The 115,343-nt window shown below is 57.8% G+C and carries 96 protein-coding genes (1 of these 96 cut by a window edge); 56 read left to right on the top strand and 40 right to left on the bottom strand.

Annotation, left to right across the window (positions count from 1 at the left end; translation table 11 throughout):
* The 6 genes from lptD to gloA all read left to right on the top strand — a co-directional run.
* A protein-coding gene (gene lptD, locus ACO0LO_RS23130; RefSeq protein WP_422967824.1) for an LPS assembly protein LptD crosses the window boundary here: on the top strand, nt 1–1,157 show its 3' end. 1,315 nt of this gene lie to the left of the window's left edge; the window shows 1,157 of its 2,472 coding nt (coding positions 1,316–2,472); the start codon falls outside the window, past its left edge; its stop codon occupies nt 1,155–1,157.
* A 153-nt stretch (nt 1,158–1,310) separates the two neighbouring features.
* On the top strand, nt 1,311–2,747 hold the full coding sequence (locus ACO0LO_RS23125; protein ID WP_422967822.1) for a peptidylprolyl isomerase: 1,437 nt from the start codon (nt 1,311–1,313) through the stop codon (nt 2,745–2,747).
* Nucleotides 2,747–3,793: a 4-hydroxythreonine-4-phosphate dehydrogenase PdxA gene (pdxA, locus tag ACO0LO_RS23120; protein ID WP_422967820.1), complete on the top strand. Its 1,047-nt coding sequence runs from the start codon at nt 2,747–2,749 to the stop codon at nt 3,791–3,793. Before ACO0LO_RS23125 ends, pdxA begins: the two co-directional genes overlap by 1 nt.
* Nucleotides 3,794–4,182: 389 nt before the next feature.
* The gene (gene rsmA / locus ACO0LO_RS23115) at nt 4,183–4,959 is read left to right on the top strand and encodes a 16S rRNA (adenine(1518)-N(6)/adenine(1519)-N(6))-dimethyltransferase RsmA (RefSeq protein WP_422967819.1); all 777 of its coding nucleotides are present in this window, start codon (nt 4,183–4,185) and stop codon (nt 4,957–4,959) included.
* A 285-nt stretch (nt 4,960–5,244) separates the two neighbouring features.
* Nucleotides 5,245–6,891: a glucose-6-phosphate isomerase gene (gene pgi, locus ACO0LO_RS23110; RefSeq protein ID WP_422967817.1), complete on the top strand. Its 1,647-nt coding sequence runs from the start codon at nt 5,245–5,247 to the stop codon at nt 6,889–6,891.
* 175 nt (nt 6,892–7,066) lie between these two features.
* Nucleotides 7,067–7,453: a lactoylglutathione lyase gene (gene gloA / locus ACO0LO_RS23105; protein WP_422967815.1), complete on the top strand. Its 387-nt coding sequence runs from the start codon at nt 7,067–7,069 to the stop codon at nt 7,451–7,453.
* 179 nt (nt 7,454–7,632) lie between these two features.
* On the opposite strand, the gene ACO0LO_RS23100 is transcribed toward gloA, so the two are convergent.
* On the bottom strand, nt 7,633–7,854 hold the full coding sequence (locus tag ACO0LO_RS23100; protein ID WP_422967813.1) for a hypothetical protein: 222 nt from the start codon (nt 7,852–7,854) through the stop codon (nt 7,633–7,635).
* 372 nt (nt 7,855–8,226) lie between these two features.
* Between ACO0LO_RS23100 and ACO0LO_RS23095 the strand changes: the two genes are divergently transcribed.
* The 3 genes from ACO0LO_RS23095 to ACO0LO_RS23085 all read left to right on the top strand — a co-directional run bounded on the left by ACO0LO_RS23095 (nt 8,227) and on the right by ACO0LO_RS23085 (nt 12,168).
* Nucleotides 8,227–9,555 carry an alpha/beta hydrolase family protein gene (locus ACO0LO_RS23095; RefSeq protein WP_422967811.1) on the top strand — a complete coding sequence of 443 codons (1,329 nt, stop codon included), beginning with the start codon at nt 8,227–8,229 and terminating at the stop codon, nt 9,553–9,555.
* A 128-nt stretch (nt 9,556–9,683) separates the two neighbouring features.
* Nucleotides 9,684–11,189: a DUF3300 domain-containing protein gene (locus ACO0LO_RS23090; protein WP_422967809.1), complete on the top strand. Its 1,506-nt coding sequence runs from the start codon at nt 9,684–9,686 to the stop codon at nt 11,187–11,189.
* A gap of 10 nt (nt 11,190–11,199) precedes the next feature.
* A complete protein-coding gene (locus ACO0LO_RS23085; RefSeq protein ID WP_422967807.1) occupies nt 11,200–12,168 on the top strand; it encodes a DUF2950 domain-containing protein in 969 nt (322 codons plus the stop codon).
* Between the two features lie 3 nt (nt 12,169–12,171).
* On the opposite strand, the gene ACO0LO_RS23080 is transcribed toward ACO0LO_RS23085, so the two are convergent.
* Nucleotides 12,172–14,322: a tetratricopeptide repeat protein gene (locus tag ACO0LO_RS23080; RefSeq protein ID WP_422967805.1), complete on the bottom strand. Its 2,151-nt coding sequence runs from the start codon at nt 14,320–14,322 to the stop codon at nt 12,172–12,174.
* A gap of 709 nt (nt 14,323–15,031) precedes the next feature.
* Between ACO0LO_RS23080 and gnd the strand changes: the two genes are divergently transcribed.
* The 7 genes from gnd to pgm all read left to right on the top strand — a co-directional run bounded on the left by gnd (nt 15,032) and on the right by pgm (nt 23,674).
* Nucleotides 15,032–16,060, top strand: a complete 1,029-nt coding sequence (gnd, locus tag ACO0LO_RS23075) for a phosphogluconate dehydrogenase (NAD(+)-dependent, decarboxylating) (protein WP_422967803.1) — start codon at nt 15,032–15,034, stop codon at nt 16,058–16,060.
* Between the two features lie 2 nt (nt 16,061–16,062).
* The gene (zwf, locus tag ACO0LO_RS23070; RefSeq protein ID WP_422967801.1) at nt 16,063–17,460 is read left to right on the top strand and encodes a glucose-6-phosphate dehydrogenase; all 1,398 of its coding nucleotides are present in this window, start codon (nt 16,063–16,065) and stop codon (nt 17,458–17,460) included.
* Nucleotides 17,447–18,172, top strand: a complete 726-nt coding sequence (locus ACO0LO_RS23065) for an HAD family hydrolase (protein WP_422967799.1) — start codon at nt 17,447–17,449, stop codon at nt 18,170–18,172. Before zwf ends, ACO0LO_RS23065 begins: the two co-directional genes overlap by 14 nt.
* A gap of 4 nt (nt 18,173–18,176) precedes the next feature.
* The gene (tal, locus tag ACO0LO_RS23060; RefSeq protein ID WP_422967797.1) at nt 18,177–19,292 is read left to right on the top strand and encodes a transaldolase; all 1,116 of its coding nucleotides are present in this window, start codon (nt 18,177–18,179) and stop codon (nt 19,290–19,292) included.
* A complete protein-coding gene (gene pgi, locus ACO0LO_RS23055; protein ID WP_422967796.1) occupies nt 19,289–20,983 on the top strand; it encodes a glucose-6-phosphate isomerase in 1,695 nt (564 codons plus the stop codon). The genes tal and pgi (ACO0LO_RS23055) overlap by 4 nt, the downstream gene beginning before the upstream one ends.
* A gap of 76 nt (nt 20,984–21,059) precedes the next feature.
* The gene (locus tag ACO0LO_RS23050; RefSeq protein WP_422967794.1) at nt 21,060–22,031 is read left to right on the top strand and encodes a 2-deoxy-5-keto-D-gluconate 6-phosphate aldolase domain-containing protein; all 972 of its coding nucleotides are present in this window, start codon (nt 21,060–21,062) and stop codon (nt 22,029–22,031) included.
* On the top strand, nt 22,028–23,674 hold the full coding sequence (pgm, locus tag ACO0LO_RS23045; RefSeq protein ID WP_422967792.1) for a phosphoglucomutase (alpha-D-glucose-1,6-bisphosphate-dependent): 1,647 nt from the start codon (nt 22,028–22,030) through the stop codon (nt 23,672–23,674). Before ACO0LO_RS23050 ends, pgm begins: the two co-directional genes overlap by 4 nt.
* An 85-nt stretch (nt 23,675–23,759) precedes the next feature.
* On the opposite strand, the gene tkt is transcribed toward pgm, so the two are convergent.
* The gene (gene tkt / locus ACO0LO_RS23040) at nt 23,760–25,889 is read right to left on the bottom strand and encodes a transketolase (protein WP_422967790.1); all 2,130 of its coding nucleotides are present in this window, start codon (nt 25,887–25,889) and stop codon (nt 23,760–23,762) included.
* Nucleotides 25,890–26,203: 314 nt separating this feature from the next.
* Between tkt and ACO0LO_RS23035 the strand changes: the two genes are divergently transcribed.
* The gene (locus tag ACO0LO_RS23035; RefSeq protein WP_422967788.1) at nt 26,204–26,677 is read left to right on the top strand and encodes a hemerythrin domain-containing protein; all 474 of its coding nucleotides are present in this window, start codon (nt 26,204–26,206) and stop codon (nt 26,675–26,677) included.
* 98 nt (nt 26,678–26,775) lie between these two features.
* On the opposite strand, the gene ACO0LO_RS23030 is transcribed toward ACO0LO_RS23035, so the two are convergent.
* From ACO0LO_RS23030 to ACO0LO_RS22995, 8 genes are all read right to left on the bottom strand, one after another.
* Nucleotides 26,776–27,675 carry a M48 family metallopeptidase gene (locus ACO0LO_RS23030; RefSeq protein WP_422967856.1) on the bottom strand — a complete coding sequence of 300 codons (900 nt, stop codon included), beginning with the start codon at nt 27,673–27,675 and terminating at the stop codon, nt 26,776–26,778.
* Nucleotides 27,676–27,778: 103 nt separating this feature from the next.
* Entirely contained in the window at nt 27,779–28,513 is a 735-nt protein-coding gene (locus ACO0LO_RS23025) for a lysophospholipid acyltransferase family protein (protein ID WP_422967786.1), read from the bottom strand.
* A gap of 34 nt (nt 28,514–28,547) precedes the next feature.
* Nucleotides 28,548–29,108 (bottom strand): D-glycero-beta-D-manno-heptose 1,7-bisphosphate 7-phosphatase, encoded by a 561-nt coding sequence (gene gmhB, locus ACO0LO_RS23020; protein ID WP_422967784.1) that lies wholly within the window; start codon nt 29,106–29,108, stop codon nt 28,548–28,550.
* A gap of 100 nt (nt 29,109–29,208) precedes the next feature.
* Nucleotides 29,209–31,293: a glycine--tRNA ligase subunit beta gene (glyS, locus tag ACO0LO_RS23015; protein ID WP_422967782.1), complete on the bottom strand. Its 2,085-nt coding sequence runs from the start codon at nt 31,291–31,293 to the stop codon at nt 29,209–29,211.
* 65 nt (nt 31,294–31,358) lie between these two features.
* Complete coding sequence (glyQ, locus tag ACO0LO_RS23010) at nt 31,359–32,306, bottom strand: glycine--tRNA ligase subunit alpha (RefSeq protein WP_422967780.1); 948 nt, start codon at nt 32,304–32,306, stop codon at nt 31,359–31,361.
* Between the two features lie 230 nt (nt 32,307–32,536).
* On the bottom strand, nt 32,537–33,253 hold the full coding sequence (locus tag ACO0LO_RS23005) for a hypothetical protein (RefSeq protein ID WP_422967778.1): 717 nt from the start codon (nt 33,251–33,253) through the stop codon (nt 32,537–32,539).
* Nucleotides 33,254–33,414: 161 nt separating this feature from the next.
* The gene (locus tag ACO0LO_RS23000; RefSeq protein WP_422967776.1) at nt 33,415–35,673 is read right to left on the bottom strand and encodes an alpha/beta fold hydrolase; all 2,259 of its coding nucleotides are present in this window, start codon (nt 35,671–35,673) and stop codon (nt 33,415–33,417) included.
* Nucleotides 35,674–36,158: 485 nt separating this feature from the next.
* Complete coding sequence (locus tag ACO0LO_RS22995; protein ID WP_422967774.1) at nt 36,159–36,986, bottom strand: alpha/beta fold hydrolase; 828 nt, start codon at nt 36,984–36,986, stop codon at nt 36,159–36,161.
* Between the two features lie 296 nt (nt 36,987–37,282).
* Here ACO0LO_RS22995 and ACO0LO_RS22990 point away from each other — a divergent pair, with 296 nt between their 5' ends.
* Nucleotides 37,283–38,290 (top strand): AraC family transcriptional regulator, encoded by a 1,008-nt coding sequence (locus ACO0LO_RS22990; RefSeq protein ID WP_422967772.1) that lies wholly within the window; start codon nt 37,283–37,285, stop codon nt 38,288–38,290.
* A 94-nt stretch (nt 38,291–38,384) separates the two neighbouring features.
* Here ACO0LO_RS22990 and ACO0LO_RS22985 read toward each other — a convergent pair whose 3' ends face one another.
* The 7 genes from ACO0LO_RS22985 to ACO0LO_RS22955 form a co-directional block, all read right to left on the bottom strand.
* The gene (locus tag ACO0LO_RS22985) at nt 38,385–38,885 is read right to left on the bottom strand and encodes a DUF302 domain-containing protein (protein WP_422967770.1); all 501 of its coding nucleotides are present in this window, start codon (nt 38,883–38,885) and stop codon (nt 38,385–38,387) included.
* Between the two features lie 168 nt (nt 38,886–39,053).
* Nucleotides 39,054–39,842 carry an alpha/beta fold hydrolase gene (locus ACO0LO_RS22980; RefSeq protein WP_422967768.1) on the bottom strand — a complete coding sequence of 263 codons (789 nt, stop codon included), beginning with the start codon at nt 39,840–39,842 and terminating at the stop codon, nt 39,054–39,056.
* A 242-nt stretch (nt 39,843–40,084) separates the two neighbouring features.
* On the bottom strand, nt 40,085–41,008 hold the full coding sequence (locus tag ACO0LO_RS22975) for an MBL fold metallo-hydrolase (RefSeq protein ID WP_422967766.1): 924 nt from the start codon (nt 41,006–41,008) through the stop codon (nt 40,085–40,087).
* Between the two features lie 195 nt (nt 41,009–41,203).
* Nucleotides 41,204–43,402 carry a catalase/peroxidase HPI gene (gene katG, locus ACO0LO_RS22970; protein ID WP_422967765.1) on the bottom strand — a complete coding sequence of 733 codons (2,199 nt, stop codon included), beginning with the start codon at nt 43,400–43,402 and terminating at the stop codon, nt 41,204–41,206.
* 165 nt (nt 43,403–43,567) lie between these two features.
* Nucleotides 43,568–44,104 carry a carboxymuconolactone decarboxylase family protein gene (locus ACO0LO_RS22965; RefSeq protein WP_422967854.1) on the bottom strand — a complete coding sequence of 179 codons (537 nt, stop codon included), beginning with the start codon at nt 44,102–44,104 and terminating at the stop codon, nt 43,568–43,570.
* A 140-nt stretch (nt 44,105–44,244) separates the two neighbouring features.
* On the bottom strand, nt 44,245–45,075 hold the full coding sequence (locus ACO0LO_RS22960) for an alpha/beta fold hydrolase (protein ID WP_422967763.1): 831 nt from the start codon (nt 45,073–45,075) through the stop codon (nt 44,245–44,247).
* Between the two features lie 634 nt (nt 45,076–45,709).
* Nucleotides 45,710–46,702, bottom strand: coding sequence for a hypothetical protein (locus tag ACO0LO_RS22955; protein WP_422967761.1), 993 nt, complete (start codon nt 46,700–46,702; stop codon nt 45,710–45,712).
* Between the two features lie 371 nt (nt 46,703–47,073).
* Here ACO0LO_RS22955 and ACO0LO_RS22950 point away from each other — a divergent pair, with 371 nt between their 5' ends.
* Entirely contained in the window at nt 47,074–47,721 is a 648-nt protein-coding gene (locus ACO0LO_RS22950) for a DNA-binding response regulator (protein WP_422967759.1), read from the top strand.
* On the opposite strand, the gene ACO0LO_RS22945 is transcribed toward ACO0LO_RS22950, so the two are convergent.
* Nucleotides 47,695–50,589, bottom strand: coding sequence for an ATP-binding protein (locus ACO0LO_RS22945; RefSeq protein WP_422967758.1), 2,895 nt, complete (start codon nt 50,587–50,589; stop codon nt 47,695–47,697). The genes ACO0LO_RS22950 and ACO0LO_RS22945 overlap by 27 nt on opposite strands.
* A gap of 253 nt (nt 50,590–50,842) precedes the next feature.
* Here ACO0LO_RS22945 and ACO0LO_RS22940 point away from each other — a divergent pair, with 253 nt between their 5' ends.
* The 3 genes from ACO0LO_RS22940 to ACO0LO_RS22930 all read left to right on the top strand — a co-directional run bounded on the left by ACO0LO_RS22940 (nt 50,843) and on the right by ACO0LO_RS22930 (nt 53,311).
* Nucleotides 50,843–51,541 carry a hypothetical protein gene (locus tag ACO0LO_RS22940; RefSeq protein WP_422967756.1) on the top strand — a complete coding sequence of 233 codons (699 nt, stop codon included), beginning with the start codon at nt 50,843–50,845 and terminating at the stop codon, nt 51,539–51,541.
* Between the two features lie 102 nt (nt 51,542–51,643).
* Nucleotides 51,644–52,327, top strand: coding sequence for a helix-turn-helix transcriptional regulator (locus tag ACO0LO_RS22935; protein ID WP_422967754.1), 684 nt, complete (start codon nt 51,644–51,646; stop codon nt 52,325–52,327).
* Nucleotides 52,328–52,522: 195 nt separating this feature from the next.
* Nucleotides 52,523–53,311, top strand: coding sequence for an alpha/beta fold hydrolase (locus tag ACO0LO_RS22930; RefSeq protein WP_422967753.1), 789 nt, complete (start codon nt 52,523–52,525; stop codon nt 53,309–53,311).
* 354 nt (nt 53,312–53,665) lie between these two features.
* On the opposite strand, the gene ACO0LO_RS22925 is transcribed toward ACO0LO_RS22930, so the two are convergent.
* Entirely contained in the window at nt 53,666–54,343 is a 678-nt protein-coding gene (locus ACO0LO_RS22925) for a GntR family transcriptional regulator (RefSeq protein ID WP_422967751.1), read from the bottom strand.
* A 119-nt stretch (nt 54,344–54,462) separates the two neighbouring features.
* Here ACO0LO_RS22925 and ACO0LO_RS22920 point away from each other — a divergent pair, with 119 nt between their 5' ends.
* Genes ACO0LO_RS22920 through fahA form a run of 4 tightly spaced genes read left to right on the top strand, consistent with a single transcriptional unit; the run spans nt 54,463 to nt 57,969 of the window.
* The gene (locus ACO0LO_RS22920; RefSeq protein ID WP_422967749.1) at nt 54,463–54,885 is read left to right on the top strand and encodes a tautomerase family protein; all 423 of its coding nucleotides are present in this window, start codon (nt 54,463–54,465) and stop codon (nt 54,883–54,885) included.
* Between the two features lie 9 nt (nt 54,886–54,894).
* The gene (locus tag ACO0LO_RS22915) at nt 54,895–56,229 is read left to right on the top strand and encodes an MFS transporter (protein WP_422967747.1); all 1,335 of its coding nucleotides are present in this window, start codon (nt 54,895–54,897) and stop codon (nt 56,227–56,229) included.
* A gap of 12 nt (nt 56,230–56,241) precedes the next feature.
* Entirely contained in the window at nt 56,242–56,628 is a 387-nt protein-coding gene (locus ACO0LO_RS22910; RefSeq protein WP_422967746.1) for a tautomerase family protein, read from the top strand.
* 21 nt (nt 56,629–56,649) lie between these two features.
* A complete protein-coding gene (gene fahA, locus ACO0LO_RS22905) occupies nt 56,650–57,969 on the top strand; it encodes a fumarylacetoacetase (protein WP_422967744.1) in 1,320 nt (439 codons plus the stop codon).
* A 120-nt stretch (nt 57,970–58,089) separates the two neighbouring features.
* Here fahA and ACO0LO_RS22900 read toward each other — a convergent pair whose 3' ends face one another.
* Entirely contained in the window at nt 58,090–59,139 is a 1,050-nt protein-coding gene (locus ACO0LO_RS22900) for a LacI family DNA-binding transcriptional regulator (RefSeq protein ID WP_422967742.1), read from the bottom strand.
* Nucleotides 59,140–59,510: 371 nt separating this feature from the next.
* Between ACO0LO_RS22900 and ACO0LO_RS22895 the strand changes: the two genes are divergently transcribed.
* The 3 genes from ACO0LO_RS22895 (at nt 59,511) to ACO0LO_RS22885 (ending at nt 63,145) form a co-directional block, all read left to right on the top strand.
* Nucleotides 59,511–60,863, top strand: coding sequence for a GntP family permease (locus tag ACO0LO_RS22895; RefSeq protein WP_422967740.1), 1,353 nt, complete (start codon nt 59,511–59,513; stop codon nt 60,861–60,863).
* A gap of 43 nt (nt 60,864–60,906) precedes the next feature.
* The gene (gntK, locus tag ACO0LO_RS22890) at nt 60,907–62,445 is read left to right on the top strand and encodes a gluconokinase (protein ID WP_422967738.1); all 1,539 of its coding nucleotides are present in this window, start codon (nt 60,907–60,909) and stop codon (nt 62,443–62,445) included.
* 187 nt (nt 62,446–62,632) lie between these two features.
* A complete protein-coding gene (locus tag ACO0LO_RS22885; RefSeq protein ID WP_422967736.1) occupies nt 62,633–63,145 on the top strand; it encodes a hypothetical protein in 513 nt (170 codons plus the stop codon).
* 16 nt (nt 63,146–63,161) lie between these two features.
* Here ACO0LO_RS22885 and ACO0LO_RS22880 read toward each other — a convergent pair whose 3' ends face one another.
* Entirely contained in the window at nt 63,162–64,280 is a 1,119-nt protein-coding gene (locus ACO0LO_RS22880; protein ID WP_422967734.1) for a hypothetical protein, read from the bottom strand.
* A gap of 150 nt (nt 64,281–64,430) precedes the next feature.
* Nucleotides 64,431–65,351 carry a LysR family transcriptional regulator gene (locus tag ACO0LO_RS22875; RefSeq protein WP_422967732.1) on the bottom strand — a complete coding sequence of 307 codons (921 nt, stop codon included), beginning with the start codon at nt 65,349–65,351 and terminating at the stop codon, nt 64,431–64,433.
* 168 nt (nt 65,352–65,519) lie between these two features.
* On the opposite strand from ACO0LO_RS22875, the gene ACO0LO_RS22870 reads away from it, so the two are divergent.
* Both ACO0LO_RS22870 and ACO0LO_RS22865 read left to right on the top strand, forming a co-directional pair.
* Nucleotides 65,520–66,155, top strand: a complete 636-nt coding sequence (locus tag ACO0LO_RS22870) for a glutathione S-transferase family protein (protein WP_422967730.1) — start codon at nt 65,520–65,522, stop codon at nt 66,153–66,155.
* Between the two features lie 49 nt (nt 66,156–66,204).
* Nucleotides 66,205–66,612 carry a VOC family protein gene (locus tag ACO0LO_RS22865; RefSeq protein WP_422967728.1) on the top strand — a complete coding sequence of 136 codons (408 nt, stop codon included), beginning with the start codon at nt 66,205–66,207 and terminating at the stop codon, nt 66,610–66,612.
* Between the two features lie 134 nt (nt 66,613–66,746).
* On the opposite strand, the gene ACO0LO_RS22860 is transcribed toward ACO0LO_RS22865, so the two are convergent.
* The 4 genes from ACO0LO_RS22860 to ACO0LO_RS22845 form a co-directional block, all read right to left on the bottom strand.
* On the bottom strand, nt 66,747–69,569 hold the full coding sequence (locus ACO0LO_RS22860) for an ATP-binding protein (protein ID WP_422967726.1): 2,823 nt from the start codon (nt 69,567–69,569) through the stop codon (nt 66,747–66,749).
* Nucleotides 69,570–69,654: 85 nt separating this feature from the next.
* On the bottom strand, nt 69,655–70,389 hold the full coding sequence (locus ACO0LO_RS22855) for a hypothetical protein (RefSeq protein ID WP_422967724.1): 735 nt from the start codon (nt 70,387–70,389) through the stop codon (nt 69,655–69,657).
* Nucleotides 70,382–71,788 carry a hypothetical protein gene (locus ACO0LO_RS22850; protein ID WP_422967722.1) on the bottom strand — a complete coding sequence of 469 codons (1,407 nt, stop codon included), beginning with the start codon at nt 71,786–71,788 and terminating at the stop codon, nt 70,382–70,384. The genes ACO0LO_RS22855 and ACO0LO_RS22850 overlap by 8 nt, the downstream gene beginning before the upstream one ends.
* Nucleotides 71,789–71,948: 160 nt before the next feature.
* Nucleotides 71,949–72,722: a helix-turn-helix domain-containing protein gene (locus ACO0LO_RS22845; RefSeq protein WP_422967720.1), complete on the bottom strand. Its 774-nt coding sequence runs from the start codon at nt 72,720–72,722 to the stop codon at nt 71,949–71,951.
* 168 nt (nt 72,723–72,890) lie between these two features.
* Here ACO0LO_RS22845 and ACO0LO_RS22840 point away from each other — a divergent pair, with 168 nt between their 5' ends.
* From ACO0LO_RS22840 to ACO0LO_RS22825, 4 genes are all read left to right on the top strand, one after another.
* A complete protein-coding gene (locus ACO0LO_RS22840) occupies nt 72,891–73,304 on the top strand; it encodes a hypothetical protein (protein ID WP_422967718.1) in 414 nt (137 codons plus the stop codon).
* A gap of 7 nt (nt 73,305–73,311) precedes the next feature.
* Complete coding sequence (locus tag ACO0LO_RS22835) at nt 73,312–74,103, top strand: DUF2145 domain-containing protein (protein WP_422967716.1); 792 nt, start codon at nt 73,312–73,314, stop codon at nt 74,101–74,103.
* Between the two features lie 74 nt (nt 74,104–74,177).
* The gene (gene msrA / locus ACO0LO_RS22830) at nt 74,178–74,708 is read left to right on the top strand and encodes a peptide-methionine (S)-S-oxide reductase MsrA (protein ID WP_422967852.1); all 531 of its coding nucleotides are present in this window, start codon (nt 74,178–74,180) and stop codon (nt 74,706–74,708) included.
* Complete coding sequence (locus ACO0LO_RS22825) at nt 74,705–75,139, top strand: HIT family protein (protein ID WP_422967714.1); 435 nt, start codon at nt 74,705–74,707, stop codon at nt 75,137–75,139. The genes msrA and ACO0LO_RS22825 overlap by 4 nt, the downstream gene beginning before the upstream one ends.
* A gap of 38 nt (nt 75,140–75,177) precedes the next feature.
* Here the strand turns inward: ACO0LO_RS22825 and pdxH are convergent, their stop codons facing one another.
* Together pdxH and ACO0LO_RS22815 are read right to left on the bottom strand one after the other, a co-directional pair.
* Nucleotides 75,178–75,813: a pyridoxamine 5'-phosphate oxidase gene (pdxH, locus tag ACO0LO_RS22820; protein ID WP_422967712.1), complete on the bottom strand. Its 636-nt coding sequence runs from the start codon at nt 75,811–75,813 to the stop codon at nt 75,178–75,180.
* A gap of 24 nt (nt 75,814–75,837) precedes the next feature.
* Nucleotides 75,838–76,374: a hemerythrin domain-containing protein gene (locus tag ACO0LO_RS22815; protein WP_422967710.1), complete on the bottom strand. Its 537-nt coding sequence runs from the start codon at nt 76,372–76,374 to the stop codon at nt 75,838–75,840.
* 142 nt (nt 76,375–76,516) lie between these two features.
* Here ACO0LO_RS22815 and tcdA point away from each other — a divergent pair, with 142 nt between their 5' ends.
* A complete protein-coding gene (tcdA, locus tag ACO0LO_RS22810; RefSeq protein ID WP_422967708.1) occupies nt 76,517–77,350 on the top strand; it encodes a tRNA cyclic N6-threonylcarbamoyladenosine(37) synthase TcdA in 834 nt (277 codons plus the stop codon).
* A gap of 60 nt (nt 77,351–77,410) precedes the next feature.
* Here tcdA and ACO0LO_RS22805 read toward each other — a convergent pair whose 3' ends face one another.
* Both ACO0LO_RS22805 and ACO0LO_RS22800 read right to left on the bottom strand, forming a co-directional pair.
* On the bottom strand, nt 77,411–78,451 hold the full coding sequence (locus ACO0LO_RS22805; protein ID WP_422967706.1) for a GMP reductase: 1,041 nt from the start codon (nt 78,449–78,451) through the stop codon (nt 77,411–77,413).
* A 214-nt stretch (nt 78,452–78,665) separates the two neighbouring features.
* A complete protein-coding gene (locus tag ACO0LO_RS22800; RefSeq protein WP_422967704.1) occupies nt 78,666–79,550 on the bottom strand; it encodes a metallophosphoesterase family protein in 885 nt (294 codons plus the stop codon).
* A 377-nt stretch (nt 79,551–79,927) separates the two neighbouring features.
* Here ACO0LO_RS22800 and ACO0LO_RS22795 point away from each other — a divergent pair, with 377 nt between their 5' ends.
* Nucleotides 79,928–80,827, top strand: a complete 900-nt coding sequence (locus ACO0LO_RS22795) for a LysR family transcriptional regulator (protein ID WP_422967702.1) — start codon at nt 79,928–79,930, stop codon at nt 80,825–80,827.
* A 27-nt stretch (nt 80,828–80,854) separates the two neighbouring features.
* Here the strand turns inward: ACO0LO_RS22795 and ACO0LO_RS22790 are convergent, their stop codons facing one another.
* The 3 genes from ACO0LO_RS22790 to ACO0LO_RS22780 form a co-directional block, all read right to left on the bottom strand.
* The gene (locus ACO0LO_RS22790) at nt 80,855–82,273 is read right to left on the bottom strand and encodes an MFS transporter (protein ID WP_422967700.1); all 1,419 of its coding nucleotides are present in this window, start codon (nt 82,271–82,273) and stop codon (nt 80,855–80,857) included.
* 159 nt (nt 82,274–82,432) lie between these two features.
* Nucleotides 82,433–83,089 (bottom strand): peroxiredoxin-like family protein, encoded by a 657-nt coding sequence (locus ACO0LO_RS22785; RefSeq protein WP_422967698.1) that lies wholly within the window; start codon nt 83,087–83,089, stop codon nt 82,433–82,435.
* 53 nt (nt 83,090–83,142) lie between these two features.
* Nucleotides 83,143–83,874 (bottom strand): SDR family oxidoreductase, encoded by a 732-nt coding sequence (locus ACO0LO_RS22780; protein WP_422967696.1) that lies wholly within the window; start codon nt 83,872–83,874, stop codon nt 83,143–83,145.
* 475 nt (nt 83,875–84,349) lie between these two features.
* Between ACO0LO_RS22780 and ACO0LO_RS22775 the strand changes: the two genes are divergently transcribed.
* Complete coding sequence (locus tag ACO0LO_RS22775; RefSeq protein ID WP_422967694.1) at nt 84,350–86,605, top strand: putative bifunctional diguanylate cyclase/phosphodiesterase; 2,256 nt, start codon at nt 84,350–84,352, stop codon at nt 86,603–86,605.
* 10 nt (nt 86,606–86,615) lie between these two features.
* On the opposite strand, the gene ACO0LO_RS22770 is transcribed toward ACO0LO_RS22775, so the two are convergent.
* The gene (locus ACO0LO_RS22770; RefSeq protein ID WP_422967692.1) at nt 86,616–87,041 is read right to left on the bottom strand and encodes a GNAT family N-acetyltransferase; all 426 of its coding nucleotides are present in this window, start codon (nt 87,039–87,041) and stop codon (nt 86,616–86,618) included.
* A gap of 150 nt (nt 87,042–87,191) precedes the next feature.
* Between ACO0LO_RS22770 and ACO0LO_RS22765 the strand changes: the two genes are divergently transcribed.
* From ACO0LO_RS22765 to ACO0LO_RS22750, 4 genes are all read left to right on the top strand, one after another.
* On the top strand, nt 87,192–88,130 hold the full coding sequence (locus ACO0LO_RS22765; protein WP_422967690.1) for a LysR family transcriptional regulator: 939 nt from the start codon (nt 87,192–87,194) through the stop codon (nt 88,128–88,130).
* A 256-nt stretch (nt 88,131–88,386) separates the two neighbouring features.
* A complete protein-coding gene (locus tag ACO0LO_RS22760) occupies nt 88,387–89,778 on the top strand; it encodes a nucleobase:cation symporter-2 family protein (protein ID WP_422967850.1) in 1,392 nt (463 codons plus the stop codon).
* 9 nt (nt 89,779–89,787) lie between these two features.
* On the top strand, nt 89,788–91,149 hold the full coding sequence (locus ACO0LO_RS22755) for an 8-oxoguanine deaminase (RefSeq protein WP_422967688.1): 1,362 nt from the start codon (nt 89,788–89,790) through the stop codon (nt 91,147–91,149).
* A 149-nt stretch (nt 91,150–91,298) separates the two neighbouring features.
* Nucleotides 91,299–92,489, top strand: coding sequence for a cytochrome P450 (locus ACO0LO_RS22750; protein WP_422967686.1), 1,191 nt, complete (start codon nt 91,299–91,301; stop codon nt 92,487–92,489).
* Between the two features lie 8 nt (nt 92,490–92,497).
* On the opposite strand, the gene ACO0LO_RS22745 is transcribed toward ACO0LO_RS22750, so the two are convergent.
* The gene (locus tag ACO0LO_RS22745; protein ID WP_422967684.1) at nt 92,498–93,196 is read right to left on the bottom strand and encodes a DUF2846 domain-containing protein; all 699 of its coding nucleotides are present in this window, start codon (nt 93,194–93,196) and stop codon (nt 92,498–92,500) included.
* A 679-nt stretch (nt 93,197–93,875) separates the two neighbouring features.
* On the opposite strand from ACO0LO_RS22745, the gene ACO0LO_RS22740 reads away from it, so the two are divergent.
* The 4 genes from ACO0LO_RS22740 to ACO0LO_RS22725 all read left to right on the top strand — a co-directional run bounded on the left by ACO0LO_RS22740 (nt 93,876) and on the right by ACO0LO_RS22725 (nt 99,114).
* Complete coding sequence (locus tag ACO0LO_RS22740) at nt 93,876–95,798, top strand: PrkA family serine protein kinase (protein WP_422967682.1); 1,923 nt, start codon at nt 93,876–93,878, stop codon at nt 95,796–95,798.
* A gap of 111 nt (nt 95,799–95,909) precedes the next feature.
* Nucleotides 95,910–97,178 (top strand): YeaH/YhbH family protein, encoded by a 1,269-nt coding sequence (locus tag ACO0LO_RS22735; protein ID WP_422967680.1) that lies wholly within the window; start codon nt 95,910–95,912, stop codon nt 97,176–97,178.
* Between the two features lie 8 nt (nt 97,179–97,186).
* Nucleotides 97,187–98,725, top strand: coding sequence for a SpoVR family protein (locus ACO0LO_RS22730; protein WP_422967678.1), 1,539 nt, complete (start codon nt 97,187–97,189; stop codon nt 98,723–98,725).
* 86 nt (nt 98,726–98,811) lie between these two features.
* The gene (locus tag ACO0LO_RS22725) at nt 98,812–99,114 is read left to right on the top strand and encodes a hypothetical protein (RefSeq protein ID WP_422967676.1); all 303 of its coding nucleotides are present in this window, start codon (nt 98,812–98,814) and stop codon (nt 99,112–99,114) included.
* Between the two features lie 58 nt (nt 99,115–99,172).
* Here ACO0LO_RS22725 and ACO0LO_RS22720 read toward each other — a convergent pair whose 3' ends face one another.
* Entirely contained in the window at nt 99,173–101,506 is a 2,334-nt protein-coding gene (locus tag ACO0LO_RS22720) for a heavy metal translocating P-type ATPase (protein WP_422967674.1), read from the bottom strand.
* A 137-nt stretch (nt 101,507–101,643) separates the two neighbouring features.
* Here ACO0LO_RS22720 and cadR point away from each other — a divergent pair, with 137 nt between their 5' ends.
* Nucleotides 101,644–102,069: a Cd(II)/Pb(II)-responsive transcriptional regulator gene (gene cadR / locus ACO0LO_RS22715; RefSeq protein ID WP_422967673.1), complete on the top strand. Its 426-nt coding sequence runs from the start codon at nt 101,644–101,646 to the stop codon at nt 102,067–102,069.
* Between the two features lie 20 nt (nt 102,070–102,089).
* Here the strand turns inward: cadR and ACO0LO_RS22710 are convergent, their stop codons facing one another.
* The gene (locus tag ACO0LO_RS22710) at nt 102,090–102,773 is read right to left on the bottom strand and encodes a MarC family protein (RefSeq protein WP_422967671.1); all 684 of its coding nucleotides are present in this window, start codon (nt 102,771–102,773) and stop codon (nt 102,090–102,092) included.
* Between the two features lie 187 nt (nt 102,774–102,960).
* On the opposite strand from ACO0LO_RS22710, the gene ACO0LO_RS22705 reads away from it, so the two are divergent.
* Nucleotides 102,961–103,728 (top strand): DNA-formamidopyrimidine glycosylase family protein, encoded by a 768-nt coding sequence (locus ACO0LO_RS22705; RefSeq protein ID WP_422967669.1) that lies wholly within the window; start codon nt 102,961–102,963, stop codon nt 103,726–103,728.
* 87 nt (nt 103,729–103,815) lie between these two features.
* Here the strand turns inward: ACO0LO_RS22705 and ACO0LO_RS22700 are convergent, their stop codons facing one another.
* Both ACO0LO_RS22700 and ACO0LO_RS22695 read right to left on the bottom strand, forming a co-directional pair.
* The gene (locus tag ACO0LO_RS22700) at nt 103,816–106,128 is read right to left on the bottom strand and encodes a TonB-dependent receptor (protein WP_422967848.1); all 2,313 of its coding nucleotides are present in this window, start codon (nt 106,126–106,128) and stop codon (nt 103,816–103,818) included.
* A gap of 165 nt (nt 106,129–106,293) precedes the next feature.
* Nucleotides 106,294–106,656 carry a DUF2946 family protein gene (locus ACO0LO_RS22695; protein WP_422967667.1) on the bottom strand — a complete coding sequence of 121 codons (363 nt, stop codon included), beginning with the start codon at nt 106,654–106,656 and terminating at the stop codon, nt 106,294–106,296.
* Nucleotides 106,657–106,998: 342 nt separating this feature from the next.
* Between ACO0LO_RS22695 and tssA the strand changes: the two genes are divergently transcribed.
* From tssA to tssG, 8 genes are all read left to right on the top strand, one after another.
* Complete coding sequence (gene tssA / locus ACO0LO_RS22690; protein WP_422967665.1) at nt 106,999–108,048, top strand: type VI secretion system protein TssA; 1,050 nt, start codon at nt 106,999–107,001, stop codon at nt 108,046–108,048.
* Between the two features lie 85 nt (nt 108,049–108,133).
* A complete protein-coding gene (gene tssB, locus ACO0LO_RS22685; protein ID WP_394777790.1) occupies nt 108,134–108,634 on the top strand; it encodes a type VI secretion system contractile sheath small subunit in 501 nt (166 codons plus the stop codon).
* Between the two features lie 129 nt (nt 108,635–108,763).
* On the top strand, nt 108,764–110,257 hold the full coding sequence (gene tssC, locus ACO0LO_RS22680; protein WP_422967663.1) for a type VI secretion system contractile sheath large subunit: 1,494 nt from the start codon (nt 108,764–108,766) through the stop codon (nt 110,255–110,257).
* Between the two features lie 129 nt (nt 110,258–110,386).
* Nucleotides 110,387–110,866, top strand: coding sequence for an Hcp family type VI secretion system effector (locus ACO0LO_RS22675; protein WP_422967661.1), 480 nt, complete (start codon nt 110,387–110,389; stop codon nt 110,864–110,866).
* A 178-nt stretch (nt 110,867–111,044) separates the two neighbouring features.
* On the top strand, nt 111,045–111,905 hold the full coding sequence (locus ACO0LO_RS22670; protein WP_422967659.1) for a type VI secretion system accessory protein TagJ: 861 nt from the start codon (nt 111,045–111,047) through the stop codon (nt 111,903–111,905).
* A gap of 36 nt (nt 111,906–111,941) precedes the next feature.
* Nucleotides 111,942–112,457: a type VI secretion system baseplate subunit TssE gene (gene tssE, locus ACO0LO_RS22665; protein WP_422967657.1), complete on the top strand. Its 516-nt coding sequence runs from the start codon at nt 111,942–111,944 to the stop codon at nt 112,455–112,457.
* Complete coding sequence (gene tssF / locus ACO0LO_RS22660; protein ID WP_422967655.1) at nt 112,457–114,334, top strand: type VI secretion system baseplate subunit TssF; 1,878 nt, start codon at nt 112,457–112,459, stop codon at nt 114,332–114,334. The genes tssE and tssF overlap by 1 nt, the downstream gene beginning before the upstream one ends.
* A complete protein-coding gene (tssG, locus tag ACO0LO_RS22655) occupies nt 114,319–115,335 on the top strand; it encodes a type VI secretion system baseplate subunit TssG (RefSeq protein ID WP_422967653.1) in 1,017 nt (338 codons plus the stop codon). The genes tssF and tssG overlap by 16 nt, the downstream gene beginning before the upstream one ends.
* The last annotated feature ends 8 nt before the right edge of the window (nt 115,336–115,343 follow it).

The raw sequence follows: 115,343 nt of genomic DNA, 5'->3' as shown, positions 1-115,343 counted from the left end.
GTATCTGGAGCCTGAACGTGCGGGCGTCTAATTACCAGGTGCTGCAGGATCCGGCCGCACCTATCGCCCGCCCTTATGACCGCCTGCCGCAGCTGAACTTCCATGCGGAACAGCGTGACCTGGTGGGTTTCGACTGGGCGCTGGATTCCTCGGTGACCCGCTTCTGGCACCCGTCCATGGTGCGTGGCGACCGCGAAGTGTTTAACCCGCAGATTTCCTACCCCATCATTCATCCGGGCTGGTTTATCACGCCCAAGCTGTCGCTGCATGCGACCAGCTACCAGCTGACGAATCCCGATCCGGGACAGCCGACCCAGTTGAGCCGGGTGTTGCCGACCATGTCCATCGACAGCGGCATGGTATTCGAGCGCAAGACCAATTTTTTCGGCCAGGAAATCACGCAGACGCTGGAACCGCGCCTGTTCTATGTGCGCACGCCGTACAAGGACCAGAGCCTGTTCCCGAATTTCGACAGCGCGACCGCCGACTTTAACTTTGCGCAGATCTTCAGTGAGAACCGTTTCACCGGCAGCGACCGTATCGGCGATTCCAACCAGATCACCGCAGCGCTGATTTCCCGCTATATAGAAGGTTCGGGCGAAGAGCGCCTGCGCCTGGCAATCGGCCAGCGTTTCTATTTCAACACGCAGCGAGTGTCCCTGCCGGATGCCCCTGTCAGCCAGAGCCGTTCCGACTTGCTGCTGGCGGCAGACGGCAAGATATCCAAGACGCTGAGCGCCGATGCGGCGCTGCAGATCAGCCAGACGGACCGGCAGTCAGTGCGCTCCAATTACGGCGTGCGCTGGGAACCGGAAACCGGCAAGGTCATCAATGCGGAATACCGCTATCAGAGGGATACGCTGGAACAGGTTGACCTGTCCGGCCAATGGCCGTTGGCCAAGCGCTGGTATGGCGTGGTCAGGAGCAATTATTCGCTGCAAGACAAGAAATTGATTGAGGGCGTGGCCGGTTTTGAATACAGGCAAGATTGCTGGGCCTTCCGGTTTATTATCCAGCGTTTCGCCACGGCAACTTTGCAATCGACCAAGGCGTTTTCCTTCCAGCTGGAGCTGAGCGGGCTGGGCCGGTTTGGCCTGGGATCGAACCCTATTGATGTCCTGAAAAAGAATATTTCGGGTTATCAGTCATCCAATTAGCGTGTATATTTCAGCTTTTGCTGAGAACGAGTGACAGCCAAGCCTAGAACTCCAGCGTCAAAAAGCGGTCAGATAGATGGCAGCTTCGCTGAATTTGCAATACCGGCTCTGTTTTTATATGAATTTTGGATCACTATGCGAAACATCTTGCACATGAAACAACGTAATTTTTTTTCCGTCCTGGCAATATCCGCTTCACTGGTGCTGAGCAGTTCCGCATGGTCACAGGTTAATTTCGCCAATAGCGCCGCGCAACCCGTTGTGCCTTTCGGGTCTCCCGTTACGGCTCCCGTGGTCGCTCCCGCTGCAACTGCCGCACCGGCGGCGCCCGCCGCCAAATCCGGAAAACCGCAACAGGTTAACAGTATTGTGGTTGTGGTCAATGACGAGGTCATTACCAAGCAGGAAATGGAAGAGCGTATCCGCACAGTGGAGCGCCGTCTGGCAGCACAAGGTACGCCGCTGCCGAGCAAGGCCGAGTTGCAAAAGCAATTGCTGGAACGCATGATCATCGACCGTGCGCAGATACAGCTGGCGAAAGAAGACGGTTTCCGCGTGGATGACACCAACCTGGACCGTGCGATTGTCCGCATGGCAGAGCAGAACAAGATGCCTCTGCAAGATTTCCGCAACCAGATAGAACGCGAAGGTACGCCTTTTGCCAAGTTCCGTGAAGAAATCCGCGATGAGATCCTGATGCAGCGCGTGCGTGAGCGCGAAGTCGATAACAAGATACAGGTGACTGAATCCGAAGTGGATAATTACCTCGCCGCCGTCAGCACGCCTACCAATACTGCGCAGGAACTGAACCTGGCGCAGATATTGATCCGCATACCTGAAAATGCATCGGCGGAGCAGATAGCGCTGCGCCGCACCCGTGCTGAAGAAGTGATGCAGAAACTGAAAGTCGGCGGCGATTTCGGCAAGCTGGCCGTGACCTATTCCGATTCCAGCGAAGCGCTGAAAGGTGGCGACCTGGGCTGGCGCGAACAGGACAGGCTGCCGCAGCTGTTCGTGGATGCCGTGGCCAAGCTGAAAGAAGGTGAAGTGTCCGACATCATCAAGAGCCCGAATGGCTTCCACATCCTGAAGCTCAACGGCAAGCGCGCGATCAATGGCGCCAAGACCGCCGCGGCGACCGCAGTACAGCAGACCCATGCGCGCCATATCCTGATCAAGGTGAGTTCGCTGGTAACGTCGGCCGAAGCCAAGCGCAAGCTGATCGAAATCAAGGAACGCCTGGATAACAATGCTGCCAAATTCGAAGATCTGGCGAAAAGCTTTTCCAATGACCTGTCCGCAGCCAAGGGCGGCGACCTGGGCTGGATCTATCCCGGCGATACCGTTCCCGAATTTGAGCAGGCAATGAACAAACTGGCCGTCAATGAAGTCAGCGAACCGATAGAAACCCAGTTCGGTTTCCATCTGATCCAGGTGCTGGAACGCAAGACGGATGACCTGTCGCAAGACCGCCAGCGCGCCGCTGCCCGCCAGGCCGTGCGCGACCGCAAAGCCGATGAAGCGTTGCAGGACTGGCTGCGTCAGCTGCGTGACCGTGCTTACGTAGAATTCCGCACAGAAGACAAATAATGAAGCTGCCGGTCATTGCGCTGACCGTTGGCGAGCCAGCGGGCATAGGACCGGAAATCGCTATCAGGGCAGCCTGGCAGCTGCGCAATGAAATACGGCCGGTACTGATAGGCGATGCTGCTTTTCTGTCCATGCTGGCCGCCGATATCTCGGACGACATCAGCCTGATGGGCGTCTCGCTGGAAGCACTGCGTTATACCGGCCTGCCCAATTGCAGCGAGCGCCAGATCACCGTCATCGACTGCCCATTGGCGGCCCACGTCGTGCCGGGAAAACTGGATGCGCGCAACGGCCGTTCCGTGCTGCATACGCTGGATGTGGCGATAGAAAGCGTGGCGGCGGGCGTTGCCTGGTGCGATGCAATCGTTACCGCGCCGCTGCAAAAAAGCACGATCAACGATGCCGGCGTCGCGTTCAGCGGCCATACCGAATACCTGGCGGAAAAAACCGGCACGGATCAGGTCGTCATGATGCTGGCTTGCGAGGCATCGGCCACCTTGCCGCAGCCGCTGCGGGTCGCGCTGGCCACCACGCACTTGCCGCTAAAAGACGTCTCCGCGGCAATCACATTCGACAGCCTGCTGAAAACCCTGCAGATCGTCGACCATGACTTGCGGCAGAAATTTGGCATCGCCCGGCCGCGTATCCTGGTCACCGGCCTGAATCCGCATGCCGGAGAAAACGGCTACCTTGGCCGTGAGGAAATCGACGTCATCACACCGGTGCTGCAGCATGCGCAGTCTTTAGGTATTGCCGCATCCGGCCCTTATCCGGCTGACACGCTGTTCCAGCAGAAGTACCTGGCGCAGGCCGATTGCGTATTGGCGATGTACCATGACCAGGGTTTGCCGGTGCTGAAACATGCGAGTTTTGGCAATGGCGTGAATATTACGCTGGGCTTGCCGCTGATACGGACGTCGGTCGATCATGGGACGGCGCTGGATCTGGCGGGGCAGGGACTGGGGTTGGCGGACGTGGGGAGTATGCTGGTGGCTGTCAGGGTTGCGGCTGGTATGGTGCGCGCACGTGCCGCGTCTTTCGGATAAGGTTTATCTGCATCGGGCAGCATTGTTTTTGCTTTGCCAAAAAAGCTAAGCCAAAAAAGGCGACCGCAAGCCTCGCCTTCGGGGTGCCCGATTATGCGGTACAAAAAATGGGAAACAGGCGAAACTCGCTGCGCTCAGACACACCTGTTTCTGATCCATTTTCTGTATCGCACAATCGGCGAGGCTCCGAGCGATTGAAGGTCAAAGACAGCGGCAACCAGGTTCTCTCAATTCAAATAGAAACTGCTCGTAAAATATAATTGGCTTGAGTGGCCCCGGTTTACCTCCAGCTTGCATCTACGAAATGCACTTTAATATCTAGGGTTAGACAGGTGAGAGTGAAAAATATTCTCTTGCCTGACATAACTGGTTACAAAAATAGAAAACATATGAAACACATCGCACGTAAACGTTTTGGTCAAAACTTCCTGACTGACCAGCTCGTCCTGGGCAATATTATCCGCTCCATCGACCCCAAACCGGATCAGTCTATGGTAGAGATTGGGCCTGGCCTGGCTGCGATGACCAGTTTGCTGCTGGAGTCGCTGACGACCATGCATGTAGTGGAACTGGATCGCGATCTGGTTGCGCGGTTGAAGAAGAATTTTGATCAGACAAAACTGATCGTGCATGAAGGCGATGCGCTGAAATTTGATTTCGGCGCGCTGCCGGTGGCGGAAGGCAAAAAACTCCGTGTGGTAGGTAATTTACCCTACAACATCTCCAGCCCTTTACTGTTCCATCTGGCGGATTATGTAGACCAGATCGAAGACCAGCATTTCATGCTGCAAAAAGAAGTTGTCGAGCGCATGGTCGCGGAGCCGGGCAGCAAGGCTTATGGGCGGCTGTCGGTGATGCTGCAATGGCGCTACCACATGGAACTGCTGTTCGTCGTGCCGCCGACTGCCTTCGATCCGCCTCCCCGTGTGGATTCTGCCATCGTCAGGATGATACCGAAGGCAGAACGCCTGGCGTGCGACGTGAAGAAGCTGGAAGAGGTTGTCACCAAGGCGTTTTCGCAACGCCGCAAAGTGGTGCGCAATTGCGTGGCCGGCATGTTCAGCGAGCAGGAGCTGGTGGCTGCGGGCGTTAATCCTCAGGACAGGCCAGAGACTATCCCGCTGGAGCAATACGTTACGCTGGCGCAGATGCTGTCTGCGCGCTGAGTCCTCGGCCGTTTGCATATCACTGATGCCCCTATATACCCTGTAGGGCGGCCGGAAACGCCGCTCTTTCTTCCTGCCTTTATTTCCTGCCTTACTCTTCCTGTCACCCCGGTGCTGCCATAGGGCACCGCGGCCTAGAATACTTCACATACAAATTCTGCCTGATTGCGCTTGTTTGTCACCGGATTGCAACCCGCGTTACGGAAATGACAAACTTTCCCCTATAATCACCGGGACGATTTTCTCCCGACTGGATTGTTTGCCGCCGGATTCACCAGGACTACCATGAATATTACCAACACTCCCGAATGGCAAGCGCTGCTGGCCCATAAAGACAGGCTTGAACATACGCACCTGCGCGACCTGTTTGCCGCCGATGCAGAACGCTTCGCCAATTTTTCTGTCGAGCTGGACGATCTGCTGGTCGATTACTCCAAGCAGAGGATCGATGCCGCCACGCTGGCCAGTCTGATAGAGCTGGCGCGCACGACCGACGTGACCGGCTGGCGCGACCGGATGTTTGCCGGTGAGAAGATCAATTTCAGCGAGGACCGCGCGGTACTGCACACGGCCTTGCGTCATCAGGAGTTCACGCCTTTTCCTAGCGCGGAAAACGACGTCATGCCACTGGTGAGGGGGGTGCGCAAGCAGATGCGCGATATCGTGGAGCGTGTGCGCAGTGGTCTGTGGCGCGGCTTCAAGGGTGATGCAATACAGAATATCGTCAATATCGGCATAGGTGGTTCCGATCTGGGCCCCAAGCTGGCGACGCGCGCGCTGTCGGCGCTGGAGCATCCCGGCCTGACTTTTTACTATGTCTCCAACCTGGACAGCGCGCATCTCGCGCCGCTGCTGGAACAGCTGGACCCGCGTACGACGCTGTTCATCGTCGCTTCCAAGACCTTTACCACGCAAGAAACTTCCATCAATGCCCAGACCGCGCGCAACTGGCTGCTGGCGGCGGCGACAGAAGAATGGGCGATCGGCAAGCATTTCATCGCAGTCACGTCCAGCCCCGGCAAGGCGCATGAGTTCGGCATCCCTGACAGCAATATCCTGGAGATATGGGACTGGGTCGGCGGCCGTTATTCGCTGTGGTCGGCGGTCGGCCTGTCGGTGGCGCTGGCGATAGGGATGAACAGCTTTGAGCGCCTGCTGAAAGGCGCCGAAACCATGGACCACCATTTCCAGCAGGTGCCGCTGGAAAAAAACCTGCCTGTGCTGCTGGCGCTGATCTCGGTCTGGAATACCAATTTCCTCGGCGCCGAGACCACGGCAATCCTGCCTTACAACGAATCAATACGCCATTTGCCGGCCTTCCTGCAGCAGCTGGAGATGGAATCCAATGGCAAGACCGTCAGCCGCGATGGCGAGCCGCTGAGCTGCCGCGCCAACCCCATCGTCTGGGGCGAGATCGGCGTCAACGGCCAGCATGCATTCTTCCAGCTGCTGCACCAGGGCGGCTGGCTGATTCCCTGCGACTTTGTCGTCGCAGCTTCCAGCGATTATCCGTTGCCGGGCCACCAGGCGCCTTTGCTGGCCAACTGCCTGGCACAAAGTTCGGCGCTGGCCTTTGGCAAGACCGAGGCGCAGGCGCGCGAAGAACTGTCCGCCTCCGGCCTGAGCGACGCCAACATCGCCAAGCTGCTGCCGCACAAGGTATTCGCCGGCAACCAGCCTTCCACGACGATACTGATGCCCAGCCTGGATCCTTTCCAGCTGGGCATGCTGCTGGCACTGTATGAGCACAAGGTATTCGTGCAGGGCGTGATCTGGGGCATCAACTCCTTCGACCAGTGGGGCGTGGAACTGGGCAAGCAGCTCGCCAACCGCCTGCTGCCCGCCATTACTGGCGACCAGGCCTATGACGTCAACCTGGATACGTCCACCAGCGGCCTGATTGCCTACTTCCGGCGGCATGGGCATGTGTGAGGCGCTTTCGGGCAAGTGTTTGTATTAACCTCGAGGGCCTGCCTGCGAGACCTTAGTGCATATCCAGGAACCGGCCGGCGGAAGAAATCCGCACTGGATACATTGCGGCAGACTCACGCATAGTCAACAATGCGAATAAAATAGCGCATTCGCCAAATACCATGAAAGGAATGCCATGCGCCTGCTTCACACGATGTTAAGGGTAGGAGACTTGCAAAGGTCCATCGATTTTTATACCCACGTTCTCGGCATGAAACTGCTGCGCACCTCCGATAATCCCGAATACAAATACACCTTGGCCTTCGTCGGTTACGGAAACAACCCGGACCACGCCGAGCTGGAACTGACCTACAACTACGGTGTCGATAAGTATGAGATGGGCACTGCCTACGGCCATATCGCGCTGTCGGTAGATGATGCGTACACGGCTTGCGATACGGTGAAGGCTGCCGGTGGTAATGTGACACGCGAAGCGGGACCGGTCAAAGGCGGCAAGACCGTGATTGCTTTTGTCACCGACCCCGACGGCTATAAAATAGAATTAATCGAAAGAAAACCCTAAGCCATTATTTTCCATTCCACGACCGCCGCACTGCGCGGACGCTGTCTGCAGTGGCTGGCCTCGCATCTGGCCTTGCATCGCCTGGCGAGGCGATAAAGCACTATCGCTTCGCGACTTCTGACGCACGCCGACCGCCGAACTCTTTTGGCAGGTTCGGCAGCCGTCGCATTATTCAACAATCAAGCAGTAGTATTGATTCGGCTACCTACCACGCTACCCGGAATGGGCTGGTTTTCGCCAGGTTTGGGGCTTTGCACCTGATTATCCTGGTGTTGTGCTGCTTGCGCACGATCAGTATTGGCCTTTAGTTGCTGAGTTTGCTGAGTTTGCTGAGCTTGCTGACTGGCGGCAATATTTGTTACGCTTTTTGCCTGATAAGACGACTGGCTACTTATTTCCATATTGACCCCTAAGGAAGATGAAAGACGTTTCTTGAGCAATCAGTTGAATTTGCCCAAGTGCAAATTGGTCGCACGAAAGCACCGTTCCTTACACCGTCGGTCGTTCTATGAAAAACACAGCATGGCTACCGTATGAAGTTCGTTCTCCAGCAGCTGGCCAAATCTCCTGCAGATCGGAATAGCTGGTTTGTGGCATTCCAAACGCAGCATTCGAAAAAACACATTCGCTGGACAAAAAATCTCTGCGCTAATCGGCGACTACACCAGAATTCTGGGTTTGAGTCGTCAATTTTCCCTGTTCATCGTATTGTGCGGGCTGGCAACAACGACATCGCCTACCATCCCGGACAATGATACTTACCGGAGAACTGTGTGAAAATTCTATCGTCTGCCCTGTTGATCGCATGCTGGCTGGCATGTCCCACCTCCTTCGCCCAAGATCCCAAAAGCGAGTCACAGACCAAAGAAGCGGGAGCATCAGTTCGCGACAACATCTCGCCTGGTTCATCTAAATCAACTCCTTGTGAGACGGGTATTTTCCGAAAGGATGAGGCGACATTCGTCGCTGTTACCAAAACGGACAAAGGATTTAACTATACCTTTAGCGACGGGATGGTCGGCAACACGCAGGATGCCAACGCATTGGTTGAATGCGGAAAAAATGCTGTTCTTGTCAGGGCGAAGGAGAGCTGGCCCAGGGTTGCCGTTTCCGAAACGAACACCCGATTCGAATCAGGCGGCGTCATGCTCGCAGGCCGTTTGATGGAGCCCCCAGGTGCGGGGAAGAATACGCCGCTCGTGGTATATGCGCATGGTTCTGAGGGTAGCGGCTGGATCGATCGCGCACGCGATCCTTACCAAATGGTCGGGCGGGGTGTATCGGTTTTTGTCTATGACAAGCGCGGCACAGGACTTTCCAAGGGTGAATACACGCAGAACTTTCCTCGTCTAGCCGATGACCTGGTAGCGGCGTCGCGCGAAGCCAAACGGCTGGAGGAAGGCCGCTTCGGTCGTTTCGGCCTATTCGGCTTGAGCCAGGGCGGCTGGATCGCCCCACTCGCGTCGAATCGTGCAAAGGCAGAATTTATTGGCATAGGCTACGGCTTAGTCGTCGACATCGCAGAGCAAGACGAAGCCCAAGTCACTAAGGAATTACGGGATCGTAACTATGGCAACGACATCATCGCCAAGGGCAAGACCGTGACAGATATCACGGCAAGATTGGTAAAATCCGGATACCAGGATGGCCTGGACGATCTCGCTGCTGTCCAAAGTCAGTTTGGCAAAGAATCATGGTTTTTTCGTATAAAGGGCGGCTATACGGGCGTGTTCCTGGGTATGTCAGTGGATGACCTGCGTAAGAATGGCATACCGCAATTTGCTCATCTGGATATCGACTGGTCGCTGAATCCCATGCAGGTCCTAAGCAAGGTAGATGCCCCGCAGATGTGGGTATTCGCGGATGAGGACCGCCAGGCCCCAGGCGCGCTGACTTTGGAGCGGCTCTCGAATCTACGCAACCAGGGCCAGGATCTGATGATTTACCGCTTTCCTGATACCGACCACGGCATGTGGGAATACGATGAGGCAAAGGACGGCGCGCGCAAGCGCACTCGCATTGCGTCAGGGTTTTATGATTTGATGGCGGACTGGGCCAAGGGCAAACTCGACGGAAAGTACGGAAAGGCATATCGCGGCTAGCAGGTATAAGCGGGCGTCCAGGAACGGCTGCTCGGTGGCAAGGCGGCGCTGCAGTCTGTGTGTTGGCGTACGGACAAATTTTGAGCCGGGGTGCAAGCTGAAACCGCTTACACAAACAGGAGACTGCGGTGAAGCGATTCAGTCCTATCATTTTGGCATATCTGATATGCCTGCCCGGCGCTGTAGTACTGCCTATTGCCGGGCATGCACAAGCACAAGCAGCCCCTCTCATATACAGCCAGCAGGAGCTTGACCAGCTGCTGGCGCCGATTGCGCTTTATCCTGATCCCTTGCTGAGCCAGGTGCTGATGGCGGCGACGTATCCGATTGAAACCGTGCAGGCGTCACGCTTTGTCAGGCAAAATCCTTCGCTGCGCGGAAATGCGCTGGCACAGGCGGTGGCAAACCAGCCCTGGGATCCCAGCGTCAAATCGCTGACGCAATTTCCCGCTGTGCTGGCGATGATGGACGACCAGCTTGCCTGGACCCAGAAGCTGGGTGACGCCTTCCTGGCGCAGCAGGGTTCGGTCATGGATACCGTGCAATCACTGCGCGCCCGGGCACAAGCGACTGGCAGCCTGCGCAGCAACCAGCAGCAGCGCGTGCTTGTGCAGGATGGCGACATCGACATTGAGCCCTACGCGCAGGATGTGATCTATGTCCCTTACTATAATCCTACCGTCGTCTACGGCAACTGGTGGTGGCCGGACAGGCGGCCCATGGTGTGGCAGCCGCCGGTTGCATACCAGTCGCCTTCTTATGGTAGCGCGATTGCAACCGGGATTGCGTTTGGCATAGGAGTGGGTATCGTGGCTTCTATTTTCGACGATGCGCGGCCGGACTGGCGCAGGCACAACTTTGTCACTAATCGCGGACCGTCCGGAAACCGTTTGCCCGCCGGCGGCGCCGTGTGGGCGCATAACCCCGAGCACCGGCACGGTGTTGCTTATCGGGATGCTCCGACGCGAGAGCGCTTCCAGCCTCAGGCAGGTAGTAACGCCAATCGCGATGCTTATCGGGGGAGATTATCTGCCGGCGGCGCGCCGCGCCCTCCGGGAGCAGGTTCTACGGGTGTTCCGCAGGCGCACACCGCCCCCAATGTGGGAAATGTCAGGAATGCTCCCAATACGCTTCCGCCGCCAGGGACTCCGTCCCGTGGACGTCCCGGAAACTTCACTGAAAGACAGGTACAAGCGTCACCTGCTACGCCCGCACCAGCGGCGGTAGGGCCGACAACCGAAGTATCACAGCGCGTGCCGCATGCTGGTCGTCCGCAGCGAGGTGAAAACGAGCAGCAGCGCGCGGTACAGGCCAACCCGCCATCAAGTATGCAGCCAAACCCGCAGCAAACCATGCAGCCAAGAGCACAGCCGAATCTCCCGCCGCGTGAAATCCAGCGTCCCGCCATGGAGAGAAGTCATCCGCTGATGCCGGCAGGTCCGGCAAACGCGGCGCAGTCCAACGCTGACCGTGGCCGGGCCAGCAGGGAAGCGCATGGTTTCAACCCGGGAGCACGTGCTGCACCGCCGCCGCGGCCAGCTCAGGCGCCGCAGGCACCCGCGCCGCGACAACCGCAGGCTCAACAGCAGCACGGTCCCGCAGCGCCGCAGGGGCCGCACCCCAGGTCACATTAGGAGAACCCGCATGGACATGAAATTCAAGGCCTTGCCCGTCCTGTTTTCCCTGCTGATCGTGGCAGGTATCGCCGGCCAGGCCCACGCAGCGCCGAAACACGGCCATGCCGCAGTCGCGTATTCCGCACAGGCAAACTTTGCATCGCCCGATGAAGCCGTTGTCGGCCTGATTGCCGCAATGCGCAGCAATAATCACAAACTGATGCACGAGGTGCTGGGCGCGCAGGCTGACCGTTATATCCGTTCGCCGGATGCAGAATTCGACAACGCGGCGCGCAGCAAATTCCTGGCGGCCTACGATGAAAAATTCCGTATCGAACAGAAGGGCAGATCAATGGCCGTGCTGCATATCGGCGATGAAGACTGGCCTGTGCCTTTTCCGCTGGTGCAGGCCGGCGGCCGCTGGCATTTCGACACCAGGGCTGGCATACGGGAATGGCAGGACCGCCGCATAGGCGAAAACGAATTATCGGCAATTCAGGTGGCGCTGGCCTATGTCGATGCACAGCGTGAGTATGTGCTCAGGGACCATAACCAGGATGGTTTGCTGGAGTACGCGCAGCGTATTGTCAGCACCGGAGGCCAGCATGACGGCCTGTATTGGCCAAACGCAGACGGCGAGCCGGAGTCGCCGATGGGCCAGGCTTTTGCCGATGCCGATCATCCGCTGCGCGGGGCAGGGCGGCTGCAAGGCAAGCCCTACCATGGCTACTATTTCCGTATCCTCACAGCGCAGGGACAGTCCGCGCCGGGGGGCGCACTGGACTACCTGGTCAGGAACAAGCTGATAGGCGGCTTCGCGCTGATTGCCTATCCGGCAAACTACAGCGAATCCGGCATCAAAACCTTTATCGTCAACCATAATGGCGTTGTCTACAGCAAGGATCTTGGACCGCGCACGGCGGCGTCGGCGCAGGCAGTCAAGCGCTTCGATCCCGATTCTTCATGGACGAAAGAACAGGAAGAAAAAAAGCAATAAAGACTATTGGCTCGTTGCCTTGATGAGCGCGTCTTCAAAAGCCTGGAAGATACGCGACACATGGACGTTTTTGTGCGCCAGCGGCCCGGCCTGCGCTTCCGGGTGTGCCAGCATGGTAGGATTGGCTTCAAATACCAGGATGCTGCCGTCGGGCAAAATGGAAAAGTCGATTCCCGCGTAGTCCAGGTCCATCCTGATGCCGATATCGCGGATAGCCTGCATGCCGGCTAAGCCCAGCACCGTTTCCGGATGTTCCAGATATTCTTTTTCCTCTTGCAGCTTCCAGGGGTGCGCTTCCATCTCTGCGTTGAAATAGTGCACCATCCAGTGCTTCGATATGGCCAGATGATAGGGGTAGGGCCGCCGATCGACGAAAATCATCCGGTACTTGCGGTAAAAGGAATCGGCGGAACGATAGTCCACATACTGTGATACATACACGGGCTCGGCCGGTCCGGCGCAGCATTGTTGCAACGCATCTTGCGTATCGATCTTCACCAGGCCGGCACCGCCATGCGAGTCCACCGGGCGCATGATTACAGGTAGCTGCGCCGCTATCTTATCCCGGCCGGAATCTGCGCCGCCGGAGATCCGCTGCACTCCCGGTACGACGATATTGGCGATGCCTTGCAGCAGCCCCGGCAGCACATGGCGTGCGGTGCGAGCGACTTTGTCTGGAGGATTGAACACCGGCTTGCTGCATGCCTGTAAAAAGTCGCAGATGGCCGACCCGGATGCTCGCGTCGCATCGGGATCCCCCATAGCATTGAAGACGAGGTCATAATGCGGCAATTTTTCTGCCTGGCTTTCGCCGGCATATTCAATCATCCAATCAAGCAGGTTATTTGTGCTGCCGTTGAACAGGTAGCTAAGATTGAGGTTGCCTTTTCCTGCATCAAACAATATCAGCACTGTCCTTGCTGCGCCACGCGTGTAGCGTGCGAACAGGTTTTGCCGGGTGTAGGCGCTATCGATATGGTGTTTCGCTTCGTCCTTGCGCCCGTCTTCCATCAGCAGCGCAGACAGGTTGATATGCGCGCCGACATGCAGGGAATCCAGGCTTAGCGCCTGCCGGTACCAGTGCTCTGCTTCCGCAAGCTGCCGCAGGTGGCCATGAACCACCCCCAGGTTGTAGATTGCATCCACGTAGCCTGGGCGGAAATGCAGCGCCTGCATGAAACAGGTAATGGCGGCTTGCGGGTCGTTCAGCCTGTCCCTGGCTACCCCAAGGTGAAAATATGCGTCCGCCATGCCTGGAGCGATTGCGATGGTTTGCTGGTAGCGGAGTATCGCTTCCTGAATGCGGCCTGCCTCCACTAGCAGATCGCCGAGATTGAGGCTGGCAGCCGCATATCCGGGTGAGAGGCTCAACGCCTTTTCAAAAGCGGTGGCCGCTTCGTCGTATTTGCCCATCTGCCGCAAGCTGTTCCCTAGATTGTTGTAGGGCTCCGCATACTCCGGTTTTATCGCAATCGCCTGCCGGTAAGATGCCGATGCCTGTTCCGGCAAGCCTTGGTCGAAGTAGATATTGCCTATGCTATTGTGCGTTTCCGGCAGGTTCAGCCGCAGCGCCTGCCGGTAGGCGGCCAGCGCTTCATCCAGTTCTCCTAGTGCATACAGCGCGCCACCCATGTTATGCGCCGCGTCTGCAAAATCCGGCTGCACGGCCAGTGCCTTGCGGTAGAGGCTTACCGCCTGAGTATGAGCGCCGCGCGCTTTTTCCAGGTTGGCGAGGTTGTAGTAAGCTTCCGAAAAAGCCGGATTCAGCTCGATCGCAATCGAAAAATATTCTGCCGCGTCGTCCAGCTTGCCGTTGTGCTGTGCGGTATTGCCCATGCCGAAAAATGCCGATGCGGAGCGGGGTTCTATCTGCAATACAAACGCATAGCAGACCATGGACTGCGCGCAGGAATTTCTCGCGCGGTACGCCATGCCCAGCGACAACAGGTAATTGGTGTTTTGCGGGAAGAGCGCATTGGCCCTGGAAATCAGCGCGATGGATAAATCTGCATCCCCCAGTTCGCACGCGGCAACGCCCATCAAATGCAGGGCATCTGCATTCTCCGGTTCATCCTTCAGGATGTGCTGATAAATTTCGACAGCATCTACCAGACGGCCGGACCGGTGGTGCTGCAACGCGGCCTGAATACTCATATCTTTTAGCTGATTTCTTTTAAGCTGACGCGAAAAAGATAATGGAAAGCAGCAGGCTTGTCGAACTTCCGCGCCCGTGAAAATTAGGCGAACTGTTAAGCGTTTTAAGACAGTGCAACGTAACGTAACGCAGGTTTTCCGGCAGTTAAGACAGTGGCCATGTGCGCCGGCAGGTTTGCCTGCTTTTAATGAAAAATGCGAGTTTTTGTGTGTGCTCGAAGGCCAAATTATCAGATGCAATGCCTCTACGAGCAGTCAATAGGCAACGATGACGTTTACAAGCCGGATACAAGACGTTACCAAAGAATGTTCGCCGCAATCCCGGAAATGCACAGCTGCATAAATGCATAAAACAGGCTGAAAATTCCCCTAAGAGCGCAAATCCCACCGGAAACGGCCTATTCCACTGTTTCGGTGAAAAAGCCGGCAATGCTGCGCCAAAGCAAATGTGCGCTGGCGAACGGAAGCCCTTCTGTGCGGGCAGTACCCTTTGCTGCATAGCAATCGCCGTCTATCCCCTGCATGCCTGCATGTCCGTATGCCGTTCCCTGTCGCTTCCGGTTTGGCGGGAGCATTTGCCGATATTGCATCGGCTTCTGGATTATGCTTGAACTGCGCGGCGTTTTCATGCCGGCTATTTCAAATCACATGCGTAGCCTGCCTGAAGAGACGGGTGCGATTGCATGAGGTCTTACTAAGGAGAATTACAATGAAGCTGGGGATGATAGGGCTGGGGCGCATGGGCGCCAACATGGTCAAGCGCCTGAGCAAGGGCGGCCACGAATGCGTCGCCTACGATGTAAACCAGGAATCGGTAAAGGCATTGCTGCAGCCGGGCGTGACCGGCGCTTCTTCGCTGAAAGAATTGATAGAGAAACTGCCCAAGCCCGCCATTGTCTGGCTGATGGTCCCTGCCGCCTTTGTAGATCAAAGCCTGGCGTCGCTGGAGCCGCTGTTGAGCCCCGGCGACATCATCATCGACGGCGGCAACTCCTACTACCATGACGATGTGCGGCGCGGCAATGAACTGGGCGCGCGCCAGATCCATTATGTGGATGTCGGCACCAGCGGCGGCGTCGCCGGCTTTGACCGCGGCTATTGCCTGATGATAGGCGGTGAAGCCGAGATTGTGCGCCATCTCGATCCTATCTTCGCCACGCTTGCGCCGGGCAACGGTTCGGCTACACCCACCATTGGCCGCACTGCCGGCAGCAGTACCGCTGAACAGGGCTACCTGCATTGCGGCCCGCAAGGCGCGGGCCACTTCGTCAAGATGATCCATAACGGCATCGAATACGGCATCATGGGCGCGTATGCGGAAGGGCTGAACATCCTGCATAACGCCAATATAGGCAAACAGGAACATGAAGCGGATGCAGAGACCACGCCGCTACGCAATCCCGAACACTACCAGTATGAATTTGACCTGCCGGAAATTACCGAATTGTGGCGGCGCGGCAGCGTCATCGGTTCCTGGTTGCTGGACCTGACCGCAGGCGCGTTGCTCAGCGACCCTAAGCTGGAAAAATATGCGGGCCGCGTGTCCGACTCGGGCGAAGGCCGGTGGACGATTAATGCCGCCATCGACGAAGGCGTACCTGCGCCCATACTCAGTGCGGCATTGTATGCACGCTTCAGCTCTCGCGGCAATGCGGGCTTCGGCGACAAGGTTTTGTCGGCAATGCGGCACGGCTTCGGCGGCCACGTCGAAAAAGATGCGAAGCCCAAGGGAGAATGACGATGGAAAAACCTCATTCCGACGCACTGGTATTTTTCGGCGTTACCGGCGACCTGGCCTACAAGCAGATTTTCCCGGCGCTGCAGGCGCTGGCCAGGCGCGGCGAGCTGGAGATGCCGGTGATCGGCGTGGCGCGCTCGGACTGGAGCCCTGAACAGTTCCGTGAGCGCGTCCGCGATAGCCTGGAAAAACATGGCGGCGTGGATGAGGAGGCATTTAAAAAACTATCGGCGCGCTTGCAGTTTCTCAGCGGAAATTACGCCGACGACGATACCTACCGGCGCCTGCGCGAACTGCTGGGCGCGTCGAAACATCCGCTGCATTACCTGGCGATACCGCCCAGCACGTTCGAGCTGGTGGCGCAGGGGCTGGCGAAATCCGGCTGCGGCGACGGCGCCCGCATCATCGTCGAAAAACCTTTCGGCCGCGATCTCGAATCGGCGCAGTCGTTGAACCTGACCTTACACAAGTTTTTTGCCGAGGATGCGATCTTCCGCATGGACCATTACCTGGGCAAGGAAGCGGTTGAAAACCTGCATTACTTCCGCTTTGCCAATACCTTCGTCGAGCCGGTATGGAACAGCAATTACATTGCCAGCGTGCAGATCACAATGGCAGAGCAATTCGGCGTGCAGGGGCGCGGCGCATTTTATGAAGAAGTGGGCGCTCTGCGCGACGTGGTGCAGAACCATCTGCTGCAGGTACTCGCCCTGCTGACGATGGAGCCGCCGCAAGGCAGCGATGTGGATTCGATGCGCGATGAAAAACTGCGTGTACTGGAGGCAATGCGGCCGCTGAGTCCGGCGGAACTGGTCAGGGGCCAGTTTGAAGGCTACCGGGACGAAGAAGGCGTGGCGCCAGGCTCTGTCGTGGAAACCTTCGCCGCATTGCGCCTGCATATCGATAACGAGCGCTGGAAAGGCGTGCCTTTCTATATACGCGCTGGCAAGCAATTGCCGGTGACCGGTACCGAGGTGCTCGTCAGACTCAAGCAGCCCGCCCATCCGGTATTCAGCGCCGACCGTTCCTGCTGTGAAAATCATTTCCGCTTTCGCCTCAGTCCCGACGTGATGATTGCCATAGGCGCGCGCACCAAGTTGCCGGGCCAGTCCATGGTGGGCGAGGCGACAGAGCTGGTCGCGCAGCGCCATGCGCATGAAGAAATGACGCCGTATGAAAGGCTGCTGGGTGACGCCATGCACGGTGATACCGCACTGTTCACCCGTGGCGATACGGTAGAAGCGGCGTGGCGCATCGTCGATCCTGTACTTGGCAATGCTGCGCCTGCCCTGCCTTATGCCCCCAATACCTGGGGACCCGCCGCTGCCTCGGACATCATTGCCGGTGATGGCGGATGGAATGAGTTGTCGATAGAAGGAAAAAAAGATGATCCGAAGTGACGCCGGCGCCGACACTCCAGCCGGCGTAGTTTTTCTGCTGGACTGCGATAACACGCTGCTCGACAACGACGGTGTGCAGGCGGATTTGCGCCGGCACCTGGAACAGGAATTCGGCGCCGAATGCAGCGGCCAGTACTGGACCATCCTGGAGCAGCTGCGTACCGAGCTCGGCTACGTGGATTACCTTGGTGCGCTGCAACGCTACCGTACCAGCACGATGAACGATCCGCGGTTGCTGCACATGTCCGGATTCCTGCTTGATTACCCGTTTGAAAATCGCCTGTATCCCGGCGCATTAAGCGTGCTTGCCACACTGGGGACAGTAGGCAAGACGGTCATCCTGTCGGACGGCGACGTTGTCTTCCAGCCGCGCAAGATACAGCGTTCCGGCCTGTGGGATGCGGTGGAAGGGCGCGTGCTGATCTACATCCACAAGGAACAGATGTTGGATGACATGCAGCGCCGTTTTCCTGCTACCCACTATGTGATGGTAGACGACAAGCTAAGCATCCTCACTGCAATGAAAAATATCATGCGGGAAAAACTGACCACGGTTTTCCCACGCCAGGGCCACTATGCGCTGGACCCGCACAACCTCGCCGCTTATCCCTCTGCCGATGTGGCAGTCGGGCATATCGCCGATCTGATCAACTACGACTTCTCCGCGCTGCTGACGGGCGGGATGCAAGCCGTACCGGAACAAGGACAATGACATCATGAACGCCAACGACCATTTGCACGAACTGGGCCAGAGCCTGTGGCTGGACAACATCACGCGCAGCATGCTGGCAGACGGCACGCTGCAGCGCTACATAAACGATTTCGCCGTCACCGGTCTGACATCCAACCCGACAATTTTCTACCAGGCCATCAAGGGCAGCACTTCCTACGATGCCGCTATCGGCGACAAGGCTGGCAGCGGACAATCCGGTGAGAGCCTGTTCCTGGAGCTGGCGCTGGAAGACCTGGCGCAGGCCGCAGACCTGTTCAGGAAAATCCATGAGGACACCGGCAGCGTGGACGGCTGGGTGTCGCTGGAAGTATCGCCGCTACTGGCAAACGATACTCCTGGCACTGTGGAAGAAGCAAAACGGCTGCATGCGCGAGCACAAAAATCTAACCTGTTCATCAAGATTCCCGGCACCCCCGCCGGCATTCCGGCGATTGAAGAAGCCATTTTTGCAGGTGTGCCAGTCAATGTCACGCTGCTGTTTTCCCGCGAGCAGTACCTGGCTGCGGCAGAAGCCTATTTGCGCGGCATAGAGCGCCGGATTGCCGCAGGCCTCGATCCCAAGGTGGGATCGGTGGCCTCTCTCTTCATCAGCCGCTGGGATGTGGCGATCAAGGGCAAGGTGCCTGCAGAGCTGGAAAACCGCCTCGGCATCGCCATTGCGCAGCAGGCTTACATTGCCTACCGCGAGCTGATGGCGTCACCACGCTGGCGCAAGCTGGCGGAAGCTGGCGCGCAGCCGCAGCGCCTGCTGTGGGCCAGCACCGGCGTCAAGGACCCTGCCGCGTCCGACACCTTGTATATACAGGCGCTGGCCGCGCCAAATACCGTCAACACCATGCCCGAGAAGACGCTGCTGGCATTTGCCGACCACGGCAAGGTCAACGGCAGCATGGCGGCGGAAGGCGGCGACGCAGAAAAAACATTGGCCGCCTTTTCCAAGGCCGGCATCGATGCTGACGCACTGGCGCAGCAATTGCAGCTGGAAGGCGCAGAGTCCTTTGTCAAGTCCTGGAATGAACTGATGGAAGTCATCGCAGACAAGGTCCGCACGCTGGCAAAACCGGCCGCAGGCACAAAGACCGGTGGACAACAATCATGAGCGGAAAAACAGTTTCACCTGAATCCCGCCGGCCAGTGGCTACGCTGACCACGCTGCCGGCCTGGAAGGCGCTGGTAGAACATCACCGCCAGGCGGGCAGCTTGCACCTGAGACAAATATTTGACGATGACCCGCAACGCGGCGAGCGGCTGGTTGCCGAAGCTGATGGCCTGTACCTCGATTATTCGAAGAACCGGGTTACCGATGACACGATGCGGCTGTTGTTGCAACTGGCAAAGGATTGCGGGCTGGCGGAGCGCATAGAAGCGATGTTCAGCGGCAAGAAGATCAATGCCAGCGAACAGAGGGCCGTGCTGCATGTAGCGCTGAACGCGCCTGAAAACGAGCACATCATCGTTGATGGCGTGGACGTGGTGCCGGAAGTGCATGCGGTGCTGGATCACATGTCCCGCTTTTCGGACGAGGTGCGCAGCGGACGCTGGCGCGGCCATACCGGCAAGGCAATACGCAATGTCGTCAATATCGGCATTGGCGGTTCCGACCTTGGCCCGGTAATGGCGTATGAGGCACTGCGGCATTACAGCCGGCGCGATATGAACTTCCGTTTCCTGTCCAATATCGACGGCACCGATTTTGAAGAAGTCACGCGCGACCTGGACCCGGAAGAGACGCTGTTCATCATCGTCTCCAAGACCTTCACGACGCTGGAAACCTTGACGAACGCCCATACCGCGCGCGACTGGAGCCTGAAAAAGCTCAAGGATGAAACCGCAGTCCAGAAGCATTTTGTTGCGGTCTCCACCAACGGCGAAGGGGTTGCCAAATTCGGCATCGACACCGCCAACATGTTCGGCTTCTGGGACTGGGTAGGCGGACGTTACTCCATGGATTCGGCGGTGGGCCTGTCCACGATGATCGCCATCGGGCCGGACAATTTTCGCGCGATGCTGGCCGGCTTTCATGCGATGGATGAGCATTTCCACAGCACGCCTTTTGCCGGCAACCTGCCGGTGCTGATGGGTTTGCTATCCATCTGGAACAATAATTTCCTGGGCGCCAATACCGCTGCCGTGCTGCCGTATGAGCATTACCTGAAGCGCTTTCCTGCCTACCTGCAGCAGCTGGCGATGGAGAGCAATGGCAAGCACGTCACGCTGGACGGTTCGCCGGTGGATGTCTCGACCGGGCCGGTCTACTGGGGTGAGCCGGGCACCAATGGCCAGCACTCGTTTTACCAGCTTATCCATCAGGGAACACAAATCGTGCCTTGCGATTTCATCGGTTTTTGCCAGCCTTTGAACGACGTGGGCCGTCATCATGACCTGTTGCTGGCCAACCTGTTTGCACAGGCTGAGGCGCTGGCCTTCGGCAAGACAGAACAACAAATCCGCGCAGAAGGCAGTGAAGACTGGCTGGTGCCGCATCTGGTGTGCGAGGGCAACCGCCCGACCAATACGCTGCTTGCGCAAAAGCTGACGCCGTTTACGCTGGGTCAGCTGGTCGCGCTGTATGAGCACAGCGTATTCACGCAAGGCGTGATCTGGAATATCGATTCCTTCGACCAGTGGGGCGTTGAGCTAGGCAAGGTACTGGCCCAACGCATTGTCCCTGAACTGGAAAACAAGGAAGAACCCGAACTGGGGCACGACAGCTCCACCAATGCGCTGATACGGCGCTACCGTCAATTGCGGACGAAGCCGGCGCAAAACCAGGCTGGCCAGGCGCGATGACGAAGACAGTACGCGTAGCAAGGCGAATAGGAGCACAGCGCCAGCGTAATTTTGCAACTGCCTGTAAGGAATAATCATGAACCCCGGATACAACAAACCTCTTTATCTGCTGCCTTTTGATCACCGTGAGTCCTACCTGAGCGGCATGTTTCATTTTGAAACGCCGCTGACACAAGAACAGCACGACACAGTGACGGACAGCAAGCGCGTCATCTACGACGGCTTTCGCGAGGCGGTGGCGGCCGGCGTTGCCGCATCCAGCGCCGGCATCCTGGTAGACGAGGAATTCGGCGACCAGATATTGCGTGACGCCGCCAGGAGCGGCTACGTCACCGCGGTGTCTGTAGAAAAAAGCGGCCAGCAGGAATTTGAATTTGAATATGGAGACGGCTTTGCCGCGCACCTGGATGCGGTCAAGCCTACCTTTGCCAAAGTGCTGGTTCATTACAACCCGGAAGGCGATGCCGCGATGAACCAGCGCCAGGCGGCGCGCCTGAGGCGCGTATCCGACTATTGTCGGCAGAGCGGACGGCGCTTCATGTTTGAGCTGCTGGTCTCGGCGACCGAGGAGCAGCTGAAGTATTTACACGGCAACAAGGACAACTATGACAGCCAGCTGCGTCCACCGCTGATGCGCCGCGCGATCCGTGATTTGCAGGACGCCGGCGTGGAGCCGGACGTGTGGAAGATAGAAGGCCTGGACAGCCGCGAGGATTGCGAGATGGTTGTCGATACCGTGCAGCGCGACGGGCGGCGCCAGGTTAGCTGCATCGTACTGGGACGGGGCGCCGACGAGAACAAGGTAGTGCAATGGCTGAAGACAGCGGCTGCCGTACCGGGATTTACCGGCTTTGCTGTCGGCCGCACCAGTTTCTGGGATGCGGTTGCCAACTATGAGGCAAAGAAAATTACGCGTGAAGAAGCCGTGTCCCGCATTGCGCGGCGTTATCGAGAGTGGGTGGGCATTTTTGAACAGGCTCATGAGGGTAACCATGAAGGTAATGCAAATAAACCAAATATGGACACTGCAGCAAAGGCAAATACATGAATATCAGTCCCCTCGCCGGCAAGCCGGCTCCCGCGTCATTGCTGGTCAATGTGCCGGCGCTGGTCTCTGCCTACTATACTGAGATTCCCGATCCATCCGTGCCCGCGCAGCGGGTCGCCTTCGGCACCTCGGGCCACCGCGGTTCTTCGCTGGAGCTGGGTTTTAATGAATGGCATGTGCTGGCCATCAGCCAGGCGATCTGCGACTACCGCACGAAAGAGGGTATTACCGGTCCGCTGTTCATGGGCATAGATACGCATGCACTGTCGGCGCCGGCTTGCGGCAGCGCGCTGGAAGTGCTGGCAGCCAACGGCGTGCAGGTGATGCTGGCGGAAAAAGATGAATACACGCCGACACCGGCAGTATCGCTGGCCATCCTCATGCATAATAAAGGACGCAGCAGCGGCCTTGCGGATGGCATCGTCATTACGCCGTCGCACAATCCGCCGGACAGCGGCGGCTTCAAATACAATCCGCCGAACGGCGGCCCTGCCAATACCGATATCACCGGATGGATAGAGGCAAGGGCCAATGAATTCCTGAAAAACGGGCTGAAGGATGTCCGCAGGATGCCTGCGGCAAAAGCCCGCAGCGACGCGAACACGCATCGTTATGACTATATCGGCGCCTATGTCACGGAGGTGGGTAAAGTCATCGACGTGGATGCCATTGCCGGTTCCGGCATCCGTCTCGGCGTCGATCCTCTCGGCGGCGCGGGCGTCCATTACTGGGCAAGGATAGGCGAACGCTACAAGCTGAACCTGAGCGTCATCAGCGAAGAAGTCGATCCTACCTTCCGCTTCATGACAGTGGACTGGGATGGCCGCATTCGCATGGATCCTTCGTCATCGTATGCGATGCAGCGCCTGATCGGCCTGAAAGACAAATACGACATCGCATTTGCCTGCGATACCGATCATGACCGGCACGGCATCGTCACGCCCAAGGCGGGTTTGCTGTCGCCTAACCAGTATTTTCCGGTAGCGATCGACTACTTGTTCCGAAACCGCCCGCAATGGTCGAAAGAAGCGGGCGTTGGCAAGACACTGGTCAGCAGCCGTATGATAGACCTGGTCTGCGCCAAGGCAGGACGCAAGCTGGTGGAGGTGCCGGTCGGCTTCAAGTGGTTCACCGACGGGCTATGTGATGGGTCGCTGGGATTCTGCGGCGAAGAGAGCGCAGGCGCCTCCTTCCTGCGCCTGGACGGTTCAGTATGGACAACCGACAAGGACGGCCTGACGCCTGCGCTGCTATCCGCTGAAATCACCGCCCGCAGCGGCCGTGACCTGGGTGACATTTATCAGCAACTCGCCGCTGAAATGGGCAACCCGGTGTCTGACAGGGTAGAGGCGCCCGCGACGCCGGAGCAAAAGAAAAAGCTGTCGCAGTTGTCTGCAAAGCAGGTGCAGTCCACTGATCTGGCGGGAGAAAAAATCGACAACATCCTGACCAAGGCGCCGGGTAACGGTGCCGATATCGGCGGCCTGAAGGTGGTGACGAAAAGCGGCTGGTTTGCCGCGCGCCCCTCCGGCACCGAGGATATTTACAAGATCTATGCTGAGAGCTTCAAGGGAGAAGCGCATCTGAAGCTGATCGTGAAAGATGCGCAGGCTCTGGTGGATGCGGCTCTGGCAGGCGGTTAAGCATAAGAGGAGGAAGGCGGTGCAATGGGCTTTACCTATTGCACCGCCTTCCTCCGGGCTTGCCTGAATTTATTTCTGTTGCAGGCTATTTTGACCCATCCAGCAAAGCCAATGTACGCTTGCAGACATTTTCCACCGTAAATCCATACTCCCTCATGACGACGTCGCCGGCTGCAGAAGCGCCGAATTTGTCGACGGACAGGATGTCGCCACGGTCGCCGACGAAACGGTGCCAGCCTTGTGCGATGCCGGCCTCCACCGATAGCCTTGCCGTCACTGCGGGAGGCAGCACGGAGTCGCGGTATGCTTGTGGCTGCGCATCGAACAGCTCCCAGCTTGGCATCGATACGATGCGCACTTTAACGCCTTGTTTTTGCAACTGCTCGCGAGCCGATACCGCCAGCCCTACCTCTGAACCGGTGGCGATCAGGATCAATTCCGGCTTGCCGTCATCGGCATCGGCCAGCACATAAGCGCCTTGTGACAATCCTTTGGCCGCCGCGAAGGTATGGCGGTCCAGCGTAGGCACGCCCTGGCGGGTCAGCACCAGCGCTACCGGATGTCCGTACGATTGCACTGCGGTGCGCCATGCCTCTGCGGTTTCATTGGCATCACCTGGGCGGATGACAACCAGATCGGGTATTGCGCGCAAGCTGGCAAGCTGCTCCACGGCCTGGTGGGTAGGGCCGTCTTCGCCCAGCGCCAGACTGTCATGTGTATATATATAGATGACATGCAGGCCCATCAGCGCGGCCAGCCGGATGGCAGGGCGCATGTAATCGGAAAACACCAGGAAGGTCGCGCCGAACGGCAGCGCGCCGCCATGCGCCGCCATGCCGTTCATGATAGAACCCATCGCGTGTTCGCGCACGCCGAAGTGCAGGTTGCGCCCGGCGTAGTTCCACGCACCGCTGTCGGCGCCTTGTTTGTCAATGCCGTCGTCACCGGACGGCTGGAAGTCGCCGGTTCCTTTCAAGGATGTGAAGGTGGATGGGTCCAGATCGGCGGAGCCGCCTATCAGCGCAGGCAGCTTTTGCGCAATCGCATTCATGACCTTGCCTGCAGCCACACGGGTGGCGATACCTTTGGCATCTGCCGGAAATTCGGGTATGTCGGCATCCCAGCCCGGTGGCAGCATGCCGGCGCCGCCGCTGATCAGCTGCTTCAGTTCCGCAGCGAGTTCCGGGAATTGCTTTTCATACGCAGAGAATTTATCGTTCCAGTCAGCTTCGCTTTGCCGGCCCCTGGTTTCCGCTTCGCGGTATTGCTGCAAGGCTTCCTCGGGTATATGGAAAGCAGGTTCTTCCGGCCAGCCCAGCTTTTGTTTGGTCAGCCTCACTTCATCGGCGCCGAGCGGAGAGCCATGTGCCTCAAAGCTGTCCTGTTTATGGGGTGAGCCGTAGCCCAGGTGGGTGCGCACCAGGATCAGCGAAGGGCGTGTCGTTTCCGCGCGGGCCGCAGCCAGCGCCTGGTCGATAGCTGCCAGGTCGTTGCCGTCGTCCACGGTCTGCGTGTGCCAGCCGTAGGCATCGAAGCGTTTTGCCCTGTCTTCGGTAAAGCTCATGTCGGTACCGGCCGATAGCGTGACCGAATTATCATCGTAGAGATAGATCAGCTTGCCCAGTTGCAGGTGGCCTGCCAGCGATGCGGCTTCCGCGGCAACGCCTTCCATCAGGTCGCCGTCGCTGACGATACCGTAGGTGTAGTGGTTGATGACATCGAAACCATCGCGGTTATAGCGTGCCGCCAGGTTGGTTTCTGCCATTGCCATGCCGACACCGTTGGCGAAGCCCTGGCCCAGCGGGCCGGTGGTCACCTCGACGCCGGGCGTGATGCCGCGCTCAGGGTGGCCGGGAGCAATACTGCCCCACTGGCGGAACTGTTTCAGCTGTTCCATCGGCAGCGCATAGCCGGTCAGATGCAGCAATCCGTATAGCAGCGCTGAACCGTGTCCTGCCGATAGCACGAAACGGTCGCGGTCAAACCAGTTAGGGTTGGCTGGGTGGTGCTTCAGGAAACGCGTCCACAATCCGAACGCCATCGGCGCGGCGCCCAGCGGCAAACCGGGGTGGCCGCTATTAGCCTTTTGCACCATATCCACCGCGAGGAAGCGCAATGTATTGACACATAGATTATCCAGTTCAGAAGGGGAAAGTGACAGGTTGGGTGTCGAGACCGGTATCGAACTCGATGTTGAACCAAGAGATGAACTCATAGGGGGACTCCTTGAATGCTGCGGGCTTGCCGGGGCGGGAAATTGGAAGGTGCGGCCTCGCCCAATGGACAAAACCGATGAAGCCAGAGTGCAACAATATGCCTGCCGTGGCTGGAATACCGTTCGGCAGCGAACATACGGCCAGTGTGTTCGCAGGGCGATAGATTCCGCCCGCCAATTACCCCGTTGCGCTCTCCTACACGACGCAGTGGCCGGTGCTGATCCGTTGCGGAGGGCAATGGGATTATGGTATTCAATGATGCTGGGCTGAGCGGCAGTATCGATGAATAGCAACTGCCAATCCGGAGATGAAGATGCCCACCACCATACCAAGGCCGCAGGATGCGATCGGCCTGTTGAAATCCGACCATCGCGAAGCGGAAAAACTGTTCCGCGAGTTTGAGGACGCTAGTGACGGCGGGGACCCGACAGAAAAATTGAGAATTGCGCGCAAACTGTGCACAGCGCTGCTGGTCCATATGGAAGCGAAGGAGTGCGTTTTTTATCCGGCGGTACGCACGGCCCCGGGCGCACAGGATATGCTGAACGAAGCGTTGGCCGAGCATAGCGGCACGAAGCTGCTGATTGCCCAGCTGGGCAAGTTGGCGGCGGACGATCCCCTGTTTGACGCCCGGATCAGGTTGCTGGGCGAACAGATGGAACGCCATGCAGGGGAAGAAGAGCACAAGCTGTTTGCCAAGGTGAAAAAAACCGGTCTGGACCTGGATGCACTGGGAAAGGAGCTGGAAGAGGCCAAGGCCAAAATACGGGTGAGGTATACCGGATAGCGTGTTAATCGCAGGCATGCGCAGGAAGAAAAAAGGGAAGGCGAAATGCCTTCCCTTTCTGTTGCCGGGCTTGCTGAATATTTTGCAGCAGGAGTGCGCTAGAACACCGGTAATTCTTCCGCTGCGTGATGGCGCAGGGCCTGTTTGGCTTGCTCGAAATCGGGGAAGATGGATTGCACGGTCGCCCAGAATTGCGGGCTGTGGTTCATTTCACGCAGGTGCGACAATTCATGTGCGATCACGTAGTCGATCAGCGTCAGCGAAAAATGGATCAGCCTCCAGTTCAGCCTGATCTTTCCCTGCGACGTGCAGGAGCCCCAGCGCGTCGTGGCGGCAGACAGCGACATCGAGTGGAAGCTGACGCCCAGCTTCTCGGCATACACCGGCAGCCGTTCATTGAAGATACGCTTCGCTTCCTGCTGCAGCCAGGATTGCACGCGGTCTTTCAACTGCTGTTCGGACGCTTGGCCCGGCAGGCATATCGTCAGCTCGCGGCTGTCGGCGTCGTAGCGCACGCCGGCGGCTTGCGTGGCCTGTATGCGCAGCGTGATGTCGCCGCCCAGGTAAGGCAGGCGGGCGCCGTCGTTCCAGATCATCTGCGGCTGCATGCGCTTGTTCGTGCGTTCGCGGCGCTCATTCAGCTTGGCGGTGATCCAGCGTTGTTTTTCGCGTATCGCCTGCTCGATGTCGGCAATCGTCACCCAGCGCGGCGCTGTCATTCGCAGGCCGTCCTCATTGATCAGGAAGCCTATCGTGCGGCGCTTGGAGCGTTGCAGGCTGTATTCCAGCCAGTAATCCTGGATCAGGATCTGGCGCTTGCTGGAGTTGGCGGGCGGACGGGGAGGGTGTGAAGGCGGAACCGGGGGCACCGTTTGTACGGCCGGCCCCAGAGGGTTTTCCTGCAAGGGTTCGCAGGAAGGCGCTTGCTGCTGCTGCAGCGGCGTGGGCGGAGCCGCCGGCGGTTCGGAAAAAAGGTCCAGTTGCAGCGCAAGCTGCATAGGGTGATTCAATAAAGGCAATCTGGATTTCAAGTACGGTTTCTCTGCTTGGTGATGGCTGACAGCGCCTGGGCAGAGGCTTTCTTGCCTTTTTGCTTCTGCCCTATTTGTAAATGTTCGGCGAAATCACGCGCATTTCCGCCTCTATCCAGGTTTCCACTTTCTGCATCAGTTCCTGCGAACTGAGGCCTTCCGGAGAAATCGGCTTGCCTATCGACACGGTGATCAGACCCGGTTTCTTGACAAAGGAATTCTTCGGCCAGCATTCGCCTGAATTCATTGCAATTGGCACCACAGGGGTGGCTGTCTCGATGGCGAGGCGCGTTCCGCCGCCTTTATAATACCCCTTTTCGCCAACCGGGATGCGCGTGCCTTCCGGGAACATGATGATCCATTGCCCGTCTGCCAGCCGCTTGCGGCCATGCGCCACTACCTGAGCAAACGCGTCCTTGCCCTTGCGGCGGTCGATGGGGATCATGCGCAGCAGCGCGATGCCCCAGCCGAAGAACGGGATATACGTCAGTTCCTTCTTGAAGACATACACCAGCGGGCGCGGCATCTTCATCAGATAGAAAATGGTTTCCCACGCGGACTGGTGCTTGGACAGCAGGATCACCGGTGCATCGGGCAGGTTTTCCATACCCTTGACTTCATAGCGTATGCCGCAGATGACCTTGGCAGTCCAGATGACGAACACGTTCCAGCGCGATGTCCAGTAATATCGCTTGTTGTACGGCAGCGGCGCGAACAGGAAGCAGGCCATCGCCCAGATCACGGTGGCAACCGTCATCAGCAGCATAAACAGCACGGAACGTAAAATCTGTGTAAAACGGGTCATCGTGTCTCCAGAGGGTGGCAGCGGCGCAGTGCTTTCAAGCTGTTGCGATATTGTTGGATGAGTGTTGCAATAGTTTTTCTACCATCGCAGCCAAGTCGGCGTGGACAATGGTTCCGGGCGGCAGGCCGCCGGTGGCCTGGGTTTTCTTGCCCTTGCCGGTCAGCACCAGATGCGGTGCGCAGCCGACAACGAAGCCTGCCTGCAGGTCGCGCAGCGAATCGCCCACTGTGGGCACGCCTTTCAGGCCAATGTCGTAGCGGCGCGCAATTTCTTGCAGCATGCCGGGCCGGGGTTTGCGGCAATCGCAGCTCTCATCCGCGGCATGCGGGCAAAAGAACACGGAATCGATTTCAGCGCCTACCTGTTGTGCGGCGATATGCATTTTCTGGTGAATCGCATTCAGCGTTGCCATATCGAAATACTTGCGCGCCACACCGGACTGGTTGGTCGCAACCACCACGAGGTAGCCGGCCTGATTCAACCGGGCAATCGCCTGCAGCGAACCGGGGATGGGCACCCACTCTTCCGGCGATTTGATGAACTCGTCCGAATCGTGGTTGATGACGCCATCGCGATCAAGAATAATCAGTTTCATGGCTGGTCCTGTATGGGAAGTCTTGCGATAAGGCGCTTGGCTTTGGCAAGCGTCGCGCCCGGATTCGATTTTAATCGCATCCGGGCCTAACATCTGTTGCTTACGCAGCGAGCTTGGAAATATCCGCTACCTGGTTCAGCATGCCGTGCAGCTCGGACAGCAGCGCCAGCCGGTTGTTGCGTAACGCAGGATCTTCCGCATTGACCATCACGTCGTTAAAGAAGGTATCCACTTCCGCACGCAGCGCGGCCAGGGTCTTCAGCGCGCCGGTGAAGTCGCCTTTGGCGAACGCAGCATCCACCTTCGGCTTGACGTCGCCCATGGCCTGGTACAGGCCTTTTTCCGCGGCTTCCTGCAATAGCGCCGGCTGAACTGCGCCCGGCGTGCCTTCGGCTTTTTTCAGGATATTGGTGATGCGCTTGTTGGCCGCCGCCAGCGATGCCGATTCCGGCAACGCCGCAAAAGCCTGCACGGCCTCCAGGCGTTCGACAATGGTATCGAGCGTGTCCGGATTTTGCGCAACAACGGCTTCTACTTCATTTTGTGCAAAACCGCGCTCGCGCAACTGGCCGCGCAGCCTGTCTTGCAGGAAGGTCAGCACATCTGCGCCGGGGTCCTTGAAGTTGGCATTGCCTGCAAACAGTTTGGCCGTGTCGGCCAGCAGCCGGCTCAGCGACAGCGTCAGGCGTTTTTCCACCAGCATGCGCAGGATGCCCAGTGCGTGGCGGCGCAGCGCAAACGGGTCCTTGTCGCCGGTAGGTTGCAGACCTATGCCCCAGATGCCCACGAGGGTTTCCAGCTTGTCCGCCAGTGCGACAGCGGTGCCGGTTGCAGTGGACGGCAAGGCATCGCCGGCAAAGCGCGGCTGGTAATGTTCGGATGCCGCCAGTGCGACCTCGTCATGCTCGCCGTCGTGGCGCGCGTAGTAGGTGCCCATGATGCCTTGCAGCTCAGGGAATTCACCGACCATGTCGGTCAGCAAATCGGCCTTGGCCAGCATCGCGCCGCGTTCGGCCAGTGCTGCATCGGCGCCCATTGCCGCGGCGATGCTGCCGGCCAGCGACTTGACGCGTTCCATGCGCTCTGCCTGACTGCCCAGCTTGTTGTGATACACCACATTGGCCAGACCCGGCAGACGGTCTGCCAGCGATTTTTTCTTGTCCTGCTCAAAAAAGAATTTGGCGTCCGACAGGCGCGGGCGCACGACGCGCTCATTGCCCTGGATGATATGACGCGGGTCGGCGGTTTCCAGGTTGGAAACGATCAGGAAGCGCGAACGCAACTTGCCGGCGGCATCGGTCAGCGCAAAATATTTCTGGTTGGTCTGCATTGTCAAAATCAGGCATTCCTGCGGCACGGCCAGGAATTCTGTTTCAAAGTTACATTCATAGACGACCGGCCATTCCACCAGCGCGCTGACTTCATCGAGCAGCGATTCCGGCATCAGCACCTTGTCGCCGCCGGCTTTGGCCAACAGGTCGGCGCGAATTTTTTCCTTGCGAGCGGTGACGCTGGCGATGACCTTGCCCTGGTTTTGCAGTGCCGCTGCATAGTCGTCCGCATGCGCGATGCTGACTTCACCGGCTGATAGAAAACGGTGGCCCAGCGTGATGCGGCCGGTGCGCAGGCCCAGCAGCGCCAGCGGTACGACGTCGCTGCCGTGCAATGCAATCAGCTTGTGCACCGGGCGCACGAACTGCACGGTGGAGCCGTCTGGGCGCTGATAGCTCATGACCTTGGGAATAGGCAGCTTGTTGATGGAGTCTTCCAGTGCCGCCTGCAGGCTGGGTGCCAGCGCGGTGCCGGGTGCGGTATAGCTGTAGAAGAAACTGTCGGCTTTGCCGTCTGCTGCGCATTCCAGCTGGCTGACCTGCAGATCGGGGAAGCCGAGAGCGGCCAGTTTTTTTGCCAGCGGTGCAGTGGGTTTGCCTTCCGCATCCAGCGCTACCGATACCGGCAGCACTTTTTCCCGCATCAGCTTGTCCGGCGATGTGCCACGCACCCTGGTGATGGACACCGCCAGGCGGCGCGGCGATGCATACGAAGTAGCGACGGAATCGCTTTCCAGGAAGTCACGGCTTTTGAGCCCACTGACGATGCCCGCGGCAAATGCTTCGCCCAGTTTGGCCAGCGCTTTCGGCGGCAGTTCTTCGGTAAAAAGTTCGACTAACAGTGTTTGGTTCATATTTTTATTCAATCAGGCTGATGCCGCAATCCAGTATTGTTCAACTATTTTTTCCAACGCCGTTTTCAGGCAACGACCGGGGCAGCAACAGGTGCGGCAGGTGCAGCAGGTGAGGCGGACGCCGGCAGCATGGGGAAGCCCAGTTTCTCGCGCGATTCGTAGTAGGCGCTCGCCACTGCGCGCGACAGGTTGCGGATGCGGCCGATGTAGGCTGCGCGTTCTGTTACCGAGATCGCGCCGCGCGCATCCAGCAGGTTGAAGGTATGGCCGGCTTTCAATATCTGTTCGTAGGCGGGCAGCGCCAGCGGTATCTCCAGCAGGCGCTTGGCTTCGGCTTCGTAGTTGCCGAACAGCGAAAACAGGAAATCGGTATTGGCGTATTCGAAGTTGAAGGTGGATTGTTCGACTTCATTCTGATGGAACACGTCGCCGTAGCTGATGCGGGTCACGACGCCGTTCTCTTCGCGCTCCGTCCATACCAGGTCATAGACGTTTTCCACGCCTTGCAGGTACATCGCCAGCCTTTCCAGGCCGTAGGTGATTTCGCCCAGCACGGGTTTGCAATCCAGTCCGCCGACTTGCTGGAAGTAAGTGAATTGCGTTACTTCCATGCCGTTCAGCCACACTTCCCAGCCCAGGCCCCAGGCGCCCAGCGTCGGATTTTCCCAGTCGTCTTCGACAAAGCGCACATCATTCTGTTTCAGGTCCAGGCCCAATGCTTCCAGCGAGCCCAGGTACAGGTCCAGAATGTTTTCCGGCGCAGGCTTCAATACCACCTGGTACTGGTAGTAATGCTGCAGGCGGTTGGGATTTTCGCCATAACGGCCATCCTTGGGGCGGCGCGAAGGCTGCACGTAGGCGGCACGCCAGGGTTCGGGGCCGATAGCGCGCAGGAAAGTACCGGTGTGAGAGGTGCCCGCGCCGACTTCCATGTCATACGGCTGCAGCAAGGCGCAACCCTGCGCGTCCCAGTATTCCTGGAGTTTCAGGATGATTTGTTGAAAAGTAAGCATCGTATCTTTCGGGCTAGTATTCGCTCGCATTTGCCGCCTGCAGAAAATGTGCAGCAAATGCAATTCTAAACCGAAGATTTTAGCGGTTTTTTGCTAACACAGGCGAATATCCGGCCTATATCTGCCTGAAAAATGGACGAAAAGTGGCCAAAAATTGGTCGAAAAACGCTGATTGATCCGGTGCACAGCCAAACGTATGCAAAGTGCCCGGAAACCGAGGCGTATCGCGGCTAATTAAGCTCTTCATTGCGTAAGCCCTGGCGCCACAGGCCGGCGGCTTGCTCAAACAGGCTGGAAGCAGGTTCGAAATGGCCGCGGTCCTGCGCCAGCTTCACCCAGGCCAGAGTATCGTGGCTGCTGCCCGGCAGCGAAGGGTCGCTGCGCTGTGCCTGTAGCCACGCATACACTTGCGGATATTGCTCAGGGTGAAAGTGCAGGATCCAGGCCAGGCCGAACAGGTCGGCAAAGGCTTCCTCATGGCGCTCTTCCCGTATGGCCGGTGATTTGGCCTGGGCGGTGTTTGCAGCCACAGGCTTGTCGCGGGCCTTATCGAAGCCGGCGGGCAGCGTATGCCATTTGCCTTGCGCGTAACGCCAGCAGTGGCCCACTTCGTGGGCGGCCATGGTTTCTATCAGCAGCCGGTGGCGGGATGCATCGACGCCGGCCAGCGTGGCCTCTGCCTGGGGATTGTCGCGTAGCGACAGCACCAGCTTGCAGCGCCCGTTGTCGTAGCCCATTGCCAGCGGCACGTCATTGGCCTTCATCTCGGGTTGCACGATGATGTCCAGCGGCAGTTGCAGCGCTTTGGCATAGACAATCACTGGCCAGGCCGCGGTCAGCCATTTCTGCTCCAGTTCCGTCAGATCCGCGGCCTGGGCAGCTGGCGGGAAAAAGGCGCCGCCAATTCCACAAAGTCCGATTACAACACTTAGCACATGCTTCAACACGGGAGCCTCCTTGCCGACATCATGGCTTGATTATCGGCAATTTTCCCCTAAAGAAACAGGCACTTAACAATATTTAAGATTTATTTTGTTTATTCGATTAAGCCTTTTTATATCCGCCCAAGAATCGATAGCCGCAGCCTGAACGAAGTCTTGCCAGCATTCTAATTTGATTGTTTTTCCGCCAAATGACGTTTGAAAAAAGCTTCGATCGTACGGTACACATGCTTCTGGTTTGCTGCGCCGGAAATGCCGTGCTTGGCGCCTGGATACGTCATCAGGTCAAACAGGATGCCGCGCGCGGCCAGTGCATCGATCAGTTGCGTGGAATTGGTGAACAGCACATTGTCGTCCGCCATGCCGTGCACCAGCAGCAACGGGGAATGCAGGCCGTCCAGATGTGCAAACACATGGCTCTTTTTATAGCCGTCCACGTTGTCTTTTGGATGGCCGATGAATTGCTCGGTGTAGTGGGTGTCGTATAGCGCCCAGTCGGTGACCGGGGCCACCGATACGCCTGCGGCGATCTTGTCCGATGCCGCCGACAGCAGGCGCAGGCTCATGAAACCGCCATAGCTCCAGCCGAATACACCTATGCGTCTGGCGTCGACAAAGCCCTGCTTTGCGAGCCAGTCTATGCCTGCCACCTGGTCGGCCACTTCATGCGGGCCAAATTCGCCGTAGATGGCATCGGTGAAGCGGCGCTCGCGCCGCGCGGAGCCCCGGTTGTCCAGTCGGAACACGATGTATCCCTGCTGCGCCATGTACTGGTCGAACAGGTTGCTCCATTTGCGTTCCACCGTTTGCGCACCGGGACCGCCGTACACAACCAGGAATACCGGATAGCGCTTGCCTGCGTCGAAGTTCAGCGGCTTGCGCAGAGAGTAATGCAGCGTCTGGCCATCCGCCGATTGCAGTGTGCCGAATTCAGTCGGCACATGCGCATCGCGGTAACGCGCATACGGATGGCTGGCGTTCAGTTCATTGTGTTCTATCCACGTCAGCATGCTGCCGTCGGCCTGGCGCAGGCTGACCTGCGGCGGCGTATCGGGATCGGACCAGGTATCGATGAAGATATTGCCCTGTCTGGCAAACTGGATGTCGTGCCAGCCGTCGGCCTGCGTGATGCGCCTTGGTTGGGTGGCGCCGCTGCCGTCCAGCGGCAGTGCATAGACCTGCTTGTCGGTCACCGCATCGCGGTTGGAGGCCACATAGACCCGGCCGGCTTTTTCATCGACGGCGAGCAGGTTGTCTATGCCCCATTCGCCGGCGGTTACCGGATGCAGCAGCCTGGCGTCCAGGCCGTCCGCACCGTCAAGGCCATATAAATACAGATGCTTGCGACCGCTGCGCTCGGAGGTCCACAGGAAAGACTTGCCGTGGCCGAGGAAATATGGCTTGTCCGGGATGCCGGTCCAGGTTTGGGAGGTTTCGCTCACCAGGATATGCTGATGCATGCTGGCCACATCCACGGCGACCAGGTCCAGGCGTTTCTGGTCTCTCGACTGGCGCTGGTAGCTCAGGCGTTTTCCATCGCCCATCCAGTCGGCGCGCACCAGGTAGATATCTTTTTCACTACCCAGATCCACAGTTCGGATCGCGCCGCCTTCCGGGCTGACCAGCGCCAGGCTGACCTGTACATTGGCTGCGCCCGCATAGGGGTAGCGCTGCTCGATGACATCGGTGTGGTTGGCATAGATTTCAAAGCGCTTGACCTTGGGCACCATGCTCTCGTCAAAGTGCTTGAAGGCGATGGCGCTGTCGTCCGGCGCCCACCAGTAGCCGCTAGTCTGTGCCATTTCTTCCTGTGCGACGAATTCGGCTTCGGCGTTATGGATGTCGCCGCCGCCGTCAGTGGTCAGCTGCACTTCCTTGCCTGAAGCGACATTGAACACGAACAGATTCTGATCGCGCACGAAGGAAACATATTTCCCCAGTGGCGATATCTTGGCGTCCAGCACGCTGCCGGAGGCGATCTTGCGGGCTTTGCCGACATGCGCCAGGTCTACCAGGAACAGGTCGCCCGCCAGCGGTACCAGTATCTGTTTTCCATCCGGCGACCAGCTGTAGTCGATGATGCCACGCAGGCCGGCGACCCGCTCGCGCTCGCGCCTGGCCTTTTCCTGGTCCGATAGCTGTTCATTGGCCTGCAGCGATTTTGAATCGACCAGCAGCCGGGTCGTCTTGTCTTTTACATTGAATTCCCACAGGTCGAACTGGAACTGGTCCTGCTCGCGGCCACGCAGAAAAGTTACGCGCGCGCCGTCCGGCGACACCTTCAGCCCGCGCGGCGCCGGGCCGGCCAGGCCGGTACTGCCGTAGATGGCGTCGATGCTCAGTTTTTCGGCGTAGGAAGGGAGGGTAGTCAGGGTCATAAACAATACCGGCAGGGAAAAGCGCAAAAAACGCAGGGGAAAACGCATGGAATAATTCCTGAATCATACCGCACCGGGACAGCCCGTATGTGGTTCAGCGATTGAAGGGGATAAAAGAGGGAAGACGATAGCAGAGATTGCCGGGTTTTGCGATATGGAGCAGCTGCGCCGCTGTCCGCAGCGCCGGAGGATGTTTTTTGAGATGTCGAGGCGTCTGGCGATTTCTCTTGATGGGACTTGGTCGCGAGTGCGCCAGCGTAGAATGAAGTCTGGTCGTACCACATCGATCACTCCAATTTTCCACTCAATGTCATGAGCAGGATTGTGTCTTCAACGTGGGTCGCTTGTAGATGCAAATCAACAGTCAGGTCGAGCAAGGTATGGCCTTGGCAGAAAAAGCCTCTTCTAATTCGCGCTGGCAGGGCTTAGGCCACGCCAGCACGAAAAGGACCCAATCCACAACGCCGATAGGCGGCAGTCTGATCCCTGTCTTTGCTTGAGTCAGACTGCCTGAGGTCGTTCCAGCGTTGAAATCAGCGAAGGAAATCGAGCGCCTGCTGGACAAACACAGAGTGATATTGAAAGATACCTCCGTGGCCGGCGTCCGGGAAAATAGTGAGCTGGGCATTAGAAAGTCGCTGCGCGAGCACAAATGAATTGATCGTCGGTGCCATCACATCGTGGTCGCCATTCACAACCAGAACCGGATGGTGAATCTCACTGAGCCGGGCGCTATCGCCTTGTCCCCAGGTGTAAATAGCCGTTAGCTGGGCATGAATGGTAGCGTTGCTTATTGGCATATCGCGGTCATTCTGACGCTCGGAAAGACGTGCAAGGAAAGCGTCAGCTGCAGCCTGGCCATTGCTGGTCTGAGAGAAGAACAAAAAGTGCTTCGGATGTTTGCCCGAGGCGCCAGCCTTTGCGACGGCCTCTTGCAAGACTGCACCCATGTTCGAGATACCTTCACCGCCCGCAGGCCCCGAACCGGCGATGATGATCTTGCGAACCAGATCAGGCTGTTCCTGTGCCACGACCTGAGCGATGAAGCCGCCCAAGGAGAAGCCCAGCAAATCGACCTGGCTCAGCTCAAGCGCACGGATGAAAGCAATCGCATCGTTCGCCATCTCTTCCACCGTCATAGGTGTCGAGCCGCCCGATGCACCGACCCCGCGATTGTTAAATACGATGACGTGATGTTCGGCTGCCAAGCCGTCGACAACTCTCGGATCCCAATCGTCGAGCACGGCTGTCAAATGATGGAAGAGCACAAGTGGTACGCCGGCTTTCTCGCCAGCTTCCCGGTAGGTGAATGACGTACCATTCACATTGATCGTTTTGGTTGGTGCATTTACGAATTTCATTTTTATTTCCTTAGGGTTAAATTATACAATTGCTAACCAGCCAAGCGGCGCAGTATCATCCGCTCAAGCTATCTGAGCTTGCCCACGCGCTCCTGACGGGAGGTAGCGTGTCGGTGCTTTCATGTCATACTCTTCAACTAGGTAATAAGTTTAAAAACCACAGAACAGATGATAGAACCATCCCAGATGAGCAGCCATAGCCCTAACGGGAGGTGGCGTATCGGTGCTGTCTTGTCATACACTTCAACTAGGTAGTAAGTTTGAAAACCACTGAACAAATGATAGGACCATCCCAGATGAGCAGCCATAGCCAAGTGACCGCGTTTCATGATCGATCATCCGTAAGCGAACCGGACTACGGCATGGCGGCCACCCGGGCCGACGTCCTGTCCCAAGTACTGACGCTGATACGGCTGCGTGGCGAACTGGTGTATTCAGCACGACTGCGGGCACCGTGGAGCATTGCCTTCCCAAAGGGGCCTGCGCATTTTTATTTCATTGAGAGTGGCACACTGTCCATCCAGACGCTGGGCGCGCCGCCGATGCGCGTCAGCCAGGGCGATATGGTGCTGCTGCCGCATGGAACCGGCCATGTGGTAAGTGATGATCCGTCCACGCCGCCCGTACACATAGGCAGTGTCATCGGCGCGCACTTCGACCGCGAGAAATCAGTGCTCGATTACGGCGGCGACGGTGCGGCGGCGCGCGTGGTCGGCGGCCTGTTTCATTTTGAAGGCGGGTCGCTGGCCGCCATCATGGCAGCGCTGCCCTTGGTTGTGCATATTCCCGGGGTCGACGGAAAAACGCCGGACTGGCTGCATGCGCTGACCCATTTCCTGGTCAAGGAATCGCACGAGGTCGAACCGGGTTCGTCACTGATGATTTCACGGCTGATCGATTTGCTGGTGATACGCACGCTGCGCACCTGGGCTGCGAGTCAGTCGCATCCCAACAGCTGGATCGGCGCTATCGGCGACGAACGCATAGGCCGTGCGCTGAATGCGATCCACGCCGCCCCCTATGATCCATGGACGGTGGACAGCCTGGCCGGCTTGGCCGCGATGTCGCGTTCCATCTTTGCCGAACGCTTTACGGCGCGCGTGGGTGAGGCGCCCTTGCAATACATTAAACGCCTGAAGCTGACGCTGGCGGCAGACATGCTGGCTAGTGGCGGGCTGCGCGTCACCCAGGCAGCCCAACGTGTCGGCTACAACTCGGATGCGGCATTCAGTCGCGCCTTCAAAGCGCAGTTCGGCTACGCGCCGAGCGAAGCCGTCCAGCGCAAAGCGAACCCGGCGACATGACAGGAGAGCCGCCCTGCCCAGTGCCATGGGTGAGCCCGTCCCTCTCCCCTCCAAGCAGCCTTCCCGGAGGAAGGCTAGCGTTGCGGGAATAAGTCTATGCTGCGGGCTGCTGTTCTGCCGCCTTGCTTAACGCGGCATCCAGATATTCGTCCAGCATACGTCCGACGGCTGTGACCTGCTCGTCGCCAAACTGGCCAAAGAAAGACGAAGGCAAGTCGTACTCGAAAACGCCGTTCCCTTCGTCGTCCTCCCTCAAAAGTACGCGCAACGGTGCGTATAACGCTGCACCAAGCTGGTGGCGGGTCATCTTGGATGCTGTCAGGGGATTTCCGATTTCGTACTGAATGGCGTAGCGCGGGAGGCCGACAATTTCCAGCAGTGCACCGTGGTTCCGCTCGCCAAAAATAGATAGCCGTGGTCCCTTGTCGTCATATTCCTGGGCGCGGGCTTGGTCACCTTTTCGTAGCGAATCAATAATAGTGGTGTCCAGCGTGGGCAAGACTTCTTCAAGAGCCTGGCGCACGATAGCGAACGCTCGATTCGAAGTGATCGTCATATGCTGGATCGTCAACGATTTACTGGTCTTCTGGGTCATGATCGATTCCTGTCAATTTGATTAAAAAATTGTTGAAGAGCGGAAAATAATGCGGTTGTTCGAGCCGCGCAACTCCGCTGGGAAAGCCGACTGCTCGATTCATTTGCACCGCGAAGCCGCCTGCGGCCGGCTGTGCCATTGAATGGAGTAGTCGGTGTGCCGAATATGTTATTTGGCAGCTTGTTCGATACCTGCTACCAGACCAGGTACATCGGTCAGGAAGGGGGTGTGTCCTGTGTTGAGCGTCACTTCAAGTCGGACCGGGGTGGCAGCTACCATTTTTTGCTGGAGATACGGGCTGACGACCTGGTCTTGCGTGGTGTGAATGTAGACCTTGTCCACCTTGCCGAAGCGCGCTGCAGTCAAATGTACCGGTGTGGCGATGGGGCCCAGAGGTTCGTCGATGATCAGGTCTGGCAGAACCTTGCGCAAGCCTTCCGGAGCGCCGTTGGCGAACAGGTCGGCGCGGGCTGCGTAATTGACCGATATCATGCCCTTCGCTTCATCAATCTTCAGCGCTGGACCGGCTTTGCTGTCACGGTCCTGTTTGGCCAGTGACAGCATCGATTCTCCGTCCTGCGGTAGATAGGCAGCCAGATAAACCGCTGTCTTGACCTTGGCAGGCGCCGCTTCGGCCACTGCCGACACGGCGATGCCGCCGAAGCTGTGGCCGACCAGCACAACCGGCTGCGTTTCGCCTGCGATGGCCTTGAGTATGGTATCGCGGTACAGGTCGCCGCTGACCAGATTGGGCGCCAGCGGTGAGCTTGGACGGCCTGGCAGGTTGACATTGATGACACGGTAGCCATCGGCTTGCAGTTTGGCGCTGACGCCATCCCATATATGCGCATCTTCAAAAGCGCCATGGACAAACGTGATAGCCGGTTTTTCTGCAGCCATTGCCTGGCCGCCGATCAGGGCGGCGGAAGTCAAAATCAAAGTGTTCAATGCTTTCATGTGATACTCCTGAGAAGGGTTAATAAGGGTGAAAACCACAAGACAAATGATAGGGCGCAAGGACGTGAACAGCCATATCCAAGAGACCGCATTTAATGATCGATCGTCCTGAGTTTTTTGGAAAAGTCAGGATTTACGCATGATGCGGTGTAAGCCGTTGCCGCCTTGATAAAGAAAAGTTGAGACATATACCCAGGCATTTCCAGCGTTTTCCACTTACCTGTTCGAAAGGCCGCAAACGCCTATGTTTTAGCCTGGGCCTGGGCCTTGGCGGCGTTGGCCGCACTCCACAGGGAGCCGGGATTGGCCCAGTCGGGGTACAGCGCCAGCATCTGTTCGTACAGTTCGCGCGCCGTTGCCGTTGTCTCATTCAATCGGATGAAGTTACGAATATACTGGCGCGTTTCCGCGACCGTGCGCGGGTTATCTTCGTTGGATGGAACCTTGTGCCCCGCAACCACGGCCTTTGCCTGCAGAGCCTCGATCTTGTCCAGCGCGGCAATCCATTCCAGGCGGGTCTGTGTGTTGGATTCGACAAGATATGGATGGATGCCGTTGTACACTGCATCGCCGGCCACGACCAGGCCGATGTCTGGAACGTGAAGGCATGTGCTATCGTCGGTATCTGTATGGCCGAGCGATATCACGTTTAATGCATGCCCTTCCAAATCAATGCGTGTCCCGTCCAATGGCTCTGCGATGGAAATGGGGTCAGGGATTTGCTTCGGAAATAATTTTCTCCATCTCCCATCCAGTTGCTCCGGTGTGATCTGACGGCGCATTTTTGCGACAACAGCCGCGGTCGCCCACGCTTTCGCCTCTGGAAAACGATCCTGCAAGATCCTCAGGCCAAAAAAGTGATCACCATGTCCGTGGGTAATATAGATTGCCTTCAGGGTCTTGCCGCTGGCAGCAATGCCATCTGCCAGTCTCTGGGTTTGCTCTATTGTCAGGAAGGTATCCACGAGGACTGCGTCGCGTTCGCCATAGATGAGCGTCGCAGAGTTGGCTACCCACGACAATGACTCTTTACCTGGAGGCACGTCACGGGACAAGCCGGGACGGGTGACGGTGAATACCTTATAACCCAGCGCAGGTTTTTTTTCGGCGGCCATGAGCGCTCCCGGAATAGCGGGCAGCATGAAAAGCGATGCCAGTTTCATCATATCTCTACGGTGCATATTTCATCCTTTTTAAAATTCAAATCAGCTTGAATGGACTTTGGGGTTCACTTGGAAAAGAATCCCGCATGTCCACAGGTTACTTGCGGAATGACGGCTTTGGCTGTGGATGCGCCCAAGCTAGGGGGTGAAAAACCGCTGTGCGAATTCGGCACAGCAGGTTTTTCGAGGTGCCTGAGATCACACAAGGTCGTAGCGATCAAGATTCATTACCTTGCCCCAGGCCGCTACAAAGTCGTGCACGAACGCCTTTTGCGAGTCGCTGCACGCATAAACTTCCGCGAGGGCGCGGAGCTGTGAATTCGAACCAAAGACGAGATCGGTGACGGTGGCAGTCCACTTCAGCTCGTTTGTAGTCCGGTCCCGTCCTTCGAATACCCCGTTAGATGTGGCCGACCTCTGCCACTTCGTGTTCATGTCGAGGAGATTCACGAAGAAGTCATTCGTCAATACTTCCGGGCGTTTGGTGAAAACACCGTGTTGCGAGGACTGGAAGTTTGTGTTCAAGGCGCGCATGCCACCGAGCAAAACCGTCATCTCGGGCGCTGTCAGCGTCATCAGATTGGCACGATCCAGGAGCAATTCCGCCGCCGCTTCCTCCAGACCTGAGCGAATGTAGTTGCGGAATCCATCTGCCCTGGGCTCCATTACCGCAAACGCGTCGATATCGGTCTGCTCTTGCGTAGCGTCCATACGTCCCGGCGAAAAAGGAACTTTCACGTAATGACCTGCCTTTTTTGCCGCTTCCTCAATCGCCACACAGCCGCCCAGCACGATCAGGTCGGCTAACGAAACCCGTTTCCCGTCCGATTGAGCACTGTTGAAATTTCCTTGTATCGTCTCCAGCTTTTGCAGCGACTCGGCCAACTCGCCTGGCTGGTTAATTTCCCAATCCTTTTGGGGGGCGAGGCGGATACGCGCTCCATTTGCTCCGCCGCGCTTGTCACTGCCGCGGAAGGTTGCAGCAGATGCCCAAGCCGTCGTTATAAGTTGTGAAATGGAAAGGCCCGATGCAAGGATTTTGACTTTCAGGACCGACATATCTTTTTCACCGATCAATAGTTGATCTGCCGCCGGAATGGGGTCTTGCCACAGTAGGGTCTCAGGCGGGACCAAGGGGCCAAGGTAACGTGAAACAGGTCCCATATCGCGGTGCGTCAGCTTGAACCACGCTTTGGCGAAGGCATCCGCGAATGCCTGCGGATGGTCCAGGAAGTGTCGCGATATCTTCGCGTAGTCCGGATCCATTTTTAAAGAGAGGTCTGTCGTGAACATGACAGGAGCATGTTTTTTCGACGGGTCGTGCGCATCCGGTACTGTCATTGCCGCAGAGGCGTCCGTGGGAATCCATTGCTGCGCGCCGGCGGGACTCGTGGTCAATTCCCATTCATAACCGAACAGATTTTCCAGATAATTGTTGTCCCATTTGATGGGATTGCTTGTCCATGCACCTTCAAGTCCGCTGCTTATTGTCGCGGCGCCATTACCGCTGCCAAAGCTGTTTTTCCAGCCGAAACCTTGTTCTTCGATATGAGCGCCTTCCGGTTCCGGGCTGACATAGCTGCCTGGTTCGGCGGCGCCATGGGCCTTGCCGAAGGTGTGTCCGCCGGCGATCAGCGCAACGGTCTCCTCGTCGTTCATCGCCATGCGAGCGAAGGTTTGCCGAATATCTGCTGCGGCAGCGAGTGGATCCGGCTTGCCGTTGGGCCCTTCAGGATTCACGTAGATCAAGCCCATTTGAACGGCAGCGAGCGGATCGTCGAGCTCGCGCTCTCCGCTGTAGCGCTCGTCAGCCAGCCATTTGCCCTCGCTGCCCCAGTAAATGTCGTCTTCCGGTTCCCATATATCCTCGCGCCCGCCGCCGAAACCGAAGGTCTTGAATCCCATCGATTCCAGAGCAACGTTTCCAGTGAGGATCATTAGGTCGGCCCAGGATATTTTACGTCCGTACTTTTGTTTGATCGGCCAAAGCAGGCGGCGCGCCTTGTCGAGGTTAACGTTGTCCGGCCAGCTATTGAGCGGGGCGAAGCGCTGGGCGCCGGTACCGGCCCCACCGCGACCATCAGCCAACCTGTAGGTGCCCGCGCTATGCCATGCCATGCGAACGAACAGAGGTCCATAGTGGCCGTAGTCGGCGGGCCACCAATCCTGCGATGTCGTCATCAAGGCATGCAGGTCTTTGATCAAGGCATCCAGATCGAGGCTGTTAAATTCTTTTGCGTAATTGAATGCGTCGCCCATCGGGTTAGAGAGAGGAGAGTGTTTGTGCAGGACCGTCAGCTTCAGCTGATTTGGCCACCAGTCTGCGTTGCCTGGGCCCGCAGCCGGAGTATGAGGGCTGGCGCCTCTCGAAAATGGGCACTTTGTTTCGTTGGACATGGGTATCTCCACTACATGTTTGTAATATTTACGATGTTTGGACTTGATTTATGGGTATCGAGATCGACGCAACTATCTGAATTGGATCGACATGGCAATCCGGTAAATCCGATGCGCATAAAGCTGGGAGTGCTGGCACTCATGTGCCAGCGAGTGCTATTTCAATCAGGCGGCTGCCGGGAAATCCAACGGTGTATTGTTGATGCGGTTGAACAGATTAGTGAACGTAATGCTGGAGATTGCCAGCGTTGTATCGACAATCTGCGCATCCGTGTAGCCGGCATCACGTACTGCCTGCAGGGCTGCGTCTGGTACGCTGCCTTTGCCATTCACCAGGACGCGTGTAAACGCGGCAAGCGCATCGAGTTTAAGATTGCCGCTCGCCTGGCCGCGGCGTAATGCGACGATTGCTTCTGGACTCAAACCATGCAGTTTGGAGATGGCAGTATGCGCGGCAAGGCAATATTCGCATTCTGCAACCTGGCTGGCCGCCAATTTGATGGCTTCGATTTCCTGGCCGCTTAAGCTACTTTTTTTAAGTACAGCGTCCAGGTGTAGGCCCGCTTCCAATGAGCTAGGGCTGTTGCTGCCAATGCCGACGTAGGTATTGGGAACCATTCCGATGGCGCCCTTGATGGCGGCATACAATTGAGCGGCGTGGCCTTCTGCTTCATTCGCTGGCTGGGTGTAGAGGCGATTCATGATGTTGCCTTTCTTTGGGATAGTTGGAGATCGGCATATGCCGATCCCGTTTGGAAAAGTAAGACGGCTTTGGTGCTCCTGGTATTCCCGGCGCTCAAACCGGAATTTCCACCAGGGCCATTCCAGCGGTGAATGCAATCTTATTGTGCGGCGGTCTTTATGGCGGCCGCCATGATGACCGCAGCCACGTCATCCGGATGCGATACCATGACTACATGGCTGCTCAGCGGGGATGTCGAGACAGTGGCGCCGATATGCTGCGCCATGGCTTGTTGCAGTGCGGGCGGGATAATCTGATCCTGGCCGCCGATCAACCACCACGAAGCCTTGGTCTTCCAGGCTGGGACGCTGACTTTGTCGCCGAAACATTGGTTGAACAGCGGCCCTTGGGTAGCAGCCATCTGCAGCGCCTTGTCCTTGGGCACATCGGCTGCGAAGACGTTCGTCACGATGTCGGTAGGCAAAGTCAAATAACCGCCTTCATCGGCAATAATCTTGTTTTTCCAATCTGGCGCAGGAAATGGATCGGTAATGTCGTTGACCGACTGACCCGCATCGGGCGCGAAGGCGGAAACATAAACCAGGGCAGCGACTTTGGCATTGCCTCCTGCTTCGGTGATCACGGAACCCCCATAGGAATGACCGACCAGGATTACTGGTCCTGTCTGCAGGTCAATGGTGCGCTTGACGGTGGCTGCGTCATCGGCCAGCGATGCACGCGGCAACTGCACCGCGACAACTTTCAGTCCCGCTTGCTGCAACAGGGGGATGACTGAACTCCAGCTGGAACCGTCCGCCCATGCGCCATGCACCAGGACGGCAGTCGTGTTCGCTGCCAGTTGTGGCGCCGGTGTCGTTGCCGGTACAGGCACTGTTTGTGCATTGCCGCTGGTGCAGCCGCTCAGCACGAGCGATGTTGCGGCCAGCATCAGCGTGCCCATCAGGTGCAATTTTTGGAATATGGATTTCATTGTGGGCGCTCCCAGGTCAGGTTGTCGATGTGTGTTGCCATCGTCAAGGCGATGTGTTGAGTGTTCATGCTTGTTTCCTTGTGTGTGAAGTTGCAAGGAAATTATAGGTAGGGCAGTGGTAACCGTCTCTAGTCCTTCCGGTTGATTCCGTTCCGGTTGACGCCATCGTAAAATCCCGGACATCTTTGCGGCATTGCGCGTTGTTCAGGCATGTCGCATGCCAAGCCTCTATCAGCCCGGAGCTTAGAGCGGCAAGTGTCTCGGGTCATAAAGCGAGATTGATGATGGCGTTATTCACGCCAGCTATTGACTATTTCTCCCGCGCCGTGGTCAAAGAAGGGCCGGGATTGATAAGGAAGAGTGTTACGAATGCCTGCAACTTCAGGGAATTCTGTGCCGGTCTGAGCTTGCTGTCCCGGATCTCACGTCAGCGTGTTTGGGTATTTCTGCAACCGGGAAACGGATTTGACAAAGCGATCGCCGTAGCACGATCGTCCCGGCTGCATGGCTCTCGCATTGCGGGTATCGGTATGGCTGTTCGCACGGACTGCAGCGTTACCGTAGCCGCGGCCACAGAGACGACAGCCGAAACGACAGCCGATCAAGGTAGACACTGTCAACATGCGTCATTGGCTTATTTCTCCAGGACATAAATAGTCTTGCGCTGGGAATCCCATACGGTTTTATAGTTTTTCAGCCATCCATAACCGATGGTAAGCACGACTTTGTCAACGAGGCCGGTTGACTTGGCTGGCGGGAAGCCATCCGTATACACCGCAATTCCTTTTATGTCCGGGAAGGTTTGGCCATTTATCTTCAGCTGGGTGAGATCGTAAGTATCGTCATCGCCCGGGTTCGTCAGCAGGCCGGCTTGTATCATGTTCGATTTGGTTGCAGCGTCAACATACAGGGCACCATACTGCCCCGTATCAAAAGCGGCGGTCGCCGCCAGATCGCCAATGTGTACGCTCATGACCGGAATATTCTGCCGCAGTCTCAACTCGAACGGCAGCGCCGCGATCAATTTCTCTCCACTCAAATATGTTTCAGACGAGCCGCGATAGAAGCTGGCTTGCAAATTGCGGTAGTCCAGTTTGAGGGCATAACCGTCCCAGAAATAGTAGCCTATCCAGCCGATGAAATCCGGGGTGATGTGTTCGAGCTGGGTCGCATCTTGCGCATCAACATGCGTGACTTGTCCGTAGCGCAGGCCGGCAACGCGTATATCGCGGACCACCGGCACCCGCTGTTCGACATACGTCTGGCCGCTGCCGAATCGTCCGACGCCGACAGACTGGCTATCAGCCACTGGAACGCGGTGGCTGTTGACCGTTAGTGATTCTTGTGCCCCGGTGTCGAGCAGCAGCTTTCCAGCCACGCCGGCGATGCTGCCCTCCACAAAAGGGAATTCACGCACCATCACGATCGGCAAGGTGACGCGGTCGCCCGACATGCGCATTTCGGCACTCTGCAGGGATTCTGGAATCGGCGGCGTTTGCGCTGCTGCCGCCAGGCTGGCCGTAAGCCCGCCCAGCAGCGCCAGTGCTCGTCCCCGCATCGCGCCAATTTTCTGTTTCGTTCGTGATTGCACGTCGACCTCGACGGTGAATGATTGTAAGTTGCGCATCGCTGGTTGTCTCAAAAATACAACAAAATGTTTATATTTTCAACATTTTGTCGATTTTGATTTGTGCATCGCTGATGAAGCAGCCGCTCAACCCGGCGCGGCGCCGGTATGAATAGCTTGATTGGAGCCTGCTCGTTGCTATTGCTGAATGGCATAACCATTTTAAGTGGCCGCATGCCCCGCGTATCTATCTCTTTCGGCCGATAAGCGCGCCTGCTTCGCGGCTGAGGCGGCGTGTAAACAGCATTTCACACAGCTTCACACAAATTCACTTTATGTAAACATTTTGTTGATACACGATGGCGCCATCCGTAGTTTCATCCAATACCACAGAGGATCGTATGCCTAGCCCAACAATCAGAATTCACTTTATGCACTCGGACCTGGTGGTTTGCACCGGCCTGCGCGCTCTGCTGACAGCAGCCACCGAACTGGACTGGGCCGTACAGGAGCATATGGACGAGCTGCAGGACGGCATCATCATTGCTGATTACCATAATGCGATTGCGCTTAGCCTGCGCATGGGGCCAGCCAGCCGACAGCGTGTGCTACTGGTCACGCATGACGGCAAAGACGGGGAGGTGCGGCGCGCCATCGCTTCGGGCGTGCACGGCTACCTGTTGCAGAGTGAGGCGCCGGCAGAACTCAGTACCGCAGTGCTTTACGTCAGCAATGGCCAACGCTATTTAAGCCGCAGCGTGCAGCGCTGCATGGCCGATAGTTGTGGCCACAGTGAATTGACGCGGCGCGAGAGCGATGTGCTGCAACTGATGGGGCAGGGATATTGCAACAAGCTGATCGCGCGCACGCTCGGCATCAGCCTCGGTACAGTGAAAAGCCATGTGAAAGCGGTGCTGGACAAGCTGCATGCGACGACCCGCACCCACGCCGTCGTGATCGCTGCGCAGCGGGGATTGATCAATAACGAGGCACCAGGCTCCGTTACCTGGCAGGCTGCTCCGGCTAACGGCCAAGGCCGGCACCAAACGGGATCAGCCCTGCTGTTGGCAAGCCAATAGGTCTCGGGCGGCAATATGATCCAGAGTCTGGAAACCTTCATCAAACCGTCCCAGTACCTCGTGCAAAAGGCGCCGTCCTTCATCTTGTCGGCCATGGGCTCCCAAGAGCCTGCAGAGTGAGGTCGCGGCGCGTAATTCCCAGCTCAGGGCGGATTGGCTGCGAGCACAATCGAGTGCGCGCCGCAAGGCTTGTTCGGCCTGGGCTGGACCGGCGCCCGGCACCCGGGCCTGTACCTCAGCCTGGATGCGGAATATTTCGGCAGCGTCAAATAAGTCGGTACGACCCGTGGCTGCCCGGTTGATTTGGGCCGTGGCCTCGTCCAGCCGGCCCACCGCAACCAGACCCTGCGCCAATGCGCAGCGGTAGACGGTGGTCAGTACCTGATGACGTTCCGAATGCAGGGTCGCCAGGCATTCTTCGAGAAGCACGATCCCCGCAGCGGCCTCGCCGCGGTTTACCAGTAACTCGCCTTTCAGGCATTTTCCCACTGCATGGTAAGGGCCGAGCATGTGCTGCTCGGCATGTGCAATCAGCCGCTCAATCAGCACTGCTGCGACATCCCAGGCGCCATTCCAGGTAAAAATCGGCGCTCCATAGATGAGCGCAATGCACATGGAAATCGGATGGCGCAATTGTTCCGCATCGTTGATCGCCTGCCATGCCACGTTGACGGCCTGATCAGTGCTGCCGGTTATCCACAGCCCGCGCGCCAGTGCTACCAGTGCGCGGATCCGGTGGTCATAGCCAAAATACATGATGCCGTGTCCGGACTCGACGGCGATCCGCGCCAAGCCTGCACGGCAGTACTGTTGTGAGCGTATCTGGTCGCCGACCAGGTGGAAACCTACTCCCAGCATCCAGTCCGAAATGGCCTGGGCGACCGGAGTGTCCAGCGCCGCTGCCGCCGCCGTGCTGCGTTGCCCCACCATTAAGGCGCCGGCAAAATCACCTATCCGGGTCTGGAAAATATTCAGCCCGGCCAGCAGCCGCAGCGAGTAGTCGGCATCGCCCAACTGGGCGGCCAGCAGCAGGCCGCGTTCAATCGCGGTTTGCACCGCGTCGCTGTTGCCGAGAGTGAACATGGACGCAATGGCCAGCGTCTCGAGCAAGGCCATTTCCGCTGCGGGGTCGTCGGCGACATCGCCGGCCAGCAGCATCAGCCCTGTTTCGCTCCAGCGGCGGCATTCCTCCAGCAAGGAACCCGCCAGAAATACCGGCGTCACCGCGACGCACAGCCTGATCCCCAGCGCATGGTCGCCGGACGGGGCCGCGCTCCAGGCCAACGCAGCCCTCAAATTGCCCAGGTCTTCGATATAGGCGGGCTTCAACCCGTGTGCCGGTCGCAGCGCAGCGATAGCCTGCGCTTGCGTGTAGCGCGCGGTCAGCCAGATCGCGTGGCGGCGGGCGATACTGTCAGTTTCTCCGCTGAGCCTGAGTTTTTCAGCGGCATAGATGCGCGCGCTTTCGAGCAGCCGGTAACCCGGTCCGGCGGCGCCGGTTTCCGCTGACGCCAGCGATTTTGCCACCAGGCTGTCAATCGCCGCCGCTACCGCCATGTCGTCCGTATCGGTATCGGTGACAATCCGGCTCGCCGCTTCCAGTGAAAAATGGCCGACGAAGGTCGACAGGCGGCGTAGTACCTTGCGCTCAGCTTCCGGCAGCAGCGTGTAGCTCCAATCCAGCATGGCGCTTAGCGTCTGGTGGCGCGGCAGTGCGGTGCGGCGGCCATGCCAGGACAGCCTGAAACGGTTATCCAGCAGCTCGGCAGTACCGCGCACGCCAAACGCCGCTACCCTGCCTGCGCCCAACTCGATCGCTAGCGCGATACCGTCCAGCTTGCGGCAAATTTCGGCCACCAGCGGTGCATCGGCGTCACTGAGCTCAAAGCCGGCGCCGTTGGCAGTGGCGCGGTCCACAAAAAGTTGAACCGCCGGGAAGGCGATAGCGTGTTCAGCGCTCAGCGCCGGCGTCTCCGGCGGGCTGTCCAATGGCGCCAGCCGGTGCACATGCTCGCCTTCTGCGCGCAAGGGTTCCCGGCTGGTGGCCAGAATGCAGGCCTGCGGCGCCATCTGTAGCAGGCGTTCGGTGAACGATGCCACGACCTCCACCAGGTGCTCGCAATTATCGAGCACCAGCAGAATTTTCCGATCTGCCAGCCAGGTCAGCAAGTCCTGCAGCGGATCGGCCGAGGTCATGATCAGCGCCAGCGTGGAGGCCATGGTACTGGCCAGCAAATGTGGCGTGGCCAGTGCTCCCAGGTCAAAAAAACAGACCTGGCCGTCGAAATCGGGCCGCAGCGTATGAGCGACGGCAATCGCAACCGTGGTCTTGCCCATGCCGCCCGGACCGACGATGCTGACGCAACGCTGCGTCATCACCTGCTGTGCCAGTGCCGCTACCTGTTCATCGCGGCCCACCATCCGCTGCAGTTGCTGCGGCAGGGGGAAAGCCGCCGGCTGGCGGATGCTGCCATTACCGCCATTGCCGCCATTGCTGCTGTCGTCGCCGGCCGTGGCCGAGCCCTGGGCGCGTGCGACGGTGGCGACGAAGCAATATCCCTGGCCTGGAATATTTGCGATATAACGCGTGCCATCCCGGCCATCGCCCAGGATGCGCCGCAGCATCGCGATATTGACCCGCAAGCTGCTGTCTTCCACCACCATGTCGCGCCACACGCGTGCAACCAGTTCGCGGTTGCTGACGTTCCGTCCCGCAGACTCTAATAGCGCGATCAAGATGTCGAGCGCACGGCTGCCGATGTCCACCGATGCGCCATCACGCTCCAGCTTTCTCTCGCTGGGAAACAGCTGGAATGGGCCGAACGATACAGAATCTGAAGGCGTAGCAGGCGCAGTGGTCATGGGCATGGCGAGAGCATGGAATATTTTTTAATATATAAGATATTTAATAGATAAGATCTTTAGTATGTAAGGTATTTGATAACCGCAAGCATTCTACGTCATTCTGGAATTTCACACTGCGGCACCGCTCGCCGGTGGCCGAGTGCCGTCGCTTCACAGGAATTCACAAGTTTTCACACGCCGCCAGGAGATGTATCTGCCATCATGCGGGCAAGCGTAGGCGATCGGAGCCGCGCATAACAGGTATAGCGGGAGACTTATGTTGTTCACTGAGGCTGACCAGGCCATCAAACAATTTATGGCGGCACTTGCCGCGGGCGACCAGGCCGGCGTGCTGGCGACTTTGGCAGCTGATGCGGCGGTGCACTACCGGGGCAAATACTACCAGCATGACAGGCTGGCCAGGCGGCTTGGGCGCCTGCTGGCGATGCCGGGGCTGCGCGTTGAGTCGGCAGGCGTCAGCCATCAGGACGGCGGCAGCAGCATCGAGATGGTGCTGGGCGTCGGGCCGGACCGCGCCGGCCGCAGCGCGGCATTTCGCACTGAACTGCAGCTGACCCTGCGCGACGCGCGGATTGTCGGTCTGCAGGTCGGGCTGGCAACGCCGGTGACGTTTCCGACGGCGGTGGCGGCGTTCGTCGGCGCCACGAACAGCGGCAATCTCGTCCAGCTGCTGGACACGTTTGCCGACGATGCCCTGGTCAATGACCAGCTGTGCGAATACTGGGGCAAGCCAGCCATCGCCGAATGGGCAGCCAGGGACATCATCGGCGACCAGCTCAGCATGAGCGTGGTGAAAATCGTCGAGCATTACGGCACCACCATTGTCACCGCCAACATCGACGGCAATTACGACAAGCGCGGCCTGCCCGAGCCGCTGGTGCTGGCCTTTTATTTTTCCACCTGGGGCGACAAAATCGTCCAGCTGATCATTTTGCGTAATTTCGCAGAGTTATAATAACAATTGTCGATGAACCTATATTGTTGAATTTTTTACCTGGTATTAAATAGAGTGATAACAAGCAAACGCGCCAGGCGCCGCAAGCCTCCGCCGGAAATTGTGGCTGAACGAAAAGCGATCATGGGCGCGCTGCACTCGGTCGTGCAGATGCTGGGCGGAATGGTCGGCCCGCATGTCGAAGTGGCGCTGCATGATCTGACCACGCCGGAAGTCTCGGTTGCCGCGCTGGCGAACGGGCATATTTTGAACCATAAGGTGGGCGCCGCCAGCTTGATGGGAGCGGACGAGGACCAGGAATGGAACCAGCTGCACGAAGCGCGGGATGAGCGCGGCGCGGGGCTCCATACGGTGAAAGAAGCCTATGCAACAGTCACCAGCGATAATCGCCGCCTGAAATCGGCGACGGTCATCTTTCGCGACAGCGGCGGCGAAGCGTTTGCCGCGCTGTGCCTGAATGCCGACATGAGCCAGTTTGAAATGGCCCATGCGTGGCTTGGTCAATTGCTGCAGCCCTTGCAGCAGGCCAGCGCGGTGGCTGCCGACAAGCCCGAGATGGACGTGCTGATTCAGGAAATCATCAGCGATGCCGTGCGCCGCACCGGCAAGCCACTCGTCATGATGAGCAAGCGAGAAAAAATTTCGGCAGTGCGTGCCATGCAGCAGCGCGGCTTCTTCGTCGTGAAGGGCGGTGTCGAACGTGCGGCCGGTGCGCTCGGCGTTTCCCGCTTTACCATCTACAACTACCTCGAAGCACTGCGCCAGGAAGACGGCCTGGCTGGCTGATTTCCCGGCCCGGCTCGGCTCGCGCCGGCCGCCTGTGACTGCATACTCCTCCTTGCACAACTCAGCTTGCCCGAAGCCCCCTCGGTTTCCGGACGATCGATCATGAAACGCGGTCTCCCAGCTATGGCCGCTGCTGCCCTACGCTCCTATCATTTGCCTTGAGGTTTTCCAACTTTCCCCTCAAGGAGCATCGATATGAACGTACTGAAAAACTTGTTCTCCACTTCCCGAGATGCAGCAGCGGCACCAAGCAAGATTGCAGAAAAGCCAGCGATTGTACTGGTTCACGGCGCTTTTGAAGATTCGCACGTGTGGTATGCCGTCAGCGCTAAACTGCAGCTCGACGGTTACCGCGTCATCAGCGTTAACTTGCCAGGCCGTCCCAGCACACCGCTTGCGGCTAATCTGGTCAGCAGCGACCTCTATCGCGACACTATCCTGAAGGCCATCGATGGCGAGACGCAACCGGTGGTACTGGTCGGCCACAGCTTCGGCGGAATTGCCGTGTCGGCGGTGGCGGAAGCGGCGCCGGCACGGATCCGCACCGTAGTGTACCTGGCGGCCTATCTGCCGCAAAACGGCGAATCGATGCTGTCGCTGGCCAAGCAGGATCGCGACAGTCAGGCCGGTCCGGCGCTGCATATCGACGAAACGGCGGGCATGATCTCGGTGGATTACGCTGCCCGCGCCGATCTGTTTGCCAACGGTGCGCCCGAAGGCTTGCGCAAGTTGATGCCCAACCTGATCATCGATGAGCCGCTGCAGCCGGTCGTCACACCGGTGACCCTCACTGAAGCCCGCTTCGGCACGGTCGACAAGGTATACATCTACACGGCTCAGGACCGGGTGGTCAGTCCCTATCTGCAACAGAAAATGGTGGCGGCTACCCCAGTGCGGCTGGAATTCACCCTCAACACAGGCCATACTCCCTTCCTGACGGACATCCCCGGTCTGGCGGATGCTATTGAGCAAGCTGCCAGGTGAGCAGCGGACACCGGTGCGGGTGCGGTGCTTTGCCAACCGCACCGGAAGTCTGATGCGGCCGCCCGATGCTTGTTTCTACAGTATGTTGATTTGTATCGGAAACGGATCCGCTTTGTTGGGAGGCTGGAACCTAATTCTGACCCACGCTGGAACACAATCCTGCTTGTCGTGACGGCTGGATAGCTGGAGTGATCGGCGGTGCAGTACCAGGCATCATTCGACGCCGGCACATTGTGAGTGACGAAGTCCTCTAAGATTGCCAGGCGACGGAGGCGGCTCGAACTGAGCGTGTCAATTCAGCGGGCAAACGAACATCGCGTTAAATACAGCGGCAGCGTTGGTGCAAATACACCGCTATTTGGCACCCAGCATCTGTAAGGTCAGCGTTTCGGTGAGCTTTAAATGGTGCTCCATCATTTCACACGTGCGCTCGACGTCACGGGAGATTGCCAGCTTGGCGATCTCTTCATGTTCCGCGCGCAGGTCACGAATGTCCGCAGACAAGCGTGTATTGATCCGGCGATAGCGCTCTGCCTGGACGAATAGTTGTTCCCGGACTTTCAGCAGCCACTTACTGTCGCACGCATCAACCAGGGACTTATGGAATTGGGCGTGGGTGTCAGCCCAGGGCTCACTGAGGTCGGCGGCCTCATGCGGCGTGTGGCTTAAACGGTGGAGGGCGGCAAGAATTGCTGCCTCCCACGCCACATCGCCGTTGGTCAGCGAACGTCGCAAGCAGGAGCGTTCAATTTCAATCCGCGCTTGCGTCAGGTCGCGGACATCCTCCGCTGATATTGGAGCGACCCGAAAGCCTCGCTGCGGGCTCGCGACGACGATACTTTCTGAAGCGAGCCGAGACAGTGCTTCGCGCACCACCCCCGGGCTGACATCCATTTGCTCAGAGAGGTCATGGATCTTCAGCTTGTCACCTGGCGCAAGCCGCCCGGCGAGAACGTCCGCTTGCAGGCGTTTATAAATGGATACAGTCAACGAGCCATTATTGGCTGCGACATCGAAGGAAATATCAGACATAGTTCAATCATAGCCGTGAGTTCCGGTTTAAGCAACAAATCATAAAAATATCTATTTTTTTATTGAATGTCGGATGAAACTGACCTATTCTGATAAAACACTAAAAAAAGGAGACTGGCATGCCACTCGTTCGTATTTCTCTCAACCACACCACAGCAGACGTACAACGCCGTATAGGCGATGCCGTGCATCAGGCGATGGTGGAAACTATCAATATTCCCACTGGGGACCGCTTCCAGATCATCACCAGTCATGGTTCTGGCGAACTCATCTATGACGCCAGTTTCTACGGGATCGACAGGACGGAAGGATTTATTGCAATCCAGATCACACTTGCCGCCGGCCGTAGCGACGAAGTAAAGCAGCAGCTATACGCCCGCATTGCCGAACTACTTGGGGAGGCCGCCAACGTCAGACCGGGAGATGTATTCATCAGCTTGCTGGAAGTCGGGGCAGCTGACTTCTCGCTCGGGAATGGTAAAGCCCAGTTCCTGGAGCAACTTCCGCCGCATTTGAAGGCGCTACAAAAGCAAGCAGAATAGGAGCCCGCCATGTCATCATCTTCTCAGCGCAAGGGCCAGAGGGCTCGGGTCGCGGTAGCCAGCACCATCGGTACCGTGATTGAATTTTACGACTTCACGATCTTCGGCACTGCCGCTGCCCTGGTTTTCAGCAAGGTCTTCTTTCCCTCATTGGGAGCCGCCGCCGGTACCGCGGTGGCACTCGCCACTTTTGGCGTCGCCTTCGTCATCAGGCCTTTTGGCGCCATTTTCTTTGGTCACTTCGGCGACCGGATAGGGCGCAAGAACACCCTTGTCATTACACTGCTGTTGATGGGGCTTGCCACCGTCGGCATCGGGCTGCTGCCGACAGCGCAGACCATCGGAGCATGGGCTCCGGTGCTACTGGTGGCTTTGCGCGTTACGCAGGGCCTCGCCATGGGAGGCGAGTGGGCCGGCGCCAGTGTGATGTCAACGGAAAGTGCCCCCGCTGACATGCGGGGGAAATACGGCATGTATCCGCAATTGGGCCCAGCCCTCGGTTTTATACTTTCCAGCACGACCTTCCTGCTCAGCTCCCTGACGATGAGCGACCAGGCATTTCTCGACTGGGGATGGCGAATTCCCTTCCTGGCCAGCGCCATTCTGATTGTTGTCGGGTTAGGCGTACGCATTGCACTGGAAGAGACCGAGACGTTCCAGAAAGCCACAAGCGGATCAAGCGGCGTACGTAAGTTCCCAGTTGTCAGCCTTTTTCGGGATCAGTCCAGGGAACTGGTGCTTGCCTCTGCAAGCACGGTAGCGGTGTTCGGCCTGTTTTACCTGGCTATTACGTACGTCACCAGCTACGGGACGCAGACGCTCGGCCTGAGCAAGGTACATATGCTGCTTATTGGTATGGCTGGCGGCGTGTCGCTGGCTGTGTTCACCATCGTCGGTGGATTATGGTCCGACAAGGTAGGGCGCAAGCGGGTGCTTTTGATCGGCAACGCCGCATGCCTGGTCTTTGCGCTCCTATTGTTCCCTCTTATCGACACCCGCGAACCGGCTGCATTGGTGTTAGGCCTTGTGCTGCTACAGGGAGCGATCGGCCTGGCGTATGGGCCGCTGGGCGCGTATCTACCCGAGTTATTTGCGGCGCAATACCGTTACACAGGTGCTGGACTTGCTTACAACATTGCGACTGTGGTCGGTGGCGCGCTGACACCTATCATTGCGAGTCAGCTGATTATTGAGTTTGGTTCCCCGGCCGTGGGTTATTACAGCGCAGGCCTATGCGTCATCTCGCTGATTGCTTTGTCGCTGTCCAAGGAAACGCGGCTCGCCCAAAACATTAGAGGACCGGCCCCTGTCGCTTCAGCACCAACTTCTCTCAACAATTTCTAAAGGAGACTTCAAATGCCTATCTATCAATTCACAGTCACAGAAGACAGCATCAGCGCAAGGAAGAAGGCGGCGATCGCCGAAGCGATCACTGCAACCCATTGCGAGGTTACTGGCGCCCCTAGCCACTACGTTAGCGTCGTATTCATTGATGCGCCCAAGGGCAATCTTTTCCTGGCCGGCAAATCGGTGAGCGGGGTACGCATGGTAGGTACGATACGCCGGCGTTCCGAAGCACTGAAGCGCGAGTTGCTGACCAAACTGGCGCAAGCGTGGAGCGATGTAACGGGAGAGCCGCTTACCGAGGTGGTCATGTTCCTCGTTGAGGTTCCTGGTTTCCAAGTCTTCGAAGGTGGCGAATTGCTGCGGGAAGCCGAAGATGATCCTGAAGCCCGTGTCTGACCCCGCACATCTGGAGATATTATGGCCCTGAACGAAACCCATGACCCCAAGCGCCGCAGCTGGGTCGCATCAGCCAACCGCGCGGACACGGACTTCCCCATCCAGAACTTGCCATTTGGCGTGTTTAGTCACGATGCCAGCGACCACCTCCGCATCGGCGTGGCAATTGGCGACCAGGTGCTGGACCTGGCGGTAGCACAGGAATTGCGGTTGCTACCAGCGGCCATTACCGCGCAAGTAGTCCGCCAGAGCTCGCTCAACGCGCTATTCTCGCTCGACCGTGAAGTCGTGACCGCGTTGCGCAAGTGTCTGTCCGATTTGCTCGATGAGTCGGGTCTGGATGGGCGGGCGAGGCAGCATGCCGATCAATTGCTGCATGACCTCTCTTTATGCCGAATGCACCGGCCAATGGCCTCGGCCAACTACACCGATTTCTACGCGGGCATCCATCATGCGCGGGCGGCCGGAGCGCAGTTGACGCCGGAGGATCCGCTGCCCCTGAATTACAAATGGGTGCCCATCGCCTATCACGGCCGGGCATCGTCCATACAGGCCAGCGACGTTCCGGTATATCGGCCGCACGGGCAAATACCGCCGGCCGAACATGGCGCGCCACCGGGTTTTGGCCGCTGCGAACGGCTGGACTTCGAGCTTGAAATGGGGCTGTATATCGCCCAGGGCAACACGCAGGGTCGGCCGATCAGCATCGGAGCAGCAGGTGAGCATATCGCCGGGATGTGCTTGCTCAATGACTGGTCTGCCAGGGACTTGCAGCGTTGGGAGATGTTCCCGCTCGGGCCGTTCCTGAGTAAAAGTTTCGCGACCACGGTGTCGCCGTGGGTTGTGACCACAGAAGCATTGGAGCCATTTCGGGTTGCCGCGATGGCGCGCCCCGAAGGCGACCCGGCGCCATTGCCATATCTGTTCAATGGGTGGGACCAGCAGTCGGGCGGGGTTGATGTAGGCCTATCGGTGTGGCTGTCGACGGAGCGCATGCGCGCTCAGGCAGTCGCGGCCGAAAAGATTCTTACCTCCAACGCCAGGCATCTGTATTGGACGCCTGCACAGATGATTGCTCACCACACCATCAATGGCTGCAACCTGATGCCGGGCGACCTGCTCGGCACGGGCACGATTTCAGGTCCGGGAGACGATGAATTGGGAAGTCTGCTGGAATTGACAGTCGGCGGTAGCCGCCCCATCCGTTTGCCTTCGGGAGAAACACGGACCTTCTTGCAAGACGGCGATGAGGTAACGCTGAGAGGCCGCTGCGAGAAGGCGGGCTTTGTACCCATCGGCTTTGGCGCGTGTACAGGGAGGATCTTTGCCCACGAGCTATAGTCCGATGGCGATCAGGCCGGCCGCCTTGCTGCATCAGCGCGGCGAGGTGGCGTTTGGTCTTCCTGAGAGGATTTGGGCAAGAAATACAAGCTGAGAGCACAGCGCAGGCAGCAGATACTGTCAGGTGCTTTCGCGCACCGCCAGCTCAAAGCCGAGGTCGATGCGGGTCTTGCTGACTTCCTCGCCTTTCAGCGTCTGTACCAGCATCTGTGCCGCCTGGTAGCCGACCTGGTAGCGCGGCGTGACGATGGCAGTGATGGCCGGCGTTGCACAGGCGGCCCAGGGCAGGTCGTTGAAGCCGGCGATGGCCATCTGCTGCGGCACTTTCAGGCCGCGACGCTGGCATTCAAACAGCGCACCCAGCGCCAGATCGTCGTTACAGCAGAAGACTGCATCGCAATCCGGATACTGTTCCAGCATGCTGGACAGCAGGCTCGCGCCCATGGCGACATTGGTCGGCGATGGCAGCAAGACTTCCACATCCGGGTTCAGCCCCGCTTCCATCAGCCCTTTGCGGAAGCCTTCGCGCCGTTTCATCACACGCGGGTCCAGTTGCGCTGCCAGGAAGCCGGGGCGTTTGTAGCCCCTAGCTACCATGTGCCGCGCAATCGCGTAGCCGGCCTTGGTCTGGGAAAAGCCCACGGTCATATCATGGCTGCTGGGGCTGAGGTCGAACATGCGCACCGCAGGGATGTGGTTGGCGGCCAGTTGCAGCCGCACTTCTTCCTGCTGTTCTATGCCGGTCAGCAGGAAGCCATCCGGCGCGTGCCGCATATAGGTGGAAATCAGCTGGCTTTCGCGGTCCGGCGAATAGCCTGTTTCACCGATCAGGAACTGGTAGCCGGCGGCGCCCAGGCAATCGCGTATGCCGGTCAGCGTATCGATGAACACCATATTGGTCAGCGAAGGTACGATGACGCCGATCACATTGGATTTGGCCGACGCCAGCGTGCTGGCAGCCTGGTTGGGTACATAGCCCAGCTTGCGGATAGCGGCGTCAATCCGGGCGCGCGCCTCTTTTTGCACGAGGTCCGGCGTTTTCAATGCGCGCGATACCGTCATCGCGCTGACGCCGGCCTCGCCTGCGACATCCGTGATGGTCACTCGGCCGGTCGCGCGGCTGGCTTTGCCGGTGCGCTGGGGCAGGGGGCTTGCTGGTTTCTTCAACATGCTGGTTGCTTGCTTGTCATCCGTGTGTTTTGTTTTCTTTTGCTGCGCTGCCAGCGGGCCAACGACACGGCTCGGTAGGCAGTCTTGCTGCCGAGGCAATTCAGCGCATGATACGCGAAGTTGTATTTCAATGCGCGGCCATGCCGGAATTTGCGGCTTTGCTGCAAAGCGGCGATGAAAGTATTTGACATGCTAAAAATGTTAGCGTTATCATCATCGTTGATGTTAGCGCTATCATAAGGCTTGCAAATCAAAAATAACATTGTTGGATAAGCTATATTGTCCTTAACCCTCAAAAAAGCAGACGCTACACAGATAGCGGTTCAGCCGGCAGTGAACAGACTCCGGCGCAGATAACAGGAGACAGTCCCATGTTCGGCCTCAGTCCAGAAGCTACCTTATTACTTAACGCCTTTATCGCAGTCGTCGTGCTGATCCTGATGATCACGCGCATGCGCATCCATCCGTTTATCGCATTGATCATCACTTCCGGTTTCCTGGGACTGATTTGCAAAATGCCGTTGCCGCAGATCGTCAAATCCTTCCAGGATGGTTTTGGCGGCGTGCTCGGCTTTGTCGGCATCGTGCTCGGCCTGGGTACGATGCTGGGCAAGATGATGGCGGAATCGGGTGGCGCGGACCAGATCGCGCAGACGCTGGTGCGTGCCTTCGGCAAGGAAAAAGTACACTGGGCGATGATGCTGGGCGCCTTCCTGGTCGGCATACCGCTGTTCTTTGAAATTGGCTTCGTGCTGCTGGTGCCGCTGGTCTTCATCGTTGCCCGCCGCGCCGGCGTATCGATGATCAAGGTCGGCATACCAATGCTGGCCAGCCTATCCGTCATGCACGGCCTGGTGCCGCCGCATCCAGGCCCGCTGCTGGCCATTGGCGTATTCGGTGCGGATATCGGCAAGACGATTTTCTATGGTTTCATCGTCGGCTTTCCTACCGTGGTGATTGCCGGCCCCATGTTCGGTTCATTCATCGCCAAGCACGTGCTGGTGACGCCTTCGGAAGACCTCGTGAACCAGCTGGCGCACCAGTCTTCAAGCAAGGAATTGCCCGGCTTCGGCATCACGCTGGTGACGGTATTGCTGCCGGTATTCCTGATGCTGCTGAAAACCTCTGTCGACATCAACCTGCCGGATGGCCACCATATCCGTGTGCTGATGGATTTTATCGGTAACCCCATCGTCGCCTTGCTGGCCGCGGTATTGTTATCGATCTATACTTTCGGTATCGCGCGCGGTTTCACGCGTCAGCAGGTGCTGCGCTTTTTTGACCAGAGCCTGGCGCCCACAGCAGCCATCGTGCTGATCATCGGCGCCGGCGGCGGCTTCAAGCAGATGCTGGTCAACAGCGGTGTCGGCACGGCAATAGGACAGATGGCCGTGCATGCGCAGATTTCGCCGCTGCTGCTGGCCTGGCTGGTGGCCGGCGTGATCCGCATCGCCACCGGGTCTGCGACGGTGGCCACCATCACTGGCGCTGGCATCGTCGCGCCGCTGGTAACACTGATCCCGGGCACCAACCGCGAACTCCTGGTGCTGGCGACGGGGGCAGGCTCGCTGATCTTTTCGCATGTGAACGATGCCGGTTTCTGGCTGGTGAAGGAATATTTCAATATGAGCATCAGCGAAACCTTCAAGACCTGGACAGCGATGGAAACCATCATCTCAGTGGTGGCGATCATCTTTATCATGCTGCTCAATGCAGTCATTTGAAATTGCACTTTGAAACAGGCCGCCTGGCGCGGAGCTTTGTCTGATGTCTAAATTCATGCTCGGTGTTGACATAGGCACCACCAGCACCAAGGCGGTGCTGTTCACTCATGCGGGCGCGGTAGTCTCGCAGCATGCCGTCGAATACCCGCTGATCAGCAGCGAGCCCGGCATGGCCGAGCAGGATCCGGTGCAAATTTATGCCGCGGTGCTGGCGACCTTACGGCAGGCGGTGGCGCTCGCCTCCGCACAGCCGCAAGACATCAGCCTGGTATCCTTCAGCGCGGCGATGCATAGCCTGATTGCCGTCGATGAAAATGGCGGCCTGCTCACCAACAGCATTACCTGGGCCGACAACCGCGCCAGCGAATGGGCCACGCGCGTCAAGGAAGAAATGGGCGGCCACGCGATCTACCTGCGCACCGGCACGCCCGTCCATCCCATGTCCCCTTTATGCAAGCTGGTGTGGCTGCGCAATGAACAGCCGCAATTATTTACGCGTGCGGCACGTTTTGTCGGCATCAAGGAGTATGTGTTTTTCAGGCTGTTCGCGCAGTGGATTGTCGATCATTCGATTGCATCGGCAACGGGCTTATTCAACCTGCAGCAACTGGATTGGGATGCGGGTGCATTGCAGCTGGCGGGCATCGGCCCGCAGCAATTGTCGGCACTGGCGCCAACCACGCACGCCATTCGTGGCCTGGCGCCGGAACTTGCGGCACAGCTGGGGCTGGCAGCGGATACACCGTTTGTGCTGGGCGCCAATGACGGCGTGCTGTCAAATCTCGGCGTGAATGCGATACATCCGGGACAGGTTGCCGTTACCATAGGCACATCCGGCGCCATGCGCACTGTGGTGGACAGGCCGGTGACTGACCCTTCCGGTAGTACTTTTTGTTATGCGCTGACGGAGCGGCACTGGGTCGTTGGCGGCCCGGTCAACAATGGCGGCAATGTCTTCCGCTGGGTGCGCGAAGAACTGGCCACGGCCGAGGCAGAGGCCGCACGCCGTGCCGGCATTGATCCCTATGAAGCATTGACGGCGATTGCCGCCGCCGTGCCGCCGGGCGCGCAAGGCCTGTTGTTCCATCCTTACCTGGCAGGCGAACGTGCGCCTTTGTGGAATGCCGACCTGCGCGGCTCCTACTTCGGGCTGGCGTCGCATCATCGCAAGGAGCATATGATACGGGCGGCGCTGGAGGGCGTGATCTTCAACCTGTACAGCATCCTGCCCGCGGTAGAGCAGCTTATAGGCCCCACCCGGCGGATGATGGCCACCGGCGGCTTCGCCCGCTCGGCGCTGTGGCGGCAGATGATGGCCGATATTTTCGACCGCGAAGTCGTCGTGCCCGAAAGCGTGGAATCATCGTGCCTGGGTGCAGCGGTGCTGGGATTGTTTGCGCTGGGGAAAATCGCATCGCTGGAAGCGATTTCCGGCATGGTCGGCGCAACGCACAGGCATACGCCGATTGCCGAGAATGTCGCAATTTATGCGCGGCTGCGGCCTGTCTTCCTGGCGATTCCGCGCAAACTGGAGCAGGAATATAAGGCGCTGGCAGAGTTTCAGCGGCATGCAGGCGGCTGAGGGTTTATTTGATGATGGCTGGGTGCTTGCTGGGTAATGATGAAGTGGCGGCTGTGTAAAGCGGCGGTAGAATTGTTTTCTTTAGGGCAATTAGAGATACAATCCAGACTTTACTGCCGCCTTGTGACAAAATCAGGAAAAGCCGATTTTTTTGCGAGCCCCCGTACTGAACTCTGCGAGCCCAGCCATGCCTACCAAGTTCCGATTCGCTATTGCACTCATGTTAGCCGGTATCTCCGTGACATCGGCTGCCGATGAAACGCCGAAGCTCAGTTCGGCGGCAAAAGATTTCATCGTCAAGGGTGCGCTGCAGGTATTGAAGGCATGTGATCTGCCGAAAGGCGTCTGCGGTAAATCAAGGTTCACCGTGACCGGCGAATCCGGTGGCGACAGCAATGATGAGAAGCAGGTAACCCGGCAGATGAGTCTGGATGGGCTTGAATTGGAAATGAATTACCCGGTGACGAATCCGCGCAAATTCTCGCTGACACAGATCAGCGTCAACGGCGGCCAGTGGAAGATGCCACGCGGCCTGGACCTCGGTAGCAGCGCCGCCAAGGTCAAGTCTGTGCTGGGCCAGCCCAGCTATGTCAACGACGACTGCTTTGAATATGTGTACGAAGAAAAGCAAAGCGGCGCCAGCCTGTGCTTCAAGGATGACAAACTGGTCAAGCTGGTGTGGGACCAGATGATCGACTAGAGTTGGCCCCTGGTCCTTAGGGCGTCACCAGTCCGTCCATACGCACCACTTCAAAATCCGAACCGTGCACACTGGCGAGTTCGTTGACCAGCTTGTCGTTATTCCAGCGCGCATCCGGTGCGCCGCTGATATACCAGTTAGATCCATTGTCCGCGACGATCATTCCATAGGTTTTCAGCGCCTGCAGGATTACCTTCGTATCATTGCTGAAAGTAGCCGGTATCGCATACCCCGCTTTGAGCCTTACCCGCATGCCCATGGGCGGCAGGCTTGCGCTGGTATTGCTGGATGCAGCATGCGTCGCCGGCGGAACATAGGCCTTGCGGCTGTTTTGCACGGTAAAGCGCAGCGCGTGGGCGATCTTGCCGGCCGCCACTTCATCATAGCGCGCCAAGCCGGGGAAGATGGGCAAACCGGCCGCATCGGCGCTGGTCCAGCCCGGTTTTGCCGTCGGCCTTACCGTATCTGAATCCAGATGGAACACCGCACCGCTATCCGCGTTCCAGCTGCCGTCGACATTTGGTGCTGCGTTATAGAGTTCATATAGCCGGTTGGCGCTGCGGTCCAAAACCAGCACATGCCGGTCGCCGCTGAAAGCGCTGCCATTGGCTGGCTGGCCTTCGATTGGCGCGTTGGCGGGAACGGGATACGGACCGGCATCGCTTTCATTGCCGTAGGCCTGGAAATGGATTGCGACCTTGGCCTGCGCTGCATCCACTACCGTATAGGGGATGCCGATAGGCGCGCCCTGGTAGAGGCCGGAACCGAAATCAGGGTGCAATCCGGTGTTGAGCCCCATGCTGCTAATCAGTGTGGAGGAAGCCGGGTCGACCGGTGCAGACGAAATATCCTGGTTCCATGCATTGTCGGCGGGAAAAGGCACAGCGCCATTCAGGCTGGCCCCGACGCCGGTGCCGGCTTTCTGGATATTGCCGTAGCTGAGCAGGCTCGGGGTATCGGGCGCAGTCGGTGTTGTCAGCGGCGGTGTCGTTTGCGGCGGCATTGCAGCCGCCGGCGACGAGCCTCCTCCACCGCAGCCGCCCAGCGCCAGTGCAATAGTTACGACAGTTGCGACAGTCACGCTGGCGCAAACAGCGCTGTCCGCTATGATGTTGTTCAATTTAAATCGTTTCATCCATGTTCCCGAATGGCTGTCTGTCGGCCTTGCATTGTGCAAAGCCTTATGCAAACCGCCGTATTTTTTTGTACTTTGCCTTTACTGCGCCGGGAAGCGGAATTTATTTACACTCGGTAACAAGTCAGGGGAGTGTGGATTGCCTGAAATTCAATGAGTCGATGGCGTTTTGATGGCCGCGTAGGTTTTTACTTCGTCGATAAATGCGCGCACCTTGGGAGAGCGGAAGGTCGCATCCGGGAAAACCGCCTGGATTGCGCTGGCAGGCATGGTCCAGTCGGCGAAAAGGCGAACCAGCCGTCCCGCTTGAATATCCTCGGCTGCCGAGAAGTCCGACAGCACCGCAATGCCGCCACCGGCCACCACCGCTGCGTGGCAGGCATGGGCGGTGTTGGCAAAGAAGGCATGTTGAAACTTCAGCGTCAGCTGTTCGCCGGCAGGGCCTTCCAACGGCACCAGCAAAGGCTTGGCGACGACCGACAGGGCGACAAAAGGCAAGGCCTCCAGTTCAGCTATCGTGGATGGCGGTACGGTGCCTGCCATGAAATCCGGGCTGGCAACCAGCCATTTCCCGTAACTGCCTATCCTGGCGGCGTGATGGCTGGAATCGTTCAGCCGTCCCAGCCGGATGGCGACGTCGATGCCGTTGGCTACCAGATCCACGCGGCTGTCGCTGGACAGCAGTTCTACACGCAAGCCCGGATGCCGCCGTTGCATGACAACCAATGCCGGCGCGACCACTGCCGCACCATAGTCAACCGGAGCGGCCACGCGCAGCACGCCTTGCAACTGTTCCTTGTCCTGCGACACCTCCAGGATGGCGCGCTCAGTGGCGCGCAAGATATCATTGCACGCATCATAAAACCGCTTCCCCGCATCGGTAACGCTGACGCGCCGGGTGGTGCGTGCCAGCAGGTTGGCCCCCACCTCGGTCTCCAGCCGCTGAATGTGCTTGCTGACCAGCGTCTTTGCAACGCCCAGGCGTTCGGCGGCGCGTGTCAGCGATCCGGTTTCGACAACGGCCACAAACACCGCCAAACGGTTCAGGTTGATGGGGTTGAATCCTGTCATGTATTTTCTCGCTGGCTGTAGCGTGCGCGTTGATGGTGGATCAGGGATTGTCCACTTAAAAGGGACAATGTTTCCTCGATTACAGTCTATGCGTGTCTTTTTATTGAGGCTATTCTACGCTCAATCCAATTTCCCACAGCCTTTGCCTACCTTAGAAAAGAGCCCGCCATGCCCCAGAATAAACCTTTACAAGCAATCCGCTTTTATGGCGTTGAGCTGTCCGGCCATGCACACAGGGTCAAGCTTTTTCTGCACATGCTGGACCTGCCTTTTGAGACCATGGATGTCAAGCTGGACGGGCATTACAACCGCAGCCCGGAATTCCTTGCCATCAGTCCGTTCGGCCAGGTGCCGGCCATCCAGGATGGCGACGTCGTCTTGCACGATTCCAATGCCATCCTGGTATATCTTGCGAGCCGCTATGGAGATCCTTCCTGGCTGCCGGCAGATCCCGTGAGCATGGCAGCCGTCCAGCGTTGGCTGTCTCTGGCGGCGGGCCACATCTTTAACGGCCCATGCGCGGCGAGGCTCGTAAAGGTATTCGGGCTGGACCTGGATTATGAGCGCGCGCTGCAGGTGTCGCAGAGGCTGCTGGAGGTTATCGAATTGGAATTTTCCGGCAAGCTATTTGCCATAGGCGATACACCGACCATCGCCGATATTGCCGCCTATTCCTATATAGCACATGCGCCTGAAGGCGGCGTTTCGCTGGAAGCTTACTCGAATGTCCGCCGCTGGCTGCGACGCGTGGAAGCGCTGGACAGGTTCATTCCCATGCCGCCTAGCAATGCTGCCGGTGCGTAAAAAATAAATCGAGTGGAATCGAGTTGAATCGGATTTGAAAGGAAATAACATGGCAAACGTCAAAAATGTGGACCACGTGGGCATCCGCGTCAGCGATAAGGAGGCAGCGTTACGCTTCTATCAAATGTTCGGTTTTGAAGTCGATCCGCAGGAAGACGATGCTGAAGTGAAAGCGGTCGGCATGGTGAACGATAGCGGGGCGCGCATCCACCTGATCTATAACAGCAGCGGCCCTCATGCAGAGGGCAATGTCTTGCTGGACCATGCGGTGAAATGGCCGGGTTATACGCATACGGCCTTTATCGTTGAAGACCTCGATGAAATTCTGGCGCTGCTGGAACGTGAAAACATCAGGATCACCGAAGGACCGCTGATTCTCGGCCACGGCCGCCGCAGGGCCATTTTCTTCCGTGACCCCGACCTGAATGTGGTCGAATTCAATGAGATTCTTGCTTGATGCTTGATGCAGAACGAGCCGGCATGACACCGCTCATCTCGACCGAAAAGTAAAAGCGGCTGAAGCGAGCCAAGGCAGCGGCATGCGGGGCGGGCTTGAATATGCTCTTGCCCGGGTTGTCGGCCCGCTGTAGATCAGGCCCGTTCCTTATGTTTTTCCACACGGCGCTGCAAGACAAAAATAGGCTGCGCCCATTCCGTATCCTTTTTCTTCTTGCTGGTGATCAGCGTGAGTTCGGAAGGATCATACACGTCGGTATTGTGCGTCAGCGGCGTCGTCATCAGGTATTGCGCGTCGGTATTTTTCAAAAACTCGCCGACCAGCTGGATATTGCGGATATCCAGGTGGGCAAAGGGTTCGTCGATGAACACGAAGCCGCCGGAGCCATCTTCCGATTTCAGCAGGCCGATCAGCAGGATCAGCGATTTCATCACCTGCTGCCCACCGGACGCCTCGCCGTCGTTCATGCCTATCGGCCCTTTGCCGTCGAACTTGAAGCGCACGTGCAGGCCTGCCTGTGCGAGCTGGATGTCGTCGTTTTCCAGCTTGACGGGGTCGGTATGTACTTCGATGCCGGCCAGTTCGCCCAGTTGCTTGATGTTGCGGCTGTACGACTTGATCGTGTAGCGCAGTCTGTCCATGTAGGCGGCGCGGGCATTGACAGTGGCTTCCATGGCGCGGTTGTTCTGGTAGCGGCGGTCGTCGGTTTCTGCCTGCCGGCCTTGCAGCAGGGCGTTCAGCCGCACGAACTGGTCCACAACGGTGGAATCGATTTCCCAGTCGTCGCGCGCCAGGTTATTGGTCAGGCTGCGGATGCGCAATTCGATCTGGTGCGCATTCTCGTGTTCCTCGACCAGTTCCAGCCTGTGCTTGCTACGTTTCCAGTTTATCGGCAGCGTGTGCCAGGTCTGGCGCATGCTTTGCAAGGTGTCGTAATGTGATTTGCGCTCTTCGGCGTGGCGCTTCTCGGAACCGCGCAATGCGGCTTCGGCATCGGCAATCGAGGCCTTGGCCTGTTCCCATTTGACGTGGCTGATTGAGCGCTGCTCGGTGGCGGACTTCAGTAGCGGTGCTATCTCGCCCAGCCTGCTGCCGACCTCGATGCGCTGCTGCTTCAGCGGCTGTGCATTGCGCGTTGCCTCTTCAAATTCCGGATGGCGTGCATTCAATTCCTTGGCCGCATCGACACCGGCCAGCCGGGTCTTCAAGGTGCTGATTTCGCCTGCCAGCTTGCTGATTTTCATCGTTAGCTGGTCTTCCTGCGATTGCAGGCGCGGCATGGCCCTTTGCAATGCTTCCAGCCTTTGCGAGCGGCCGGCGTTACCAAAGCGATAGCGCGAAGCTTCTACAAACAGCGAGCGTCCGCCACGCCTTTCGCCGTGGTAGGCGTCAGGCGTGATCCATTCCTGCGATTTGAGCTTGATGCCGGCATCGATGGAATCCACCATCTGTATGCGTTGCAGCTGCTCGATCAGCCAGCCCGGCGCCGGTGCGCTGAAGCTGACGACGGACAGCAGGCTCTGGTCCTTGACCACCGGCGCGGTGACGCGATCCGGCACGATAAAATGGCCGTAGCGCTGCTTTTCGCCGACGCGATAGGCGGCAGAAGCATCCTGCGCCTTGTCCAGCAGGATCACGGAGGTAAAGCCGCGCAGCACGCCTTCGACGGCGCCCTGCCATTTGGCCTCGGTGACTTCGACGATTTCCGGCAGCATCGTATGCGCGATATTGGCATCGTTCAATGCGCGACGCATGGCCCTGACGTTTTCCGGGTCGGGCAGCGCGGCCTTGCCTTGCAGCGCGGAGATCGTCGCCTGGTCTGCGCTGATGCGGGTGCTGAGCGTATCGCGTTCCTGCTTCAGGCGCGACAGTTCTTCTTCTTTCTTTTCCAGGTCTTCGGCGACATTGGCCACATCGGCATCGGCTTCGGCCGCCAGTTTTTGCAGGCGGGCCTTTTGCTCCAGCAGGCTTTCCTGCGGCTTCAGCTTGCTGTTGATCTGCTGCAGGCGTTCGCGCAATTGCGATTCTTCCGCTTCCAGCGAGGCTTCATGCTGCTGCGCACTGGTCAGCTGCTGCGCTTTCTGCCCCAGTTCTGCGCGCTTGTCGGACAGCGCCGCATCTTGGGTTTGCAATGAACGCTTGGTGGCACGTATCGCATGGCTGATGGACGAGGCTTTTTCCAGCGACTCGTGATACTGCAGCGTAGGAAGTATCTCTTCCTGCAGGTCGCGTTTTTCCTTGTTCAGGCTTTCCCACTGGTGGTAATTGGCTACGCGCAGGCGCAGGCCTTCCAGGTTGGTTTTTGCACCTTCTAGTTCGGTTTCAAAACGCTGCAACTCGGTTTCGGTGTCGCGCTGGTGGCGCTTGGCGTCATCATAGGCGTCCAGCACTTCCTTGTCGCCGAACACCTGGAACACCAGGTCCAGCAACTGGCGCGGCGCATATTCGCACAGCTTGTCGGTTTCACCCTGCTCCAGCGCCAGCACCTTGCCCATCGCGGTGGACAGGCCGGCGTGCGACAGCCGCTTGCGGTAGGTTTCCACGCCCAGCCAGTCGTTGGCTTCCTGTACGTCTTCAATCTCAACGACGCCGCTGCGCATCAGGTAATGGCGTTTCCAGTCGCCGCCGTTTTTCTGGATCTGGCAAAACAGCGTGACTTCATCCTCATACAAGCCGGACAGGCGGAAAGGGCGGTTCGATATCTGCGGTCCCACCGCGCTGTTATCCACCACCGCGCGTATCCATGCGGTCTGCTGGCCGGAATGGCGCGCGTAGTGCTTGTACGAGCGTCCCATCGAGCATTCCAGCCCGAACAGCGTGCGCAGCGCATCCAGCAGCGTAGTCTTGCCCGAACCGTTCTGGCCGGCGATGGTAATGATCTTCGCATCCAGCGGGATGTTCTTGATACGCTGCCAGTAGTCCCAGTGGACCAGTTCTAAGGATTTGATATGGAACATAGTAGTTTCTTTTTTCTGGAGCCTGCCGGGTGAGCCGGCAAGCCCCTAATATTTTTGTGCCGCCATGGCCGGTAAATGATTACTGCTATTCTTCCGCGGCCGAAGAAGGCTGCGATGCGGGCTGAGGTGCTGACTGAGACGCGGACTCCGATGTCGGTGTTGGTGCAGGCGCCGCAATCGCCGCAGCAGTCCTTGGCACGGGCACGTGGAAAATATCGGCCAGCGCGCCGTTGATGATCCTGTCCTTCAGTGTATCGGTATCCATCAGCAGGTCCAGCAGCGGGCCTTCACTGATGAATTCTCCCTTGCGTTCGATAAAACCGAAGCGGGCCAGCTGGCCCAGGTTCATGTCCATGCGGGTTTTCTTGCCCAGCTTGTCGCCGAAATCAGCCAGCAGCGTGCGGTAGGAAATGCCGATCGACGTGTCTTCTGCACGCGGTACCGGTTTTTCCTTGCCGAACATGTCGTTCTGGTTTTCTTCCGCCAGCTGGTGCGCTTCCTGCCTTTCGCGCTTGGGCAGGATGATCAGCGCCCACAGCACCACCAGCAGCGCGACGCCGTCGCGCGCGAGGCCGAAATTATTGTTTTGCCAGGTATCCTTGACGCCGAATATTTTCGGTTCGGTATCGCGGGTGAAGGCCAGTGTTACATGATCCGCATAGACGTTGTCCATGAATTTCATGCCGCAGGCCAGCAGGCGCGTATCGACTTCGGCGCGGAACAGTTCGTCGGACAGTGCACGCTTGACCAGCTTGTCTTCACGGCGCAGCGTCTGGTGCGCGAGCAGGCGCGCGATCAGGATTTGGGAATCTTCATTCATGGGCTTGCTTGTCGCTTTCATCGGCAGCTTGTTCGCCGCCGTCTATTTTCTCTACTACCTTTGTTTTTTTACCCGCCGTTGGCGTAGTAACCGGCAATGCGGCCGGTAATGCGGCTGTCAGTGTCGCCACTGAGATTGCCGCCACGTGCTCATCCTTGACCTTTTGCATCTTGTCCTTGCTGGAGAAGATCAGCGGCAGGCGTGCCAGGTCGGCGGTGGCGCCCTGCAGTGCCGATTCGTTGGCATCGCCCAGCAAAGGCAGCAGCGATGCGCGGTACGATGCGATGGCGAAACTGGCGGGCAACAGCACATCCTGTAGAGAGGCCGGCTTGTCGCTGGCATCGGTTGCCGTCAGCACACTGAGCCAGGTATCCAGTTCCAGTAATGCATCCTGGTCGTCCTTTTCTATTTCGGGTGCGTCTTCCCCCACCGGCAGGCTGCCCAGTACGGCGGACACACGGGTAGCCAGCAATTCGCTCTCGGCCACGTCTATCATTTCGGATGGCGTGATGAACAGCGGCGTCATCGGATGCGACATTGCGTCTGTGGCCAATGCCGCCAGGTCATCCTGCTTCAGCAGCCAGGTCTTGATGTCGGTGGTGGACAGGCCGGATTGCCCCAAGTGCACGCGCTGGCGCTCTATCTGGTTCAGCGCGCGCGAGAACATGCCCTGCATGTTCAGCAAGGCGCTTTGCGCGCGGCCGATAGCCTGCGCCGCCTTGTGCGTGGCAGAGTCGGCCCTGCTGTCGTTGGTGATCGCGTGGATGATCTCCGAGCCTTTTTCCACCCAGTCGCAGGCGGTATGCCATTTTTGCTGCGCGGCGCGCAGCTGGAATTCCGAGCCGGAGGCGATGGCATCGCTGAATTCCTCGGTCAGCTCTATTAGTCTGCCCAGCAGGTGGTGCAACTGCTCCACGGACACTCCGCCCACTGCCTGTGCACCGGCAACCTGGGTCAGCATATAGCTCATCTCGGCCTGGTCTTCTTGCTCGTTGACCTGCAGCAGGCTTTCTATCGCGGCCAGCACATTGCGCGCAGTCGGCGTGATGCGGTATACAGACTGCGTTGCGTCCCATACCAGCAGGCCGTTGGTGCGCAGCCGCGACAATACTGTCTCCAGGCTGTCCGGTTCCAGGTAGCCGAGCCGCGTATTGATGTCGGCGCGTGTCAGTGACGGGGTTTGCACATCCGACGCCAGTTCGCGCAGCACCAGCAGGCGCAGCAGCACGCCGTTGAAGCCGCCGTGGAACAGCGCGGTAAACGCCTGCAGCATGGGCTGGGCGCGCTTGAGGTGGAAGACCTGGGCTACATCGTCGGGAGAGATGCCGGATTTGAAATAAGACTGTAAAGCATGTTCATCGTCGTTCTGGTGGACGGCGTCGTCGTGAATATTCTGCATGCGCGCATTTTACCCGAAAACACCCCTGTTTCGGGCCCTGAAGTGGCTAAGTGGATGAATTCATTGAGGAATTCCGAAATGGAAGCCTTGATTTTTTAGTATTTCAATTAATATGAAAAATGGCAGGCACCACGATCCGAAACTGAATTTTAAAGAGTAGTTACAATCTTTTAGCCTTGTTTTCAGCATGTTTGTCGATGTAGTCCTTGCGCACCAGGTCCTTGAACTGCTTCGGCAGCCAGGGACGCGCGGCCAGCATGAAGCTGATCCTGTGCTTTTCTTCAAACGGCAGCTTGGAATCTTCCTGATGCTGCTCCGAAAACTCCCTGGCGACCTGTTTTAGCCGGTTCAGCAAGGCCGCCACCGATTGCCGGGACAACATGACGTTGATCAGCCGCATCAGTTCGTGTTCGCCGTCGAAATTGGATTCTAGGTATTCCCCATAGGCCTGTTCGCGGAAGCTGGACTGTATCGGGCCGTTCGGTATCCAGCGGAAGGTACGCGACACCAGCAGTTTGACGCGGTTGTTGGGCATCAATTCCAGGAAGCCTATCCTGTCCAGCCGCAGCAGGTGCTTGATGACTTCAACCTCGCTGATGTCGTAAATCCTGATGATCTGTTCCACTGTCAGCAGGTTCAGCACAGAAACGGCGACGATGAATTTTTTCGGGTCGCTGATGATCTCCTTTTCCTGATCGTAGGTCAGCTCGGAGATCAGCGTTTCTTCGTTCGAAGTCAGCGCCAGGTCGCGCAGGCTGATTTCTGTGGCTTGCAGGATCTCGTCCAGCCGCTGCAACGTGAAGTTTTTTTGCGAAAACATCCTTTTTACACTGGCTTCCGACATGTCGATGCGGGCGGCCAGGTCGGCGTAGGTGATGTCCCTGGCCTTCAGTTCGCGTTTCAGAACATCCACCAGGTTCGAAGCTTTTGGCATGGAAAACTCTCGGATTTGTAAAAAAGTATTAAAAAATGATACACCAAGAGACCCCCGTTGCGACTATTTGTGTAGAGATTGATCACTTTTGGATACGGTTTGATAATGCATTCCAGTTATTCGGTGCTGTGCAGGGATGCAGCATATTTCATCAAACTGGAGCCACAAATGAAACAGCTGTCTGCTTTATCCGGCAAGGCCATCCTGTCAGCGCTGCTGCTGTCGAGTTTGTTGGCAGGCAACGCCCAGGCGAACTGCCCGTCCTGCGACGTTTCCGGTTTGTCGGCGTATGTCGTTGTCGGCGGGTCGATTGCACTCGTGGTGGGCTCCGGCACCCTGGTTGTGGAAAGTGTGGAAACAGTAGCGGACGGCGTTGTCGTCGTATTCAAAGGCGCATCGCAGGCCGGCAAGGCGTCGATCAAATTTACCGGCGGCGTGGCCGGCGGGCTTTCGGTTGCGGCCGGCACGGTGGTGGAGACGGCGGCAATGTCTACCGGCACCTTGCTGATGGTGTCCGGCAAGGCGCTGGCCTTCATCCCGAACGAAATAGGCTCCAGCCTGCTACATCAATCCAGGGTGTGAGGGCAGCATGAAAACGATCAGGCTATGGATGGCTTTGCTGCTGCTTGCAGTCTCTGCGTCCAGTTATGCAGGCAGGTCTTGCGATGCTTTCCAGCCCACGGCAGACACCGTGATGAAGGCCATGGAGCTGGCGCTGAAGACGCGGCAGGCATTGGACGATTCCGGCGCCCAACTGGCCTTTATCGGGCGGGTGGGTCAGGATTTGTCCAAATACCACCTGCGCTATTCCCATATGGGCATCGCCTGGCGGGACAGCCCCAAGGGACGCTGGATCATCGTGCATGAGTTGAACCAGTGCGGTACGGCGGAATCGGCGCTGTACAACGAAGGGCTGGGCAATTTCTTCCTGGACGACATGTTTGCGTATGAAGCGTTGCTGATCGTGCCGGAGCCTGAGGTCCAGCAAAAGATGATTGCTCTGCTGGGCAGCGATGCGCCCAAGCGTTTACATGCGCAGCGTTACAACATGCTGTCGTATCCGTTTTCCGACAGCTACCAGAATTCCAACCAGTGGGTGCTGGAAATGCTTGCGGCAGCAACCGCAAAGGATGCCCATATTGCAACCCGCAGCCAGGCTCAGGCCTGGCTGAAGATGACCGGCTATCACGCCACCACGCTGGACATCCCGGCAATGACAAGGCTGGGTGCGCGCATGTTCCGGGCCAACGTAGCCTTCGACGACCAGCCTTTTGACCGACGCATGGCGGGCATGATCGACACGGTGACGGTAGATTCAGTAATGCAGTTCATGGAACTGCGAAAAATAGAGGCGAGCAAGCAGGTATTGGCTTATCCATAAGCCTTGCCACGAGCTGGCCGGCGGCAGACGTAAGCAACAAGCGTAAATAAAAGAAATTACTCAGGAGTGAAATGATGGCGACACAATTGGCGACTTTGGGCGGCGGCTGCTTTTGGTGCACGGAAGCGGTATTCCAGCAGATACGTGGCGTAAAGAGCGTGGAACCGGGCTACGCCGGTGGTGAAGGGGCGGATCCCAGTTACGAAGATGTATGCGAAGGCAAGACAGGACATGCCGAGGTGGTGCGGCTGAGCTTCGATCCGGCTATCGTCAGTTATCGGGAATTGCTGGAAATATTTTTTACCATCCATGATCCGACGACGCTGAACCGCCAGGGCAACGATGTCGGCACGCAGTACCGCTCTGTCGTGTACTTCCATACGCCGGAGCAGCATGCAATGGCCTTGCAGATGATGGGCGAGATGGCCAAGCTGTGGGATGCGCCGCTGGTGACGGAGGTGACGGAAGCGCCGATGTTTTATCCAGCCGAGGATTACCACCGCAACTACTTCAAGATGAATGCGCAGCAGCGCTACTGCTCGCTGGTGGTTGCTCCCAAGGTAGAAAAGACCAGGAAGTATTTTGCCGGCAAGCTGGTGGCATGATGCGCCTGCGGCCCACCGTGTTTGAGCGCATCATCGGCGGCGAACTGCCGTGCGCCAGGGTGTATGAGGATGAGCTGGTGTTTGCCTTCATGGATGCGGGGCAGTTGAACCCCGGTCATGTACTGGTCGCCAGCCGCAAGCCCTATATCACGCTGATGGACACCGATGAAGAAACGGCAGTGGCGATGATGCGCGCGGCGCGCAATATTGCCAGGGCGGTGCAGCAGCAGTTCCATCCGGACGGCATGACCATCCTGCAGGCCAATGAGCTGGCCGGCTGGCAGACAGTGCCGCATTGCCATCTGCATGTGCTGCCGCGCTATATCGATGACGGCGTGGGGCTGGTCTGGCCGCGCAAGGAGCCGGGGATGGAGGCGCTGTTGCAGTATGCGGAGAAGATACGGGCCTCTTCCGAGCTGCTCACGCTCTAGTGTGGATTGGAAAACGCTTGCTTTATATTTGCGGTTTGCTACGGCTGCAAACGGCTCAGCGACCAGGTGTTGTCTGCGTTTCGCGTGTACACGATACGGTCGTGCAGGCGGGAACTGCGGCCTTGCCAGAATTCCAGGCGATCAGGGACCAAGCGGTAGCCGCCCCAGTGGTCCGGGCGCGGCGGCTGGTCGGCGTAGCGGGCAACCACGTCCGCCAGCTTGGCTTCCAGCGCGGTGCGGTTTTCTATAGGCTGGCTTTGGGCCGAAGCGCTTGCACTCTGGCGGCTGCCTAACGGGCGGCTGTGGAAGTAGGCGTCGCTTTCCTGCCCGCTCAACTTTTCTACCCGGCCTTCTATCCTGACCTGGCGTTCCAGTTCCACCCAGTGAAACAATAGCGCGGCTTGCGGATTGGTGGCGATATCGTTGCCTTTTTTACTGTCGTAATCGGTGAACCAGCAAAAGCCGCGTTCGTCTACGCCCTTGATCAGCACAATGCGCGATGACGGCCGGCCGTCGCTGGCGGCGGTGGCAAGGCTCATGGCATTCGGCTCCGGCACGTTGGCCTGTGTGGCCTGCTCAAACCAGCGGGTGAACTGCGTGACCGGGTCGTCGGCGACTTCGTTTTCCGACAGGCTGGCCTGTTTATAGTCTTTGCGTAGATCTGCCAAACTCATTCTTTTTCCTTTTTTCTGTTTACTTCAGCATGCGCTGATGCCGCGCCGCTGTTGCATTGCGCTGCCCAGCTTGCTCATCTGCGCATCGCTGAACAGGCGCTTGGCCATGGGAGCGATGTGGCTTTCCTCTGTGACCATGTGCTGCGTGTACATGGTGCAGAACTGGGCGACATCGTCGCCGGCCAGCTCTGCCGATGTGGCGGCAGCGAGCGCTTCCAGCTGCTTGTCCAGCCGGTGCCAGATGGCGTGCATCAAGGTATGTTCCTTCAGGATGGCCGGCATCAGCTCTGCCAGCAGCGCGGCGTCTTCATTTTTTGCCGTCACTTCCAGCATGGGCAGCAAGTCCATTTCTTCATCTTCATGGTGCAGCGGTGCCGCCTGGTTGAAATAGCGCCTGACCGCGCTTGCCGCCTGCTGCGCATCATCGTCGGCGCCGTTGGCGGCAAGGTGGGCGGGTAGTTTCCCCAGTGTGGCCAGCTGTTTGCGTATCTTGTCATGGCAATGCTTCAGCACGGCCAAGGGCTGGTTGAAATCGGGTGCGCTGGCGAATAAAGTTTCCATGATGCCTCTGTAGATCGATATCCAGGATGGGATGTAGGGAATTATCCGATATCCTGGCAAACGGTGCTTGCGCTAAATCAAAGCAGGCAGCTTCAAATGCGCTCTTGTAGAATACAGGTTGTGCAATATTAAGCGACATACCATGCAACAACAGCAACAAATTCCGGATGCAGAAGCCGATATCGACTTTGAACGCCGTTTCGGCGGCATAGGCCGCCTATATGGAGACGCCGCATTTGCGCGTTTCCAGGCGGCGCATATCTGCGTTATCGGCGTGGGCGGCGTCGGCTCCTGGGTGGTGGAGGCGCTGGCGCGCAGCGCGATAGGGCGCATCACGATGATAGACCTGGACAACGTGTCCGAATCCAATATCAATCGCCAGATCCAGGCCAATAGCGACACCGTCGGCAAGGCCAAGGTGACGGCGCTGGCAGAACGTATTGCGCTGATCAATCCGCGTTGCAAGGTTACGGAGGTGGAAGATTTTGTCGCGGGCGACAACCTGGATGCGATGGTAGGCGCACACGGTTTTGATTATGTGATTGACGCCATCGACAGCGTCAAAGCCAAGACGGCGCTGATCGCTTATTGCCGTGCCAATGCAATACCATTAATTACGGTAGGCGGCGCCGGCGGCCAGGTAGATCCGGGCAAGATAGAAATACGCGATCTGTCGCGTACCGAGCAGGAGCCCCTGCTGGCTTTGGTGCGCAAGCGGCTGCGCCAGCAGCATGGTTTTCCGCGCGGCGCCAAGAGCAAGTTCGGTATCGATGCGGTATTTTCGATGGAGGCGCTGAAGATGCCGCCTGTTGGCGAAGTCTGCGAGATTGAAGGCGAGGATGCGGCGGACCCTGCTGGCGTCAGCGGCCTGAATTGCGCCGGTTACGGTTCCAGCATGGCCGTCACCGCCTCTTTCGGCCTCGCCGCTGCTGCGCATGTGCTACGCAAACTGGCAATGGACGCATTGCTTGCGTAGAAAAGAAAAAGCCTGCCGGATTGCGTGGCAGGCTTTGCATGGCATTACCATTTCACGGCATCAGGATTTACCGAATACCTCATTCAGCTGCTGCGTGACCCTGACGAAGGTCGTGCGCTTGGTCAGTTCCTTCAGTTTGTGCGCGCCGACATAGGTGCAGGCGGAACGTACGCCGCCCAGGATGTCCTGCAGGCTGTTTGCCACCGGGCCGCGGTAGGGCACCAGCACTTCCTTGCCTTCCGATGCGCGGTATTTGGCGACGCCACCGGCATACTTATCCATCGCTGCGCGGCTGCTCATGCCGTAAAAACTCTTGTACTGCTTGCCGTCTCGCTCAACCAGGTCGCCGGCGCATTCGTCATGGCCGGCTAGCATGCCGCCCAGCATGATGAAGTCGGCGCCGCCGCCGAAAGCCTTGGCCAGGTCGCCCGGCACCACGCAGCCGCCGTCGGCGCAGATCTGGCCGCCCAGGCCATGCGCCGCATCCGCGCATTCGATAACGGCGGATAGCTGCGGATAACCGACACCCGTCATCTTGCGCGTCGTGCACACCGAACCCGGGCCTATGCCGACCTTGACGATGTCGGCGCCGGCCAGGATCAGTTCTTCCGTCATGTCGCCGGTCACCACGTTGCCTGCCATGATGGTCAGGTGCGGATAAGCCGCCCTTACTTTCTTGACGAACTGGATGAAGCCTTCGGTGTAGCCGTTGGCGACGTCGATACACACATATTCAATCGCATTCTGCGCGCGCGCCATCACTGCCGAGAATTTTTCATAGTCGGATTGCGTGATGCCCATCGAATAAAAGGCGGTCGATTTGTTTTGCAGCGTAGAGAAGTAGTTGACCAGTGTTTCTTCATCATAGTGCTTGTGCAGCGCGACCGATAGCTGGTGCTCGCCTAGCGCGGCGGCCATCTCCAGCGTGCCGGTGGTGTCCATATTGGCTGCGATGATGGGAATGCCGTGATAGGTCTTGCCGGAATTGTGGAAGACGAATTCGCGTTGCAGTTCCACCTGGGAACGCGAGGTGAGGGTAGAGCGTTTCGGACGTATCAAAACATCCTTGAAATCCAGCTTCAGTGATTCTTCTATGTGCATAACGACCCCTAAGGTGCGTCCTTCAGACGCGTGAAAACGCTGCAATACCAAAAAATTGGTGTTGCAGGGGAAAATTTCGAGCCGTTCCTGAGTATAGTGAAATTCCAACTCCGGCGCTTATGCCGGATCGACATAGTCAGTATCAGCGCAGGCTGATATAGGCTGGTATCGGCTGACATAGCGCTCACTGACGGCCCTCAGTGCCATTTGCAAGTCAGTGGCAGTTGCTGCTGCCCTTATCGTTCAGATGCTGGCCGGCGATGGGTAGGAATTCCCAGTCGTAGCTTTTTTCGTTCAATGTCAGTTTCAAGACGCCGTAGCTGGAATTGTCGCGCAATTCGCTGTTGGGCTTGGTCAGCAGGATCGGTGTCAGCCTGGCGCCGCCGGTGCCCACGACAAATTCCCGCATGCCTTTCTTGTCATCGCGCTGGCCTGCGGCATCCTGCGGCGCAAAGCGCTCGTAGTTATTGTCATGCCCCGCCAGCACCAAGTCGGCCCTAGCCTCATACAGCATCTTCCACACCGGCTGCATCACCGCGTTGTTGCCGCGTCCGCCGGAGCTGTATACAGGATGGTGCCAAAAAGCCAGAGTACAAGAGCGGCCGGTGCTTTTCAGGTCTTCCTGCAGCCATTTCAGCTGGGCCTGGAACTGCTCGTCCTTCAGGTTGCTGTTCAGCGAGATGATGTGCCAGCTGCCGATGTCTTTGCTGTAGTAGCCGCGGCGCCCAGCGCCTGCCTGCTGGCCGAAGTAGTTGTAATAGCCCTGTCCCAGAGGCATCGCGTAGTCATGGTTGCCCGGGGAGGGCAGCGTGCGTGCCAGGAATTTGCCCCAGGTGCCATCGTAGCAATCATTGAACTCGTCCGGCGTGCCCACCGGATAGGTGTTATTACCCAGCGTCAGCACGGCGGCATTGGCGTCCTTGCCCAGCCCCGCCAGGCCGCTAGTGACCAGCGCAGCTGTTTTAGCCGCCATGGATTCGGCGGCGGCCTTGTTTTTGCAGTCGGCAATGTCGCCGGCTGCATACAGGATGACGCTTTTCGCCGCTTTGGCCGCTGGAGCTGACTTGGCTTTGGCCTTTGCCGCCAAAGCGTCTCCCATGCCTCCGGCTCCTGTGAGCAACAAGGCGGCAACGAAAAATCTGGACAGGGTGGATATACGCAGCATAGGCAAAAAGGGAGAGTTGAAACCGGAAAGGGCTTGCCCGCAGCATGGGGTGCCACGGGAGTGGGCGCATTATCCGGCAAACGGAGCGGTATTTTACCTGTTTCTGCGTTATTTCTTTTTAAACATGCTGACGGTAGCGAGATGGCTTGCCGTTAATGTATTTAATGCATTTCTACACCGCGGCGGTGGCTGGACGGGCTTATACCACCGGGCCGGCCGGATATTGCCGGTGTGGTGCAAGTTTGATTTTCTTCCTTGCATGGCAGAAGACGGTCTGGCCGTATATCATTCATTCCCAGGAGGAATAGCTAATGGATCGTCTGGCTTTGATGGAAACTTTTGTCTGCGTGGTGGATACCGGCTCGTTTTCGGGGGCCGCGCGGCAGCTTGGCGTAGGCCAGCCTGCGGTATCCAAATCGATTTCCCAACTGGAGGAGCGGCTGGGTGTGCGCCTGCTGCTGCGCTCCACGCGTGGGTTGACGCCCACTGATGCCGGTCAGGGTTTTTACGACGGCGCCCGGCGTGCAATTCTGGAAGCCGATGAGGCCGATCTTGCCGCCCGTGGCTCCAAAGCCAGCTTGTCCGGGCGGCTAAAGATATCGGCGGCTGTGACCTTTGCGCGACTGTACATCGTGCCGCACCTGAAAATTTTTCTGGATCAGCATCCGCAACTGAAGATAGATGTGATGCTGGATGACCGCAATATCGACCTGCTGGAAGAGGGCATAGACATCTCTCTGCGCATGGGAACCCTGGGCGATTCGTCGATGACTGCGCGCAGGATTGCGCAGGGGCAGCGCATCGTCGTGGGAAGTCCCGGCTATTTTGCGGTGGCGGGCACGCCGCACAAGCCTGCTGAGCTGGCAGCCCATCAGATGATCATCTATGCAGGGCCGGAGAGCGGCGTAGTGGAATTCCGCCGTGGAAGCACCGAGGTTTCCGTCAATGTGGAGGCGCGGGTGCGCGTCAATGCGGCGGAGGGGGTGCGCGCCGCAGTGCTGGCCGACATAGGCGCTGCCGTGGCGTCTGAATGGATGTTCGCGAAGGAACTGCAGAGTGGCGAGGTCGTGCGTGTGCTGGAAGAATGGGAGCTGCCGCCGGTGGACCTGTGGGCGGTCTATCCTTCCGGGCGCATGGCCAATGCCAAGGCCCGTGCTTTTGTTGAGTTTGTGCAGACCATCATGGATGGCCAGGGCAAGCTATCCGGCTGAACTCGGCGTGACTATGCCCTGCATGCATTAGTCAAGCGGCACCAGCGTCTCTGCAGATGCCGGCACCGCATCGTATCTGAGCCAGGCCAGCGCAATCAGTACAGCGGCAGCGCTGGCGGCCATCGCCGTCATCAGTATGCGGCCAAGCCCCGCATTGAAGACCTCGCTGCTCATTGCCTGCCCCGGTATGCTGACCTGTTCGATCAGCAGCGTGTGCAGGGCAATGGCAAACACGAATCCTGCCTGGCGCATGGTGCCGCTGATGCCGGTTGCCATGCCGCTGCGCTCGTGCGGTACGACGCTCACGGCAACATTGGTCATCTGGGCATTGATCAGGCCCGAGCCGGTTCCGGTGAGCAGCATGCCCGCAATGAGCAGAGCGCCATGCGCATGCAGGCCGGCGTACATGACAATGGCGCCCAGGCCGACCAATGCGAAGGACAGGCTGAAATGCACATGGCGCGGCAGGCGGTGCGCCAGCTTGGCGCCAAACGGCGGCAGCATCAGCATGGGCAGTGTCAGCGGCAGCAGCGCAATGCCGGAGCCCAGCGCATCCAGGCCGCGCGACAGCTCAAAATACTGCGGCAGGAAAACCAGCAAAGACCAGTAGCTGATGGACAGCAGTATCGGCATCAGCGTGATGCCGACGAAGGCCTTGTTGCGCAGCAAGGCCAGGTCTATCATCGGCTCCCGCTGCCAGCGCTGGCTGGCAAAGAATATTACGAGTAGCAGTATTCCCCCAGCCGCTGCATATTCGGTGCCCGTTTCTGCATGGGCGCCAGGATGCAGCGTGCTCAGCGCATAGATAATGCCGAACAGGCCTGCGGTAAAACTCGTCATGCCTATCCAGTCCAGCGGGCGCTTATGCACGGTAAAAATCGCACTGACGGTTTTCTGTACGCCAGCGAAGATGGCGACTGCAACAGGCAGGTTGATCAGGAATATCCAGTGCCAGCCGACGTGCCGCGTAATGAAGCCGCCTATCAGCGGTCCAAATGCAAGGCCGATGCCGATAACCGTGCCCCACACGCCAAACGCCCTGGTGCGGTCCGGTCCCGGAAATATTTGCGCGAGCAGCGCGCCGGCGCTGCTTAACAGGAAAGCCGCGCCCAGGCCCTGTACGGCGCGCGCCGCATTCAGCACCCATGCCGTATTCGCCAGACCCGCGGCGCCTGAAGACAGTGCAAATAGGGCCAGCCCAAGAAAGAATGTGCGGCGCCGGCCGAAGCGGTCGGCCAGCACGCCCGCCGACAGCAGCAGACCGGCAAATACCAGCGAATAGGACGTGACCACCCACTGCAGTTGCGCCAGCGAAAGGCCCAGATCGGTCTGTATCTTCGGCAGCGATACCACGACCACGGTAACGTCCAGCGATACCATGAATACGGCAAAGCTGAGGCTGAGCAGGGCCACCCATTGGGAGCGGCTCCAGGCGGGAGTATTCATCTATGCACTTTCTTGCAGCAGATTGACCAAGCGCGCAGGCGGTGGCAGTTTTGCCATCGATCCGTTCAGCACGCTCGCGGGGCGCAAAGTATATACGCAATCCAGTTTCGGGATTTGCCGCGGGTGTCCAGGGACGCCATACTGCAACTGTGACAGAAACTAGGCAGTGAACGCCGCCAGCATATCCTGCGGCTCCGGCCTTTGCGTATAGTCGGGATTGATTTCAGCATACAGGATGACACCGTCGCTGCCGATGACGTAGCGCGCCGGCATCGGCAGCGTCCAGCTATCGTCGCCGTTAAAGGCAGGCAAGTCATTCTTCCGGCTTTTATACAGCGCTATCAGGTAATCCGGCAGTGTAAAGCGCAGCCCGAACAAGGCGGCGACTTCGTTGTGCATGTCGCTGAGAATGGGGAAGCCGAGTTCGTTGATGCGCATGGACTTGCGGCTGTTGGCAGCGCTTTGCGGAGAAATGGCCAGCAGGCTTGCACCTGCCGCAAGCACTTGCGGCAATACCTGTTGCAAGGCCTGTAGTTCAAAATTGCAGTAAGGGCACCACACGCCGCGATAAAAGCTGAGGATCAGCGGCCCCCGCGCCAGCAGGTCCGCCGAAGAAACAGGTTTGCCGTCGGGATCGTTCAGCGAGAAGTATGGCGCAATGTCGCCTGCTTTCAAGGCGCGCCGCGCCAGGCCGGACGCGACCAGTTCGGCGGTTGCGCGCGCCATCACCGCATGTATTTCCGGCGGCGCGTTATAGGGAGACTTGCCGGCGACGAAATCGGCCTTGAATGCGTCGAGTTTTGCTTGCAGCGACATGACTTTCCTTTTGGGGGCGTATGCCCGCAGCGCGGGCATACGCGAGGAGGGTGTTATACCTGCGCTGCGCCACCGTCTACGAACAGTTCGATGCCGGAGATGAAGCTGGAATCGTCAGACGCCAGGAACACAGCGGTGGTCGCGATCTCATCGGAGGTGCCCATGCGTCCCATAGGAACGCCGGACAGGATGCCTGCAATCGCTTCCTTAGGCAGCGGATCCAGGATAGGGGTGTCTATCGTGCCTGGGCTGATGACGTTGGTGCGGATGCGGCGGTCCTTCAGGTCGTTGGTCCAGGTGCGGGCAAAAGAACGGATGGCCGCCTTGGTTGCACTGTAGACGCCAAAGGAAGGAATGCCTTTGACGCTGGCGATGGAGCCGGTGAGGATCACCGAGCCGCCGTCTTTTAACAGCGGCAAGGCCTTCTGTACGGTAAATACGGTGCCGCGCACATTGGCGTTGAAGGTCTTGTCGAAGTGTTCTTCGGTAATATCGCCGATGGCTGCAAATTCGCCCAGACCGGCGTTGGCGAATACGATGTCCAGATGCCCTTTGCTTGCCTTGACCGTCGCATACAGCTTATCCAGATCGGCGAGGTTGGCGATATCTCCTTGCACGCCGACGACATTGTTGCCTATCGATTTCACTGCGGCATCCAGTTCAGCCTGGCGACGTCCCATGATGAAGACAAAAGCGCCTTCCTTGACGAAACGTTTGGCTGTTGCCAGGCCCATGCCTGAAGTGCCGCCGGTGATGACTGCTACTTTTCCTTGAAGCTTGCTCATTACTCTTCTCCTGTTGATCTGATCGATACCATTGCGGTCGCCAATCGGCGCCTGGCTGTGAGCCGGGTTGTTTGCCAACCGACCGTGCCGCTAGTGTCTGTGCAAGCGGTGTTGCGCGGAAGAAGGGTAGGGGGAATAACACTTATGCCGTGTGGTGATAGGGCAGGAGTGCGCCGGCGCTTGTTTCAGGGTTTGCGTGGAATAAGAAGCGCGATGCAGACCGCGGTTATTGTTATTTTTGCAGGCTGGTGTGCAAAACGACGGCACCGCGGCATGCCGTAAATTCGGGTTGAACGATTAACTTGAGTATTTAATGATGTTTTACATACAGATATTGGTAATCAATTAATATAAATTACAGAAATATTTCCACAAACCATCATTTTGTAATTAGCATATTGAAGTTTCATGCGAAAATGCTGTTTCCACCAAGAAACTTATTGTAGTTCCCACTACATCACTCTCACTATGTGCAATGTTTCGCTGGCTTTCTCTTAACGAAGGCGGGTTAAGTCCTGCCGAGCACTCCGTATGGAGAGCAAGTGCGCTGCGCATCATCCTGGTGTCCGGGTTCGTGCTGGAAGCCATTGTTGCGATACACAGCTCGCTGGACGCAATCGCCGTCGGCGCCTACGCCGTGGTGTGGATATGCGGGGTCTTCTATACCTTGCTGGCCATAGGCCTTTACTATTCGCAGCGCAAGCTATACCTGAGCGCTTCCATTCTCATCATCACCGTCTATGCGGCAGCATTTTCCATTATCTGCTTCGTGCGGCAGTTCGAGATATCCAAGCTGGGCTACCTGTTTATCTATACGACGCCCATCATTGCGCGGCTTTTCTTCGGCACCCGGCTGGCGCTGGTGCTGATGGGCCTGAACGTACTGCCGTTTTTCGTGCTGCTGCGTAATGAGCCGGTATTCAATTTCCCCGTGCATGTGGGTTTGCCGGGCACCCACACCTATATACAGTCGCTGCTGTTCCTGTTTTTTAATATCTGCCTGCCGCTGTCGGTCTTCCGCGCACTGCATGCGCTGGATGCGGCGGCGCTGCGCCATCGCCATACCAGTGCCGAACTGGAGACCAGCCATGAGCAGTACCAGGAAATCTTCCAGAATGCCGGCAGCCCTATTTTGCTGTGCGACGCCGACTCCCGCATCCTGCAGGCAAACCATCTCGCCAATGCGCTGCTGGGGCGTTCCGGCGGCAAGACCGACGACGGGTCTTCGCTGTTTGACTGGATAGCGCTGGACGGCAGTATACGTTTCAAGCAGCATGTGATGGACGATGTGTCCAACCTGCCGACAACGGCCTACCGCACGCGCGACGGCAAGATGGTGGCACTGGAAAATATCTCATCGACATCCAAAGACCACTACATTGTCGCTTTGCGCGACGTATCGGGCCTGCATTCCATGCACGATGCCTTGCAGCGCAGCCAGGAACGGGAAAACTTCCTCACCAGCCACGACAGGCTGACCAACCTTCCCAACCGCGACATGCTGCGCCATTACCTGGGGGAAGTGCTGAACCGCAAGGACGACAGCAGCCTGATCGCGCTGGTGTCCTTCCGCGTCAACAGCATACGGCATGCGAACGAGAAATTCGGCGCCTATACCGGCGATGTGATGATACGCCGCTTCGCCGAAGACCTGACCACCAGCCTGCCGCCGCACTGCTTCTGCGCGCGGCTGCGCAGCATCGTGTTTTCCTTTGTCATCGACCAGGTACGAGATCCGGCTGATACGCTACGCGCGGTTGAAAAAATTCGCGATATGCTGTCCAAGGAAATCGATATCGACGGCGCCCGGCTGACGGTACAGCTGTCCGCCGGCATCGCGCTGGCGCGCAAGGGAGACCTGGAGCCGGACGACCTGATACGCCGCAGCGAAGTGGCGCTGGATAGCGCGCGCCGCTCCAGCGGCCAGGGCATTGCGTTATTTGATGAAGGCGATGCGCTGCAGATTAGGCGCAGCGTCGAAGTAGAAGTGGGCATCGTATCGGCGCTGAAGCACAGGGAATTCCGCCTGGTGTACCAGCCCAAGGTCACGCACGACGGCAGCATTGCCGGGCTGGAAGCGCTGATACGCTGGCAATCGCCGACGCTGGGCGCGGTGACGCCGGGCGAGTTTATCCAGATTGCCGAGAATGCCGGGCTGATCCGAGAGATCACCAATTTTGTTGTCGATGCGGCGTGCGCTCAAGTGCGCTTCTGGCTGGATAAATACGGCGCCTGCCCGCCGGTAGCGATCAACCTGTCCGCGGTGGATATTGCGCGCCACGACCTGCTGCAACTGATCGAATCCAGCTGCGCGGCCCATAAAATCGCCCCCGAATACCTGGAATTTGAAATTACTGAAACCGGCCTGATCGGCAACGAAGCCCTGGCGATCCACCATCTGGACGAACTGAAGATACGCGGCTTTAGCATTGCCATCGACGATTTCGGCACCGGTTATTCTTCGCTGTCGAAGCTTAGCCATTTCCCTGCGCGCAGCATCAAGATCGACCGTTCCTTCGTCGCACAGATAGGTTTCAACAAAAAGAGCGAACTGATCATCAAGGCCATCGTGTCGCTGGCCCGCATCCTGTCCTGTACCACGGTGGCCGAAGGTGTGGAAAACATCGGGCAGGAGCATTTCCTGAAAGCCATAGGCTGCGAATTCTTCCAGGGTTTCCTGTACTACCGGCCTATGGAAGTACGCGACATCGACAACCTGTTGCTGACCTGAGCGGATTTCTTCAGCCCAGTTTCTTCATGAAGTATTTCGGCGAATCCTCGTAGTCCTGCCTCTCATAAAACTGGTGCGATCTCAGCCTGCGGCTGTGGCAATGCAATTCCATGCGGTCGCAGCTTCGCTCCTTTGCCAGCTTTTCCGCGTGTTCCAGCAGTTGCTTGCCTATGCCCTGGCTGGTCTGGCGGCTGTCCACGCAAAAGTAGCTGACGCGGCAAAAATCTCCGGCCAGCGCTATCTGGGGAATGAAATGCAGCGAGATGAAACCCCGCACGGCACCTTCCTGTTCCGCCACCAGCAGAACCGCGTCCGGATGGCCGAGCAGCGCCCTTATTTTTTCCTTGATAAAGCCGGCGGCGGAATAATCCAGCTGCGCCAGCAATTCCACCAGCACATCGGCATCCGCCACTTGCGCATTCCTTATCTGCGTCATTCTGTCTTCCGGGTTGCGTTACATGTTGTCTTGTATCTGCCCGGATATTGTAAACGCATTGCCTGTCTCCGTATCGCGACAGATTCAGATCGCGGATCGGGTATATTCAATATAGACGAATTCATATAACAGATATCGAGGCATGCTTCCATGACATCCAAACTGCCAGACCACCTGGACATACACCTGATACGCATCCTGTATCTGTTGCTTGTGGAAAAGAATGTGTCGCGGGTGGCCTTGAAGCTGAACCAGCCGCAATCATCGATTTCGGCATCGCTACGCAAGTTGCGCGAACTGACCGGAGATCCGCTGCTGGTGCGCGGCGCCAGGGGCATGCTGCCTACCGAGCACGGCGAGAGCCTGCTGAAGCCGGCCAAGCGCATACTCGATGAAACCGAACGCCTGTTTGCGCAAAAGACCAATTTCGTCCCGCAGGATGAGGCGCGCACCTTTCATGTCGCAGCACCCGATTATCTGAGCGCGGCCTTCTTTGTGGAACTGGTCGTCCGCATGCGGCGGGAATCGCCGAAGAGCCGGCTGGTGATCCACTCGCTGGGCGAGGACACCGACTATGTGCGCTTGCTGGCGGACGGCGAGCTGGACCTGGTGATTGCCAACTGGGATGCGCCGCCCGCCCATCTGCATGTGACCAAGCTGTTTGACGACCCCATCATCTGCCTGATGCGCGCTGGCAGCGCTTTCGCCAAGCGCAATGCGAACGGCCAGATGTCCGTCCAGGATTATCTTGCCTTGCCGCATGCAGCACCTTGGAAAGTGTTGCCCGGCTACCACGGCACCATTGATTCTTTCCTGGACCAGCACAGCTTGCGCCGCAATGTAGTCGTTGAATCGGCATCCTTCAGGATGCTGCCTTACATGGTGGCGCACACGGACCTGGTGCTGACCACCGGCAGGCAATTTGCCCAGTTCTATGAAAAATCCTTGCCCTTGAAAACCTTCGAGGTGCCGATCAAGTTTCCACCGTTGCGTTTCTACCAGCTATGGCATGAGAGGGGGCACCAGGCGACCGAGCATAAATGGCTGCGGGCCCAGGTCAGCGCAGCGGCCAAGGCATCGCTGAACTAAGTGCACACATCAGCCTGACACAGCAATGCCGGTGTCAAGCCGGGATGCGCGCCAAGGCACATCTACCGGACGGCATCAATTTTGCTTCCATCCGCATTGATATATGCAAATAGCATCAACAGTTATCGCGTCTTGCATATATCTCCCATGCCCGCTTCATATAGTATCGGTCACCAGCAAGCAAAATGACTTGTAGAAGATTTTTACTATAAAAGCACGATGTGCAATTCCGATATCAGGAGACAAGATGGACGCCATGACACAGACACACCCGGTAGACGAGAAACTGCCGATAATGAAACTGACTGCGCTGGGCATGCAGCACGTGCTGGTGATGTATGCCGGTGCAATTGCGGTGCCGCTGATCATAGGCGGTGCGCTGAACCTGCCTAAATATGCGATCGCCTTCCTGATCAGCGCCGACCTGTTCTGTTGCGGCCTCGTCACGGTGATCCAGAGCCTGGGCATATGGAAATTCGGCATACGCATGCCGGTGATGATGGGGGTGACCTTTGCCGCCGTCGGCCCCATGGTGGCGATGGCGGGCAACCCCAGCCTGGGGATATTGCACATTTATGGCGCAGTCATCGCGGGCGGCGTGTTCTGCATTGTCGCCGCGCCTTTCATGAGCAAGCTGATGCGCTTCTTCCCGCCGGTGGTGACCGGCACAGTCATCACCGTGATAGGCGTGTCGCTGATGGGGGTGGGCATCAACTGGGCGGCCGGCGGGCAGCCGGTGATCGGCACCGTCGTCAATGGCGTGTTCACCAAGATACCGAATCCTGAATACGGCTCTCCCGTCAATCTCGGCATTGCGCTGGTGGTGCTGGTGTCGATCCTGCTCATCACCAAATACATGAAGGGCTTTATCGCCAACATCTCGGTACTGATGGGCATGGTGATCGGCTTTGTGATCGCGCTGGCGCTGGGCAAGATCAGCTTTGCCGGGCTGGAAAATGCAGACTGGTTTGCGATGATACGTCCGTTTCATTATGGCTGGCCGCAGTTCGATGCCGGCGCTATCGCCAGCATGTGCCTGGTCATGATAGTGACGATGATAGAGTCCACCGGCATGTTCATTGCGCTCGGCGATATCGTCGGGAAAAAAATCGACAATGACACACTGGCGCGCGGCCTGCGCGTGGACGGGCTGGGGACGGTGATAGGCGGTATTTTCAACACCTTTCCGTATACCTCTTTTTCGCAAAACGTCGGCCTGGTCGGCGTTACCGGCGTGCGCAGCCGCTTTGTCTGCGTGGCGGCGGGCTGCATCCTGATCGCTTTCGGCCTGTTCCCTAAAATGGCGCATGTGGCTGCATCCATCCCGCAATTCGTGCTGGGTGGCGCGGGCATAGTAATGTTCGGCATGGTGGCGGCAACCGGTATCAAGATATTGTCGGGGGTGGATTTCCAGCGCAACCGCAACAACCTGTTTATCGTTGCCGTCAGCATAGGCGCCGGCATGATCCCTATCGTCGCACCGAATTTCTTTGCGCAGATGCCGTCCTATCTGTCCACCGTCCTGCATAGCGGCATTCTATTGGCGTCGGCAATGGCGGTGCTGCTGAACCTGTTCTTTAATGGGCAGGGCGATACGCTGGATGTGCGCGCCTATGCGCTGGCCTCGGCGCAAAGTTCGGATCATTAAGAGGATGGTATGAGTAAAACCTTGCTGATAAAAAACGCGCGTGTCGTCGTCACGATGGACGATGCGCGCCGCGAAATCGCCGGTGGTGCGGTGTTCATCCGCGACAATGTCATAGAGCAGGTCGGCGCCAGTACCGATTTACCGCACACGGCAGATGAAGTGATTGATGCGGCCCATCATGTGGTGATGCCGGGCCTGGTAAATACGCATCATCACATGTACCAGAGCCTGACGCGCGTAATACCGGCCGCGCAGAACGGCGAGCTGTTCAACTGGCTGAACAACCTGTATCCGATCTGGGCCAATCTCACGCCGGAGATGGTGCAGGTTTCCACGCTGACGGCAATGGCGGAACTGATCATGTCCGGCTGCACGACGTCCAGCGACCATTTGTACATCTACCCGAACGGCTGCAAGCTGGACCACAGCATAGAAGCAGCGCAGCAGATAGGCATGCGCTTCCACGCGGCGCGCGGTTCCATGAGCGTGGGCCAATCCAAGGGCGGCCTGCCGCCGGATAGCGTGGTGGAAGAAGAATCGGCGATCCTGAAAGACACGCAGAGGCTGATAGAAACCTATCATGACGCCGGTCGCCATGCGATGCAGAGGATAGTCGTGGCCCCATGTTCTCCTTTCTCTGTATCACGTGAACTGATGAAGGAATCTGCAACGCTGGCTCGCAGCTATGGCGTATCCCTGCATACACATCTGGCGGAAAACGCTAACGACATTGCCTATAGCCGCGAAAAATTCAATATGACGCCGGCGCAATACGCCGAAGATTGCGGCTGGGTCGGGCCGGATGCCTGGCATGCGCATTGCGTTCAGCTGGACGACGATGGCATTTACCTGTTCGGGCGCACCGGCACCGGCGTTGCGCATTGTCCCTGTTCAAATATGCGGCTGGCGTCCGGCATTGCGCCAGTGCGCAAGATGATCGATGCAGGTGTATCCGTGGGGCTGGGCGTGGACGGCTCGGCATCGAATGACGGTGCGCACATGCTGGGCGAAGCCAGGCAGGCGATGCTGCTGCAAAGGGTAGGCTATGGCCCGGACGCGATGACGGCCCGGCAGGCGCTGGAAATCGCGACGCTGGGCGGCGCCAAGGTGCTGAACCGGGACGACATCGGCGCGCTGAAACCCGGCATGTCGGCCGACCTGGTGATGTTCGACCTGAACCGGCTGGGCTTTGCCGGCAGCTGGCACGATCCCGTCGCGGCGCTGGTATTCTGCACGCCGGCAGACGTCGCCTACAGCATCATCAACGGCCGCGTGGTGGTACGCAACGGCCAGTTCACGACTATTGATCTGGGGAATGTGCTGGAGCGCCACAATACACTGGCGCTGTCGCTGGCGGAAGCTGCGCGCTAGCAAAGCGGCAACAATGGGGGCAAGGGCGAAAACGGTTCCCCATCTTCCATACTTCGTTGCGCGCCTAAGCTTTACCGCATGACAAGCAGCCTCAGCCGGTCGACAATCAGTTTCCTTCATTCATACCGGTGCCCAGCCAAAGGATACTCATGCCGCTTTCCTACGTGGACGCAATTGCCGCCGTCACTGCCACCGCGCCTTATGCATATTATGCAGAGCTGGTTGCGGCTTCATTGTTGCAAGATAAAGAAAACGGCATCTGGCTCGCCGCCAGTGCCGCCGCTGTAGAGGCTGTGCTGGCTGAGCCTCTATGCCGCGTGCGCCCCGTTCATGAGCCTGTGCCGAAAGCATTGCAGGGTTCTGACGCCGGCACCATCTTCAGGCATCTGGTGCGAATGAACGACGGCGCCGGCCACTGCCCTTTCAAACAGGCCATTGCCCATACGCTGCAAAGCGTGAATGCAGAACACATTGCGCAGCGGGTCGGCCAGCATGCGCGGCAGCTTGCAGCCGAACTGTACTCGCCTGTGGACTATGCGTGGCTGGACCAATTTGCTTTGCAGATGCCGGTCTATGGGATGGCGAGTGCGCTGGGTGTGCCTGAGGCGGACTTGCCGGAGGTGGCAGTGCTGATGCAGGACTTTGTCGCCTGCCTGGCCGCCGGCAGCAGTGCTTTGCAGCTTGAGCAGGGTAAGCAGGCTGCCGCCCGTCTGCTGGCCTTGTTCAGGCGCCTGCTGGAGCAGGCCTCTGCTGACTACACGGCATCGTCGCCGAGCCTGCTGTTCACGCTGGCACAGCAGGCGGCATTGCTGGGCAGGGTGGACGCGGATGTCATTGTGGCCAATGCCATCGGTTTCATGTCGCAGGCATATGAGGCCACTGCCGCACTGATCGCCAATACGCTGCATGTACTGGCCTGCAACGAAACTGTGCGGCGGCAGGTGGCAGCGGATCCTGCTTTTCTGCATGGCTGTATCGCAGAGGTGTTACGCTGGGATGCGCCGGTGCAGAATACGCGGCGCTTTGCCGCTGAAGATTGCCGAGTATTGGGGCATACAGTGCGGGCCGGCGATACGGTGCTGGTTGTGCTGGCTGCCGCCAACCGCGACCCGGCCTGGAATCCGCAGGCGGACGTTTTCGATCCTCGCCGCCGGCAAAGGCGCTGCTTCAGTTTTGGCAGCGGTGTGCATTTGTGCCCGGGCCAGCAATGGGCTGCGCAGATGGCGCATGCGGCAATCAGCCAGCTGTGCGGCATGCCGCTGGATTTCAGCAGGCTGGCGAAGGCGCGCAGTTTCCGTGCCTCGGCCAATATCAGGATGCGCCTGTACGCAGGCACATGAGGAAAAAATTAACGCATCGCCTTGCACTGGCGCAGTTCGCACCTGGCCATGAAGGCATTACCCTGGTCGCAGCTGACGCGGTACACCTCTATTGGGCCCGGTGCTGTCAGCAGGCCGGCACCATGCTCTCCTGTACAGCTATTCTGTTTTGCCAGCTTCTCTACCGTTGCCGATGAGATGCCTGCACGGAACGGCACTTTTTCAATCTCGGACTGTTCTTCCGCGGCGACGGCATTCTGGTCCGGCAACGCCATGTCGGCAGGCAGGCGGTCCAGCCTGATCAGTTTGGATTGTGCTACGCCTTTCTTGCCCTCCGCTTCATCCATTAACTGCAGGCTGGAGCCTCCGCTGAGGAATCCCATTTTGACTTCTTGCCATACATAATAATTTTGTCCTGCCTGCACGGTCAGCTCCAGGCGGGATTCATTGGATGCCTTGGACACCAGTACATGCCTGCCGGGTTTCAGCGAGATTACCGCATAAGTATGTGCCGCGGTTTTGCCGATTGCGATGCCGTCCAGTTCCAATTGCATTTTTAGTCCTGCTCCCAGTCCTTCGCTGCGGTATATATACAATTGCGCCTTCGATTTTTGCGCGGCGAAAGACTTGGCTTGCGCATCTTTGTTGAAGCTTGCCATTGGAACCGATGCGCATGCGCTCAACAGTGCGGATGCTGCCAATAGAAGGATAAATTGCAATTGTTTCATTTTCTTCCTGAAAGACGGAGTTTTGAAGGGGCTTATTGCATTTAACCAAATTCCTTGCAGTATGGAAAGCAAAACCTTGTATTTACATAATGTTCAGTCAAAAGGCCGCTTGCATTGCAACGGTGCACCTTGTCGGATGCCAGACATCGAGGATGTAATTGGTTTTTTGGATTGCAGGAAGAATGGCGTTTATCCACCATCGATGAAGAGATAAAACGGCGAGGCAAAAACATAAATGAGAATTGAGTTAGGATTGAGTCGCGGAAGATGAATTTTTTTGCGAGTGAACATCCATCAATCGGTGTATGGTGATGGATGGGTCGTAAAATTAATTTGCGTTTTTCATTGCGGAATATGCGCATGCCGGAGCAGCAGGCGCATGATGTCAAACGCAAATAAGCATATGCGATGAATGCGCCGCGACGCTGTCAACAGAAGCGATGTTGTTTGCGTTGAAGGATTGAGCAACGGTAACAATTTTTTATAGAATTTCGTCACTTTTTTTTGCGATATCATCTACACTGAAGTCGTGGGGTGCATGGAGGCAATAAAATTTGCCGCTTCGCTGTCATATTCAAGTCGGTTTTTTTTGATTTGAAAATGAACGAATGCAGCAGCGGCGGGCTCTAAGCGGCACCCATAAGTCTTTGTGTGGTAGATGGCGACGAAGGAGATTTGTATGAAAATCTTTGACAACTACGCAGCACGTTATGACAGGACTCGCGAAGAAGAATATTCTTTGCAGGAGTATCTGGAGTTATGCAAGAAAGACAGGCTGGCGTATGCGTCTGCTGCTGAAAGGCTGCTGGCGGCGATAGGCGAGCCGGAGATGGTGGACACCCGCCACGACCCCAGGCGGTCGCGTATATTCTCCAATAAAGTCATCAAAATATATCCTGCGTTCCGCGAATTCTACGGCACCGAAGAAGTCATCGAACAAGTCGTCTCCTACTTCCGCCACGCGGCGCAAGGCCTGGAAGAACGCAAACAAATCCTGTACCTGCTGGGCCCCGTCGGCGGCGGTAAATCGTCGATCGCCGAAAAGCTGAAATCGCTGATGGAGAAGATCCCGTTTTACTGTATCAAGGGGTCGCCGGTCAACGAATCTCCGCTCGGCCTGTTCAATGAAGAAGAGGACGGCACCATCCTGGAAGAGGATTTCGGTATTCCGCGCCGCTATCTGCGCACCATTCCGAGCCCGTGGGCCGTCAAGCGCCTGCATGAATTCAATGGCGACATCAACCAGTTCCGCGTGGTGCGCCGTTATCCATCGGTGCTGAAGCAGATCGCCGTTTCCAAAACTGAACCGGGCGACGAAAACAACCAGGATATTTCCTCACTGGTCGGCAAGGTCGATATCCGCAAGCTGGAAGATTATGCGCAGGATGATCCCGATGCCTACAGCTATTCTGGCGGCCTGTGCCTTGCGAACCAGGGGCTGATGGAATTTGTTGAAATGTTCAAGGCGCCTATCAAGGTCTTGCATCCCTTGCTGACGGCGACGCAGGAAGGCAACTTCAAGGGCACTGAGGGTTTTGGCGCGATACCGTTTGACGGCATCATCCTGGCCCACTCGAATGAGTCCGAATGGAAGGCTTTCCGCAACAACAAAAACAACGAGGCTTTCCTCGACCGTATCTATATAGTCAAAGTGCCGTATTGCCTGCGGGTTACCGACGAGATCAAGATTTACGAAAAACTGGTGCGCGGCTCGTCACTGTGGGAAGCGCCTTGCGCTCCCGGCACGCTGAAGATGATGGCGCAGTTCTCCGTGCTGTCGCGGCTGAAAGAACCCGAAAACTCCAGTATCTACAGCAAAATGCTGGTGTATGACGGCGAAAACCTGAAGGATACCGATCCCAAGGCCAAGTCGCGCCAGGAATATGCCGATTATGCCGGCGTGGACGAGGGGATGAACGGTTTGTCTACCCGCTTTGCGTTCAAAATCCTGTCCAAGGTCTTCAACTTCGACAATACGGAAGTGGCCGCGAACCCGGTACACCTGCTGTATGTGCTGGAGCAGCAGATTGAACGCGAGCAATTCCCGCCTGAAACCGAGCAAAAGTATTTTTCGTATATCAAGGAATACCTGGCCCAGCGTTATGCGGAATTCATCGGCAAGGAAATCCAGACCGCCTACCTCGAAAGCTATTCGGAATACGGCCAGAATATTTTCGACCGCTACGTCACCTTTGCTGATTTCTGGATACAGGACCAGGAGTTCCGCGATCCCGACACCGGCGAAAGTTTCGACCGCGACGCTTTGAATAACGAACTGGAAAAAATCGAGAAACCGGCGGGCATTTCCAATCCCAAGGATTTCCGCAACGAGATCGTCAATTTCGTGCTGCGGGCGAGGGCGCAGAATGCCGGCAAGAATCCTACCTGGACCAGTTATGAAAAACTGCGGACGGTGATAGAGAAAAAAATGTTTTCGAATACCGAGGAATTACTGCCCGTTATTTCATTCAATGCGAAGGCCAGTGCGGACGATGCCAACAAGCATCAGGAGTTTGTGGAGCGGATGGTCGCCAAGGGGTATACCGCAAAACAGGTCAGGCTCTTGTGCGAATGGTATCTGCGTGTGAGGAAATCGTCCTGAGGTCTTCACGGAAACCGGGTAGCCGGGGCGGGGTGAAGCCTGCCCCGATTCCTAAGGAGTCTGTCCAGGACAATTAAGCCTGGGCAGGGATCCGACAAAGGGGAGACCGTTTTGGTGCATTTAATTGATCGTCGTGTACAAGGCAAGAATAAATCCGCCCCTAACCGGGAACGTTTTCTGCGGCGTTACAAGGGGCAGATCAAGGAAGCCGTTGCCCGGGCTATCAAAGGCCGCTCTATTACCGATATAGAAAGCGGCGAAAAAATCTCCATTCCCGTCAAGGATGTCAATGAGCCTACCTTCGGCCATGCGCGCGGTGGCGTGTGGGAAACCGTCAATCCCGGCAATGAAGAATACCTGAAAGGGGATCAGATCCAGCGGCCTAAAGGCGGCGGGGGATCGGGCAAGGGGCAGGCCGGCAACAGTGACGAGCTCAGCGAAGATGAATTTGTTTTCCAGCTGAGCCGGGAAGAGTTCCTGAATTATTTTTTTGAAGACCTGGAACTGCCGAACATGGTCAAGACGCAACTGGCGGCGACCACGGAGTTCAAGAACCAGCGTGCCGGCTACAAGACTTCAGGCACTACCTCCAGCCTGCACGTGCTGCGTTCTTTGCGCGGCGCGCTGGGGCGGCGCATTGCAGTCGGCGGCAAATCCGCGCGCCGGCTGAAAGACGCCGAGCTGGAAATGGCGGAACTGATGGAAACCACGTCCGATCTCAACGATACCCGCGTGGCGGCGCTGAAGCACGAAATCCATCATCTGCGCACCAGGCTGCTGGCGATTCCGTTCATCGATCCTTTCGACCTGCGCTACAGCAACCGCATCAAGGTGCCCAAGCCGTCCAGCCAGGCGGTGATGTTTTGCATACTGGACGTTTCCGGCTCCATGGATGAGCAAAAGAAGGATACGGCGAAGCGTTTCTTCATCTTGCTCTATCTGTTCCTTACCCGAGCCTACGACAAGATAGAAGTGGTGTTCATCCGGCACCATACCGCGGCGTCAGAGGTGGATGAAAATGAGTTTTTCCATTCCCGCGAGTCCGGCGGCACCATCGTGTCATCGGCGCTGAACCTGTTGACCAAGGTCATCAAGGAACGCTATCCGGCTGGCGACTGGAATGCCTATGTGGCGCAGGCTTCGGACGGCGACAACTGGGACAACGACTCCATCACCTGCAAGCAACTGCTGATTAATACCATCATGCCGCTGGTGCAATACTATGCCTATGTAGAGATTACCGAAGGCGATCCGCAGAATCTGTGGGAAGAATACCGGCAGGTGCAGGATCATCATGCCAACTTTGCGATGCAGAAGATACAGGCGCCTTCAGACATCTATCCCGTGTTCCGTGAGCTGTTCAAGAAACAGCCGAAGTGAGGTGAGCCATGAACAGCCCAAGCGACAAGTTCAAGAATCCGCGCCGCTTGCCCGAGCAATCGGAATGGACCTTTGACCTGATAGAACAGGCGCACGACGAGATCCGCCGGGTCGCGCAGAATTTCGGCCTGGATACCTACCCGAACCAGCTGGAGATCATCACGGCAGAACAGATGATGGACGCCTACGCGTCGGTGGGTATGCCCATCTCGTACAACCACTGGTCTTTCGGCAAGCATTTCCTGTCCACTGAAAAGAGCTATAAGCGTGGGCAGATGGGCCTCGCGTATGAAATCGTCATCAATTCCAATCCCTGCATTTCCTACCTGATGGAAGAGAACAGCCTGACCATGCAGGCGCTGGTGATTGCGCATGCAGCCTATGGACACAACTCATTCTTCAAGGGTAACTACCTGTTCCGCACCTGGACCGATGCCGAGGCGATCATCGACTACATGGTGTTTGCAAAGAATTACATCGCCGATTGCGAACAGCGCTACGGCATGGAAGCGGTGGAGCTGCTGCTGGACTCCTGCCATGCGCTGCAGAATTACGGTGTGGACCGTTACAAGCGCCCCACCAAGCTGTCGCTGACCGAAGAGCGCGAACGGCAGGAAGAGCGCGAAGCTTATCTGCAGTCGCAGATCAACGACCTATGGCGTACGCTGCCGCGCCGCGAAGATACGGTCGTCAACCGCGAGGCGCAACGCTTTCCGCCCGAGCCGCAGGAGAATCTGCTGTACTTCATTGAGAAATACTCGCCATTGCTGGAGCCCTGGCAGCGTGAGATTGTGCGTATCACACGCAAGATATCGCAGTATTTCTACCCGCAGCGCCAGACCCAGGTGATGAACGAGGGATGGGCCACGTTCTGGCATTACACTATCCTGCACCAGTTGTTTGACGAGGGCATCGTCGGCGACGGCTTCATGATCGAATTCCTGCAAAGCCATACCAATGTCGTCTACCAGCCGCCGGTGACCAGCCGCTACTTCAGCGGCATCAATCCTTATGCGCTTGGGTTTGCGATGATGCGCGATATCCGCCGCATCTGCGAAAACCCGACCGATGAAGACCGCCACTGGTTTCCGGACATTGCCGGCAGCGACTGGCTGAAGACGCTGAATTTTGCAATGCGCAATTTCAAGGATGAAAGCTTCATTGCACAATTCCTGTCGCCCAAGCTGATACGCGATTTCCATTTCTTCGCCGTGCTGGATGACGACAAGCAGGACAAGCTGAACATTTCCGCGATCCATGATGAAAGCGGATACCAGTATCTGCGCCAGCAACTGGCCGGCCAATATAATCTTGGCAACCGCGAACCGAATATCCAGGTCTGGTCGGTGGACATGCAGGGCGACAGGGCCCTGACCCTGCGGCACCAGCAGTTCCTGCGCCGGCCGCTGAACCCGCAGACCCAGGAAATGCTCAAGCATGTGGCCAGGCTATGGGGCTTTGATGTCTATCTGGAGACGGTGGACAACAATGATGTGGTATTAAGTACACAGGAATGCAAATGGGAGAAGCGCAGCCGGCCCAGGTAGATACTCCGTCGCGATTGCCTAGCTTATTGCAGGCAAGTTCAGATAGAATGCTCGGACAAGCAAATCATTTCCGACGGAGACAAACGATGTACCTAGACCACCCTCGCATTTCCGCAACCCGCAGCGAAACAGAACCTGACAGGATAGAGCGCCTGAACCGGGTATACGGTTATGCGATAGGCCTGGCGGATTTGGATGGCAATACAGAGTGCATTACCAAGCTGTCAAAAATACATGACCACAAGGGTATCCTGATGGTGATCTGGTTTGAAGAGCCGACTGAAAAAGAGAAAAGCTATTTTGTCAAAGCGTGGATGAGCAAGGTGGGCGATTTGTCTACCCGCGTGGAACACGAAGTGCAGCAACAGGAAAACCTGTCAGACGCTTGATGCGTCAACGGCGCTTACTGCAGCGCCTACTGCAAGCAGATTCAGAAAATCCCCTGCCTTAAGCGAGGCCGGGGATTTTTTTATGCTGCAGCATGCGCAGGCTGTTCAGCACGACCAGCAGGCTGGTGCCTGTATCGGCAAACACGGCCATCCACAGGCTGGAGTGTCCGCTCAGCGTCAGTATGAAAAACACCGCCTTGATCCCCAGCGCCAGCGAGATGTTTTGCCATAGTATGGCGGCGGTGCGCCTGGAAATATGGATGAATTCCGGCAGCTTGCGCAAGTCATCCTGCATCAACGCCACGTCTGCCGTTTCCAGCGCGGTATCGGTGCCGGCCGCGCCCATTGCAAATCCTATGTTGGCCCTTGCCAGTGCCGGTGCGTCGTTGACGCCATCGCCGACCATGCCTGTCACCGCGCTGCCGCTGAGTTCATGGATGGCAGCCAGCTTGTCGTCCGGCATCAGTTCGGCACGCACGTCTGCAATACCCAGCTGGCTGCCTATCGCCAGTGCAGTCTGCCGGTTGTCTCCGCTCAGCATGACAAGCCGTATACCCAGGGCCTGCATCTGCGCTACTGCTGCCCGGCTGGTATCGCGCAGGCTGTCGGCGACGGCCAGCAAGGCCAGCACGGAGGACTCATCGCATAGCAGCACCACCGTGCCGGCTTGCGCCTCCAGCTTGCCCATTTCCTGCTCCAGCCTGTCTTTTTCCGCAGTGGACAATATGATGCCGAGTTCATTGAACATGCGCAGGTTGCCCAAATGGTACTGCTTGCCGGCGATTGTGCCGCGCACGCCGCGTCCGCTGAGCGACAGAAAGTCGCTGACGTCGTCCGGCCGGTTTTCTCCATTATTTTGACTGGCGTGAGCCATGACAATCGCATGCGCGACAGGGTGCTGCGACAAGGAATCCAGGCTGGCGGCGATGCGCAAGACCTCGTTTTCGGTCATGTTTGCCAAGGGAACGATGCCGGTCAGCGCCGGTTTGCCCTGCGTCAGCGTGCCGGTCTTGTCCAGCGCAATAGTCGCCAGTTGCCTGCCTTGCTCCAGATATAGACCGCCTTTGACCAGGATGCCGCGGCGGGCGGCCAGCGCCAGCCCGCAGACTATGGTGACCGGCGTGGAAATCACCAGCGCGCAGGGGCAGGCGATCACCAGCAGCACCAGCGCCTGGTAAATGCTGGCATGCCATTGCGCCGACCCCATCAGGGGCGGCAGCACCGCCACCAGCAGGGCGATTACAAATACCACCGGCGTGTACACGGCGGCAAATTTATCCACGAAACGCTGTGTGGGTGCACGCTGGCTTTGCGCCTGCTGCACCGAACGGGCGATGCGAGCCAGCGTGGTTTCGTTTTTGAGGCTGGACACGCGCATTTCCAGCATACCGGCCTGGTTCAGCGTGCCGGCATACACCTTGTCGCCAGCTGCCTTCGCTACCGGCATGCTTTCGCCGGTGATGGGCGCCTGATTCACGGACGACTGGCCGCTTTCCACCACGCCGTCCAACGCTATCCGCTCGCCGGGGCGCACCCGCATCAACTGGCCCACGGCGATCTGCGCGGTGGCGGTTTCCACCCAGCTGCCGTCTGCCTGCTTTAGCAAGGCGGTGTCCGGCGCGTGCGCGGCCAGACCGGCGATCGCATTGCGTGCCCGGTCCAGGCTGGCGGCTTCTATCATTTCTGCAAGGCCGAACAGCCAGATAACGACTGCCGCCTCCGGCCATTGGCCTATCGCCGCCGCGCCTATCACGGCCACTGCCATCAGCAAATGGATGTTCAGTGTGAAGTGGCGCAGCGCGATCCAGGCTTTTTTCAACGTGGGGATGCCTCCTGCCAGGATGGCGACCAGCGCTAGTGCCGCTACTGCCAGGGAAGTTTCATTACCTGTCATGTAAGCGGTTACTTCCGCTGACACCGCCATCACGCCTGCAAAGCCCAGCACCAGCCATTTCCTGCGAGTGGCAGCTGCCTGCTCAAGGGCCTGTGCAGCGGCCTGAGCACCGTCGTCCGCAACAACCGGCACACCTTGCATGCCGATGCTGGCGAGCTTGGTCTGGATGCCGGAGGTGTCCTGCAAGGAATGGTGCACAGTCAATACCCGGTTCAGCAAGTCAAAATCCAGTGCTGCCACGCCGGGCAGCGGCGTCAGGCATTGCCGTATCAGCGCTTCCTCAGTCGGGCAATCCATATTGACGATGTTCAGCATCAATTGTTCGGTGCCCGGCAGGGGAGCGGTTTTTACCGGGGTGGCAGGGGGGTGCGCATGCCCGTGCGAATGGTCGTGGGAGTGGCCGTGTGCATGACTGTGATCATGCCCATGGTCGTGCGTATGATGCTTGGGGGATTGCTGGTGCTTTTCGTGACCGCAGCATTGCACTTTTTCCGACATGGTTTTTCCTCGCACTACACTAATTAAAAAGCAGTGTAGACTCTGGAGTAGCTACAGGGTCAAGTGTAAATAATGTTGTCTTGGGAGTAATGGCATGGTCCGCCATGCCTGCTCTCAGGAATGAAAGGGAAGTGCAAATGCGCATCAGCGAACTGGCATCGGCCACCGGCGTGGAAATCGAGACGATACGCTATTACGAAAAAGAAGGCCTGCTGCCCGCGCCCGCGCGCCAGGACAACGGCTACCGCGCCTACACGCCGGATCACCTGGAACGCCTGTCGTTCATCCGCCACTGCCGCGCGCTGGATATTCCGCTGGCAGATATCCGCCGCCTGGTAGGATTCATGGAGCATCCGCTTGACGATTGCGGCGACATCAATCACCTGATCGATGACCAGATCTCGCGTGTGCGCGCCAGGCTGAAAAGCATGAAAGCGCTGGAAAAACAGCTAAGCAAACTCAGGGCGCAATGCGATGAAGAGCACGCAGGCAGGGATTGCGGCATTTTGCATGAACTGGTTGCTGCTGCGCATGGCGAGGCTTGCGCCTGCCATCCGAAGTAAAAATTGAGATCGGTTTGCGGCTAGTGGAACTTGAGTTCCACGATGAGGTCGGAAAGTCCGGCCCAGCCTATCTCTATTCCTATGCACAGCAGGATGAACGCAGACAAGCGCAATAGCACCGTCGCGCCGACATCGCCCAGGAAACGCACGACATTCCCCGCAAAACGGTAGGCCAGGAAGATGCCTATCGTCGTCAGCATGACGCCCAGCATGGAGGCAAAGCTGGTAATCAGCCAGTCCACCGGCTTGGTTGGCAACTGCGCACCCAGCGTGATGGACGCTGCAATGGTGCCCGGCCCCACCGTCAGGGGAAAGCTGATCGGGTAAAAACTGCGCCGGCTTAATTCGTCTTCGCTCCAGTAGCCTTCATGCGAGGCGGCCACGGTGGACGACAACTGGTCCGGCCCTTTGTCGTTAAGCATGCCCCAGCCGGCCATCGCCACGATCAGGCCGCCGCCGACCCTTACGATGGGCAGCGAGATGCCAAAAAAATCCAGCACGTAAGAACCGACAAAAAATGCGCCGACCAGCAGGAAAAAGCAGTTGATGGCAATCCGCTTGGCCAGTTTGTTGGCGCCGCCTTTCTCTATCTGCTCCGTCATCGACAGGAAGATGGGGGCGTTGGCGATCGGGTTCAGGATAGGCAATAGCGTGACGGGTACCACCACCAGGGCCTTGGCAAACACGATCATTGCAACACTCATGACATCTCCGGAAAATTGATTAATGTCATTATGCAACAACTGGAAAGCGTGAAGGCAAATTTTGTTGCTGCTAACGGCGGAGTGGCTGTGTTGCGCGGCAAGGGGTTGCCGATGTATGAGCTATCGCACATACCGGGAAAAGAGGCCGGTGGCATGATGAACTTTCCCAGTGCGGAAGGAGTAAGCGATGCCCGAAGGCCCGTCGATTGTCATCCTGAAGGAGCAAGCTGCCGTTTTTGCCGGCAAGACCATCGTGCACGCAGAAGGCGACAGCAAGGGCGTTGACATGGGCAAGCTGAAAGGCCAGCCCATAGTGGCCCTGCGCAGCTGGGGCAAGCACTTCCTGATACAGTTGCCGCACCTAGCGCTGAAAATTCATTTACTGATGTTCGGCACTTACCGCATCAATGAACGCAAGGATAGCCCGCCGCACCTTAGCCTGCATTTCGACGATGGTGAAGAGTTGAATTTCTATACCTGTTCCGTCAAACAGCTGGAGCCTGACCTGGATAGCCAGTATGACTGGCGTGCCGATGTGATGTCGGATCTGTGGGATCCGGCACTGGCCCGCAAGAAGCTGCGGGCGATGCCGGATACACTGGTATGCGATGCTTTGCTGGACCAGACGGTGTTTTCCGGCGTCGGCAACATCATCAAGAACGAAGTGCTGTTCCGTATCCGGCTGCATCCGCTATCTACCGTCGGCGCTTTGCCGCCCGCCAAACTGCGTGAGCTGGTCGAGCAGGCAAGGCAGTACAGCTTTGAGTTCCTGGAGTGGAAAAAAGCCGGCACATTGAAGTCGCACTGGCTCGCCCATACCAAAACCATCTGCCCGCGCTGCCATATCCCGTTCCATAAGGCGCACCTCGGCAAGACCAGGCGCCGCAGCTTTTTCTGCAACCGTTGCCAGAAATTATATGGAGAAGACCTGGTTAGCCAGGCTGCGTCGGCATAGCCAAAGTAAAAAGCGGTATCGAACGGAGCTGATGGGCCGCCCGATACCGCTACTGTCTCTTTTTCTCTTTCTCTTGCTTCTGATTGCCTAATAGTCGAACTTCAGCTCCGCCATCACCGTACGTTGCGTGTATGGATGGAAGGCCCAGTATTTTGCATTGTTCAGGTTGTCGATGCCGACGGAGCCGCTCCACTGCCGGGCAATCTGGTAGCGGACCCGGACGTCGGCCACGAAGAAACTGCCGAAACCTGTGTAGGAGTTGCCATTGGGGTCGCTATTGTCCAGTGTGCCGTATTGTTTGCCGCTGTAGCGTGCGCCCAGCGTGTAGGACAGCTTGTCGTCCTGACGGTAGGTGGCGACAAAGTTGGCCCGCCAGTTCGGCACGCGTGGCTGCTGCTTGCCTACGCTGGCAGGAAATTTGTCGTTCCTGAGGATTTCCGAATCGGTATAAGTCAGGCTGCCGCTCAGATCCAGGCCGCGGAGGAAGACATCGTTGGCCAGGTAGGCAAATTCCAGGCCGTTGGTGCGGATGTCATCCACGTTTTGTATCGTCGTCACGGTGGCGCTGGCGGCAGCGTTCACCTGCGAATACAGTGCATCTTTCGTACGCTCATGGAAGAAGGTCGCGCGCAGTATGCCTGAGCCGTTGTTCAGGGCACGCTCCGCCGTCCATTCCGTGGTCCAGGATTTTTCCGGTTTCAGGTTGGGGTCGTTGTTGATGATATTGGTGCCGGACAATGAACCCTGGTACAGCTCGGATACGGTTGGCATGCGCACCGCACGGCCTACGGAAGCCTTGTAGGTCCAGTCGCTGTCAGGCTTGAAGGAGACTGCAGCCTTGGGGGACACATAATGCTCATCCCGGGCGCCAAAGCTTTGGGTCGTCGTGGCGCTGGAGATCGTGCCGTTGTCGGCGCGCCATTGCTCAAAACGGCCTCCCAGGATGGTTTTCCATTGAGGGCTGATGCGCCAGGCATCCTGTGCATACAGGCTTTGCAGTTGCGTGTCGCCGTTGAAGCCGGAGAACAGGCTGGATGCGGGCCCGTCTATCCAGTTGGCCGTGTTGTAGACGGACGTACGTAATTTATAGGCTTCACGCTGGTAGCCGAACTCTACCGTATGCTCCGGTGCTGTTTCCGGACGCCAGATACCTTTCAGCGCCAGCGTGTTCCAACCCGTGCCGGCCTGGTCGGTAATGCGTCCCGCTCCGCCGTTCTGGGCCAGCGGCATCGCGACTGTCGCCGAGCGCGCGATGTCCTTATTGTAGTCATACAGGCTGGCCGCAATTTCCCAGTCCCACACCCCGCGGGTATTGCTCTTTACGTCCAGGCCATGCGCCAGATGTTCCAGCACATTCTTGTTCGGGCTGAAATCGGCTGCTGTCAGCGCATATTGCAGACCGTTGATGCTGACGTTGCCGGTATAAACCGGGTTGCCGGCTGCATCGCGCAAGTAGCTTTCGACGTTGCCGTCGGTATTGTTATGCCAGTAGCCGAAGGTATAGGAAGCGCGTACGGTAGGGCTGAAGTCGTACGCCAGCTTGACCTTGGCATGATCCTGCACGGTATGGTATTGCGTGGTCGTGCCCAGCAGCAGCCAGTCCTGGTTGGATGGGTTCTTGTCCAGCACCGCGCCGGTAACCGGGATGCTGCCAGCGGTGACAGGCACACCCTTGGAGAGCAGCCGGTTGGCAAATACCAGCGGCTGGCCGTTGCTGTCCTCCTCGCCGGCATTGATCCACCAGCTCCACGGACCGTTTTTGTCGCCTATCGAAGCGCTGGCCTGGTGGCCGGAATAGGTCTTTGCAGTATTGAACAGCTGGAAGTCCTGTGTAAACGCCTGGGCCTTTGCATGCGCCTCAAACTGGGTGGGCATGCGCGTCACATAATCGACTACTGCACCCACCGAATTGCCCGCGTACGCCGCCGAGAACGGCCCGTACAGCACGTCCACTCTTTCAATCTCTTCCGGCGTAACCAGGCCCCAGCGCGGCGTGAACGCGGCGCCGTTGCCCAGCAGGTTGGACAGCAGGATGCCGTCGGCGTAGACCAGGGAACGGGCGCTGTTGCCGGTGCCCGAAGCACGGGTGGCCAGCACTGCGTGGTTGTAGTCACCGATATAGCGCTTGCGTACCAGCAGGCTGGGCAGGTATTTCAGTGCGTCTTCAGCATCGGTGGCATTGATGGTCCGCTCTATGGTCTTGGCGTCTATGCCTTCTATGGTCGTCGGGATTTCGGTCGGTAGCGAAGAAGGGCGGCCGGCTGTGATCATGACGCGCTGCTGCGCTGTTGCAGCTTGCTGGGTAGTTTGTTGTTGTGCAGCATCTTTGTCGCTTGCGGCGATATCTGTCTGGGCCTGTGCCAAGGCCAGGGCCGGCAGGCCGGCGAAAGCGGTTGCCATGGCGGCGCACAGGGTGCGCAGCGCGTCAGTGCGGCAGGACGAGTGGCGAAGCGCGTGCAGAGGCGCGCGCGCGGTGGTGCTGAATGATTTCATGGATACGCCATACAAAAAAATAAACGGGCGCGCGGAGCCACATGTGGCCCTGCGCGGATAAAAGCCGGTTTATTACAGTATGGGAGGGCCGCGCGCCGGTAGCGGCGCTGCTGTCAGCGATGCGAGCCGCGCAGCCGGGATGGCACGCAGTGCATACGACAAGGCGTGCGGAGGCTCGGCTACATCATGCAGTACAGGGAAAGGGGTGATGCCGGCGACCATGCACATCGGGCAGTCCAGCAGGTGGGATTTGCCGGCTTCGGTCTTTTTTCCGCTGGCATCCAATTTGCTAATGGACTTGTATCCGGTGCTGGTGCAGATCAGATCCATCGCTTCAGGATTGACCAGCGGCGATGCAATGGCGACACCCAGCGTCAGCACGTACAGGAAAAGTACGAAGCGGATCAGTTGGCGGGAGAAGCGGAGTGCATGCATAGGGCGGGATTGTAGCACCTCTGAAGCAGGCGTAGAAGATTGGCGCCTTGGCGGACGAGGGTTTGGCGCGGCGGCAGGTTTTTCTGCAAGAGGCTGCTGTAAGAGGGATGCCGAAAAATGCTGCATGGCAAAAAAATGATATGTAAATTTACACGTAAAGCAGCTTGTCATTTACATGTCATTTTACAGATGGAAAACTGTCACGGAATGTTAAAAAAACTATGCTGTACCCCTAGTTTTTGTGAGTATAATCTGCCGACTCGCCCTACTTGCAATTGTTTACTGACACCGCGAACCGGCTGCCGTGTTCGTTTTAAAACCAGATAAAAACGGAAAAATCAATTGGCTGATCTAGGCACAGAGGACGTCGACAAGTTCCTGCAGGATATCTCCGCAGAAGAACCTTCCGGCCCCAATCTTGAGTACGACCCTGCATTTCTTGAACTCGAACAGGCCGCCCAGGGCAAGCCTGAGGTTCAATACGGCGGCACCATCACCCCTGAAGTACCCCCAGACTGGAAGCAGGTCAAGAACCTTTCCGTTGAACTGATGGGCCGCAGCCAGGATTTACGGGTAGCGGTGCCGCTGACCCGCGCGCTGCTGAAGCTGCAGGGCGTCACCGGTCTGGCGACCGGCTTGCTGCTGATAGAGAAAATGCTGGAGCAGCACTGGGATACCGTGCATCCCCAGCTGGACCCGGATGACGGCCTTGATCCCATGCTGCGTGTGAATACCTTGTCGGCACTGTGCGAATCCAGCACGATACTGCGTGATTTCCGCGAAGCGCCGCTGGTGGCGTCACGCGCCCACGGCCGCTACAACCTCAAAGAAATCGATATCGCGACCGGCGAAACCGAAGCGCCGGAAGGCGAAGACAAAATCGCACTGGCAGTGATCGACGCTGCATTTGGCGACGCCGATGCCGATGTCAGCAAAAATACGCTGGATGCGCTCGAACAGGCTTACCACAGTAATGCCCGCATTGAATCGGTATTGACCGAAAAGGTCGGCGTGGCCCAGGCCCTGGATCTGAGCCCGCTGACCAAATTGCTGAAGCGCGCACGCGATTTCGTGCGCGAGCGCATTGCCCCAGCCGGTTCCGCCGAGGCGGCCGGTGAAGAAGCATCTACAGAAACAGGCGCTGTATCTGCCGGCGGTGTTCCGGCGGCCGCAGCCATTACAGGCGAGGTCAGGAGCCGGGACGACGTTGTGCGCATGCTGGATAAACTCTGCGCCTATTACGCCCGCAATGAGCCTTCCAGCCCCATTCCATTGCTGCTGTTGCGCGCCCAGAGGCTGGTCGACAAGAGCTTCATGGAGATTTTGCAAGACCTGGCGCCGGACGGCCTGAACCAGATTCACACTATTAGCGGTACCCAAAGCGAAAGCTAGCACTACATCATGCGAGGGCTACCGCCCTTGCATGATGTAGTGCTTAGATCCTTGCAGTAAATATCTACCTCAGGAGGTATGTGTCGTGGCAAAAGAAAGCAGTCAGAAATTCATCGCCCGTAACCGGGCGCCCCGGGTCCAGATCGAATACGACGTCGAAGTCTATGGCGCCGAAAAAACGGTACAGCTGCCGTTCGTGATGGGCGTTTTCGCCGACCTGTCCGGCAAACCTGTTGATCCGCTGGCGCCAGTGGCCGATCGCAAATTCCTCGAAATCGACGTCGATAACTTCGATGAACGCCTGAAATCGATGAAACCAAGGGTCGCGGTACAAGTTCCCAATACCTTGACCGGCGAAGGCAATATGGCCGTCGATATCACGTTCGAAAGCATGGACGACTTTACGCCGGCTGCGGTTGCGCGCAAGGTGGATTCGCTGAACAAGCTGCTGGAAGCGCGTGGACAGTTGTCCAACCTGCTGACCTACATGGACGGCAAGACCGGCGCGGAAGAGCTGATCGCTAAATTGCTGCAGGAACCGGCGCTGATGCAGGCGCTGACTTCCGCGCCTAAACCGCAGGAATAAGCTGGCACGGTTCTGGCTTATATACCAATAAAAGCCGGAGCCTGTAAAGCGAGCGACAGGCAGCAATAGACAAGTCATAAGCAAGCGATAGCACACGCTTACATACACAATATTTGGAGGAACCTTTCCATGGCCACAACCAGTTCAGAAGCGCAGGGACAATCAGGCGAAGTAACGCTTGAAGCCAGCGACTTCGCGAATTTGCTGCAAAAAGAATTCAAACCCAAGACCGACAAAGCAAAAGACGCCGTTGAAAACGCCGTCCGGACACTGGCGGAGCAGGCCTTGGCCGGCACCAGCCTGATTTCCAATGATGTGCTCGGCACGGTTGAGGCATTGATTGCCCAACTGGACAAAAAATTGTCCGAACAGGTTAACCTGATCCTGCATCACGCCGAATTCCAGCAAGTGGAAAGCGCCTGGCGCGGTTTGCACTACCTGGTCAACAATACCGAGACCGACGAATCGCTGAAAATTCGCGTGATGAATATTTCCAAAGGCGAGCTGCACAAAACGCTGAAGAAATATAAAGGTACGGCCTGGGACCAAAGCCCTATCTTCAAGAAATTGTATGAAGAAGAGTACGGCCAGTTCGGCGGCGAACCATATGGCTCCCTGGTAGCAGACTATTACTTCGACAACAGCGCTCCCGACGTTGAGCTGCTGTCGCAAATGGCACAGATCAGCGCAGCGTCGCATGCGCCTCTGATCACAGCGGCAGATCCGTCCGTGATGCTGATGGATTCCTGGCAAGAGCTGGCCAATCCGCGCGACCTGACGAAAATTTTCCAGACTCCGGAACACGCTGCATGGCGCGCTTTCCGCGATTCCGAAGATTCTCGTTACGTCGGCCTGGCAATGCCGCGCTTCCTGTCGCGTGCGCCTTACGGCGCCAAGACCAATCCGGTGGAAGAGTTCGATTTCGAAGAAGACACCGGCGGTTCCGACAGCAAGAAATTCACCTGGGCCAATGCGGCCTATGCAATGGCTGTCAATATCAACCGTTCGTTCAAGAACTACGGCTGGTGCTCGCAGATCCGCGGTATTGAGTCCGGCGGTGCGGTTGAAGGCCTGCCTGTCTACACCTTCCCAACTGATGACGGCGGCGTGGACATGACCTGCCCGACAGAAATCGCCATCAGCGACCGGCGCGAAGCCGAGCTGGCCAAAAACGGCTTCATGCCGCTGGTGCATAAGAAAAACAGCGACTTTGCGGCCTTTATCGGCGCCCAGTCCATGCACAAGCCGGCTGAATACGACGACGCCGATGCGACAGCCAATGCCAACCTGGCAGCACGCTTGCCGTATCTGTTTGCCACCTGCCGTTTCGCGCACTACCTGAAGTGCATCGTGCGCGACAAGATCGGTTCGTTCAAGGAACGCAGCGACATGGAAACATGGCTGAATAACTGGATCGGCAGGTATGTAGAGAATAACCCGGCGACGGCATCCGAAGCAGACAAGGCCCGCAAGCCTTTGGCTGGAGCGGAAGTCATCGTGGAAGAGGTCGAGGGTAATCCGGGTTACTACCGCTCCAAGTTTTTCTTGCGCCCTCACTATCAGCTCGAAGGTTTGACCGTGTCTTTGCGTCTGGTTTCAAAGCTGCCTTCAGCGAAGGCTTAGCGCTTGGTAAAAGGCGGCATGTGTCCCGTGCCGCCTATTTCGTAACGCTGCAATTGCATTAGCCTGGGGCTTAAATCCCATGCTGATCGGGGGCGGCTATTTTAATCAAAAATGAAAGAGGAACAAAAAATGATTTTGCTCAAATTCGCTACTGCAATTAATGGTGACTCCGTTGTGGACGGTCATGAAAAATGGATCACGATCGACTCTCTGCAATTCGGCGTTGGCCGCGCGATTTCTGCCAGCGGTGGCGGCGCCGACCGTGAAACCAGCAATCCTTCTTTTTCTGAAGTCACGCTGACAAAATCCACTGACGTTGCTTCCGCCGACCTGTTCATGCAGGCGGTATGCGGCAAGAGCCTGGGCAAGGGAGAAATCCATTTCCTGCAAACCGGCGGCTCCGACAAGAAACAACAAGTCTATCTGAAGATAGAACTGGAAGAAGCGATCGTCAGCTCCTACTCCACCAGCAGCGGCGGCGATCGTCCTAGCGAATCCTTCTCACTGAATTTCGTCAAGATCAGCTACCAGTACGACGCATTCAGCGGCGGCAAAGTGACTACCGGCACGCCTAAGAAATGGGATCTCACCAAGAACGCCACGTACTAAGCGCCGGCATTGCTTGTGGGGTAAAGGCGATCGGCACGCGCAGCAGCATGGCGCGCACCGGTTGCTTTATTGATGTTGTTTTGTTCGATTGATTCGCGAAAATTGGTGCAAGCGCCGCTGTGCCGTATATTGTCGGCAGGACGGGCGTGATTCCAATACGAAGCGAGGGAAGGTTGACATGTCTGCTGTAGAGTCGCTGAAGTCTGGAAATCTCCAGGAGGCGCTGCAAAGCCTCCAGCAGGAAGTACGCCAGCATCCCGCAGATGCCAAACGCCGCGTGTTTTTATTCCAGCTGCTGGTCGTGCTGGGCCAGTGGGAACGCGCGATGACCCAGCTTACCGTCATTGGCGATCTTGATGCCAATGCGATGCCCATGGTTCACGCCTACCGCGAAGCGGTGCGCTGTGAAGTCCTGCGGCAGGAAATTTTTGAAGGAAAACGTTCTCCGGTCGTCTTTGGCGATCCTGAACCCTGGGTTGCGCAATTGCTGGAAGCGCTGCGCCTGGGCGCGACCGGCGATCTCCATAATTCGCAGCTCGCCAGGGAACAGGCTTTCGCTGCCGCACCCGGCGTATCCGGCACGATCAATGACCAGCCATTTGAATGGATTGCCGATGCTGATCCGCGCCTCGGTCCGGTCTTTGAACTGATCGCCAACGGCAAGTATTACTGGATACCGATGCACCGCATCAGTTCGTTGCGCATAGAAGCACCGGCAGACCTACGCGACAATGTATGGATGCCGGTAGGCATCAACCTGGTCAACGGTGGCGAGCTGGTGGGTTTTATCCCCACCCGTTATCCATTGCCGTCCGTCGCTGCTGCATCGGTGGACAATTCATTGCTGCTGGCGCGCCGCACGGACTGGGCTGAGCCTGCCGAAGGCCTGTTCTGGGGAAGCGGCCAGCGCATGTTCGCCACAGACGAGGCAGATTACCCGCTGATGGAAATAAGGTCCATCACATTTGAACATCCGCCGGAGCAAACGTCTGCCGATGGGGAATCGGCAGAGCATGCACCGGACGACGCGGCGGCATGATGAAACCGGCAATACGACAAGCCCGCGGGGCCGCTCATGGCTGAGCTGACCTCGCAGGACAGGTTGCAACCCTCTTTGCTGGACCGGCTGACCGACGACGAAGCCGATTCCAGCCAGGAGAGCCGCGACAAGAGGGTGTTGTCGATGCGCGGCTTGCGCAAGGCCGTGTTGCGTGACCTGGGCTGGCTGTTGAATACAACGGGCCTCGGCGCGATGCAGGATCTGAAGAATTTTCCGCTGGCCTCGCAGTCGGTGGTGAATTTTGGTTTCCCCGATATTTCCGGCAGGACCGCCTCCGGGCTGGACCTGGCCGATGTGGAACGCCGCCTGCGGCAGGCGATTTGGGATTTCGAGCCGCGCATACTGCGCGATACCGTCAAGGTGCGCGCAACGGCATCGGAAGGCAAGAGCGGCAGTCCGAACTACCTTATTTTTGAAGTGCAGGGCGAACTGTGGGGCCAGCCCCTGCCGGAACGCCTCTACCTGAAAACCGAAATGGACCTGGAGATTGGCGAAATCAGGGTATATGACTCTGAATCGAGGCCTGGCTGATGGATACCAAGTTATTACGTTATTACGAACGCGAGTTGCAGCACCTGCGCGAAATGGGCGGGGAGTTTGCGCGCGAATTCCCCAAGATCGCCGGCCGCCTTGGCCTGGAAACCTATGCGTGCGCCGATCCTTACGTCGAGCGCCTGCTGGAGGGCTTCAGTTTCCTCGCGGCGCGCGTACAGCTGAAGATAGACGCCGAGTTTCCCCGTTTCACTGAACACCTGCTGGAGCTGGTGTATCCGCAATACCTGGCGCCGACGCCATCAATGGCGATCGTGCAGCTGCAGCCCGACCTGACCGAAGGCAGTCTGGCGGAAGGCTTCAGCCTGCCGCGCAGCACGTCATTGAGCAGTCTGCTCGGCAAGGATGACCAGACTTCCTGCGAATACCGCACCGCGCATGAAGTGACGATGTGGCCGCTGGAGCTGGCCGACGCCAAATACTTTACCTATTCCGGTGAGCTGGGCGGCGTGGAGCTATCGCGCCTGGGCACGATCAAGGCCGGTTTGCGCCTGCGCCTGAAGACCACCGCCGGACTGAGTTTCAACGAAATCGCGCTGGACAAGCTGCCACTATATATACGCGGCAGCGATTCACTGCCCAGCAAGATACTGGAACAGATACTCGCGAATGCAGTCGGCATGGTTGCGATGCCGACGCGGAATCCTGCATCCTGGCACCATATCATCCACAAGTCGCAGATAGGCCGGGTCGGCTATGAGGATGAACAGGCGCTGCTGCCAACCGGCCCACGTTCATTTCAGGGCTACCGGCTGATGCACGAATATTTCTCTTTCCCGCAACGTTATATGTTTGTGGAACTGGGCGGCCTGCAGGAGGCAGTGAAGCGCTGCCCCGACAAGGAAATGGATATCGTTATCCTGTTCGACAGGGTAGAACCGACGCTGGAACAAAATATCAGTGCCGCCAACTTTTCCATGTTCTGCACGCCGGTCATCAACCTGTTTCCCAAGCGCGCCGACCGTGTCCATCTCAGCGAGCAGCAGTCCGAATACCACGTGGTGCCCGACCGCACACGGCCGATGGACTATGAAATTTACCAGGTGCTCGGCGTCAAGGGCTATGGCACCGGGCCGGAAGCAGAACAGAGCTTCCAGCCGTTTTATACTTCCAACGACCTGCTGTCCGCGACTGAGCAGCGCGCGTATTACCAGGTACGCCGCAGCCAGCGCGTGCTGTCCGAGAAGCAAAGGCGCAAGGGACCCCGTTCCAGCTATATAGGCAGCGAAGTATTCATGTCCGTTGTCGATGCCAGCGAGGCGCCGTTCCCGACTGGGTTGCGGCAGTTGGGGATAGACACGCTGTGCACCAACCGCGATCTGGTGCTGTCGATGCCGGTGGGCAGCGGCAAGACCGACTTTACCGTGGAATCCAATGCGCCCGTACAGTCGGTGCGCTGTCTCAGCGGCCCGACCGCACCCGTACCTTCGTATGCCGAAGGCGAAACCGCGTGGCGCCTGGTCAGCCACCTGTCGCTGAACTATCTGTCGCTGATCGACAGCGAAAACAAAGAGGCTGCCTCCGCGCTGAAGGACCTGCTCAGGCTGTATTGCAATCCGGAAGATGTCAGTGGACAAAGGCAGATAGAAGGCATCAAGTCCGTCACCGCCAAACCCATCGTCAGGCGGCTGCCGGTGCCAGGCCCCATCACCTATGGACGCGGCTTGCAGATTACCGTGACTATAGAAGAAAGTGCGTTCGAGGGCATAGGCGTATTCATGCTGGGCGCGGTGCTGGAACAGTTTTTTGCCAAATACGTATCGCTGAATTCCTTCACCGAAACGATTATCAGGACGCCGCGTCGCGGCGAAATTATCAAATGGCCGGCCAGGGTGGGACGATGCGAAATCCTGTAGACGCACTGCGCAAGCTGGAGGAGGATCCGTTCGGTTTCGATTTCTTCGCGGCATTGCGCCTGCTGGAGAATGCCTATGCCGACAAGCCGCGCATAGGCCAGTCTGCCAGGCCGCAGGATGATGCGGTGCGTTTCGGCCAGCCGCCTTCTCTGGCATTTGAGCACGGCAGCCTGTCCGCATTCCAGCAGGGCAGCGAAGGCCGGCCGCCGCGTATGGACGTGAATTTTTTTGGGCTGATGGGCGCCAATGGGCCGCTGCCGGTGCATATCACCGAGTACGTGCGTGACAGGCTGCGCAATTCCTCTGACCCGACGCTGTCGCGTTTTCTGGATATCTTCCATCACCGGATGATTTCGCTGTTCTACCGCGCCTGGGCCAGCGCCCAGCCTACGGTGAGCCTGGACCGGCCGGACGCCGACCGCTTTGCCGAATATGTCGGCTCGCTGATAGGCACAGGCATGGGATCGATGCAGAAGCGCGACGCATTGCCCGATTTCGCCAAACTGCATTATGCCGGTCGCCTTTCCGCGCTGACGCACAATGCAGAGGGCCTGGCCAAGACGCTGGCGGATTTCTTCAAGCTGCCGGTGCAGGTGCAGGAATTTGTCGGCCACTGGATGAACCTGCCGGCGGACAGCCGCTGTCGCCTGCGCACGGGGCACGACGCTGAAGTGCTGGGCATGACCACGGTGCTCGGTTCCAAGGTGTGGAATTGTCAGCATAAATTCAGGGTCGTCATAGGCCCGGTGGACCTGGATGATTTCCAGCGCATGCTGCCCGGCGGCGACAGTCTGCAAAGACTGACTGCATGGATACGCAATTATGTCGGCCTGGCCTACAACTGGGACGTCAACCTGATTTTGAAGCAAAAGGAAATACCCCCGCTCAAGCTGAGCAAGCAAGCCCGGCTTGGATGGACTACATGGCTCTGTAGTCGTCCGCCAAAAAAAGACGACAGACAATTATTGCTTTCCCCCGACTCCCACAACAAACAAGTGTAAATAAGGAT

Origin of the sequence: Undibacterium sp. TJN25, assembly GCF_049339885.1 — a bacterium.
Taxonomy (GTDB): Bacteria; Pseudomonadota; Gammaproteobacteria; order Burkholderiales; family Burkholderiaceae_D; genus Undibacterium.
Note: the sequence above shows the minus strand (reverse complement) of the source record. Positions and strands in the feature narration are given on the sequence as shown.

Excerpts from the sequence above, each read along its gene's own strand:
- ACO0LO_RS23125 (WP_422967822.1), top strand. The coding sequence starts at position 1,311 with ATGAAACAACGTAATTTTTTTTCCGTCCTGGCAATATCCGCTTCACTG.
- pdxA (WP_422967820.1), top strand. The coding sequence starts at position 2,747 with ATGAAGCTGCCGGTCATTGCGCTGACCGTTGGCGAGCCAGCGGGCATA.
- rsmA (WP_422967819.1), top strand. The coding sequence starts at position 4,183 with ATGAAACACATCGCACGTAAACGTTTTGGTCAAAACTTCCTGACTGAC.
- pgi (WP_422967817.1), top strand. The coding sequence starts at position 5,245 with ATGAATATTACCAACACTCCCGAATGGCAAGCGCTGCTGGCCCATAAA.
- gloA (WP_422967815.1), top strand. The coding sequence starts at position 7,067 with ATGCGCCTGCTTCACACGATGTTAAGGGTAGGAGACTTGCAAAGGTCC.
- ACO0LO_RS23100 (WP_422967813.1), bottom strand. The coding sequence starts at position 7,854 with ATGGAAATAAGTAGCCAGTCGTCTTATCAGGCAAAAAGCGTAACAAAT.
- ACO0LO_RS23085 (WP_422967807.1), top strand. The coding sequence starts at position 11,200 with ATGGACATGAAATTCAAGGCCTTGCCCGTCCTGTTTTCCCTGCTGATC.
- ACO0LO_RS23080 (WP_422967805.1), bottom strand. The coding sequence starts at position 14,322 with ATGAGTATTCAGGCCGCGTTGCAGCACCACCGGTCCGGCCGTCTGGTA.
- gnd (WP_422967803.1), top strand. The coding sequence starts at position 15,032 with ATGAAGCTGGGGATGATAGGGCTGGGGCGCATGGGCGCCAACATGGTC.
- zwf (WP_422967801.1), top strand. The coding sequence starts at position 16,063 with ATGGAAAAACCTCATTCCGACGCACTGGTATTTTTCGGCGTTACCGGC.
- ACO0LO_RS23065 (WP_422967799.1), top strand. The coding sequence starts at position 17,447 with ATGATCCGAAGTGACGCCGGCGCCGACACTCCAGCCGGCGTAGTTTTT.
- tal (WP_422967797.1), top strand. The coding sequence starts at position 18,177 with ATGAACGCCAACGACCATTTGCACGAACTGGGCCAGAGCCTGTGGCTG.
- pgi (WP_422967796.1), top strand. The coding sequence starts at position 19,289 with ATGAGCGGAAAAACAGTTTCACCTGAATCCCGCCGGCCAGTGGCTACG.
- ACO0LO_RS23050 (WP_422967794.1), top strand. The coding sequence starts at position 21,060 with ATGAACCCCGGATACAACAAACCTCTTTATCTGCTGCCTTTTGATCAC.
- pgm (WP_422967792.1), top strand. The coding sequence starts at position 22,028 with ATGAATATCAGTCCCCTCGCCGGCAAGCCGGCTCCCGCGTCATTGCTG.
- tkt (WP_422967790.1), bottom strand. The coding sequence starts at position 25,889 with ATGAGTTCATCTCTTGGTTCAACATCGAGTTCGATACCGGTCTCGACA.
- ACO0LO_RS23035 (WP_422967788.1), top strand. The coding sequence starts at position 26,204 with ATGCCCACCACCATACCAAGGCCGCAGGATGCGATCGGCCTGTTGAAA.
- ACO0LO_RS23030 (WP_422967856.1), bottom strand. The coding sequence starts at position 27,675 with ATGCAGCTTGCGCTGCAACTGGACCTTTTTTCCGAACCGCCGGCGGCT.
- ACO0LO_RS23025 (WP_422967786.1), bottom strand. The coding sequence starts at position 28,513 with ATGACCCGTTTTACACAGATTTTACGTTCCGTGCTGTTTATGCTGCTG.
- gmhB (WP_422967784.1), bottom strand. The coding sequence starts at position 29,108 with ATGAAACTGATTATTCTTGATCGCGATGGCGTCATCAACCACGATTCG.
- glyS (WP_422967782.1), bottom strand. The coding sequence starts at position 31,293 with ATGAACCAAACACTGTTAGTCGAACTTTTTACCGAAGAACTGCCGCCG.
- glyQ (WP_422967780.1), bottom strand. The coding sequence starts at position 32,306 with ATGCTTACTTTTCAACAAATCATCCTGAAACTCCAGGAATACTGGGAC.
- ACO0LO_RS23000 (WP_422967776.1), bottom strand. The coding sequence starts at position 35,673 with ATGCGTTTTCCCCTGCGTTTTTTGCGCTTTTCCCTGCCGGTATTGTTT.
- ACO0LO_RS22995 (WP_422967774.1), bottom strand. The coding sequence starts at position 36,986 with ATGAAATTCGTAAATGCACCAACCAAAACGATCAATGTGAATGGTACG.
- ACO0LO_RS22990 (WP_422967772.1), top strand. The coding sequence starts at position 37,283 with ATGAGCAGCCATAGCCAAGTGACCGCGTTTCATGATCGATCATCCGTA.
- ACO0LO_RS22985 (WP_422967770.1), bottom strand. The coding sequence starts at position 38,885 with ATGACCCAGAAGACCAGTAAATCGTTGACGATCCAGCATATGACGATC.
- ACO0LO_RS22980 (WP_422967768.1), bottom strand. The coding sequence starts at position 39,842 with ATGAAAGCATTGAACACTTTGATTTTGACTTCCGCCGCCCTGATCGGC.
- ACO0LO_RS22975 (WP_422967766.1), bottom strand. The coding sequence starts at position 41,008 with ATGATGAAACTGGCATCGCTTTTCATGCTGCCCGCTATTCCGGGAGCG.
- katG (WP_422967765.1), bottom strand. The coding sequence starts at position 43,402 with ATGTCCAACGAAACAAAGTGCCCATTTTCGAGAGGCGCCAGCCCTCAT.
- ACO0LO_RS22965 (WP_422967854.1), bottom strand. The coding sequence starts at position 44,104 with ATGAATCGCCTCTACACCCAGCCAGCGAATGAAGCAGAAGGCCACGCC.
- ACO0LO_RS22960 (WP_422967763.1), bottom strand. The coding sequence starts at position 45,075 with ATGAAATCCATATTCCAAAAATTGCACCTGATGGGCACGCTGATGCTG.
- ACO0LO_RS22955 (WP_422967761.1), bottom strand. The coding sequence starts at position 46,702 with ATGCGCAACTTACAATCATTCACCGTCGAGGTCGACGTGCAATCACGA.
- ACO0LO_RS22950 (WP_422967759.1), top strand. The coding sequence starts at position 47,074 with ATGCACTCGGACCTGGTGGTTTGCACCGGCCTGCGCGCTCTGCTGACA.
- ACO0LO_RS22945 (WP_422967758.1), bottom strand. The coding sequence starts at position 50,589 with ATGCCCATGACCACTGCGCCTGCTACGCCTTCAGATTCTGTATCGTTC.
- ACO0LO_RS22940 (WP_422967756.1), top strand. The coding sequence starts at position 50,843 with ATGTTGTTCACTGAGGCTGACCAGGCCATCAAACAATTTATGGCGGCA.
- ACO0LO_RS22930 (WP_422967753.1), top strand. The coding sequence starts at position 52,523 with ATGAACGTACTGAAAAACTTGTTCTCCACTTCCCGAGATGCAGCAGCG.
- ACO0LO_RS22925 (WP_422967751.1), bottom strand. The coding sequence starts at position 54,343 with ATGTCTGATATTTCCTTCGATGTCGCAGCCAATAATGGCTCGTTGACT.
- ACO0LO_RS22920 (WP_422967749.1), top strand. The coding sequence starts at position 54,463 with ATGCCACTCGTTCGTATTTCTCTCAACCACACCACAGCAGACGTACAA.
- ACO0LO_RS22915 (WP_422967747.1), top strand. The coding sequence starts at position 54,895 with ATGTCATCATCTTCTCAGCGCAAGGGCCAGAGGGCTCGGGTCGCGGTA.
- ACO0LO_RS22910 (WP_422967746.1), top strand. The coding sequence starts at position 56,242 with ATGCCTATCTATCAATTCACAGTCACAGAAGACAGCATCAGCGCAAGG.
- fahA (WP_422967744.1), top strand. The coding sequence starts at position 56,650 with ATGGCCCTGAACGAAACCCATGACCCCAAGCGCCGCAGCTGGGTCGCA.
- ACO0LO_RS22900 (WP_422967742.1), bottom strand. The coding sequence starts at position 59,139 with ATGTTGAAGAAACCAGCAAGCCCCCTGCCCCAGCGCACCGGCAAAGCC.
- ACO0LO_RS22895 (WP_422967740.1), top strand. The coding sequence starts at position 59,511 with ATGTTCGGCCTCAGTCCAGAAGCTACCTTATTACTTAACGCCTTTATC.
- gntK (WP_422967738.1), top strand. The coding sequence starts at position 60,907 with ATGTCTAAATTCATGCTCGGTGTTGACATAGGCACCACCAGCACCAAG.
- ACO0LO_RS22885 (WP_422967736.1), top strand. The coding sequence starts at position 62,633 with ATGCCTACCAAGTTCCGATTCGCTATTGCACTCATGTTAGCCGGTATC.
- ACO0LO_RS22880 (WP_422967734.1), bottom strand. The coding sequence starts at position 64,280 with ATGAAACGATTTAAATTGAACAACATCATAGCGGACAGCGCTGTTTGC.
- ACO0LO_RS22875 (WP_422967732.1), bottom strand. The coding sequence starts at position 65,351 with ATGACAGGATTCAACCCCATCAACCTGAACCGTTTGGCGGTGTTTGTG.
- ACO0LO_RS22870 (WP_422967730.1), top strand. The coding sequence starts at position 65,520 with ATGCCCCAGAATAAACCTTTACAAGCAATCCGCTTTTATGGCGTTGAG.
- ACO0LO_RS22865 (WP_422967728.1), top strand. The coding sequence starts at position 66,205 with ATGGCAAACGTCAAAAATGTGGACCACGTGGGCATCCGCGTCAGCGAT.
- ACO0LO_RS22860 (WP_422967726.1), bottom strand. The coding sequence starts at position 69,569 with ATGTTCCATATCAAATCCTTAGAACTGGTCCACTGGGACTACTGGCAG.
- ACO0LO_RS22855 (WP_422967724.1), bottom strand. The coding sequence starts at position 70,389 with ATGAATGAAGATTCCCAAATCCTGATCGCGCGCCTGCTCGCGCACCAG.
- ACO0LO_RS22850 (WP_422967722.1), bottom strand. The coding sequence starts at position 71,788 with ATGCAGAATATTCACGACGACGCCGTCCACCAGAACGACGATGAACAT.
- ACO0LO_RS22845 (WP_422967720.1), bottom strand. The coding sequence starts at position 72,722 with ATGCCAAAAGCTTCGAACCTGGTGGATGTTCTGAAACGCGAACTGAAG.
- ACO0LO_RS22840 (WP_422967718.1), top strand. The coding sequence starts at position 72,891 with ATGAAACAGCTGTCTGCTTTATCCGGCAAGGCCATCCTGTCAGCGCTG.
- ACO0LO_RS22835 (WP_422967716.1), top strand. The coding sequence starts at position 73,312 with ATGAAAACGATCAGGCTATGGATGGCTTTGCTGCTGCTTGCAGTCTCT.
- msrA (WP_422967852.1), top strand. The coding sequence starts at position 74,178 with ATGGCGACACAATTGGCGACTTTGGGCGGCGGCTGCTTTTGGTGCACG.
- ACO0LO_RS22825 (WP_422967714.1), top strand. The coding sequence starts at position 74,705 with ATGATGCGCCTGCGGCCCACCGTGTTTGAGCGCATCATCGGCGGCGAA.
- pdxH (WP_422967712.1), bottom strand. The coding sequence starts at position 75,813 with ATGAGTTTGGCAGATCTACGCAAAGACTATAAACAGGCCAGCCTGTCG.
- ACO0LO_RS22815 (WP_422967710.1), bottom strand. The coding sequence starts at position 76,374 with ATGGAAACTTTATTCGCCAGCGCACCCGATTTCAACCAGCCCTTGGCC.
- tcdA (WP_422967708.1), top strand. The coding sequence starts at position 76,517 with ATGCAACAACAGCAACAAATTCCGGATGCAGAAGCCGATATCGACTTT.
- ACO0LO_RS22805 (WP_422967706.1), bottom strand. The coding sequence starts at position 78,451 with ATGCACATAGAAGAATCACTGAAGCTGGATTTCAAGGATGTTTTGATA.
- ACO0LO_RS22800 (WP_422967704.1), bottom strand. The coding sequence starts at position 79,550 with ATGGGAGACGCTTTGGCGGCAAAGGCCAAAGCCAAGTCAGCTCCAGCG.
- ACO0LO_RS22795 (WP_422967702.1), top strand. The coding sequence starts at position 79,928 with ATGGATCGTCTGGCTTTGATGGAAACTTTTGTCTGCGTGGTGGATACC.
- ACO0LO_RS22790 (WP_422967700.1), bottom strand. The coding sequence starts at position 82,273 with ATGAATACTCCCGCCTGGAGCCGCTCCCAATGGGTGGCCCTGCTCAGC.
- ACO0LO_RS22785 (WP_422967698.1), bottom strand. The coding sequence starts at position 83,089 with ATGTCGCTGCAAGCAAAACTCGACGCATTCAAGGCCGATTTCGTCGCC.
- ACO0LO_RS22780 (WP_422967696.1), bottom strand. The coding sequence starts at position 83,874 with ATGAGCAAGCTTCAAGGAAAAGTAGCAGTCATCACCGGCGGCACTTCA.
- ACO0LO_RS22775 (WP_422967694.1), top strand. The coding sequence starts at position 84,350 with ATGTTTCGCTGGCTTTCTCTTAACGAAGGCGGGTTAAGTCCTGCCGAG.
- ACO0LO_RS22770 (WP_422967692.1), bottom strand. The coding sequence starts at position 87,041 with ATGACGCAGATAAGGAATGCGCAAGTGGCGGATGCCGATGTGCTGGTG.
- ACO0LO_RS22765 (WP_422967690.1), top strand. The coding sequence starts at position 87,192 with ATGACATCCAAACTGCCAGACCACCTGGACATACACCTGATACGCATC.
- ACO0LO_RS22760 (WP_422967850.1), top strand. The coding sequence starts at position 88,387 with ATGACACAGACACACCCGGTAGACGAGAAACTGCCGATAATGAAACTG.
- ACO0LO_RS22755 (WP_422967688.1), top strand. The coding sequence starts at position 89,788 with ATGAGTAAAACCTTGCTGATAAAAAACGCGCGTGTCGTCGTCACGATG.
- ACO0LO_RS22750 (WP_422967686.1), top strand. The coding sequence starts at position 91,299 with ATGCCGCTTTCCTACGTGGACGCAATTGCCGCCGTCACTGCCACCGCG.
- ACO0LO_RS22745 (WP_422967684.1), bottom strand. The coding sequence starts at position 93,196 with ATGAAACAATTGCAATTTATCCTTCTATTGGCAGCATCCGCACTGTTG.
- ACO0LO_RS22740 (WP_422967682.1), top strand. The coding sequence starts at position 93,876 with ATGAAAATCTTTGACAACTACGCAGCACGTTATGACAGGACTCGCGAA.
- ACO0LO_RS22730 (WP_422967678.1), top strand. The coding sequence starts at position 97,187 with ATGAACAGCCCAAGCGACAAGTTCAAGAATCCGCGCCGCTTGCCCGAG.
- ACO0LO_RS22725 (WP_422967676.1), top strand. The coding sequence starts at position 98,812 with ATGTACCTAGACCACCCTCGCATTTCCGCAACCCGCAGCGAAACAGAA.
- ACO0LO_RS22720 (WP_422967674.1), bottom strand. The coding sequence starts at position 101,506 with ATGTCGGAAAAAGTGCAATGCTGCGGTCACGAAAAGCACCAGCAATCC.
- cadR (WP_422967673.1), top strand. The coding sequence starts at position 101,644 with ATGCGCATCAGCGAACTGGCATCGGCCACCGGCGTGGAAATCGAGACG.
- ACO0LO_RS22710 (WP_422967671.1), bottom strand. The coding sequence starts at position 102,773 with ATGAGTGTTGCAATGATCGTGTTTGCCAAGGCCCTGGTGGTGGTACCC.
- ACO0LO_RS22705 (WP_422967669.1), top strand. The coding sequence starts at position 102,961 with ATGCCCGAAGGCCCGTCGATTGTCATCCTGAAGGAGCAAGCTGCCGTT.
- ACO0LO_RS22700 (WP_422967848.1), bottom strand. The coding sequence starts at position 106,128 with ATGGCAACCGCTTTCGCCGGCCTGCCGGCCCTGGCCTTGGCACAGGCC.
- ACO0LO_RS22695 (WP_422967667.1), bottom strand. The coding sequence starts at position 106,656 with ATGCATGCACTCCGCTTCTCCCGCCAACTGATCCGCTTCGTACTTTTC.
- tssC (WP_422967663.1), top strand. The coding sequence starts at position 108,764 with ATGGCCACAACCAGTTCAGAAGCGCAGGGACAATCAGGCGAAGTAACG.
- ACO0LO_RS22675 (WP_422967661.1), top strand. The coding sequence starts at position 110,387 with ATGATTTTGCTCAAATTCGCTACTGCAATTAATGGTGACTCCGTTGTG.
- ACO0LO_RS22670 (WP_422967659.1), top strand. The coding sequence starts at position 111,045 with ATGTCTGCTGTAGAGTCGCTGAAGTCTGGAAATCTCCAGGAGGCGCTG.
- tssE (WP_422967657.1), top strand. The coding sequence starts at position 111,942 with ATGGCTGAGCTGACCTCGCAGGACAGGTTGCAACCCTCTTTGCTGGAC.
- tssF (WP_422967655.1), top strand. The coding sequence starts at position 112,457 with ATGGATACCAAGTTATTACGTTATTACGAACGCGAGTTGCAGCACCTG.
- tssG (WP_422967653.1), top strand. The coding sequence starts at position 114,319 with ATGCGAAATCCTGTAGACGCACTGCGCAAGCTGGAGGAGGATCCGTTC.